This is a genomic window from Actinomadura opuntiae, assembly GCF_030283205.1.
Taxonomy (GTDB): domain Bacteria; phylum Actinomycetota; class Actinomycetes; order Streptosporangiales; family Streptosporangiaceae; genus Spirillospora.
Genome location: NZ_JASNWF010000010.1, coordinates 227,735 through 343,077 on the forward strand (window position 1 = coordinate 227,735; position 115,343 = coordinate 343,077).

91 protein-coding genes and 1 pseudogene (2 of these 92 running past the window's edge) are annotated in these 115,343 nt (G+C 71.0%); 40 read left to right on the plus strand and 52 right to left on the minus strand.

Features of this window, described 5'->3' with window-relative positions; translation table 11 throughout:
• Positions 1–1,354, plus strand: the 3' portion of a protein-coding gene (locus QP089_RS23165) for an AfsR/SARP family transcriptional regulator (RefSeq protein WP_285913855.1). It extends 1,493 nt beyond the left edge of the window; the window shows 1,354 of its 2,847 coding nt (coding positions 1,494–2,847); its start codon lies beyond the left edge, outside the window; its stop codon occupies positions 1,352–1,354.
• A gap of 93 nt (positions 1,355–1,447) precedes the next feature.
• Here the strand turns inward: QP089_RS23165 and QP089_RS23170 are convergent, their stop codons facing one another.
• Entirely contained in the window at positions 1,448–2,506 is a 1,059-nt protein-coding gene (locus QP089_RS23170; RefSeq protein ID WP_285913856.1) for a LysR family transcriptional regulator, read from the minus strand.
• Positions 2,507–2,950: 444 nt separating this feature from the next.
• On the opposite strand from QP089_RS23170, the gene QP089_RS23175 reads away from it, so the two are divergent.
• Positions 2,951–3,232, plus strand: a complete 282-nt coding sequence (locus QP089_RS23175; protein WP_285913857.1) for a hypothetical protein — start codon at positions 2,951–2,953, stop codon at positions 3,230–3,232.
• Between the two features lie 42 nt (positions 3,233–3,274).
• Here the strand turns inward: QP089_RS23175 and QP089_RS23180 are convergent, their stop codons facing one another.
• From QP089_RS23180 to QP089_RS23190, 3 genes are read right to left on the minus strand one after another with little or no spacing between them, the layout of a single operon-like run.
• Entirely contained in the window at positions 3,275–4,024 is a 750-nt protein-coding gene (locus QP089_RS23180; RefSeq protein WP_285913858.1) for a helix-turn-helix transcriptional regulator, read from the minus strand.
• A gap of 7 nt (positions 4,025–4,031) precedes the next feature.
• Positions 4,032–4,784, minus strand: a complete 753-nt coding sequence (locus QP089_RS23185; protein ID WP_285913859.1) for a thioesterase II family protein — start codon at positions 4,782–4,784, stop codon at positions 4,032–4,034.
• The gene (locus tag QP089_RS23190; protein WP_285913860.1) at positions 4,781–5,065 is read right to left on the minus strand and encodes a phosphopantetheine-binding protein; all 285 of its coding nucleotides are present in this window, start codon (positions 5,063–5,065) and stop codon (positions 4,781–4,783) included. The genes QP089_RS23185 and QP089_RS23190 overlap by 4 nt, the downstream gene beginning before the upstream one ends.
• Before the next feature lie 342 nt (positions 5,066–5,407).
• Here QP089_RS23190 and QP089_RS23195 point away from each other — a divergent pair, with 342 nt between their 5' ends.
• Positions 5,408–6,250, plus strand: a complete 843-nt coding sequence (locus QP089_RS23195; RefSeq protein WP_285913861.1) for an LLM class flavin-dependent oxidoreductase — start codon at positions 5,408–5,410, stop codon at positions 6,248–6,250.
• A 12-nt stretch (positions 6,251–6,262) separates the two neighbouring features.
• On the opposite strand, the gene QP089_RS23200 is transcribed toward QP089_RS23195, so the two are convergent.
• The 19 genes and pseudogenes from QP089_RS23200 to QP089_RS23290 all read right to left on the minus strand — a co-directional run bounded on the left by QP089_RS23200 (position 6,263) and on the right by QP089_RS23290 (position 28,688).
• The gene (locus QP089_RS23200; RefSeq protein WP_285913862.1) at positions 6,263–7,531 is read right to left on the minus strand and encodes an amidohydrolase family protein; all 1,269 of its coding nucleotides are present in this window, start codon (positions 7,529–7,531) and stop codon (positions 6,263–6,265) included.
• Positions 7,532–7,610: 79 nt separating this feature from the next.
• Positions 7,611–7,745: a hypothetical protein gene (locus QP089_RS23205; protein ID WP_285913863.1), complete on the minus strand. Its 135-nt coding sequence runs from the start codon at positions 7,743–7,745 to the stop codon at positions 7,611–7,613.
• 32 nt (positions 7,746–7,777) lie between these two features.
• A complete protein-coding gene (locus QP089_RS23210) occupies positions 7,778–8,770 on the minus strand; it encodes a CgnE/CgnB domain-containing protein (RefSeq protein ID WP_512699683.1) in 993 nt (330 codons plus the stop codon).
• A gap of 87 nt (positions 8,771–8,857) precedes the next feature.
• Complete coding sequence (locus QP089_RS23215) at positions 8,858–9,685, minus strand: ABC transporter permease (RefSeq protein WP_285913865.1); 828 nt, start codon at positions 9,683–9,685, stop codon at positions 8,858–8,860.
• Positions 9,682–10,455 (minus strand): thioesterase II family protein, encoded by a 774-nt coding sequence (locus QP089_RS23220; protein ID WP_285913866.1) that lies wholly within the window; start codon positions 10,453–10,455, stop codon positions 9,682–9,684. The genes QP089_RS23215 and QP089_RS23220 overlap by 4 nt, the downstream gene beginning before the upstream one ends.
• A complete protein-coding gene (locus tag QP089_RS23225; protein WP_285913867.1) occupies positions 10,448–11,446 on the minus strand; it encodes an LLM class flavin-dependent oxidoreductase in 999 nt (332 codons plus the stop codon). The genes QP089_RS23220 and QP089_RS23225 overlap by 8 nt, the downstream gene beginning before the upstream one ends.
• Before the next feature lie 22 nt (positions 11,447–11,468).
• A complete protein-coding gene (locus QP089_RS23230) occupies positions 11,469–12,350 on the minus strand; it encodes a phosphopantetheine-binding protein (protein WP_285913868.1) in 882 nt (293 codons plus the stop codon).
• A 227-nt stretch (positions 12,351–12,577) separates the two neighbouring features.
• Positions 12,578–16,939: pseudogene (locus QP089_RS23235) on the minus strand (type I polyketide synthase); the annotation flags it as partial.
• Complete coding sequence (locus QP089_RS23240; RefSeq protein WP_285913869.1) at positions 16,939–17,277, minus strand: acyl carrier protein; 339 nt, start codon at positions 17,275–17,277, stop codon at positions 16,939–16,941. The pseudogene QP089_RS23235 and the gene QP089_RS23240, both read right to left, overlap by 1 nt.
• A 103-nt stretch (positions 17,278–17,380) precedes the next feature.
• Positions 17,381–18,055 carry a GNAT family N-acetyltransferase gene (locus QP089_RS23245; RefSeq protein WP_285913870.1) on the minus strand — a complete coding sequence of 225 codons (675 nt, stop codon included), beginning with the start codon at positions 18,053–18,055 and terminating at the stop codon, positions 17,381–17,383.
• Between the two features lie 12 nt (positions 18,056–18,067).
• Positions 18,068–19,654: an amino acid adenylation domain-containing protein gene (locus tag QP089_RS23250; RefSeq protein WP_285913871.1), complete on the minus strand. Its 1,587-nt coding sequence runs from the start codon at positions 19,652–19,654 to the stop codon at positions 18,068–18,070.
• Positions 19,651–22,371: a non-ribosomal peptide synthetase gene (locus tag QP089_RS23255; RefSeq protein ID WP_285913872.1), complete on the minus strand. Its 2,721-nt coding sequence runs from the start codon at positions 22,369–22,371 to the stop codon at positions 19,651–19,653. The genes QP089_RS23250 and QP089_RS23255 overlap by 4 nt, the downstream gene beginning before the upstream one ends.
• A complete protein-coding gene (locus QP089_RS23260; RefSeq protein ID WP_285913873.1) occupies positions 22,368–22,805 on the minus strand; it encodes a phosphopantetheine-binding protein in 438 nt (145 codons plus the stop codon). Before QP089_RS23260 ends, QP089_RS23255 begins: the two co-directional genes overlap by 4 nt.
• Positions 22,798–23,343, minus strand: a complete 546-nt coding sequence (locus QP089_RS23265; RefSeq protein WP_285913874.1) for a phosphopantetheine-binding protein — start codon at positions 23,341–23,343, stop codon at positions 22,798–22,800. The genes QP089_RS23260 and QP089_RS23265 overlap by 8 nt, the downstream gene beginning before the upstream one ends.
• A complete protein-coding gene (locus tag QP089_RS23270; RefSeq protein WP_285913875.1) occupies positions 23,336–24,808 on the minus strand; it encodes an AMP-binding protein in 1,473 nt (490 codons plus the stop codon). Before QP089_RS23270 ends, QP089_RS23265 begins: the two co-directional genes overlap by 8 nt.
• A complete protein-coding gene (locus tag QP089_RS23275; protein ID WP_285913876.1) occupies positions 24,805–26,445 on the minus strand; it encodes an amino acid adenylation domain-containing protein in 1,641 nt (546 codons plus the stop codon). The genes QP089_RS23270 and QP089_RS23275 overlap by 4 nt, the downstream gene beginning before the upstream one ends.
• Positions 26,445–27,281, minus strand: a complete 837-nt coding sequence (locus QP089_RS23280) for an ABC transporter permease (protein ID WP_285913877.1) — start codon at positions 27,279–27,281, stop codon at positions 26,445–26,447. Before QP089_RS23280 ends, QP089_RS23275 begins: the two co-directional genes overlap by 1 nt.
• Positions 27,278–28,297: an ABC transporter ATP-binding protein gene (locus QP089_RS23285; RefSeq protein WP_285913878.1), complete on the minus strand. Its 1,020-nt coding sequence runs from the start codon at positions 28,295–28,297 to the stop codon at positions 27,278–27,280. The genes QP089_RS23280 and QP089_RS23285 overlap by 4 nt, the downstream gene beginning before the upstream one ends.
• Before the next feature lie 115 nt (positions 28,298–28,412).
• A complete protein-coding gene (locus QP089_RS23290) occupies positions 28,413–28,688 on the minus strand; it encodes a hypothetical protein (RefSeq protein WP_285913879.1) in 276 nt (91 codons plus the stop codon).
• Between QP089_RS23290 and QP089_RS48830 the strand changes: the two genes are divergently transcribed.
• On the plus strand, positions 28,612–28,887 hold the full coding sequence (locus QP089_RS48830; protein ID WP_353070609.1) for a transposase: 276 nt from the start codon (positions 28,612–28,614) through the stop codon (positions 28,885–28,887). The genes QP089_RS23290 and QP089_RS48830 overlap by 77 nt on opposite strands.
• A 1,350-nt stretch (positions 28,888–30,237) precedes the next feature.
• Here QP089_RS48830 and QP089_RS23295 read toward each other — a convergent pair.
• The 5 genes from QP089_RS23295 to QP089_RS23315 form a co-directional block, all read right to left on the minus strand.
• Positions 30,238–31,089 carry a hypothetical protein gene (locus tag QP089_RS23295; RefSeq protein WP_285913881.1) on the minus strand — a complete coding sequence of 284 codons (852 nt, stop codon included), beginning with the start codon at positions 31,087–31,089 and terminating at the stop codon, positions 30,238–30,240.
• 233 nt (positions 31,090–31,322) lie between these two features.
• Entirely contained in the window at positions 31,323–31,565 is a 243-nt protein-coding gene (locus tag QP089_RS23300; protein ID WP_285913883.1) for an ATP-binding cassette domain-containing protein, read from the minus strand.
• Positions 31,566–31,605: 40 nt separating this feature from the next.
• Positions 31,606–31,770 (minus strand): ATP-binding cassette domain-containing protein, encoded by a 165-nt coding sequence (locus QP089_RS23305; protein ID WP_353070608.1) that lies wholly within the window; start codon positions 31,768–31,770, stop codon positions 31,606–31,608.
• Positions 31,771–32,249: 479 nt separating this feature from the next.
• The gene (locus tag QP089_RS23310) at positions 32,250–33,233 is read right to left on the minus strand and encodes a hypothetical protein (protein ID WP_285913885.1); all 984 of its coding nucleotides are present in this window, start codon (positions 33,231–33,233) and stop codon (positions 32,250–32,252) included.
• Between the two features lie 384 nt (positions 33,234–33,617).
• Positions 33,618–33,899 carry a hypothetical protein gene (locus QP089_RS23315; protein ID WP_285913888.1) on the minus strand — a complete coding sequence of 94 codons (282 nt, stop codon included), beginning with the start codon at positions 33,897–33,899 and terminating at the stop codon, positions 33,618–33,620.
• A 526-nt stretch (positions 33,900–34,425) separates the two neighbouring features.
• On the opposite strand from QP089_RS23315, the gene QP089_RS23320 reads away from it, so the two are divergent.
• Positions 34,426–34,716: a hypothetical protein gene (locus QP089_RS23320; RefSeq protein WP_285913890.1), complete on the plus strand. Its 291-nt coding sequence runs from the start codon at positions 34,426–34,428 to the stop codon at positions 34,714–34,716.
• Positions 34,717–34,738: 22 nt separating this feature from the next.
• Here the strand turns inward: QP089_RS23320 and QP089_RS23325 are convergent, their stop codons facing one another.
• Entirely contained in the window at positions 34,739–35,140 is a 402-nt protein-coding gene (locus tag QP089_RS23325; RefSeq protein ID WP_285913892.1) for an endonuclease domain-containing protein, read from the minus strand.
• A gap of 247 nt (positions 35,141–35,387) precedes the next feature.
• On the opposite strand from QP089_RS23325, the gene QP089_RS23330 reads away from it, so the two are divergent.
• Together QP089_RS23330 and QP089_RS23335 are read left to right on the plus strand one after the other, a co-directional pair.
• Positions 35,388–35,867, plus strand: coding sequence for a hypothetical protein (locus tag QP089_RS23330; RefSeq protein WP_285913894.1), 480 nt, complete (start codon positions 35,388–35,390; stop codon positions 35,865–35,867).
• A gap of 507 nt (positions 35,868–36,374) precedes the next feature.
• Positions 36,375–37,205, plus strand: a complete 831-nt coding sequence (locus QP089_RS23335; RefSeq protein ID WP_285914055.1) for an alpha/beta fold hydrolase — start codon at positions 36,375–36,377, stop codon at positions 37,203–37,205.
• 101 nt (positions 37,206–37,306) lie between these two features.
• Here QP089_RS23335 and QP089_RS23340 read toward each other — a convergent pair whose 3' ends face one another.
• The gene (locus QP089_RS23340; RefSeq protein WP_285913896.1) at positions 37,307–37,726 is read right to left on the minus strand and encodes a hypothetical protein; all 420 of its coding nucleotides are present in this window, start codon (positions 37,724–37,726) and stop codon (positions 37,307–37,309) included.
• A 106-nt stretch (positions 37,727–37,832) separates the two neighbouring features.
• Here QP089_RS23340 and QP089_RS23345 point away from each other — a divergent pair, with 106 nt between their 5' ends.
• Positions 37,833–38,855 carry a tetratricopeptide repeat protein gene (locus QP089_RS23345; RefSeq protein WP_285913898.1) on the plus strand — a complete coding sequence of 341 codons (1,023 nt, stop codon included), beginning with the start codon at positions 37,833–37,835 and terminating at the stop codon, positions 38,853–38,855.
• A gap of 392 nt (positions 38,856–39,247) precedes the next feature.
• Here QP089_RS23345 and QP089_RS23350 read toward each other — a convergent pair whose 3' ends face one another.
• Positions 39,248–40,429: a serine hydrolase domain-containing protein gene (locus tag QP089_RS23350; protein WP_285913900.1), complete on the minus strand. Its 1,182-nt coding sequence runs from the start codon at positions 40,427–40,429 to the stop codon at positions 39,248–39,250.
• A 628-nt stretch (positions 40,430–41,057) separates the two neighbouring features.
• Between QP089_RS23350 and QP089_RS23355 the strand changes: the two genes are divergently transcribed.
• Together QP089_RS23355 and QP089_RS23360 are read left to right on the plus strand one after the other, a co-directional pair.
• Entirely contained in the window at positions 41,058–41,534 is a 477-nt protein-coding gene (locus QP089_RS23355; RefSeq protein ID WP_285913903.1) for a hypothetical protein, read from the plus strand.
• 510 nt (positions 41,535–42,044) lie between these two features.
• Positions 42,045–42,953, plus strand: a complete 909-nt coding sequence (locus tag QP089_RS23360; RefSeq protein WP_285913905.1) for a formate/nitrite transporter family protein — start codon at positions 42,045–42,047, stop codon at positions 42,951–42,953.
• Positions 42,954–43,220: 267 nt separating this feature from the next.
• Here the strand turns inward: QP089_RS23360 and QP089_RS23365 are convergent, their stop codons facing one another.
• Together QP089_RS23365 and QP089_RS23370 are read right to left on the minus strand one after the other, a co-directional pair.
• A complete protein-coding gene (locus QP089_RS23365; protein WP_285913907.1) occupies positions 43,221–43,361 on the minus strand; it encodes a hypothetical protein in 141 nt (46 codons plus the stop codon).
• A 124-nt stretch (positions 43,362–43,485) separates the two neighbouring features.
• Positions 43,486–43,914 (minus strand): hypothetical protein, encoded by a 429-nt coding sequence (locus QP089_RS23370; protein ID WP_285913909.1) that lies wholly within the window; start codon positions 43,912–43,914, stop codon positions 43,486–43,488.
• A 378-nt stretch (positions 43,915–44,292) separates the two neighbouring features.
• Between QP089_RS23370 and QP089_RS23375 the strand changes: the two genes are divergently transcribed.
• The 6 genes from QP089_RS23375 to QP089_RS23400 all read left to right on the plus strand — a co-directional run bounded on the left by QP089_RS23375 (position 44,293) and on the right by QP089_RS23400 (position 48,897).
• The gene (locus QP089_RS23375) at positions 44,293–44,949 is read left to right on the plus strand and encodes a TetR/AcrR family transcriptional regulator (protein WP_285913911.1); all 657 of its coding nucleotides are present in this window, start codon (positions 44,293–44,295) and stop codon (positions 44,947–44,949) included.
• Positions 44,950–45,007: 58 nt separating this feature from the next.
• Positions 45,008–45,439, plus strand: a complete 432-nt coding sequence (locus QP089_RS23380; protein ID WP_285913913.1) for a hypothetical protein — start codon at positions 45,008–45,010, stop codon at positions 45,437–45,439.
• Positions 45,440–45,594: 155 nt separating this feature from the next.
• Positions 45,595–47,559: a TolB family protein gene (locus QP089_RS23385; RefSeq protein WP_285913915.1), complete on the plus strand. Its 1,965-nt coding sequence runs from the start codon at positions 45,595–45,597 to the stop codon at positions 47,557–47,559.
• 164 nt (positions 47,560–47,723) lie between these two features.
• Complete coding sequence (locus QP089_RS23390; RefSeq protein ID WP_285913917.1) at positions 47,724–48,023, plus strand: hypothetical protein; 300 nt, start codon at positions 47,724–47,726, stop codon at positions 48,021–48,023.
• Entirely contained in the window at positions 48,020–48,355 is a 336-nt protein-coding gene (locus QP089_RS23395) for a hypothetical protein (RefSeq protein WP_285913920.1), read from the plus strand. Before QP089_RS23390 ends, QP089_RS23395 begins: the two co-directional genes overlap by 4 nt.
• On the plus strand, positions 48,334–48,897 hold the full coding sequence (locus QP089_RS23400; RefSeq protein WP_285913922.1) for a hypothetical protein: 564 nt from the start codon (positions 48,334–48,336) through the stop codon (positions 48,895–48,897). The genes QP089_RS23395 and QP089_RS23400 overlap by 22 nt, the downstream gene beginning before the upstream one ends.
• Here the strand turns inward: QP089_RS23400 and QP089_RS23405 are convergent.
• A complete protein-coding gene (locus tag QP089_RS23405) occupies positions 48,842–49,384 on the minus strand; it encodes a TetR/AcrR family transcriptional regulator (RefSeq protein ID WP_285913924.1) in 543 nt (180 codons plus the stop codon). The genes QP089_RS23400 and QP089_RS23405 overlap by 56 nt on opposite strands.
• Positions 49,385–49,427: 43 nt before the next feature.
• Here QP089_RS23405 and QP089_RS23410 point away from each other — a divergent pair, with 43 nt between their 5' ends.
• The gene (locus tag QP089_RS23410; RefSeq protein ID WP_285913926.1) at positions 49,428–50,174 is read left to right on the plus strand and encodes an alpha/beta fold hydrolase; all 747 of its coding nucleotides are present in this window, start codon (positions 49,428–49,430) and stop codon (positions 50,172–50,174) included.
• 568 nt (positions 50,175–50,742) lie between these two features.
• Here the strand turns inward: QP089_RS23410 and QP089_RS23415 are convergent.
• The 3 genes from QP089_RS23415 to QP089_RS23425 form a co-directional block, all read right to left on the minus strand.
• Positions 50,743–51,126, minus strand: a complete 384-nt coding sequence (locus QP089_RS23415) for a hypothetical protein (protein WP_285913929.1) — start codon at positions 51,124–51,126, stop codon at positions 50,743–50,745.
• Between the two features lie 204 nt (positions 51,127–51,330).
• Positions 51,331–51,780, minus strand: a complete 450-nt coding sequence (locus QP089_RS23420) for a nitroreductase family deazaflavin-dependent oxidoreductase (RefSeq protein ID WP_285913931.1) — start codon at positions 51,778–51,780, stop codon at positions 51,331–51,333.
• Complete coding sequence (locus tag QP089_RS23425; RefSeq protein WP_285913933.1) at positions 51,777–52,079, minus strand: DUF6069 family protein; 303 nt, start codon at positions 52,077–52,079, stop codon at positions 51,777–51,779. The genes QP089_RS23420 and QP089_RS23425 overlap by 4 nt, the downstream gene beginning before the upstream one ends.
• Before the next feature lie 118 nt (positions 52,080–52,197).
• Between QP089_RS23425 and QP089_RS23430 the strand changes: the two genes are divergently transcribed.
• A complete protein-coding gene (locus QP089_RS23430) occupies positions 52,198–52,695 on the plus strand; it encodes a MarR family winged helix-turn-helix transcriptional regulator (RefSeq protein ID WP_285913935.1) in 498 nt (165 codons plus the stop codon).
• A 92-nt stretch (positions 52,696–52,787) separates the two neighbouring features.
• Here QP089_RS23430 and QP089_RS23435 read toward each other — a convergent pair whose 3' ends face one another.
• Together QP089_RS23435 and QP089_RS23440 are read right to left on the minus strand one after the other, a co-directional pair.
• Positions 52,788–53,042, minus strand: a complete 255-nt coding sequence (locus tag QP089_RS23435) for a hypothetical protein (protein ID WP_285913937.1) — start codon at positions 53,040–53,042, stop codon at positions 52,788–52,790.
• A 274-nt stretch (positions 53,043–53,316) separates the two neighbouring features.
• Positions 53,317–54,285 carry a GlxA family transcriptional regulator gene (locus QP089_RS23440; protein ID WP_285913939.1) on the minus strand — a complete coding sequence of 323 codons (969 nt, stop codon included), beginning with the start codon at positions 54,283–54,285 and terminating at the stop codon, positions 53,317–53,319.
• 115 nt (positions 54,286–54,400) lie between these two features.
• On the opposite strand from QP089_RS23440, the gene QP089_RS23445 reads away from it, so the two are divergent.
• Positions 54,401–55,360 carry an NADP-dependent oxidoreductase gene (locus QP089_RS23445; protein ID WP_285913941.1) on the plus strand — a complete coding sequence of 320 codons (960 nt, stop codon included), beginning with the start codon at positions 54,401–54,403 and terminating at the stop codon, positions 55,358–55,360.
• Positions 55,361–55,442: 82 nt separating this feature from the next.
• On the opposite strand, the gene QP089_RS23450 is transcribed toward QP089_RS23445, so the two are convergent.
• A complete protein-coding gene (locus QP089_RS23450) occupies positions 55,443–55,577 on the minus strand; it encodes a hypothetical protein (protein WP_446474078.1) in 135 nt (44 codons plus the stop codon).
• Positions 55,578–56,166: 589 nt separating this feature from the next.
• Between QP089_RS23450 and QP089_RS23455 the strand changes: the two genes are divergently transcribed.
• Positions 56,167–58,530: a poly(ethylene terephthalate) hydrolase family protein gene (locus tag QP089_RS23455; RefSeq protein WP_285913943.1), complete on the plus strand. Its 2,364-nt coding sequence runs from the start codon at positions 56,167–56,169 to the stop codon at positions 58,528–58,530.
• 304 nt (positions 58,531–58,834) lie between these two features.
• The gene (locus QP089_RS48840) at positions 58,835–58,948 is read left to right on the plus strand and encodes a hypothetical protein (protein WP_353070611.1); all 114 of its coding nucleotides are present in this window, start codon (positions 58,835–58,837) and stop codon (positions 58,946–58,948) included.
• 335 nt (positions 58,949–59,283) lie between these two features.
• On the opposite strand, the gene QP089_RS23460 is transcribed toward QP089_RS48840, so the two are convergent.
• Positions 59,284–60,522 (minus strand): CE1 family esterase, encoded by a 1,239-nt coding sequence (locus tag QP089_RS23460; protein WP_285913945.1) that lies wholly within the window; start codon positions 60,520–60,522, stop codon positions 59,284–59,286.
• Positions 60,523–61,069: 547 nt separating this feature from the next.
• Positions 61,070–61,924, minus strand: coding sequence for an IS110 family transposase (locus tag QP089_RS23465; RefSeq protein ID WP_285913972.1), 855 nt, complete (start codon positions 61,922–61,924; stop codon positions 61,070–61,072).
• A gap of 307 nt (positions 61,925–62,231) precedes the next feature.
• Here QP089_RS23465 and QP089_RS23470 point away from each other — a divergent pair, with 307 nt between their 5' ends.
• Positions 62,232–63,122: an SDR family NAD(P)-dependent oxidoreductase gene (locus tag QP089_RS23470; RefSeq protein WP_285913974.1), complete on the plus strand. Its 891-nt coding sequence runs from the start codon at positions 62,232–62,234 to the stop codon at positions 63,120–63,122.
• 29 nt (positions 63,123–63,151) lie between these two features.
• Here QP089_RS23470 and QP089_RS23475 read toward each other — a convergent pair whose 3' ends face one another.
• A complete protein-coding gene (locus QP089_RS23475; protein ID WP_285913976.1) occupies positions 63,152–63,373 on the minus strand; it encodes a hypothetical protein in 222 nt (73 codons plus the stop codon).
• A gap of 523 nt (positions 63,374–63,896) precedes the next feature.
• Here QP089_RS23475 and QP089_RS23480 point away from each other — a divergent pair.
• The 3 genes from QP089_RS23480 (at position 63,897) to QP089_RS23490 (ending at position 65,911) form a co-directional block, all read left to right on the plus strand.
• The gene (locus tag QP089_RS23480; protein ID WP_285913978.1) at positions 63,897–64,070 is read left to right on the plus strand and encodes a hypothetical protein; all 174 of its coding nucleotides are present in this window, start codon (positions 63,897–63,899) and stop codon (positions 64,068–64,070) included.
• A 236-nt stretch (positions 64,071–64,306) separates the two neighbouring features.
• Positions 64,307–64,906 carry a TetR/AcrR family transcriptional regulator gene (locus QP089_RS23485; RefSeq protein ID WP_285913980.1) on the plus strand — a complete coding sequence of 200 codons (600 nt, stop codon included), beginning with the start codon at positions 64,307–64,309 and terminating at the stop codon, positions 64,904–64,906.
• A 147-nt stretch (positions 64,907–65,053) separates the two neighbouring features.
• Positions 65,054–65,911 (plus strand): NmrA family NAD(P)-binding protein, encoded by an 858-nt coding sequence (locus QP089_RS23490; protein WP_285914057.1) that lies wholly within the window; start codon positions 65,054–65,056, stop codon positions 65,909–65,911.
• Between the two features lie 380 nt (positions 65,912–66,291).
• On the opposite strand, the gene QP089_RS23495 is transcribed toward QP089_RS23490, so the two are convergent.
• Positions 66,292–66,876 carry a CGNR zinc finger domain-containing protein gene (locus tag QP089_RS23495; protein WP_285913982.1) on the minus strand — a complete coding sequence of 195 codons (585 nt, stop codon included), beginning with the start codon at positions 66,874–66,876 and terminating at the stop codon, positions 66,292–66,294.
• A 179-nt stretch (positions 66,877–67,055) separates the two neighbouring features.
• Between QP089_RS23495 and QP089_RS23500 the strand changes: the two genes are divergently transcribed.
• Positions 67,056–68,105 (plus strand): MFS transporter, encoded by a 1,050-nt coding sequence (locus QP089_RS23500; RefSeq protein WP_285913984.1) that lies wholly within the window; start codon positions 67,056–67,058, stop codon positions 68,103–68,105.
• Positions 68,106–68,152: 47 nt separating this feature from the next.
• Positions 68,153–69,274: an epoxide hydrolase family protein gene (locus QP089_RS23505; RefSeq protein WP_285913986.1), complete on the plus strand. Its 1,122-nt coding sequence runs from the start codon at positions 68,153–68,155 to the stop codon at positions 69,272–69,274.
• A gap of 327 nt (positions 69,275–69,601) precedes the next feature.
• On the opposite strand, the gene QP089_RS23510 is transcribed toward QP089_RS23505, so the two are convergent.
• Both QP089_RS23510 and QP089_RS23515 read right to left on the minus strand, forming a co-directional pair.
• Positions 69,602–70,063: a pyridoxamine 5'-phosphate oxidase family protein gene (locus tag QP089_RS23510; protein WP_285913988.1), complete on the minus strand. Its 462-nt coding sequence runs from the start codon at positions 70,061–70,063 to the stop codon at positions 69,602–69,604.
• 121 nt (positions 70,064–70,184) lie between these two features.
• Positions 70,185–70,565 carry a VOC family protein gene (locus tag QP089_RS23515; protein WP_285913990.1) on the minus strand — a complete coding sequence of 127 codons (381 nt, stop codon included), beginning with the start codon at positions 70,563–70,565 and terminating at the stop codon, positions 70,185–70,187.
• Positions 70,566–70,839: 274 nt separating this feature from the next.
• On the opposite strand from QP089_RS23515, the gene QP089_RS23520 reads away from it, so the two are divergent.
• The 4 genes from QP089_RS23520 to QP089_RS23535 all read left to right on the plus strand — a co-directional run bounded on the left by QP089_RS23520 (position 70,840) and on the right by QP089_RS23535 (position 73,734).
• Positions 70,840–71,688: a DUF6597 domain-containing transcriptional factor gene (locus QP089_RS23520; protein ID WP_285913993.1), complete on the plus strand. Its 849-nt coding sequence runs from the start codon at positions 70,840–70,842 to the stop codon at positions 71,686–71,688.
• Between the two features lie 65 nt (positions 71,689–71,753).
• Positions 71,754–72,140 (plus strand): pyridoxamine 5'-phosphate oxidase family protein, encoded by a 387-nt coding sequence (locus tag QP089_RS23525; protein WP_285914059.1) that lies wholly within the window; start codon positions 71,754–71,756, stop codon positions 72,138–72,140.
• Between the two features lie 15 nt (positions 72,141–72,155).
• A complete protein-coding gene (locus QP089_RS23530) occupies positions 72,156–72,749 on the plus strand; it encodes a dihydrofolate reductase family protein (protein WP_285913995.1) in 594 nt (197 codons plus the stop codon).
• A gap of 34 nt (positions 72,750–72,783) precedes the next feature.
• A complete protein-coding gene (locus QP089_RS23535) occupies positions 72,784–73,734 on the plus strand; it encodes an NAD-dependent epimerase/dehydratase family protein (protein WP_285913996.1) in 951 nt (316 codons plus the stop codon).
• A 107-nt stretch (positions 73,735–73,841) separates the two neighbouring features.
• Here QP089_RS23535 and QP089_RS23540 read toward each other — a convergent pair whose 3' ends face one another.
• Both QP089_RS23540 and QP089_RS23545 read right to left on the minus strand, forming a co-directional pair.
• Positions 73,842–74,732, minus strand: coding sequence for a crotonase/enoyl-CoA hydratase family protein (locus tag QP089_RS23540; protein ID WP_285913998.1), 891 nt, complete (start codon positions 74,730–74,732; stop codon positions 73,842–73,844).
• Positions 74,725–75,357 (minus strand): TetR/AcrR family transcriptional regulator, encoded by a 633-nt coding sequence (locus tag QP089_RS23545; RefSeq protein WP_285914000.1) that lies wholly within the window; start codon positions 75,355–75,357, stop codon positions 74,725–74,727. The genes QP089_RS23540 and QP089_RS23545 overlap by 8 nt, the downstream gene beginning before the upstream one ends.
• A gap of 217 nt (positions 75,358–75,574) precedes the next feature.
• On the opposite strand from QP089_RS23545, the gene QP089_RS23550 reads away from it, so the two are divergent.
• The 4 genes from QP089_RS23550 (at position 75,575) to QP089_RS23565 (ending at position 79,618) form a co-directional block, all read left to right on the plus strand.
• Positions 75,575–76,333, plus strand: a complete 759-nt coding sequence (locus tag QP089_RS23550) for an SDR family oxidoreductase (RefSeq protein WP_285914002.1) — start codon at positions 75,575–75,577, stop codon at positions 76,331–76,333.
• Positions 76,334–76,425: 92 nt separating this feature from the next.
• Positions 76,426–77,415: a class I SAM-dependent methyltransferase gene (locus QP089_RS23555; protein WP_285914004.1), complete on the plus strand. Its 990-nt coding sequence runs from the start codon at positions 76,426–76,428 to the stop codon at positions 77,413–77,415.
• 142 nt (positions 77,416–77,557) lie between these two features.
• Positions 77,558–78,469: an RNA polymerase sigma-70 factor gene (locus QP089_RS23560; RefSeq protein ID WP_285914006.1), complete on the plus strand. Its 912-nt coding sequence runs from the start codon at positions 77,558–77,560 to the stop codon at positions 78,467–78,469.
• 102 nt (positions 78,470–78,571) lie between these two features.
• On the plus strand, positions 78,572–79,618 hold the full coding sequence (locus QP089_RS23565; RefSeq protein ID WP_285914008.1) for a sodium:calcium antiporter: 1,047 nt from the start codon (positions 78,572–78,574) through the stop codon (positions 79,616–79,618).
• Positions 79,619–79,652: 34 nt separating this feature from the next.
• Here QP089_RS23565 and QP089_RS23570 read toward each other — a convergent pair whose 3' ends face one another.
• On the minus strand, positions 79,653–80,399 hold the full coding sequence (locus QP089_RS23570) for a serine hydrolase domain-containing protein (protein WP_285914010.1): 747 nt from the start codon (positions 80,397–80,399) through the stop codon (positions 79,653–79,655).
• A 452-nt stretch (positions 80,400–80,851) separates the two neighbouring features.
• Positions 80,852–83,743: a hypothetical protein gene (locus QP089_RS23575; protein WP_285914012.1), complete on the minus strand. Its 2,892-nt coding sequence runs from the start codon at positions 83,741–83,743 to the stop codon at positions 80,852–80,854.
• Positions 83,744–84,144: 401 nt separating this feature from the next.
• On the opposite strand from QP089_RS23575, the gene QP089_RS23580 reads away from it, so the two are divergent.
• The 4 genes from QP089_RS23580 (at position 84,145) to QP089_RS23595 (ending at position 113,209) form a co-directional block, all read left to right on the plus strand.
• The gene (locus QP089_RS23580; protein ID WP_285914014.1) at positions 84,145–85,227 is read left to right on the plus strand and encodes a sulfotransferase family protein; all 1,083 of its coding nucleotides are present in this window, start codon (positions 84,145–84,147) and stop codon (positions 85,225–85,227) included.
• Between the two features lie 396 nt (positions 85,228–85,623).
• A complete protein-coding gene (locus tag QP089_RS23585) occupies positions 85,624–94,875 on the plus strand; it encodes a non-ribosomal peptide synthetase (RefSeq protein WP_285914017.1) in 9,252 nt (3,083 codons plus the stop codon).
• A 36-nt stretch (positions 94,876–94,911) separates the two neighbouring features.
• Positions 94,912–96,195 (plus strand): NAD(P)/FAD-dependent oxidoreductase, encoded by a 1,284-nt coding sequence (locus QP089_RS23590; protein ID WP_285914019.1) that lies wholly within the window; start codon positions 94,912–94,914, stop codon positions 96,193–96,195.
• Positions 96,196–96,205: 10 nt separating this feature from the next.
• Complete coding sequence (locus QP089_RS23595) at positions 96,206–113,209, plus strand: type I polyketide synthase (RefSeq protein WP_285914021.1); 17,004 nt, start codon at positions 96,206–96,208, stop codon at positions 113,207–113,209.
• Between the two features lie 24 nt (positions 113,210–113,233).
• On the opposite strand, the gene QP089_RS23600 is transcribed toward QP089_RS23595, so the two are convergent.
• Positions 113,234–114,784 (minus strand): AMP-binding protein, encoded by a 1,551-nt coding sequence (locus QP089_RS23600; protein WP_285914023.1) that lies wholly within the window; start codon positions 114,782–114,784, stop codon positions 113,234–113,236.
• A gap of 217 nt (positions 114,785–115,001) precedes the next feature.
• Here QP089_RS23600 and QP089_RS23605 point away from each other — a divergent pair, with 217 nt between their 5' ends.
• On the plus strand, positions 115,002–115,250 hold the full coding sequence (locus QP089_RS23605) for an acyl carrier protein (RefSeq protein ID WP_285914025.1): 249 nt from the start codon (positions 115,002–115,004) through the stop codon (positions 115,248–115,250).
• Here the strand turns inward: QP089_RS23605 and QP089_RS23610 are convergent.
• Positions 115,247–115,343 carry the end of an ACP S-malonyltransferase gene (locus tag QP089_RS23610; protein WP_285914027.1) on the minus strand. Its footprint extends 860 nt past the window's final position, so the window shows 97 of its 957 coding nt (coding positions 861–957); its start codon lies beyond the right edge, outside the window; it ends in the stop codon at positions 115,247–115,249. The two genes, QP089_RS23605 and QP089_RS23610, sit on opposite strands and share 4 nt — an antisense overlap.

The following is a 115,343-nucleotide window of genomic DNA, read 5'->3' on the forward strand; positions in this document are numbered from 1 at the left end:
CGTCGAGGAGCTGAGCGACGAGGAACAGCGGCTCGGCGCTCTGGCCGTAGAGGGCGACGACAGCGCCGTCCGGGCGACCCTGAACCTCAGCTACCGTCCGCTGCCCGGCCGCATCGCCCGGTTGCTGCGCCTGCTCAGCCTGCATCCGGGGACGGACTGTACCGTGGCCGCGGCGGCCGCCATCGCCGGTACCGATCCCGCCGAGACGCGCACCGGACTTCGGCGGCTCACCGACGCCCATCTGCTCCAGGAGATCTGCTACGGCCGCTACGCCATGCACGATCTCGTCCGGCTGTACGCGCGCCAGCTCGCCGACACCACCGACAGCACGTCCGAGCGCGGGGCGGCGATCGACCGCATGATCGACTACTATCTGGCGACCGCCGACGCTGCGAGCCGGCCGCTGGAGGCCGATACCCCGCCGCCGCCCCGCCGCATCCGGCATCCGCCCGCGCAGCGGCCGCACTTCAGCGGTTACGAGGGGCTGACCTGGTTGGACGCCGAGCGCGCCAACTGCCGCGCGGTCGCCGAACTCGCCTTCCGCCTCGGCCGGGACGAGCGCACGTGGCAGCTTGTCGACGCCCTGTGGATCCACCAGCTCATGCGCATGCACCGGCAGGACTGGATCGAGCTCCACACGCTCGGCCTGGCGGCAGCGCGCCAGCTCGGCGACGCTGGCGCCGAGCAGCGCATGCTGCGCCGCCTGGCGCGCGGCCACGCCCGCTGCGGGCGATTCGACGAGGCGACCGAACTCGGCGAGAAGGCAATCGCGCTGGCCCGGCGTTTGGACGCCCCGCGGTCGCAGGCATGCGCAATGATCAATCTGGCCGCGACCTACGAGGAGATGGGGGCCGAGGCCGCCGCGATCGAGCTGTACGCCTCCGCCGCGTCGCTTGCACACGCGCACCGGCTCCGGGCTGAAGAGGCGCTGGCGCGGGCCAACACCGCCGGCGTCCTGCTGAAACTGGAACGGCCGAAGGATGCCGCCACCGTCTGCGAAAGGGCCATCGAACTGTTCGGCGACCTGCCTGCCACGCACCATCGGGTGACCGCGCTCATCTGGGCCGCCGAGGCGCACCTGCAACTCGGGGAAACCGGCGTCGCCCTCGACCGCTTCCGGCAGGCCCTGGCAGACGGCACCCGGACCGGCGACCGGGAGGCGGAGGCCGAAGCGCGCTACGGACTGGGCAAGGCCTTGCTGGCTACGGCTGGGTCGGCCCAAGCCCTTCCCCAACTGCGCGAGGCCCGCTCGATCTTCGCAGAGCTGGCCTTTCCTCAGGCTCGCTCCGTCGGCGACCTCATCGAGCAGATCGAGGGCGCTTCCCATGAAGCGCCGGCAGACGGTGCGCGTTGATGGTGCGGGACAACCGGGCATGTCCACGGCGGTGCGCGTGAGAACAGCGCGGCGCCCACGCATGGCCTGCCCTCTGCCGTGGAGATCGGCACTTCAGCGCGCGTCACCCGCCGGACGAACCCTGCAGTGGGCCGTCGCTCGCTCTGACCGCTGGTTTCGCCGGGGAGGAGGCGAAGCGGCGTGACCGCCGTTCCTCCCGGTTCCTGCTGGCGCTCCCTTGGACCACCTGCGGTCACCGGCATCGAAAGCCGCAGTGTTGGCGAAGGCCCGGATCGTAGAGTTCTCCGTGGGGGTTCGCCAGACCAGAACGGCGGCAGCCGGTGCCAGATCCTCGATCGTGACCAGGGCGAGCCCGGGGAACGGGAAGCGCTCCAGGTACGTGGCGACCGTGCAGTGCAGGCCATGGCCGCGGGCCACCAGCGTGAGGATGTCTTCAGGGTACGGGTGCGGACGGCCGAGGAGCGCCGCCATGTCGTTCGCCGTGTGCTTCAGCGGCTGCCCGGAGCGGGTGAACCTCGGCGTCCACAGGTCGCGGAGATGGGCCGGTACGGTGCCGGGAAGACGGAGCATCTCGTAGCCGAGGAGGTCGTCCAGGCGCACCGCCGACTCGCGCGTCAGCGGGTGCCCGGCCGGGACGAGCAGGGCGCGGGGGACACACCGCAGGACCGGCCCGACCGTCAGGCCCGGCCTTCTGAGGTCACGACCGTCACCAGCGGGAGACCAGCACAGGACCATGTCGTTCTCCTCCAGTGGCGTCTCCGGATCGGTCCGGACGACGTTGAGCACCACCGTGCAGTCGGGATGTCGGGCTTCGAAGATTTCAGCGAGCCGGATGGGGAGCTCACCGCCGATGGTCGACGCGTACCCCAGTCGCAACCGCTCCCCGATGCTCCGGGCGGCGAGTTGCGTTTCCTTCATCGTCTCCAGCAACTGCCCGTATGCGTCGCTCGTTCCGGCGCGGAACCGCTCACCGAGTGGGGTGAGCCGCACCCGCCGGCTCGAGCGTTCGAAGAGGGCGCCGCCCACCTTGGACTCGAGGCTGCGGATCAGCTGGCTCACCCGGCCTGCGCTGCATCGGAGCCGGTCGGCCGCCCGGCCGAAGTTCAGCTCGTCGGCCACCACGAGAAACGCCTCGACCTCACGCAGTTCCATGGTGGCCTCCTCAACAGGCGCGACGCGCCGCTACAGGGCCGTCCTCCCCTTCAGAGCGCGTTTGCGCCAGCGCGTGCTCGGGTGATCCGTCCCTCCGCTGGGCGACTGCGCCCGGACCGGCTGACCGGTCCGGGGCGGGCGGTGCGTTCAACCACGCTCCCAGGGCCGCCTAACAGCCCACGAACACCTCGCGAACGGCCTCCGAAACGACCGACGCGATCGCCACATGTTCCGCCTTGGATCCTCCGCCGTCGCAAGCGGTCCAAACAGCAAGGATGGGCGCCGCCACCGGACATGCAAGCGTTAATGGCCGTTCTACATGCGCACTCCGCCGCTTCGTCGACAGCAACGGATCGCGGCCTGGTACTGGTGTGCGCGGCAAGGTGACCTGCGCTCAGAATGCCGGTTCCTTTCGGCGGGTGATCTGGCGGGCCGCAATTGTGGGTGATCTACGCCGCCACGGTGCAGAGCGCCGCCGCTTATATAATCTTGTTCAACCGCCTTGCGGCATTCCTGAGCGGCATCACCGGGATCCTCGGCGTCTGGGGGCCCACCGTTCTCGCGCTATTCGGCATCGAGGCCTTCATCGGGCTGTCCGGTGCGGGCATCATCTCCGTCACCTGGATCGGCGCCTGGATACGGCGACGGTCCTCGGACGTGAGCCGGTCGGCTTTCCGGATCATGCAGTACGGCTTCGGTGAGCGTGTAGTTGACGTAGACGAGTGAGGATCCACGTGACAAGCACCACTGAAAAGTCCACGCGGGGTCTTATGGCATACGTGCCGGTGTCGACGAGATCTCGACAGGGCCGAGGCCGTATTGCACTGCGGCACGAGTGAGGTCGGCCTTGTTGTGGACGCTGAGTTTCTGCCGGATGCGCTGCACGTAGGTGTCGATGGTCGCCTTCGACAAACCGAGTTGCGAACTGATCTGCTTGTGCGTCCAGCCCTCGGCGACCAGGGTCAGCACCTGGCCCTCCCGCTGGGTCAAGCTGTTCGGAAGGGCGACCGGCAGAGGAGGCGGATCGTCCGGGACCACGAAGAGTTCCCCGCCGACCGGTCCGGAAAGGAAGAAGCGGTCCCGGGCCACGATGCCGAGCGCGGCGATCAGGGTTCCGGCGTCGGCGGTCATGTCCAGACACCCGTGCAGTCCGGCACCGACCAGCGCGTTCAGCTGCCCCCGGTCGAGCATCCGAGCGATGCCGAGGACGAGGGAACGCTGCGTCCAACCGCGCAGGTCGGTCATGAGCCGGTCATCGATGACCTGCGGGAGGCCGACCAGCAGGACGGGGAGCTCGCATGTCTCCTGGAGGACCGCATGGACTTCGGCGGCGACCTGGGTCGCGGTCACGCGGTAGAACCGCGAGGCCGATTCCAGCGCGCTGAGGACCCCCCTCATCAGCAGAGTGCCGTCATGCAGAAATACCACGGGTCGCGGTATCCGGTCCGCGCCGGCGGCTTCGCCGATTTCGTGCGGCGATGGGAAGCGGATGTCGTCCGGTCTCTGTCCCAAGCTCATCAATCCTTCAGCGTTCAAGGTCTCCGAGCAAATGTGCGAGGCACGCTCCGAGAGCGACGGGCGAATCGGTGACACGGTCGCCGTTTCCGACCTCTTCGTGGTGCGGACCTCTGCTTCCGTGCACCGCCCAGCCGGCCGCGTACCGACGCGCGTTCGAGTTTTTCGGCCCCGACAAGGATGTGATGGCGGTGTCAAGGCGAGGCAAGGGCCGGTGCTCGTACTGGGCGAGCAGGCGGTAGTCGGCCCGGAACGCCGGTTCGAAGACCTCCCGCAGGTCCTGGACCGCGGCGATCTCGGGTGGTACGCCGCCTTGGGCGATGAGCCGCTGCCAGAACTCGCGCGAGCCCAGCGCCAGCAGTTTCCCCGGTACACGGTTCTTGCGGTCCGGGGGCGGGTAATCGCTCACCACCAGGCGGACGGGTGCGGGACCGCCCAGTTCGCGGATCCGGTGCGCCACCAGATAGGCCAGCAGCGCTCCGGAGCAGTCGCCGAAGAGGGCGTACGGGTGGATCGAGTGCGGGAGCAAGGCGCCGGCCAGGTCTGCCGTCAAGCCGGCCAGGTCCGCGCGCGCGGACTCACCGAACCTGGCTTCGCGGCCGGGCAGGGCCACGGCCCACAGGCCGAGGCGGGCGGGCAGGTGCCGGGCGAGTTCGACGAAGACGTTGGGGCCGGCGCCGGCATTGGGGAAGGCGAACAACCGGATCGCGGGTTCCGCTGAACTCTCGGTCAGGTGCACCAGCCAGGGGCTGTACGCGGTCATCGGGGTGGTGCCGCCGATCGGTCGAAGGCCGCTGAGAACTCGGCGAGGGTGGGAGCGTCGAAGATGTCGAGGATCGTCAACGAGATGCCGGAGCTCTTTCTGACCCGTGCCAGAATGCGGGCCGCCGTCAACGAGTCCCCACCGAGCTCGAAGAACGAGTCGTGATCCCCGACGGAGACCCCCAGGACCTCCTCCCAGATGGCCCTCAACTCGCCGGCCGTGGCTCCCGGTGCCATGGCGAAGTCCCCCATGCCGTCCGCCACCTCCTGTTCGATGAGCAATCCCGTCGGACACGGCCGGGGGACCGCGCCTCCGCGCGGCACGGTCCCCCGGCCCGTTCCGGCGATGCGATCATCCGCGTCGGATGCGGTCAGTGATCCGTCGGGACGGACGGCGCAACGGCTCGCGATCTCGCTGCGCCTCGCCGGACCGGTAGGCCCCTTCCAGTGGACGATCATGATTTGGCTGTGCAGGCGGGAACAAGCCCGAATCTCTAATTCATGCTTTAGTCCGTCCATGCCGACGGGCATTCGTCGATAGCCTCAGTGCTTCTAAACAAGCGTTTAATCAAACGGCCTTGCGACTCGCTTCGACGTCCGGAAATCTGGGCCGAGGAGGAACACATGAAACCCACGTTCGGGCTCTACCTACCGCAGGTCCACCGGACTTTCGCGGAGCTGGCGATGTTCGCGTCGGCGGCGGAGGATCTCGGTTTCGAGTCCGTGTGGTTCATGGACCATCTCTCGCTGCCAGGAGTGCGGGGTGGAACCCTGGAGGGATGGACGGTGGCGACAGCGATCGCGGCCCGGACCAGCACCCTGCGCGTGGGCCACCTCGTGCTCTGCGAGTCGTTCCGGAACCCGGTGCTGCTCGGCAGGATGGCGGTGACGCTCGACCAGATCAGCGGGGGGCGGCTTAACCTCGGGCTCGGTTGGGGCTCATCGCCGTCCGAGCTGGCGGGCCTGGGGTTCAGTCCGGATCCGCCCGGCATGCGGCGAGCGCGGCTGGCCGAGCTGCTGGACGTGCTCGAACTCGTCGTCGGCGGCCGCCCGGTCGACCACACCGGCGCCTTCTTCACCGTCCGCGACCCGCAGGGCGGCCCGGCCGCCGTGCAACCCCGCATCCCGTTGACCATCGGAGGCGCCGCCGAAGGGACGATGGCGCTGGTACGCGAGCGGGCGGACTGGTGGAACTGCCGCGCCCCGGACACCTGGCGGCTCGGCGAGCTGATCCCGCAGGCCGGCGCGGCTCGCGTGTCGGCGAACTACGAACTCGCCTTCTCGCATCACTCCGACTCCACAGGTTCGGTGCTTGCCGGGCCGCCCCACGATCTCGCGCGGCGCCTGTGCGCCGACCGGGATCTGGGCGTGCGGCATTTCGTCGTTCAGCCGGTAGATCCCGCCGGCGGCGTCGCCGATCTGCGCCGCTTCATGGACGAGGTCGCCCCCGCCGTTACCGGCGGGTGACCGCCGCGGCCTTCACGCCTTGCGGTTGTCGACCCACCGCGTCGTACTGGAGCCGGGGGTGATCCCCGCAAAAGCGGGGCTCTTCGCCGCGGCGGCCGGTAGGGCGCCGGGGTCCATGCCCGCGCTTACCTCGTCCCGCCGGGGACCGAAGTGCTCGGCGTCGCGGGCGAGGGCCTCCAGATCGAACCCGAAGACCCGGGCGGCGTTGCCCGAGAGCATCAACTCGACCTCGTCCTGCGGGACCCCCGCATAGGCCAGCCGGATCGCGGACTCGCTGTAGGGGTAGGTCGCCTCCGTGTGCGGGTAGTCGCTTCCCCACATGATCCGGGACACACCGACCGAGTTCCGGATCGCGGTCTCCGACGGATGCATGAAGCTGGCTCCCGCGTAGCACTGGCGCTGCCAGTACTGGCTCGGACGGAGCGACAGGTTCCGGGCCACGGTGGCGCCGTGGCTGAGGTCGCCGCGGCCGGACGCTGTGCGCATGGAGTCAGCGAAACCGTCCATGGCGCGGAGCGCGCCCGGGATCCAGCCCAGTCCCTCCTCGGTGAAGACGACGGTCAGCTCGGGATGCCGCTCCAGCACGCCGCCGAGGATGAGGTGCCGCAGGGTGCGCTGGTCCCACCAGCGCAGTTCCAGCATAAACAGCACGTGGTCCTCGGGGCGGTCGCCCGCGCGGGGCGCGGCGCTGCCGCTGTGCACGTTGACTGGGAGCCCGGCCGCGACGCAGGCGCGCCAGATCGGATCGTAGTACTCGTGGTAGTACAGCGGCGGCAGGCCGGATCCGGGCGGGGTGCCGGGCAGCAGCAACCCGCCGCGCAGGCCGGCCGCGGCGGAGCGCTCGATCTCGGCGACAGCCTCGTCGACGTCGTTCAGCATCACCTGGAAGACGCCCGCGCGGCGTCCCGGTGCCGCGGCGCAGAAGTCGGCCAGCCATCGGTTGTGTGCGCGCAGTCCTTCCCATCGCCGCCGGACGTCCTCAGCGTTCTCGACGGCCCGCTGACTGCCGAGCGACGAGGCGGAGAAGAACGGCGGGATCGTGTTGGGGAAGAGAACCTCGGCGACGATCCCGTCCTTCTCCAGCTCGCGCAGTCGGCGCTCGGAGTCCCAGTTCCGGGTCCCGTCCTCACCTTTGAGGTCCTCGTAGGGGACCTCGTAGCCGGCTGCCCAGGTGTCGAACTCCTCCCGGCAGGACGGGTCGAGGTACTCGCGGTACTCCAGGAGGTCCGCGCCACCGTGGCAGTCCGCCGAGATCACCGTGTAGCGCGTCCGTTCGGCCATCGTGTGTCCCGCTCCGTTCCTGTGGTCGTCTGGGTGGCCGCGTGCGGGGGCGGGCACGCCGCCCCCGCACGCGGGCCGCCTAGATCCTGGCGTAGCCGTAGTTGAGTGTCTTCGCCTCGACGGGGTCTGCGGACTCCAGCCGCTCGTCGCCGTCGACGAGAGCGCCGTCCTCGTCGACGTTCCACGACTGGTCGTTGATCGTCAGCTCGCGCATCTCTCTCTCCTCCTCTCTCAGGATGGTGGGGTTCAGCGCGGCGCCTCCGCGCCGTCTTTCTGGAACCGGTGCTCGCATTCGGCGACGACGAAGTCCATGTGCGCGCCTGTCATGCCCTCGCCGAAGCCGAGGTGGAGCGTCCCGGCCCCTTCGTTGAGCTGGGAGTTGAGCGCCCAGTTCACCTGCGGGAGGAGAGCCATGTTGGTGCCGAGGCCGAGCTCGATCGTGTGCCCCTCGTAGGCGGGGTTGGTCACGTCGATCACGGCCTCGGTGTAGTCCACGCCGCCGGCCCGCACCTCGGCGAGCATCCCGTCGGCGAGGCGCAAATCGATCGGCGCACGTGCGGCGATCTCCTCGCGCAATCGGGTGGCGCGGCGGATCCGCTCGTCGCCCTCTGGCCGGACGCGTGCGTCCCTGGCGACGAGAAGGCCGGACGCGACCGCCGTGCCGGCGATGTCGAAGGCCCCGCGCCAGTCGGTGGACGACGGTGCGGTGATGGAGAACTCGCAGAAGCTCGCCACGCTGACCCACTTTCCGAAACCGATGCGGGGGTCGAGCCAGGCGTCGGCGTGGAGCCGGTCGGCGAGCGAGCAGGTCAGGTCGGTTCCGTTGCCTTCGAACCTGAGCAGGCCGGGTTGCTCGGAGATGCTCCGAGCCCAGTAGCGGTTCCATTCGCAGGCCGCCACGTAGTCGGTGGCGCAGACCAGCCGGAGCGTGTACTCCGCCACCGCCGGGGACGGGTCGAAGCTGGCGATCGGGACCAGCAGCACCCGCATGCGCCGGAACAACCTGCGCAGCTCGCGGCTGACGAGCCTCCTGCGCAGGAGCAGGACGACATTGGCGTCGTCCGGCAGATCGGCCGCGTCCTCGAGGGAAGCGGTCCGCATTCCCAGCCCAGCGGCGTACCGGTTCAGTTCTGAGTCGTCCGAGACGACGTTTACCTTCCCCTCCGGAAAGACTTGGGAAAGGTTGTTCTCGACCTCTCCGGACCTCGCTTGCGAATCGATTCCAGGAGTTATCGACATGCCTGTGATCTTAGAACGGATCTGCGATTTCGATAATCTCGGAAGTGATGACTTCCGAGGGTCGTCCCATAAAGGGGACTGCCGCGGTCAGTGCTGGCCGAGCGTTCCCTCCGCGCGCATCCGGCGCTCGACCCGACTGAACAGCGCTGAGCCGCCCGCCAGCCAGAGCGCCGACGTCACCAGCAGCGCGCACACCTCCACGGCCGGCGGGTAGAGGGAGTTCGCCCCGAGCGCGGCCCGCCGGCTCAGGTCGATCGCCCAGGTGGTGGGGATGAGATAGGAGACCGGACGCAATGCGTCCCACAGCACCACCACGGGGAACGTGACCCCGGCCAGGACGGTCACGACGTAGCCGAGGTTGTCGGTGAGGCCCGCGGACCGTCGCCAGAGCAGGGACAACGAAGCGCTAAGGAATCCCAGCCCGGTGAGACCCGGCAGGAGCGCGCCGAGCACCGGCAGGACGAGCACGGTCCCGGGCCCGTAACGGGCGCCCGCCAGCAGGCTCACCAGGGCCGCTATCGTCGTCCCCGCCAGCGTGCTGAGCCCTGTCATGCAGGTCATCAGGCCGAGGACGAGGGCGCGGCGGCTCACCGGCATGGCCCAGGTCAGTTCCAGTGTGCCGAGGTCCCGTTCCGAGGCCATGGCCTGGGCGGGGCCTGACAGGACGGCTCCGGTGACGGTCGCCCCGACCAGGCCGGCGGACAGCCATCCGCCGAAGTCGGAGGTTCCGGTGAGCTCGTCCATGCCCGGCGATCGCCCGTGGACGAGGAAGGCGGTGCCGAGGAGGAGGACGGGCAGGACGAGCTGGTACAGCGGAGTGAACAGCATCGTGTTCAGCAGGGTCAGCGGGTAGCGCCGCAGGACGCGCAGCTCCTTGCGAACCACCGCCAGCAGGGCGCGCGCGTCCGGGGTCATCCCGCCGCCTCCGGGACGACGAGCCGCCTGCGCACCAGCCGGACGACCGCGTCACGCGCGGTCTCCAGAAACAGATGACCGCCCGCCACCAGCCGGACCTCGAACGGCCCGCGAGTGTAGGCGGACCAGGCGGGAAGGAGGGCGGCGGGCACGGAGGAGTCGTCGAGGCCGCCGAGGACGGTGAACGGGCAGTCGAGAGGCTCTCCGCCCGGCGGCCGGTAGTTCTCGAACAGCGCGAAGTCATCACGCAGCTTGGGCAGGAACATGTCCAGCAGTTCGGGTTCGCGCAGGAGGAGCGAGCCGGCGTCGTAGGCGCGCAAACGTTCGGTGAACGCGGCCTTGGGCAGGTTGTGGGCGGGTGGGCCGGGATCGGGGCGGTTCGGCGGGCGGCCGGCGGACGGGAACAGCCGAACCGGCCCGGGCAGGCCCCGCGAGCGCGCTCCGTAGGCCAGCGCCAGGGCGATGTGGGCGCCCATGCTGTGCCCGAAGAGCGCGTAGGGCGCCGTACGGAACGCGGAGCCGAACTCGTCGAGCAGCTCCTCGACCAGCTCCTCCATGGAGCCGGGCAGGTTCTCCTCGAACCGGTTCTCCCTGCCGGGCAGCTGGACGGGCCAGACGTCGACGCTCGCGCCGGCGAGCTCGCGCGGCCACGAGCGGTAGGCGGTCGCGCCCCCGCCGGCGCACGGCAGGCAGACGAGCCGGACCCGCGGCGCGCTCGCCGGCAGGGTGAACCGCGTCCACCGGCTCGGCGGCACCACTGGGTCAGGCAACGCATACCGCCTTCAGGTAGCGCTCGAATGCGGCGGGCGTGTCCAACGCGAGCGGCCCGTCGCCGATGGCGGCGGTGGGGACCGGCACGCAGCCGAGGGTCCGGAACTCCTCCAGCCGGCCCGCGATCTCGCCGGCGTCCCCGGTGATCGCGATCGCACCGGTCATGGCGCGGTCGATGTCGCCCGTCGCCAGCCGGTCGCCGAACCCGGACGTCTCGAACACGTGCCGGTACGCCGGCATCATGGCGTACTGGATGACGAGGCCCTCCAGGTCGCGCTCCAGGTTCGGATGGTCGCCGGCCAGGTACACCGGCACCTCGACGAGGACGGGCAGCGTCGCGGGGTCGCGGCCGATCCGCGCGCAGGCGTCGTGCACTGCGGGCAGGACATGCTCCTCCACGTAGCGGAGGGGGACGAGCCAAAGCAGCAGCCCGTCGGCGAGCTCCGCCGCCAGCTCGATCATTCTCCGCCGCATGCCGCCGAGAAGGATCGGGACGCCGGCGCCGTGCCCGGTCAGGTTGGAGGCGTGCGCGGTGTGGTGGCGTCCGGCGAAGTCGACGCGACCCTCGCCGAGCAGGGTCCGGACGATCGTCAGGTACTCGCGCATCGCCGCCACCGGGGGAACGGGGGCGAGGCCGAGCACGAACTCGTTGACGAACGGGTGTCCGGCTCCGAGCCCGAGGGCGAACCGTCCCCCGGAGAGGTCGGCCAGCGCCGACACCGTCTGCGCGATGTGCACCGGGTGGTGTCCCGCCGCGGGTATGACCCCGGTCCCGATGTGCATCGAGCGGGTCGCGGCGGCGCAGGCCGCCGCGATGACGGCCGAGTCGTGGCCGTCGGGGGGCTGGCTCAGCCAGAGGTACTCGGCCCCGGCTTCCTCCGCCATCCGGGCGCGGTCGACCGTGGCGCTCAGGCCGTGCGCGCCGGAGGTGAGCAGCAGTGGGTTTGCGGCCCTCCGCAGGCCGTCCGCCACCGTGAGGGCTCCTGTCATCGTCGCAACCTCTCCCGGACGCTCAGCGTGCGCCCTGCTCGTTGTCCACAAGTTCGGCCAGGGCACGGACGGTGGGCCGGCGGAAGAGCCGCGCCACGGTGACCTCCACGTCGAAGTGCTGCCGGATGCGCCAAGCGAGCTGCACGGCCATGAGCGAGTTCCCGCCGAGCTCGGCGAAGTCATCGTCCAGACCGATGTCGCGGATGCCGAAAGCGTCCGACCACAGGGCGGCGATCCGCTGCTGGACAGGCGTCTCGGGCGCGGCGTAGGGAGTGTCGAGCAACCGCTCGCCCTGGGCGTCCATCGCCGCCACCGTCGCGTCGTCCCCCAGTTCCCGTTCGAGCACATCGCCGGTGAGCGACTCGACGCGGCGCAGGTTCGCCTCCAGCCCCTCCGGGCACACCACGAGATGCGGCGCGGCGCCCCACGCGCCCAGCAGCGCCCGCAGCGCGTCCATGCCGGTGGCTGGAGAGATCATCCAGCCGGTGCGGCCGGACTCCGTATCGGGAGCGGGCACGTCCGCCTGTGCGGGGTCGGCGGTGGGTTCGTCCGCGAACGAGGCGGGGTCCACCCGCCGCAGCGCGTACTGCTCGATCTCCACCAGCTCGGCGCCGTCCGGGGCGATGACCCTGATGTCAGCGGCCACGATCTCCCCGTCGGCGGTGTCGAGTTCCCGCACGTCGACGTGGAAGCGCGGCGGCAGCGGCGCGCGGACGAGGATGCGCCGGTAGCTCAGCGGCAGGTACTTGCTCCCCTTGCCGACGCCCGCGATGATCCGGGCGTTGGAGACCGCGTCGTCGAAGAGGGCAGGGTGCAGCACGTACTGGTCGCATTCGGCGTGGAAATCCTCCGGTAGCGCGACGGTGCCCAGCTGCCTGCGCGTCCCGCAGTCGATCTGCTCCACGCTGTACCAGTGGGGGCCGAAGTCGACGATCCCCTTGGACCTGAAGTCCGGGGTCGGTTCGAAGCAGAAGTCCGTGCACTCGGCGCGGACGGCCTCGACGTCGTGTGCGGGGGCGGGCGTGGCGGCACCATCCGCACCCGCGCACGGACCCGCTCCGTCCAGGTGGGGTCGCCGGCGTCGGCCGGTGCGACAGTGACGCAGGCGTCATGGAACCCGTCGTTCGCCGTCCGCAAGGTGACCCGCATCTCCTGGTCAGTGCGGACCTCGATGGGACCGAGGAACACCACGTCGGTCATCTCGACGTGGTCGTCCCGCGCATCCGTGCCGAACGCCGTGGCGGCCGCCGCCCGGATCATCTCCAGGCACCCCGATCCGGGCATCAGCGGGATGCCGCCGACCCGATGGTCGGTGAGCATCCAGTGCGAGTCGGGGCCGAGCACCGTGGAGAACACCGCATCTTCCGACAGGTCGTGCAGTCGGCGCCCGAGCAGCGGGTGTGCGGCGGACTCGGACCACTTGCCGCCCCGCATTTCGCGGAACACGCTCGGGGTGATGCGGGCGGCGTCCACGGCCATACCGACGTCGCACCAGGCCGCCCAGCTCACCGAGAGCACCCTGACGCCCGCGGCGGCGCGCCGCCGGGCGTAGGCGTCGAGAAAGTTGTTCGCGGCGCAGTAGTCCACCTGGCCGAAATCCCCCACGACCGAGGTGATGGAGGAGTAGAGCACGATGAAGTCGACGTCGTCACCGAGGATGCCGTGCAGGGCGAGGGTCCCCGCGACCTTGGGGGCGAGGACGCGCCGAGCGGCCTCCAGGTCCCGGACCGCGAGCAGCCCGCCGCCGGCCACGCCCGCCGAGTGGAAGACGCCGTCGATGCGTCCGAACCGCTCGACGGCCTCGGCCGACACCGCTGCCAGCGCGTCCTCGTCGGTCACGTCGCATGCCCGGGGCATGACGGTCCCGCCCAGCTCCTCGATCTCCATGAGCTTTCCGAGCAGCCGCCGGGTGGCCTCGTCTGTGCCGTCGTCGGCGAGGAGCGCGGGCCACGCATCACGGTCGGGTGGCGCATTGCGGCCGACGAGCACGAGGTTCGCCTGTGCCGTCCGGGCGAGTTCGCAGGCCGTGGTGAGGCCGATGCCGCCGAATCCGCCGGTGATGAGGTAGGTGCCGCCGTCGCGGAGGATGGCGGGGCGCTCCTCGGGAATCTCGACCGGGACCTCCGTGTACGACCACGCCCAGCGTTTCAGCCCGCGCCACGCGACCTGCCGGTCGGCGTCGTCACGCAGGCATTCGCGGAGCAATTGACCGGCGACGATCCGGGCGGGTGGGCCGGACGCCGCGGCGAGGTCCACGCTGCGGCAGCTCACGTGCTGCAGTTCCCGGTTCATGAGGATCGCGGGGCCGAGCAGCGTCGCCTTGCCCGGCTCGTTCGCGCCCACGCCCGAGACATCCTGCATGTCGGTGCTGACGGCGACGATCCGCACGGGCTCCTCCGGCAGCCGCTCTTCCAGCGCCTGGGCCAGGAGCAGGAGCGCGTAGAAGCCGAGGCGGCAGGCCCGCTCGACGGCCTCCGGGGCGAGCGGGTCGGGCTCGGCCGCGGAGGCCGTCCAGCCGTGCACGACATGGGAGGGGACCTCGTCGCCGAGCGCATCGAGGAGCGCCTCGAAGTCGTCGCGTTCTGTGGGCCGTATCGTGAACCGGTTCGCAGCCGTCTCAGCGAACCCCGGCCCGGCCGCCACCCGGACGATATGCGCGTCCTTGGCCTCCAGGAGGTCCGCGAGGTGCTCCACCGGTCCGTCTCCGGGGGTGAGCAGCAACCACCGGGAGCCGTCCGGTACCGCGGGTATCTCCGTCCCGATCGGCCGTTCCGTCCAGACGGGGGCGTACACGGCGCGCTCCACCGGTCGGACGCCGTCGTTGAGCTCCTCCGCGTCCGGGTCCACCGCCCCGGCGGGATCGGGGTCCAGCCAGTACCGACGGCGCTCGTAGGGGTAGACCGGCAACGGCACGCGCCGGCGGTCGCCGCCCGCGGCGCCGTCCCAGCCCACGGCGGCGCCGGCGCTCCACAGTCGGCCCAGGGCCTCCAGCGCGATGGTCTCGTCGTCGCCTTCGCCTAGCGGGTGCCGCATCGAGGTGGCGAAGACGGCTCGGGCGCCGGGAAGGCACTGCCGTGCCGCGCTGGTGAGGGCGCGGCCGGGGCCCGCCTCCAGCAGGGCGCGGTCGGCCCCTTCCGCCAGCGTCCGCACGCAGTCGGCGAAGCGGACGGTGTCGCGCAGGTGGCCGGCCCAGTATGCGGGGTCGATGGCCTGCTCGGCGGTGATCCAGGTGCCGGTGACGTTGGAGAGGAACGGGATCCGCGGCTCGTTCAGCTTCACGCTCGCGACGCGTTCCCGGAACGGCTCGGTGATCGCCTCCATCATCCCGCTGTGGAAGGCGTGCGAGGTGACCAGCCGGCCGCACTGCACGCCCCAGGGCGTGAGGCGTTCCTCGAACGCGTCCACGGCGCGGTCCGGGCCGGCGACGACGGTGGCCGCGGGGCCGTTGACCGCGGCCATCTCGACACCGCCGAGGAGCATCGGGACGACCAGCCGCTCGGGCAGCGGCACTGCCGCCATTGAGCCGCGCGGCATACTCTGCATCAGCTCCCCGCGCGCGGCGACGACGGCAAGGGCGTCCTCGAGAGAGAAGACGCCCGCCAGGCAGGCGGCCGCGTACTCGCCGATGCTGTGCCCGAGCAGCGCGTCCGGCTCGACCCCCCACGACGCGAACAGCCGCGCGACCGCGTACTCGACGGCGAAGAGCGCGGGCTGAGCGAACCGCGTCTGCGCGAGGGTGGCGGCGTCGGCGCCCCCGAACAGGAGGCTGCGCAGGTCAGTGCCGATGAGAGGTGTCAGTACTTCGGCGCACTCGTCGATCACGTTGCGGAACACCACCTGCGTCCGGTAGAGGCCGTCCCCCATACCCGGGTACTGGGCGCCCTGGCCAGGGAAGAGCAGGGCCACGCCGCGCCCGTCCGGTGGAGCGGGGCGAGCGGGCGCCGGCGACGCGGCCAGGTCTCGCAGGGCGGCGGCCGCGTCCTGCACGGTGGCCGCCACCACGGCGCGGCGGTGCGGCAGCTCCCGGCGGCCGTGCTGCAGCGTCCAGGCCACGTCCGCGAGCGCCGGCGGGTCCGGCTCGCCGAGGTACTCGCCGAGGCGCGCGGCCATCGCGGCGAGCGCAGTGCTCGTCCGCGCCGAGAGCGGAAGGACCTGCGGTGACGGCCGCTCATCGGGTGTGCGCGCGTCCTCCGGCGCCTCCTCAAGGATGATGTGCGCGTTCGTGCCGCCGATACCGAACGAGCTCACGCCGGCGCGCCGAAGCCCCGTCCACGGCACCGGCTCGGCGTTGACGTAGAACGGGCTGGATTCGAGGTCGATCGCCGGGTTCGGCTTCTCGAAGTGCAGCGTGGGCGGGATCACCCCGTGGCGGATCGCGAGGCACGCTTTGATGATCGAGGCGGCCCCCGCGGCGGCGCCGAGATGACCCACATTGGTCTTCACCGAGCCAAGCGCGCAGTACTGCCCCGCCCTGGCGCCCGCCGCGCGGAAGGCGTCGCTGAGGGCGGTGATCTCGATCGGATCGCCGACGAGAGTGCCGGTGCCGTGCGCCTCGACGTACCCGATCGACTCGGGCGACACCTGCGCCACTGCCAGCGCCTCCACGATCAGCCGGGTCTGCCCCTCGACGCCCGGGGCCGTGTAGCCGGCACGGGCGGCCCCATCGTTGTTGATCGCCGAGCCGCGGATGACCGCGTACACGTGGTCGCCGTCGAACCGGGCGTCCGCGAGCCGCTTGACGGCCAGCACGCCCACCCCGCTGCCGAAAACGGTTCCGGAGGCGGCGGCGTCGAAGGCGCGGACGTGCCCGTCCGCGGAGCCGATCCCGCCGTCCACGCGCCAATGCCCGCGCCCGTAGGGCAGCCGGACGTCCACGCCGCCGACCAGGGCCATGTCGCACTCGCCCATCAGCAACGACTGGCAGCCGAGGTGGATCGCCACCAGGGTGGTGGAACACGCGGTCTGCACGGTGAGGCTCGGCCCCTGGAGTCCGAGCCGGTAGGAGACCGTGGTGGCCAGGTAGTCGGGTTCGGTCGCCGTGGCGACGCTCATGCCACCGGCCGCGGCCACGGCCGCCGCGTTGCGGCGGACGTTGTCCGGGCCGTACTCGTACTCGCCGGCCCCGCCGAACACGCCGACGGTCCCGGCGTAGCGGCCGGGGTCGTACCCGGCGTCCTCGAGCGCGCTGTGGCAGGTCTCCAGGAACAGCCGCCCCTGGGGATCGCGCAGTTCGGCGTCGCGCGCGGTGTAACCGAAAAGGCCGGCGTCGAACCCGTCCATCTCGTCGATCATCGGACAGGCTTTGACATAGTCCGGATGGTGGATATAGCGCTCGGGGACGCCGGTGGCGCGTAGCTCGTCGTCGGTCAGGAAGCGGATGCTCTCGACACCCTTGATCAAGTTGTTCCAGTATTCGTGGACACTGTTCGCGCCGGGAAAACGGCACGCCATTCCAACTATCGCTACGTCGTTTTCTCGATTGGCGTCGGCCATTATGTGCCACCTTCCGTCCGGTCGCCGCGTGCCACGCCGCGCATTGCCCGTCGGCGGCTCCCCGGCGCGGGCCGCCGCGCTCTGCCGCTTTGCGACGAGGTGTCGCCCTCGCTCGCCAGGTAGCGGGCCAGACCCCTGATGTTCTGGTGCCGGTAGAACGCGACGAGCGGTATCTCGCGCCCGAGCCGCGCCATGAGATCGACGCGCACCTCGGCAATGATCCGCGAGGTTCCACCGAAGTCGAAAAAATTAACGTCGACGCCGAGGCGGCGTTTTCTCAAACGTCTTTCCCAGGCGTCCCGGACGATGTCCAGCATTGCTGGCTCCACCTCGCGCACGCTCGGCGTTCCTTCCGTGGGGACAAGTTCGATAGCACCATGCCGGACAGCGGCCCGACCAGTCTCTTTTTTGAGGTCTGATTCGGGCCGCCCCTGGCCGTCGTTATCCCTTGCGACGGTAGGAGGGCGTCTCGCGGGTCCGCCCGAAGAGGCCTGCGAGATGGCCGCCCGGCATTTGCGCGAGATGTTCGCACATCAGGGCACGCGCCTCCTCTTTGTCGGTATTCGGGATCTCGTCAAGAGCCGACAGGAGGTCCCCCTTGGCGGCGAAGTCATAGAACTCGCTGCGGAGCACCGAGCAGAGAGCCGCATCCTGGTACTCGCCGTCGAGAAAGAAGTAGTCCCGCAGTATCCCCTCGAGCGTGACGTTCCACTGCGTCAGCACGGGAATCGCATGCTTGTTGTAGAGGCCGAAGATGAACTCCACCCGGTGTGCGTTCTTCATATGGAAGAGATGGGTGGCCAGCAGGACGATGGCCTCACCGCCGAGTCCCTGGTCGTAGAGTTGAGGATCTCCGATACCGGTTCCGATCACGTAGCTGCCCTCGTACTCCTCTTTCGCCGTCCACGTGACAGCGCCGACTCGGCGCTTGCTGCCGTTCTCGACCACGATCATGAAGTGGGTCCGGCCGTGCAGGTTCTCGTTTCTCAGATCATCCGCTGAGAACAGCTTCTGTTTCCCGAGCGCGTACCATCCGGATCTCGAGGAGAACCATTTGGCCAGGCGTTCGTAGTCGCCGGGAAGGCAGTGTTCGAGTGTGGCCAGGGTGCCGATCATGGCTGCTCCTCGTCATCCGGTTCCGGACATCGGTTCGCGCGAGAGGTCTCCGGAAGCGGGGAGTTCCGCCGCGACGCGGCTCCGGTCGACCTTCCCGTTCCCGTTCAGGGGGAGCGCCGCCCGATGCTGGAACGAGTCGGGCAGCATGTGCGCAGGCAGGGCGCCGAGGACGAGTTCCGTCAATGCCGTCGCCGGCACCGGACGTCCGGTATAGACCGCCGCCAGACCGTACTCGCCCGGGTTTCCCGCAGGGACGACGACGGCGTCGGCGACGTCGGGATGCCGCCGCAACACTGCCTCGATCTCGCCCGGTTCGACGCGGTAGCCGCGCACCTTGACCTGGTCGTCGAGCCTGCCGAGGTGCACGAGCAGGCCGTCCTCGACGCGCACCCGGTCGCCGGTCCGGTACCAGTACTCGGGACCGTAGGGGCCCGGTCGGCACGGTGTCCGTGCGGGCGCCGCCTCCGGAAACCCGTAGAACCGCCCGACGTCGCACCGCGAGTCGAGATAGCCGGGAAAGCGCTGCTCGCCCCGCAGGCACAGTTCGCCCTCCCTCGCGGGTCGTCCATCCGGGCCGAGGACGACATGCTCCACCGTCGGCAGCGGGCGGCCGATGGGCACCGTCCCGTTCGAGGTGACGGGCCAGTCGGACGGTGCGCGCGGCAGCTCGTAGGCCGTGCAGAACACGGCTGCCTCGGTAGGGCCGTAGGTGTTCTCGATGACGCTGCACGGGGCCGCTGCCGCCCATACCGCGGCCTGCCGCACGGTCAGGCGATCGCCGCCGAAGCGCGTGTGCCGCAGTCCCGGCATGCTCCCCGGCTCCACGCCTCCGGTCCGGATGCCGAGGGTCACCGCGTAGGGCACGGAGAACCAGTGCGTGATGCCCCTGCGCTGCACGTACGCCGACGGCCGCAGCTCCTCGTTCCCCTTCGGGACGACAACGGTGGCGCCACCACTCCAGGAGAGGAACAGGTCGCATACCGAGGGGTCGAAGGTCAGCTCGAAGGTGTGCGACACCCGGTCTCCGCCGCTGACCGGCCACCGCTCGCTGCACGAGCGCAGGAAGGCCGTGACGTTGAGGTGCGTTACGGGCACGCCCTTCGGGACGCCCGTGGACCCGGAGGTGAACAGGATGTAGGCGATGTCGTCCGGGTCCGGAACCGCGGGCGGGCCCGTCGCGGGGGACTCCGCGAGACCGCGCAGCGAACCCGGCAGGTCGAGTGTCGCCGCTCCCGCCGCCGCCGCGATCCCGGCCGACCTCTCACCCTCGGACTCGTCGGCGAGCAGCAGGTCGAGTCCGGTGGCCGCGGCGACGGCCCGGCCGCGGGACGCCGGCATGCCCGTCCCGAGCGGCACCACCGCGGCGCCGAGCCGGAGCGCCGCTAGGTAGCCGGCGTAGGCCAGCGGCGTGCGGGTGCACAGCAAGCCCACGCGCCGGGGCGGCCCGCCGCGGTGCCGCGCCATGAGCTCGGCGATCCCGGATGCGGCCCGTTCGAGTTCGGCGTAGGTCCAGCCGTCTTCCTCGATCTCCAGGGCTACGGCGTCCGGATGGCGTGCGGCGCCCGCGGCGAACCACGAGTACAGGGAGCCCTCGGTCACGGGGCCGTCTCTCCTTTCGTGTCGCGGGTGACGTAGGCGACAAGGCGCGGCCCGCCGGGAAGGTCGTCGCGGAGGACGACCGCCGCGTCGGCGATACCGGGATATGTGCGCAGCACCGCCTCCACCTCACCGGGCTCGATCCGGTGACCGTTCAGCTTGACCTGCCGGTCGATGCGGCCGAGGTACTCCAGCTCGCCGTCGCAGCGGCGTCGCACGAGGTCGCCGGTTCGATACGTCACCCGTCCCGACTCGTCCGGCACGAACCGTTCCGCGGTGAGGGCCGGGCGGTTCCGGTACCCGCGCGCGACTCCAGGTCCGCCGATCCGCAGTTCGCCCGCGACTCCGGGCGGGGCGGGTTCCCGCCATCCGTCGCGGACCACTGCGGTCGTGTCCCCGACCGGCGAGCCGAGCGGGACGGTCGCGGCGCCGGACCGCAGCCGTGCGGCCAGCGACCACACCGTCGTCTCGGTCGGCCCGTACAGGTTCCACGCCTCGTCGGCGAGGCCGGTGAGGCGGTCGGCGAGGTCGGGGTCCAGCGCCTCGCCGCCGCACCACGCGCGCCGCAGCCACCGTTCCGGCGGAGCGGCGAGCAGCAGGTGGCGCCAGCCGGTGGGCGTGGCCTGGACGGTGGTGACGCGTTCCTCCCGGACGAGCCGCACGACGGTCTCGGGGTCGTGCTCGGCTCCCGGAGGAGCGATGACAACGCGGGCCCCCACACTGAGGGGAAGGATCAGCTCAGCGGCGGAGATGTCGAACGTCGGATTCGTCAATGCCAGGACGATGTCCGTCCGGTCGAGTCCCGGGCGTTGCGCCATTGCCCGGAACAGGTGCGCGACAGCATGGTGGGGCACCTCCACGCCCTTGGGGCCACCGGTCGACCCGGACGTATAGATGACATACGCCGGATCGCCGGGACAGGGGAGACCCGCGTCAGCGTGACGGGCGGTCGGGACGGCCTCGCCTTCCCCTGGTTTCACGAACAGGACGGGCCGCCCGGACGGTACCGGTGGGCCAGACACGGAACCGACGAGCAGGGCTGGTTCGGCGTCGGCCAGCAGGCCCGCGAGACGGTTCGGCGGATGTGCGGGATCCAGCGGGAGGTAGGCGGCGCCGGCCCGCCACACTCCCAGCATGGCGACGATCAGCTCAGCGCTGCGCGTCAGGTGCAGGGCGACCAGGTCGCCGCGGCCGACGCCCGCCGCGCGCAGCTGGCCGGCGAACCGCTCGACCCGCCGGTCCAGCTCGCCGTAGGTCAGCGTGCGCGGCCCGTCCAACACCGCCACGGCGCGCGGTGTGCTCGCCGACGCGCGGCGCACCATCTCCGGCGCCGTTCCGTGCTGCCTCGGCTCCGCGGAGACCGGGGCGGCCGCCGGGGTTCTGCCGATCATCCGCAGCTCGCGCAGCGGTGCACCGGGACGGGCCAAGGCGCTGCCGAGGAGTTCCACCACGCAGCGCAGCAGGCATGCCGCGGTCTCCGCGTCGTACAGGCCGGTGCTGTAGTCCAGTTGGAACCGCAGCCCACCCGAGTCCGGCATCGCCACCGAGAGCGCGAGGTCGGTCTGTATCGCCTTCACGAGTCCCGTCACGTAGCGGCAGTGGGCCTCCTCCAGTTCCAGTGAGCGCTGTCCCGTCCTGAAGAGCGTGCACAGGGTCTGGAACACCGGTGTGGTGTTCAGTTGCCGCGGGGCTTCTGCCGCGTCGGCGAGCTCCAGCATCGACACGTCCTGGTGCGCCATGGATGCGAGCAGCTCACGTCGGACGCGTCCCAGGAGCACTTCCATCGGCTCCGTGACGTCGACGGACACCCGCAACGGGAACGCCCTTGCGAACAGGCCGACGACCGGCTCCAGGTCCGGCCGGTCCCGCCCCAACGCGGGAACGCCGAACACCACGTCGTCCTGCCCCGCGTACCTGGCGAGGACGGCGCTCCACACGGCAGCGAACACCATGAACGGCGATGCGCGGCGGGCATTCGCGAACGCGGCCAACCTGTTTCGCAGCCCGTCACCGAACCGGACCTCGTGTGCGGCGCCCTCGGTCGCCGCCCCCACTGGACGCGGCCGGTCCGGCCGCACGACGGTGAGCTTCGGCGCCGTTGCGAGCCGTTCCCGCCAGAAGGCCGCCGTCGCGTCTCGGCGACCGCCGAGACGCTCGGCGTTCTGGCGGCGCGCATGGTCCCGATAGGTGAGGGGCAGGGGTCGAGGCGTCCATGGTTCCCCGCGCAGGCCGGCGTTGTAGGCGTCACCGATCTCGGCCCACAGGATGCCGAGCGACCAGGCGTCAGCCGCCAGGTGGTGGACGACCAGCATGATCACCGAACGGCCTGCCGGGCACCGCCAGAGCAGCGCCCGCAACAGCGGCGGCCGTGTCAGGTCGAACGTACGGGTAGCCTCGGCCCTCGCTTGCTCCCGCCAGTCCGCAATCCCGCGCGCGTCGATCTCCTCGAACCGCACCCGCGCGGAACGATGGACGCGTGCCTCCGGACGCCCCGCCACCTCATGGAACGTCGTGCGCAGCGCCTCATGCCTGTCGGCGATGCGTTGCACCGCGGCGGCTAGGACCCCCGCGTCCACGGGGCCGTCGATCTCGTACGCGGCTGCCAGGTTGTGCATCGCGGTACCCGGCAGCAGCCGCTCGTGCAGCCACATCGTCTCCTGGACGGGCGGTGGCGCGTACGCGTCCGCCGCCGGAGCCGCCTCGCGTGCGGCGGGCCTCACGAGGCCGTTCCTTCCCCGAGGCCGCAGGCGAGCTGCCGGACCGTCGGCCCCTGGAAGAATGTGATCGGCTGCACGCGGATCTTGAAGCAGTCGGACATGCGCGCCAGCGCGCGGACCGCATGCACGGACGTCCCGCCGAGGCGGAAGAAGTCATCGTCGATACCGACCGCGGGCAGCCCCAGCACCTCGGCGAAGATGTCCGCGAGCGCCGCTTCGCGCTGGTCGCTCGGCTTCGCTCCCGCAGGGATGGGATAGGTCTCCGGCCTCGGGAGAGCGGCCCGGTCCAGCTTCCCGCCGGGCGTTCTCGGCAGTTCCGCAAGCTCCACGACCACGCTGGGCACCAGCGCTCCCGGCAGCAACCGGGCGGCGTGCCGGCGCAGCTCGTCGGCGAGATCATCTCCGGCCGGACGCCCGGCGGCCATGGGCTCAGCCATCGACATGCCCGAATCGCCGCGCCAGCCGCGCTACGGTGGCGAGCTCGAACAGGTCTCCCATCGCGACGTCCGCTCCCGGTTCCGCGCGGAGCTCGGCGAGGAGTAGGGCCGCTGTCCGCGAGTCGCCCCCGAGCTCGATGAAGTCGTCGTGCACCCCTACCCACTGGCGGTCGAGGACCCGGCACCAGAGCTCGGCGATGCGCCGCTCGGCGGGTGTGCGCGGCAGTTCGAAGCGATACACGCTGGGCCATGAGGCCAGCCGTTCGCGCACGGCCGGCGAGTCGACAGCCCCCTCCGGCCCTCGGGGGATCTCCGTCAACAGCGCGATGGTCGCCGGGACCGCCCCGAGTCCGAGCTCCGCGGCCACGTGCCCTGCCAGCTCGGGCCCGACGGCGTATCCGTGCGGCACCACCAGAGCCGTCCCGCCCTCGCCGATCTCGCCGCGTGGCAGCACCACGGCCTCGCGGACACCCGGATGGGCCCTGAGCACTTCCTCGACGCGTCGCGTCCCGAGCCCCGGGACGGCCGTGTCATACATCTGTCACCTCCTGTTCGGCGAGGCGGCGCCGCTGCAGCTTGCCCGCCTCCGTGCGAGGCAACTCCGAGACGAACCGCACCGCCCACGGCACCTTGTGCGGAGCGAGCAGACGGCGCGCGAACGCTGTCACGCCGGCCTCGGTGAGCACGCTGCCCGGCCGCCTGATCACCAGGGCGAGCACGCGGCCGCCGAGATGCTCGTCCGCCCGGCCGACGACCGCGACGTCGAGGATGTCGGGATGCTCGGCGAGCGCCGCTTCGACCTCCGCGGGGTAGACGTTGCCGCCACCGACGATCACCATGTCGTGGCGCCGGGCGGCGAGGTACAGATAGCCGCCGGTGTCCAGGCGTCCGACGTCGCCGACGCTGGCGAAGCCGTCCACCGTCCAGCGCAGTCCGGTGGACGGCGCACCGAGTTCCCTGCCGACGGCGTCGCGCCCGGTGGTGCGGCGCATGAACACCTCGCCCTCGACGCCGGCCGGGACGAGCCGACCGGCTTCGTCGACGATGCGAATCTGCGTGCAGAACCCCCGGCCGACGCTTCCCGGCCGCTCCAGCCACTCGTCTCCGCGCAAGACAGTGGTCCCGACCGCCTCCGTGGCCCCATAGACCTCGTACAGGCGCGTGGGGCCGAGCAGGTCGATCCAGGCCCGCTTGACCTCGGCGGGGCAGGGCGCGGCCGTGTGCATCACCGCGTTGAGCGAGCGCAGCGAGAACGCGGACCGCCCCGCGGCCAGCAGGCCCCACTGGAGATGGACGGGGGCGAGCTGCGCCCACTGGACGGCGTGCTCGTCGATCGCACGGAGCATCCGGCGCGGGTCGAAGCGCGGCAGCACGACTAGGGTGTTGCCGTCCAGCAGGCCCTCCCAGCAGCACATGAACGGTGCGGCATGGTGTAGGGGCCCCGCGATGAGCTGGCGCTGCCCGCTCCGCCAACCGACGGCCCGCAGCATCGCGTTCGGCACCCGTACCGGGTCGTGATCGAGCCGGCGAGGGTGTTCGATCAGCCGGGGAGTCCCGGACGAGCCGCCCGTGGCCAGTAGGTAACCCCCGGCGCGTTGCGAGCCGGACCACCCGTCCGGTGACGGGTCGCAGAGCGCCGCGTCCTCCAGCCGCACCGCGGACCGGTGCACGGTCAGGGCGTCCAGGAGTCTGCTCGACTCCGCCGCCGGCATCAGCGGGTCCACGGGCAGGAACGGCAGCCGCGCCCGCATGCAGGCCGCCAACGCGATCACGGTTCGCGCGTCGTTTGCGGCGTCGATCAGCACCACGGGCGGGCGAGGCGCTGCGGCGACCGGACCCGCCAGCCGCGCGGCGAGGTCAGCCGAGGCCGCGTCGAGCTCCTCCCAGCGGACGACCGCGTCCGAAGCGTCCGGCCCGCCGTCGACGATCACCGCGGGTTCGTCCGGACGTTCGCGCGCCAGTGCCCGGAACCGCATGTCCGCCGGGACGGCAGCGCCGGTCATCGCCCGCTCCTGCCGGACTCCCGTCGCAGGTCGACCGCGACCGACCGGAGACTCACCGGGGTCTCGACGTGCGCGGCGCGCAACCCGCCGTATCCGCGATCGGTGAGCGCGCGCACCATGCGGGGCACCCGCCGTATCCGCCCCCCGGCCCCTACGTAGTCATGGTCGAGATCGACCTGGGCCGCTCCTTCGTGTGCGGCCAGGAAGGCTTCGCGCAACGCCCGTTCCGCGGCGGGAGCCGCCGTGCCGCAACTGGCCGGCGCTGTCGGCACGCTCGGTTCCTCCGTGCCCGCCGGTTCGAGCCCGATCGCCTTGCCGAACTCCTCGCAGCGCATTTCGCCGACGGTCGCGTCGGCCAGACGGAACAGGGTGCGCACCGTCCAGGACAAAAGCCGGTCGATCTCGGCGCTGGGTGCGAGTGCGGTGTCCGCGTCGAGCATGAGCACCAGCTCCTCGCCGAGCACCTGCGCCTTGAACAGGCCATAACCGGGGCGCCCTTGATCGCTGCCTCCGTGCTCGACCGGCGGTTCCACGCACTCCGTCAGCGGTTCGCCCGAGAGGAACGCTATGGTGTGCGCGGACACAAAGTCGTAGTCGATCTGGAAGCCGGGAACAAGCCCGCGTCCGCGCACGGCCCGCACCACGGTCTCGCGGAACTCGTCGGGCGGGTACTCGGAGTGGGCGTAGGCGTTCAGGGACTCTCGCCACGTGCGCTGCACCACGTCCGCCATGACGGGGTCGCCGGACAAGTCGAGCACCAGGTGGGCCGGCTGGTAAAGCCCGAGGATGCCCGTCCGCTCGGCCGGCGTCGTCCTGTTCGCGGACATGCTGCGAATGGGCACGCTGGATCGTCCCGTGCGCAGCACCAGCACAGCCGCGAAGGCGGCGAGCACGATGGTCGGTAGCGTCACTCGGTTGATCCGGGCAGCGTGGACGGAGTGGGCCAGCAGCGACGCCGAACGCGTCGCCGCCGCCACGTACCTGGGCTTTCCAGGCGCCGCCGGACGGGTGAACAACGGCCCGGAAGCCCTCTCGAAAACCTCGGCGAGGCCGGCCAGCGCTGCGTTGGCCTTGGCCTGTCCGGCAGGGGACCGTTCGTGATCCGCGCGGGCGAGCGGTTGCAGACGTGCCTCAAGGGGAGACGCGCCGCGACCGCGGAGTTCCGCCAGGAACCGGCGATGCAGTTCAGCGGTCGCCCAACCGTCCATCACCATCCGGTCACCGGCGAAACCGACGGCGGACACCCGTCCCTCTTTGACGCCGAGGACCGCTCGCCAGCGCGGCAGGTCCGGATCGCCGGACCCCGGGCGGCGGAAGCCGCCGAGCGCCCCGGCGATGTCCCGGCGGAGTCGGCCCAGCGGGATGGAGAGGACCGGCGGCGGCAGCGCGCCGGGAGCGTGAAGCCGCTGGTGGGGCAGGCCGTCCCCGCCCATGGGGAGGGCGGTGCGTAGGGACTCGTACCGGACCGAGAGTTTCGCGAAGATCCCGCTTACGACGTCGGCCGGGGGACGGTCCGGCAGGTACCAGACGTCTGCCGTCGGCGGATACGACCTGTCCGGTGAATCCCAGTACTGATTCCACCAGACGGCCTCCTGGTACCAGGTGAGGGGCCCCTGCCGTGCCGTCGTCCCGCTCATCAGAAGAGCCCCAGCTTTCCCGTCCTGCGCCCGTGCCGGACGCTCACCCAGAGCAGCGCCATGGCCAGCGCGGCGGCGGCGAAGGCTTCCACAAGCAGGAGTGCGAGACCAGGGAGCCGGTCAAGGAGGCTCTCGTGCCCGACCGTTACGGCGCGCAAGGCGTCCAGCGCCTGCGTCGGCGGCAACGCTTCTCCTACGGCCCGAAGCGGGACGGGCAGGACGGCCAGCGGGTAGGTCACCCCGCAGAGGAGGGTGAACGCCCCCCGCGTGATCTGCAGCAGGCCGGACGTGTCCTGCAGGGACAGCGAGACCGTCGCGAACATGGCGCCGAGTGCCATGAGCACGGGGAAGGCGAACGCGAGCACCGTGAGCCAGCGGGCGAGGTCTCCCCAGCCGAGCGGGACGCCGAACAGCAACCGCATCGATGCCGCGGCGCTGACGAAGATCACCAGCACGGGGACGACCTGTGCGGGAACACCGCCGAACAGCAGGGTGAAGCGGGATGCCGGGCTGGCGAACACGGTCTCGAAGGAGCCTCTCTGGCGCTCCTGGCGCAGCGCCAGTCCTGGTCCCCAGAGGACAGCGGTGATCCACAGGTAGACCGACCAGCCGATATAGAGGAAGGCGACGTAATCGTCCGTACCCGCCCGGCGCTCGAACGCGGCGACGGACGCGGACCCGCTGCTGAAGGCCGTCGCTTGGGCGATATACGCGAGCGGTAGCAGCAGCATCCACAGCGACAGCGCCACGATATCTGCCGGATACCGGCGCATCAGCAGCAACTCCTTGCGGGTCGTCGCGGCGATCGCGCGCATCTCGCCCCTGACACGGTTCACCCGGATTCCCCGGGAGCGGTGACTGCGAGGAACACGTCGTGCAGCGTCACCGGCTCGATGTCCACCCCGCGGATCGTCGCGCCGTGCCGGGTTCCCGCCTCTACCAGCCGGGGCAGCAGGTCCACTCCGGGGGCGAGATGCAGGGTCATCTCGATCTCTGGGCCGTTGATGGCCTTGTCCGCCACCGTGGCGAAACCGCCGACGGTCTCCAGCAGGTCGCAATCTCTGGCCGAACCAGGCAGGCCGAGTCGGACGCGAGCGACCTGGGTGGCCCTGACCAGCCTCTTTAGGTCGGCGGGGGAACCGAGCCGGGCGACGCGCCCCCGGTCGATGATGGCGATCCGATCGCAGACCTGATCGGCCTCCGCCATGTCGTGCGTGGTGATCAGGACGCTGTGCCCGGCGTCCCGCAACCGGCGAACGTGCATGCGCAGCCGCTCGGCCGAACGCGGGTCGAGGCCGGAGGTGGGCTCGTCGAGAAGGAGCACCGCAGGCTGCTGGAGGAGAGCCCGCGCCAGGGAAAGGCGTTGCCGCATCCCCGTCGAGTACCGCTCTGCGTAGTCATCGGCACGATCGAGGAGCTCCATATCGTGCAGCACCTCCTCGATCCGTCGCGATATGTCCCTTGGCGGTAGGTGGTAGAGAGCCGCGAAATATTCCAGGTTCTCCCTGCCGGTCAGCTTCCAGTAGACGCTCCGCTCGCCGCCGAGCACCACACCGAGGCGGCGCCGCGCGGTCCGCGGATGCTTGGCCGCGTCGATCCCGCATACCTCGACAGTGCCGCGGGTCGGCTCGAGCAGCGTCGCGATCACGCGTACGGCGGTGGACTTTCCGGCCCCATTCGGCCCCACGAGCCCGAATACCTCGCGGTTGCCGACCGCGAAGTTCATGCCGTCGATCGCGGCGAACTCGCGCCGGGTATCGGGCGCCCGGCGGATGCGGTCAGCGAGGGTCCGCCGTCCCTGCCGGAAGACCTTGGTCACGTTCACCAGCGCTACTGCGGCGGTGGCATTCACCGGGCGCGCTCCCGGCAGCCCATGACCACTCCTGTCCTCATGGGGCCTAAGTCGATCAAGAGAGCGTCACGCGCGACAAGTCACTATTCGAATGTCAGGAGCCGGTCCCACGATCTCATGTCATACAAATAGGTCGTTCGAAGGGACTGTCTGAAAAAGTCCGTGTCAGGACCCGCATCAGTTCACCGGCCCGGTAGCTGATGTGCGGGACCACCGCGGCGACCGTTTCCGGTACCGCGGCGGCGACCCGCGGCCGGCTAACCAGGGTTAATTGGTGATGGCGGGTGTGGCAGCAGTTGCCCGGTGGGGCGATCGTGGTCTGGAACAACCTGGACATCCACCACTCGGCCGCGATACGCGCGTTCATCGATGCCCACACCGGCTGGCTCACGGTGCTCTACCTGCCGGCCTACGCCCCCGACCTCAACCCCACCGTGAACGTGTGGTCCCGGGCTGAAACGCTCCATGGCCAACTTCCTGGCTACTGCCCTGGACCACCTCACCAGCATGATCAAGCACCGACTCAAAGTCATCCAGCACCACCCCGAGGTGATCGACGGTTGCCTAACAACCACAGGCCACACCCTTAACCGGCCGGGCTACCGAGCATGTCACCGATCACGTTGAGCGACAGCGGGAAGGAGAAGTCGTTGATCAGGTCGGCGGGTTCGCCCTTCCTGGTCATCTCCTCGAGGCACTGGGCGGCGAGCTGGTCGAGGCGGGATCCGAACTGGTGACACGGCGAGGAGTGAACTCCTTGGCGATGAGCCGGCGCAGGTTGCGGTGGTGGTCGCCGTCGTGCACGAGGATCAGCGGCGCAAGAGAGGCAGAGGGGTGATGCCGTCGGCGTCCGCACGGGTGAATTCGGCGCTCGGTAGACCTCGACGCATTCGGCGTCCGACCGCGCCCCAGGCGGGGCGGCCGCCGGGCAGCTCTATCGGGACGACGGGGCCGGCGTGTCCGGGGGGGCGGCTGCCACACCGCGAGGGGGTCGGCGCCAGGCTGGTCGGCCAGCGGCGGGAGGGGGCACCGGCACGTGAGGGCCGTCGGAGGGTTGGTATCGACCACGCCGTTCTCTTTCGCTCGGGCTGGTCTCTCTGCTGCTCTCGCGTGATCCGTACAACTAGATGACGATGTCAAAACTGACCCGCTGGCCATGCCGGCGCGGGGCTACACCTTTGGCAATGCCGCTGTAGGAGCGGAATTCCTCCGGGGACTACAACGCATGGTTTCTGCCCAGGTGCAGGTAGGTGTCGACGATCCCCGGTTCCAGCAGCCCCATGCCTTCGAGGATGACCTTGACGCGTACTGGTCGACTGACCAACGACGTCGGATTCGACCGTCGAGGCCGGACGCCCGTCCGGCAGATCGCTCAGGACCTGGGCATCAGCGATCAGGCGATCTACACCTGGCGCGAACAAGACCTCATCGACAAAGGTCGGGCACCCGGCACGACGTCGACCGAGCAGACTGAACTGCTGGCGGCCCGCAGACGGGTTCGGGAGCTGGAGACCGAGCCGGCGGTCACCAAGCGAGCTGGCGTTGCAACGGCCCTGTGCTCGCCGAAAACCGCGTCCGTGCAGGTGAAAGGCGTAGTGTCTGGCAGGCCGCGGCGCCGGCCTTGGGCAGTTCCGAGACGGGTCACGACACTGCTGTGCTGCGGGATGATGGGTGGCTGTGCTGTTGCGACTGGCCTACTCAACCGCGGCGAACACGTTCGCGGCCCTCCGTCTGCTTCCGAGGACCGATAGGGAGAAGGACGTCGAGATTTTGGAGCTGCGGCATCAGATCACGGTGTTGGAGCGCCATCTGGACGGGACGCGGGTGCGTTTCCTTGCTCCGGACCGGGCACTGCTCGCGGCGCTGCTGCATCGGTTACCTCCTGGCGTTGCGGCGGATGCGGCTCCTGGTATGGCCGGACACGGTACTGCGCTGGCGGGTCAGCCGGGTTTGCGCTTTCTGGATGCGGTGGTCAGGAAGGCGGTCAGTACCGCTGGCCCGGCGAGTACTTGGGCGGCCAGGTAGGCGCCGGTCGCGGACGGCGGGGCGCTCACGGCTGACAGCAGGGGACTGCAGGCGAGCGCGGCGATGTCGATATCGGTGACGGCCCACAGGAACGGGCCCGTGGGTAGGGAGCCGACCAGCGCGTGGACGACTGGCATCGAGTGGTCGACCGCTCGCCGCCGCGCCATCCGCAGCGCCCCGGCGGCCGGCGCTGGTGCCGCAGCTGGACCGAACGCCCACCACAGTGGACCGGGCAGCGCGTCCGCCAGGGTCAACCCGGCCAGGGCGAGCGCGAGCCAGGCGCCGCCCAGGAGCGCCGGAAGCACCGCGCGTGCGGCCAGCACCGCGTGGGGTGCGACGCCGAACAGCCGTGCCAGGCCGATCCGTCCCCGCCAGTGCGGGTCCTCCGCGATCCACGTCGGGGCACCGGGTTCCAGGACGACCGACGCGGCGACCACATGACCGGCGAGGGCGGACGCGTCCAGCAGGGCACGGGCGGGAACGCGGTCGAGCGCGCCCCACGCAAGCCTGAGCAGCAGCGGCGCCCCGGTCGCGCACGACGCCGCCAGGCCCCGCGCACAGCGACACCGGCGCGGCCGCCGCCGCGGCGAGCAGATGCCGCCCGGGGCGTTGCCGAGCACCACCGCGGTCACAGCCGCGCACACCATGCCCACGATCGGCGCCTGCAGCCACGTGCCCAACGGCGGCGACGACTGGGCCAGCACGGCCATCGCCACCCCGTCCGCCGTCGCCGCGGTACCCAGCACCACGGCGATGATCAGCCGCAACGTGGTCTGATCCGGCGTGCCGAATGCGGTAAGTAGCGCGAACCAGCGCGAGCCCCGCGCCCGCCTGCGACGGCTCCACCTTCCGCGCGATGGACGAGAACGCGACGACGGCGAGCCGCCCGAGCGACAGCGCCGCCACCACCGCCACGGCCAGCAGGGTGTACCGGTCCGCCCAGCCCGCGGGCTTGCGGTCGCGCGTACGGAGAGGTATCTCCGGACCATCCGTACTTCGTTCACGCGACCGCCTCCAGTGGCACCTGGCGGTCGTCGCGGGCCAGATCCAGGTTATGGGTCGCCATCACCACGGTGCCGCCCTCCGCCGCGTAGGCGGCCAGGATCGACGCCAGCCGGGCACGGAACGTCGGGTCCGGGCTGCGCTCCGCCTCGTCCAGCAGGAGCAGCCGACTCGGCCGGACCAGCCCCATCGCCGGCGACAGCCGCTGCCGCTGCTCAGTCGACAGCGTCAGCGGCGCCATGTCGACCCTTTCCGCAAGGTCGAACAACTCCAACGCCGGGTCAGGCCCAACGCGGGGCCGTCATCCGGCAGGCGCCGAGGACGCCGACGTCTCCCTCCGCAGGCCGTTGCAGGCCCGCGAGGAGGCCTGGCAGGGTCGACTTCCCGGCGTCGTTCTTCCCGACGACGCCCGGAACGCCGCCTAGGTCCACGCGGAGCCCGCGCACCCCGATGATCGCTTCAAATCATGCACCGACCTAACCGCGCGCTTTCGCTTTGGGGCGGGCGGGGACTGACTGTTGACATGAGAAAAGTGGCTCTGGCCTGGAAGGATCGAGATTGCGAAGGCACGATTCAGTCCATGTCGGAAGGCACTTTTCCAATGAACACCACAAGCCGGGAAGCTCAAGATCGTTGTCTCATCTGATGGAGCGGGGATCGTCTGCCATGCCGGTGGCCTGTTACGCCGCGACTTCGACGCCGCACGAGCAGGCCTGACCATGCACCACAACTCCGGCCCGGTCGAAGGCCACGTGAACCGGATCAAGATGATCAAACGGCAGATGTACGGCCGGGCCAACCCCGACCTCCTCCGCAAGTGCATCCTGCTCGCCGACTGAGCCGATCACCGACGTGTGCCAGAGCCCCCGGGGATCCGGAGTGTGTGCGTATCCCTGTCCGGTTGGACCTCCGCCGGGTCCGAAACTCATCGGTCGAGGGTCTGCTCGGCCGGAATGACCCGGTACACCTCGATCTCGTCGATCTTTTGCAGTTCGGGAAAGGTGAGGCCGATGTCGTAGGTGGTCAGGGCGCCTGCGGAGTTGCCCTTGGCGCTTCGCAGGACGAATCTCATCGCCTGGTCCGCGGAGTTCCGGTCGGGGCAGTGGACAATGGTGCGGCCGTCGGCGATGACCACCCGCCTGCGCAGGACGCGGGCGCGGAGTCCGACCGCCGGCTGGAGCCCCGCCCCCGGCGACAGCGTGTCGGCCGTGGCCTCCGCGTAGGCGGCCTCGGGGGTCGCGCCCTTCAGCGACCGAACTCCGAGGAGGTTGGCGCGATGCTCCGTCCGCGCGGGAGGAGGGACGTCGAAGGCCACCACGGTGTCCCCGGCGCGCAGGTCGGGAAAGCCCAGGTACAGGGATGCGCCGCCGCCCGCGGAGACGTCGCCGACCGGACGCCCGCCGGGGTCCGCCATGGCCAGTAGGCGCAGCGCCTCGGCCACGGGACGCCCGCCGCGCAGGACCCGGACGCGGTCGCCCACCGCGAGCCTCCCGGCGGACGACCCCACTCGCGCGACCGGAAGGCGCCCGGGGGAGTCGGCCACCTCCGCTATCTCGGCTCTTCCCAGTTCTCTCCGCAGGTCGGGCCGGTCCTGGTATCCCGGCACCAGGGCGGGGTCGCCGCCGGACGCCGCCGGACGCGAATAGACCTCGATCCGGTCGCCTTTCCGGAGGTCGCCATGCCCTATCGCCAGGAGGCACCTCGACGGAAAGCCCATCGCGCTGAGGGGGCTCAGCTTCCTGATCAGGATTCCCAGGCGGAGATCCTCGCCGATCAGTACACCGTCACGGAACAGCCGGGCCCGTTCCCCCCGGATGTCGCCGTCTGCGATGAATCCGCCACCGATTATCCAGCCTTTGTGCAGCCGGCCGAGGCCGTCGACCTCCTTGGCGCCTCTCACCTCGATCACGCCTCGCCGGTATTCTCCGACCCAGATGCTGTCACGCCGCATGACGCTCCTTTTACAGCACTTTCCTGCGGACCAGCAGTCCGGGGTGACTTCCGCGGCGAGACGGTACCACGGAACGCGTCTCGTACGGCTGCAGGTGCCGAGACCCCATCCGTGCAGGTCACGCGGCATGCTGGTACTCGTTGAGGATTCCGCCGAGGCGGTGGTGTTTTCGTACGTCCAGGCGGGTGATCTGGTCGGGGTCGGTGATCGGTGGGGGCAGCGGAGTGCACGGGCGGGCGTTCGCGATGCCCCGGTGGGGTCGGTGCTCGTTGTAGAAGGTCTCGAACTCGCGCAGTGTGGAGCAGGTGGCGTCGATTCCGGATCAGGGTCCGGTCGAGGAGTTCATGGCGGCAGGTCTGCACCCACCGTTCCATGATCGAGTTCATGCGTGGCATCCGGACCCCGAGTGAGCGTGATTTTGATGCCCGTGTCGGCCAGGATGGTGTCGAACAGTTCGGGGAACTTGCCGTCGCGGTCCCAGATTAGCCATTGTGCCCGACACCCGGCGTCTTCCAGATCCATGACCAGGTTCCGGGCGGCCTGGACCACCCACGACGCGATCGGGTGCGCCGTTGCGCCCAGGATGCGGATTCGGCGGATGCGGTGCTCGATCACGGCCAGCACGTACAGGCGTGCCCCTGTGAGGGTGACGGTCTCGATGAAGCCGCAGGCCAGCGGTGCGTCGGACTGCGCGCAGGAAGGCCGCCCACGTGCCGGTAGCGCGTTCGGGTGCCGGGTCGATCTCGGCGTCCTTGAGAATCTCCCACACGGTGGAGGGCGCGGCCTTCACGCCGAGCACGAGCAGCTCGCCGTGCACGCGGCGATAACCCCATTAGGGGTTCTCGCGGACCGGGCGCAGCACCAGCACACGGATGGAGCGCACCGTCGGCGGTCGGCCAGGCCGTTTCGGCCGCGACCGGGCAGCGTGTCGGCGCCGGATGAGGTCGCGATGCCAGCGAAGCACCGTGTCCGGACGCCCCAGCAACCGCATCCTGCGCAAAGCCTCGGGCGGCAACCAGTGCCACAGCACCTGGTGGCTTGACCACCAGCCGCATGGGCCCTCACTTGCATGGATGACATTTTCGGCACCCGCACCGCAGGGTGAGGCACTGGGGATCGCCGAAGTGATCCGGCAACTGCAGGAGTAGCGGTGCGCATGCTACGGCTCATCTCCGTCGGGGAACGAGCCGTCCTGGACTGGTGCGCGCACGCGTGCGAGTTCGACCGGAAGCGGATCGCCGAGGTGCTGGCCACCTTCGCTGACGGCACCTGGCAGGAGCGCGGGTGGTGGGACCAGTTCGCCGCCGACCCCGGCCTGATCGACCTGCGCCCCGACGAGGGCCTGTTCATGTACCTGCGCCCCCAATGGGACGAAGCCCTCCAGGACTGGTGCGCCGACGTGCTGTTCCTGCACCGCGCCCGGCCTGACGGCCCGCGCTGAGCGCCGTCTGGTAGCCGCGGGTTCAGCCGTAGCGCCAACGCCGTCCGCCCGCAGGCGGGGATGCCGCATAGGCGGGAAAGCAGCAGAAGGGCTCGTAGGAGTTACAGGCCCGGCACAACAGCCCGCGGATGAGGTCGGTCGAGTGATCATGATCGATGATGTGAGGAGGGCTGGTGCATAGTGCGCACAGGCCGTGTTGGTCTTCGAACAACGTCCACCACACATACCAGCCGGGCGGGCAGTCGTTGGGCCAATCCTTGAGCATCGGCCCGATTGGTCGAACGCTGCCGCCGGTGCCCGGCCAGGCCGACCGCCGCTTGCAGCGCTGCGCGCGCGGCACCGACAGCGCATGTACCGCGGGACCGGTCAAGGGCTTGCCCAGCCCACGAACGTGACACAACGCAAAGCCCGCATCGTCGGTCATGTGAAATACCCCGTCAGGCCCCTGCCTGGCCCGATCGGCACCATGGTCACCGGGTTCTCGAACGGTATGCAAGAAGCAGTACGGGACATCAGGATGGCGGGCGAGCGAGGAAAGCTCTGCACGACGGCGCCGGCCTCCAGCGCCCATCGCGCCTCCCTGGACGTGGCGGCTGCCGCCCGAGACAGTGAGCGTCACGAGAGATGGCGCGGTGTTAGGCATCGATCCGGGACGCCGGTGGACGGCCGGCGTGCTCCGTCTCGGCGCCGAGGCGCTGTACGGCTGGACGGTCGGACCGGTGGACGTCTCCGGGCAGCCGTCGCCGTCGACCGCCGACAACGTGCACGACCTCGCCGCGTTCGGGCGGTACATGGCGCGCGTGGTCCAAGCGATCGAGGAGAGCCGGCGGCGAGCCCCCGGCGGCGCCATGACGGTGGCATGCAGAGTCGTCATGCCGCCGTTCGGCAGCCAGATCCCGTTGGCGGACCGGCTGATCCCACGACAGATCGCCGCAGGCGTGCTGGGCCGCGAGCTGAGCGCGATGCTGGTCCGGGCCGACCACCACGGCAATCGACGCCCGATCAAAGAGCACTACCCGCCCGAACTCCGGCCCACCAAAGGACCCACCGGTGGCCGCCCCGGCACCTGGGGACCGTGTGAAGCCCGCCGCGGCGAACGCGACCACGAGCGCGCCGCCCACGATATCGCCGGCGGCGCCAGCTGCCTTTGAGGCGCGCACGCAGCGGCCAACTCTCGCCGCCCCCGAACCGATCACCACGCGGCTCGGATCGGCAACGCGGTCGGTAGGTCTGCCTCAGGGGTACCACCGTCGTACTCCGCCGGGCGGTCCTCGCGAAGTGATCGATAAACGGCGCCCCGGGCCGGCCTTCCCGGCACCCTGCGAGCCGATCAGCGAGCATGGGCCAACGCATTCCGTCGGGTGCGTGCCGCCGCCCGCGCGCTCCGGCTGAAGGTGGTCGGCGAGTAGCCCGCCTCACCCCCCGCTCGGCCCCGGACCGCCCGCACGGTCCGGGCCGGTTCAGTCGCTCACCCGGCCCCGCTGAGCCAGCGCGTGAACCGCGTTCTGCGCGGCTGAGGGCCCGGTGCCCGGGTTCCCTGGACCGGGGAACCCGCGCAGCAGTCAGACGCCGGGTAGGACCGGCCGCGATAGCGCGCAGTTGTCGGTGCGGCCTGATAGGGCTGGGTGAGGCCGAACAAAGCGAAAGGAGCGATCTTGGTGGACGGGCTCGTGCTGGGCGAACGGTTCGACAGTTCTCTGGGAGAGGTCTGCTGGAGCCGGCTGGGAGATCCGGACGCTGAGCCGGTCGTCCTGCTGCACGGCACGCCGTTCTCCTCGTTCATCTGGCGTGATATCGCCCGCGCTCTGGCCCTGACCCGCTCGGTTTACGTCTTCGACATGCCCGGCTACGGCGGCTCGGCGATGTTCGACGGGCAACGGCTGTCGCTGGACGCGCTGGCCGGAGTCTTCACCGAGCTTCTCCGGCACTGGGGACTGACCCGTCCCGATGTCGTCGCGCACGACTCCGGCGGGGCCGTCGCCCTGGGCGCGCACCTGGACCGCGGCGCCGCCTACCGGCGTCTGGCGCTGGTGGACGCGGTGTCGCTGCCGCCGTGGGGGAGCGAGTTCTTCGCGCTGGTGGGCGAGCACGCCGAGGTCTTCCGGCGGCTGCCGGGCCCGCTGCACCGGGCCCTGCTGCGCGAGTACGTCGCCACGGCCAGTTCACCCGGCCTACGTCCCGACGTGCTGGCCGCCCTGACTGCCCCGTGGCTCGGTGACCATGGGCAGGCCGCCTTCTACCGCCAACTCGCTCAGCGCCGCGACGACCAGGCCTACACCGACCGGATCCAGGACGGTTACGCCTCGATCGACCTGCCCGTCCTGGTGTGCTGGGGAGCCGACGACACCTGGGTCCCCGCCGACCGTGGCCGCGAGCTCGCCGCCCTCATCCCCGGCGCAGACCTGCGCCTCTTCGGCACGGCGGGGCACCTACTGCCTGAAGATCGCCCTGCCGAACTGGGTGCCACCTTGCTCGCTTTCCTGGCTTGAGACGCCGGCAGCGCCAGCAGCGTCCGACGGGCGGTGCACAGCCAGTTGAAAGCCGCCTCTGATCCCGCCCGCTGATCACCTTCAAGATCAAAGACGGCCTCTCAATCTCCAAGGCGGTCACGCATGGCGCGCTCCTCAGCGCGCACCGCACGGCCGTCTCGCCACATCCTCAGCCCTGTCACCACTGCCATCAGGGTGAGGCAGAACCACCCGGTGGGCGTGGCGTCACCACCGGAGACCCAGGCCAGCAGGAGGAGCATCACGGCGGTCTGGCCGGTGCACTTGGCGGCGGAGACCAGGCGATCGCGAGGAGGCGAGGTGAAGAAGACCAGGAACGCCAGCCCGTACGTCGCCGGGACGAGCAGCGCCACCCCCGGCCACGGCCAGGGCGTGGCGCGCGGAGCGAACCGGAAGATCAAAAGCTCGGCCGCCAGATTCGCGACCTGCAGTATCCACACCGCGAACGAGCGGAGAGCGATCGACGCATCGGTCTCGTCACCGTACTCATCCCATATGCGCATGGTGCCCCTCCGACATACCCGTCCACGAGCATAGAGAAGGCGCCGCTGGACCCCTCCCGCAATCAGGCCGCACCCTTGAAGTGAGGCGGAAAGGGGAGACCCGAGGTTGGATCTGGTGAAGGCACGGCGCAGGTACCGCGAGTCCCGCAGCCGAGCGGCGGACGTCACCGAACGGACGCCCGTCAGGTCGTTCGAGGAGTCGGCGGCGCGCTTTGGCTCCCGCGTGTTGTTCGAGGGTGACCAGTGGGATCGGGTGGCCGTACTGGACCGGGCCGTGGTCCGCCACCAGCGCGTCCTGGCCTCTATCGACCCCGTCTTCGTACGGCTGCGCGTCCGGCAGATCCTGGCGACCTTCGCAGCGAAGAGGTTCGGCCGGATCTCCTCCCTGTCGGGCGACTGGATCAACATGGCCTCGGAGGTGTTCGGCCCCGAAAGCTCTGAGGTGACGACCATCCGCGAGTGCCAGCGGTTTGTCCGCACCGCGTCAGGCCGCAAGGCCGGCCGACTGCACCAGGTCGCCGAGTGGCCGGCCCCGGACCTGCTGCACGCGCCCGCTGTGAAGCGGCTGAGCGCCCGCTACCGGAAGGCCGGTCTGTGGGCCGAATCCGTGCGGCTACGGACGCGGTTCATCGAGCGCCTTGCCGAGGAATACGGCAACGATCACGACACCGTTCTGCAGCTGCGGACCGACCTGGCGTTCGACCACCTGAGCCAAGGAGAGCCGGAGCCGGCGATTCCGTTGTTCGAGCGACTCGCCGAGCAGCGCGCCGCCAAGGAACCCGATCGTCTGGAGCCGCTGGGCGAGGCGATCCGGATGCGGGTCCATCTGGCATTCGCCTACCTGTGCATGCGACGACCGGGCGAAGCAGAGCAAATCTTGGTGCCGTTGGCTGCGCGGTTGAAGGAGGCGCGCTCCGATGCCCCACGAATACCGATGGGCATCGCAGCCCGGGAGTCGACCGTGGAGGGACTGCTCGGCAGAAGCCAGTGGCAGCGCGGTGAACACCAGTCCGCGCAGCGGCACTTCGAGCGCGCTTACCTGCTCGCGCCCGCCACCGGCGGCAAAGCCGACCGCGAGGATAGAAGCAACTGCTTCAACTGCTGGATCTACAGCTTGGAGCACGCATAGCGTCCGCGGCGGACCAGCCGCGCCCGAGCACCGGGAAGCCGTCCGGCCCGTCCACCGTCTCGCCGCCGGCCGTCAGCATGCTGACCTCGACGTTGACGTCGCCGACCGCGGAGCGGACACCGGGCACCGCGCCGACGACCTTGCCGGCGGGCAGCGTGACGCGCTCGCTGTAGCGGACCTGGGAGCTCTCGTCCAGCCAGAACGACTGCTGCGCGCCGACGACGACCGCCGCGCGTGGCGCAGCAGTTGCAGCACGTGCTTGCCGGAGCGGGAGTCCAGAGCACCACTCAGGGGCACGGCACCCGGCAGGAGCCGTTCCCCGTCCTTCCTGCCAATGCGCAGGCGTACGGTTGCCCGCATGCGGCCGCCGGCCGCCGCGCCAGCCTCTTCGCTTACGGGGTGCCGGGGCTCCCGGCGCACAGGGCGTGGTCGATCAGGGCGCTGGCCGCTTCCTCCTGCGCCTTGATGTGCTCGAAGGTGTCGCCGCGCGCCTCGGACATGGAGACCACGGCGCTGCGCCTGCCGTCCTCGGTGACGCCGTTGAGGGTGATGTAGCCGCCGTCGCCGCCTTCATGGCTCCAGTACGTTCCGCCGCAATTCAGGGGGCGTTCGACCAGGCCGAGGCCGTAGCGGCCGCCGGGCCATAGCTCCTGGACCTCTTCGTTCACCTCGACGGTCCGCTTCATCGCGGCCAGTTGCCGCGCCGGCAGCAGTCGGCCCGCGAGCAGCGCGCGGAAGAACCGGTTCTGGTCCCGCGTGGTCGTGACCCACGAAAGGTTCTGGTAGTCCACCGGTATCTGGTCGGTGACGTCCACCCGGGCACCGGGACCGAACAGCTGGTAGGCCCGGGCGTGCGGCCGGGGCAGGGTGGGTGAGGTGCCGCCCCACCGGGTCTGGTCGAGGCCGAGCGGGCGCAGGATGCGGTCTTCGATCTCCCGGTGGGCAGGCCGGCGGGTGACCTTCTCGATGACCATGTCGAGCAGAACGTAGCCGGTGTTGGAGTACGCCCAGCCCTTGCCGGGCTGGAAGCCCGGCGCGTGCGCCATGGCGCGGGCGACCAGTTCCTCGGGGCTGTAGATGTTGTGGCGCTGCTGGTAATACTCCTGTGGCGTGGTGTATCCGGGCAGGTCGTCGCGGATGCCGCTGGTGTGCTGGAGCAGGTGGCGAAGGGTGATCCGGTCGCCGTCGTTGCCGTTGCCGCGCACCACTCCCGGCAGCCAGTGGCCGACGGTGTCGTCCAGCGAGAGCCTGCCCTCGGCCTCCAGTTGGAGCACCACGGTGGCCACGAGCGTCTTGGACGTGCTGGCCATCCGGAAGTAGCCGTTGGAAGGGACCGGGCGGCCGGTGTTCAGACCGGCGGTACCGCTGGTGGCGACCCACTGCCGCCCGTCAGGACCGACTATGCGGGCCTGCACACCGCTCACCCCTAGGGCGTGGATCGCCTCGGTGTCCTTCCGCAACCGCTCCACGGCGGAGGGGCCGCCGGGCCGGGCGGCCGCCGGGGCCACATCGCAGGCGAGCAGCGCGGCGACACACAGTGCCACAGCGAGATGCCTGCGCAGAGTCGAAGTCATGGCCGAGACGCTAGTTCCGGGCCCCATCAGCCCGCGATCAGGCACACTCCCAGATCGCTACGGGGGTTGTCCCCACCAGCGCGGGCAGGGCTCACCCGCCGTCCCGGCGAGGTCAGGCGGCCTCGAGATCGAGGCGGGTGCCCATGTCCAGCCGGAACCGGCCGTAGGGGTTGACGTGTGCCCAGAACAGGGGCGAGAGGGCTCTGCGGTCTTCGGCGGTGAGCCTGCCGGCCCACCCGGCCTTCCGTGCCGGCGGATCAGCGGGAGGGCCTCCGAGAGAGCCGCTCGACCGGAACCAAGCGCAGGGCATCAAGACGTGGCTGCGAGCTCGAGGGCGGCGGCATTTGTGACACGGGCTCTGCGTCAATGACAGATGATGGCCGCAGGCGTGGCGGGCGAGCGCCAGGGCTTTGACGAGACGCCATCGGTGAAGCCACCAGATCGAATATGCGTGAGAGGCGCGGAGCGACGCCATGCCCAGGCAACGCTGAGGGCACAAGGTCTGAGGGGCTCAGGATGTCATGACGGGCGAAGCGAAACCGGACGGCGCGCCCGTGCCGATCGTCTACCGCCGGATGATCGCGGTGGAGCATCACCAGTACTGGCCGGGGACGGTATCGCCCCCGATGTGGCCACCACCCTGTACGACAACGATCTGCCCGGTCCCCAGCCACTGGCGGCCCTGGACGACAGCGGGCACCTGGCCTGCGTGCACTTCGCCTTGTCCCTCGCCGGAACCGAACAGCAAGACATGTACCGCATCCGCCTGCACGCCGTCGGCCGCCGGCAGGCCGCCGAGGTCGAACACGTCTCCGTCGCCGACTCGGTCGGCGACGGTTTGGGTGACGGCGGACAAGCGATCGAGCGGCACCTCATCCAACTGTGGCCCGCACCCCTTGAACCGGCGCAATGGCTCAAGGAACTCAACTGGCCCACCTGGACCCTGGACGCAGACGCGCCGCGCACCGACTTCATCGTGGAGACGCGGTGCGGGCAGTACTGGCTGACCGACCGCAACACCGCCGACATCACCGGCAACCAGCGCGGACTCATCGTCCCCCCAAGCCGACCGGCACATGGCCGCGATCTTCGCCACTCAGCCTGAGAGCACCGTCGAGGTCGTCCTGGACATCCTCGACCACGAACCATCCGCGGACGAAAGCCACGACGACTGGGACGCCACCGAAGAAGCCGTCATGGTCTTCACCGGCCCCGTCGTCCGCTGCAACTTCCTGGACGATCAGACCAGCCCCTACACCTTCCAGGACCTACCCGCTGACCCAGGCCAGACCCGCACATATCGAGTGCGTGTCTCTGCACGCGGCCGCCGTCGCGCTCAGTTCGCTCCCGGAGGATCCGCGTCGTCCGCAATAACTCCACCAGATCACGCGGAACGGCACTGGATCCAGATTGCGCCCGGTAGTGCGCGGTCCGGGCAGCGCGGCATGTGCTGGATGGCTGTCCGCTTTGACGGCTTCTCGTCGACGGGCCGACCGAGGGCCGGGGGAGCGGCGTAACCGGGGGCGACGTTGGCGCCTACCCGGCTCACAACGCCCGGAGCATGATGTGAACGCCATGTTACGCATCACTTACGGTGGTGCAATAGCTGCGAAGCGTGCGAGAACTCTTCTTGATCTCCGCGCGATCGGTGATTTCGGTCGCGACCGATCGAAAGGAGGGCGCCGTGCCCATTCCCGTGAGCGAGGCACTGGAGGCGCAGGCGGTGGCCGCCGAAACGAAGGCCGCCGACGTGCGGAGCCCCGGCCGATATCTGGTCAGCGCCGTGCTGGCCGGTGCCTACATCGGGGTGGCCGTCGTCCTGGTCGTCGCCGCCACCGGACCACTGCTGGTGGGGGGTTCGCCGTGGACGAAGCTGATCCAGGGACTGGTGTTCGGAGTCGCCTTGACTTTGGTGATCTTCGCTGGGGCGGAGCTGTCGACCGGCAACATGATGACCATGACCCAGGGGGCGTTCCTACGACGCAACGGCGTGCTGGTCGCCCTGGTAGTGATCGTCTTCTCCTTCGCAGGGAATCTCGTGGGGTCGGCTCTGTTCGGGTGGCTGGTCCATGAGAGCGGCATTCTGGGGGCCGCAGCTCCCGGGAAGCCGGCGGTCGGCGACGTTGCGCTGGCGACGATCGTGAAGGGCAAGATGGCCGAGAGCACGACGGCCCTGTTCTTCCGCGGCGTGCTGTGCAACTTCCTCGTCTGCCTGGCCGTGTGGACCGCGGCCCGCACCCGCTCCGACGGCGCGAAGCTCGCACTGATCTTCTGGTGCCTGCTGGCGTTCATCTCCTCCGGGTTCGAGCATGTGGTGGCGAACATGACCGTGTTCTCCCTCGCGATGTTCGAACACGTCGACGGTGTGACGGTCGGTGCGTTCGCGCGGAACCTGCTCCTAGTCGGACTCGGCAACCTGGTGGGCGGCGGGTTGCTCGTCGGAGCGTCCTACGCATTCACCAGCCGACACGTCGTCACGGCCCCGGCCGCGGAACGGATCCTGGAGGCCGAACCAGCCGCCTAGCCGTTGGCATCAGGTGGTGCAGCCGTCTGCGCGGCGATTGGCGCCGAGGCGTTCACCGCGGTGCCACCTCCCCGGCCAGGCACGCACCCGGACCGCCGGCTCGATGACTCCGCTGGCCGAGGCGTCGATACCCTCTGCCCCGCCACGCTGATCGTGCTACTGGACGGCTTGCGGCGGTGGCCCCTGGAGCGGAGTCAGCCCCGAGACCCCGACCGGGGCGTGCTCCATGTCGTGTTCGGTGACTACACCGATCGGTGGTCGTCGAGGTCATCGTCTGCGGTGGTTGATGTACAGCAGTACCACGCTCGGGGTGGTGACGGGGACGTTGAAGGTGCTGCGGGCGGCGGGGCTCCGGACGGGCCTGCCCGGGGGGAAGCCGCCGTCGGTGGCGACCTTAGAGCCGGGCAACCCGCATTCCCGAGGTCGCCTGGAGCAAGGGACCCTCCCAGCCGCTGCAGAGTGGCCTGGCTGGTGGCGCCGCCCTTGATCTTCACGGCGACGGTGCCCTTGAGCGCCTTGTCGAGGTCGTCGATCACGACCCGGATGGTGCCGTCGGACATCCGCCGGGTTGTGCCCGCAGTCGTGCGTCGATGGTGTCGGCCTGGTCGGGGAAGCACATCCACGTGTAGCCGCCGCAGTCGTGGGGTTGCTGGTGGAAGTTGATCCCGCTGATTCCCTCGTGGGCTGCGGCCAGCGCATAGTCGACGGTCCACAGGGCCGCGACCAGGGTGTTGGACACTCCGGCCTTGCCTCCGTTGGCGACGTTGTTGGTCTCTGAAAGGTGCACCGGCGCGTGCCAGGGCGGCCGGGGTGATGACTGCCCGTCGGCCCACGCGGGCGGTGGCACGGAGGGATCCCGCTGCCAGGCGGTCGCGTCGGCGCCGTTGGCAGCGAACCGCATCGAGCCGCGGCCGAGGTTGCCCAGCATCCGGGCCAGGTTGCCGTGGCCGCGCTCACCCACGGCTCGTGCAGTGCTTCCTCTTCGAACGACAGGCCGGGGAAGTCGCCGGGAATGGCAACCCCGCCCTTGCCGGAGGCGTCGACGGTCACCGTCAGCGCCGGAGACGGGCGGGCGGTCGAGGCGCGGGGCGCAGTGGCTGTGGTCGCGAGCGCGGCCGCCCCACCGCGGCCGAAAGCCGGATATTGCGCATGGTCACCTAGGGTCGAGTCGATGGCTACCGATCGCTGCCGGTGCAGACCGGTAGCGCGGAACTTGATCCCGCCCTAGAGTTAAGTCAACTGCTTGACTTAGAGCTGTGGTGCTGGGAGCCTCTGCGCTTGTCGGGCAGATGGCCGGGCGCGGCGGATGCGGCCGCGTCCTGGCGGAGGAGGAGGGGCGATGCCGGCCAAGGCGCGTAGCCGGGATGGAGCGCGGCAGGACCGTGCCGCCGCGACGCGCGAGCTGATTCTGGTCACCGCCGAGCGGTTGTTCGCCGAAGAGGGCCTGTCGGTGTCCAACCGTCAGGTCAGTGCGGCCGCCGGGCAGGGCAACAATTCCTCGGTCGGCTACCACTTCGGCGACCGGGTGGAGTTGGTGCGGGCGATCCTGCAGCGGCACAGCCCGCCGGTGGAGCGGCTTCGGGCGGAACTGGTCGCCGACGCCGCCGACACCCAGGACCTGCGCGTCTGGCTGGGATGCCTGGTGCGGCCGTTGCCGGAGTACCTGGCGAGCCTGCCCGGGCCCACCTTCTTCGCCCGGTTCGGCGCGCAGGTGATGGTCGACCCCGGATACCGCGAACTCGTGATCGAGGACGCGATGTCCTCGCCCTCCCTGCACATCATCCTGGGCCGGCTGGACCGGCTGCTGCCCGATCTGCCGGCTCCGGTACGGACCCAGCGGCGGATCATGACCCGCCAGCTGATGATCTTCACATGGGCCGAACACGAACGCGTTCTGGCCGAGGATCCGAACGGCCCGCACCTGGACTGGCCCCAGGCGGTGGCCGGACTAATCGACGCCTTGACCGGGCTGTGGCAGGCACCGGTGAGCGAGTGAGAGCGAACCGGCCCACCCGCGAACCTGGCATGGCCCCCACTCCCCGCGAGGAGATCCCGTGACCCGCCGCCGACGAGCAACATCACCGATCATCAGCCGCTGGACCGTGAGCCGGGCGAGCGCCGGCGCCCCGGCCGTGTCCGCCGCCGCGGCCACGATCACCGCGGGCGGCGCGACCGCGCACGCGGCCTCGCAACGCGGGACGGCTGCGCTGACCCTGGAGGAGAAGCGGTCGTCCGTCTCCCGGACGGTCGTCCAGACCGTCCAAGGCGTCCAGAGCGCGGGGGCGATCGCCAGCACCACGCACTTGGCGGCCAACAACCAGGAGATAGACCGGCAGACCATCAACGCCCAGGTCGCAGAACCCGCGACTCGACATCGGCAAGGCGCTGGAACACGCCCTGCATCGTCTGCTCGCCGCTCCGGTCACGCCGTCCGACCGGGCCTCGCCATCGAACTCTCCCACCGCGGAGACATGACCTCCGGCTGACCCTCCAACCGCCCGAACCGCCTCCCCGCGGTCACGGCCTGGCTGCGGCCCCGGGAGCACTCATCCCTATTGAGAATGGAGTTCTTGTTTTTCGCGAATGCTATTTGATCTGGTTGCGCACGTGTGACCACCCACCCCCTTGGAGGTCGTACTCCATGAGAACCGTTCGACACAGCACCTGGTCGCGAGCGCTCGTAGCCGTTCTCGTCGTCGCCGCGATGACGATCGGCGGCACGGTGTCGTCGGCAACGGCGGCTCCCGGCGGACGCGCCGCCGGCGCAGCTCCCGGCCGGGCCGTTCCACCGGCGCCCAAGCCGGAGCCGATCAAGGTCGGTGAGCTTCCGCTCCCGCCCGTCGCACCGTCCACCTCGGCCGGCGCATGCACTCCGGCGATCAACCCGCACGGCACCGGATGCATCGGCAAGGCGACCAGCATGCAGTCGGGAGACTTCCTGCCCGACGGGCACCACGTCCTCGCCACGGTCGGCTTCACCGGCGCGCCCGCCGCGCCCGACCCCGCCGCCGTCTACACCGGCAAGCAGCTCATCATCGTCAAGACCGACGGGAGCACCTTCCCCAACGGCGACGCCTGGAAGTGCGTCACGTGCGGTGTTCCCGACGCCAACGCGGCCGGCCGCAGCTCGGCGATGGACTATCCGCAGGCGTTCAAGGACGGCGGGCGCGCGCTGGCCGGCACCAACATCATCGACTGCGGCCACTACCGGCTCACCAGTTCCGCCTGTACTCCGGCCCGCGTCCACATCTATCCGATCCGCTGGAACGTCACCGCCGACGGATCCGGCGCGGGCGGCAGCATCCGCGAGTTGCGGCTGCACCCCGACAACGTGCACCTGGGCTTCAACGCCGCCACCGTCACGAACGGCAAGTTGAACCAGTACGGCTACTTCGCGCGGCTGAAGTTCGACCCCGCGCCGAAGACAGGGACACCTCTTGCGCCCCGCTACGACCTGGTCAAGGTGACCCGCCTGTTCGACCCCGCCCCCGGCAAGCAGCCCGTCACCGTCGACCCGCACCACCCCGGCCGGCTGAAGATCAACCCGCAGGCCGTCTCGGTCGGCGAACTGCGCGGCTTCTCCGGCACCGGTGAGGAGGTCTCCTACATCGGGTACCCCGACGAGTCGTCCAACATCGACGTCTTCGCTGCGAACCTGCGGACCGGCAAGGTCCGCCGCCTCACCAGCAACCCTGAATACACCGACCCGATCGCCATCTCACCCGACGACCGTTGGACCGTCGCCATGGACACCCGCGGCTCGAACCGGCAGATGTTCCTGGCCGCGATGCGCGCCATTCCGCCCGTCACGGACCTGATCACCACCAGCGCGGTCTCCTCCACCCGCAACAACGGGCAGCGGCGCTTCTTCCAGCCCTACCTCATCGACCGGTACGGCGACCGCGGCGCCTACCAGGGCCAGCAGATCAACGCCGCCGGCGACGGCGGACCCGGCGCGATCAACGACCCCAACTGGAACGGCATGGCCGACCCCCGATGGTCACCCGACGGCACCAGCATCGTCTACTGGCAGGCCCTCGCCGTCCCGCCCGCCTGCGGCGGCGCCAACCCGCTGCCGTGCGAGAACTCCACCGAACCCGGCGGACGCACCGCACGCATGATGATCGCCCACCTCACCGGCCGTAGACCGCTCAAACCCCGGCACGTCACCGTCGCCTCCGACACCGTCCCGTGGGGGACCCCGTACGTACCGGGCAGCGCCACCCCGGCCCGGCCCTACCCCCCGCAAGGGCACTACACCCTGCCCGGCAAGCGGTCCGGCTCCGCGGCGGTGACCATCACCGAAAACACCGACCACACCGCCATCAGCACCGTCTCCGTCGCCTACCGGAACTACTCCGACGACGGCGCCCACATCCTCAACGGCACCGAAAGCGTCACGACCACCAACCCCAGCCCCACTCTCAACAAGGTCGACTGGTACTCCGACCTCGTCCAGACCGGCCGCGACCACGGCACCAAGAAGACCAACGCCGACGGATTCCACCTCACCATCGACGTCCTCACCAACCTCTTCCAAGCGACTGGAACGCTCACCACCACCATCAACGGGCACACCTACTGCCAACCCGCCAACGGAACCTGACCGCCGCCGAGGCGTCCCTTCCCCCACGGCCCGCCCTCCTGACGACAGGGAGGGCGGGCTTGCGGGGCGAGCGCCGCTACCAGCTGCCGACCACCCCGATCCGGCGCACCTGCCATTAAGGAGTCCGGCTTTCTACGGTGCCGCGCGTTGATCGAGTGACCTCCGTGGGTCAGGCGGACGCCACCGTAGACGATCACGCCCTTTTCCGTCCCGAGTCCCCGGAGCCGCAACAGCTCGACGGCCAGGACGTCGGCGACGCCACCGGGGAGATGGCCGAGGACGCCATCGAGCTGGCGCAGGGGCGTGGAGCGCCGTTCTCGATGCTGCCGGACTGGGTGGCGCTCAGCTGCGTCCCCGCCAAGGCGCAAGCGCTGACCTGGCAGCTGGCGATGCACCTCGACCAGGCGGGGGGGACCGGACCGTCTACCCCTCGCGGCAGTCGCCGGCCAGCCGCCTCGGCATGAAGCAGGCCCGATCGGTCGACCGGTACCTGAAGACGTTGGTCGACCTCGGCGCGATCGACAAGCACACCGGCCGCACCGTCGACGGGATGCGCGCCCGCAACCGGTACGTGCTCCACCGGCCCCCGCCGCCCGGCTACACCGGACCGCTGAGCCTGGCCGACCTGCGAGGCCGCGCCGACAAAACCGCAGGTCGACCCGTAGCGCGTTTTCACGCACCACCGCAGTGCGCACCAGCGCACCCGAACCAGACCAAGAAGAACCAGACCAACACCTCCTCCTCAGCCCGCCGGCCCCGGCAGCGGAGGAGTCGGTGCGGGCGGCCGAGACCCTGATCCGCGGCCTTCCGGCCGGGTGGCGGATGGGGAAGGGGACCGTCCGGCGTGCAGTGCCGCTGGCGGCCGCCGCGCTCGCCCACGGCTGGACCGAGACCGATCTGCGCCGCGAGCTGACCGGCGACATGGACGGCGTCCGCACTCCCAGCGGCGTGGCGATCCGCCGCCTGCAGGAGCTGCCGCCCCCGGATCCCAGGGCCTGGACCGGAGTTTCGCCACTTTCGCCACACCCTTACGCGCGCGCGGCACCTGCACGACGGGACGCAAGGCGCGGACGGGCCGTACGGTGCGCGGCCATGGCCGACCACGACACGCCCCGGACGGGGCGCCCGCGCCGGCTGCTGGAGGAGGCGGTGCGCGAGCGGCTGCTGTCCGGTATCGCCGCCGGGATGACCCACCAGGCCGCCGCGGTGTACGGCGGGGATCCACCAGGCGACGTTCTACCGCTGGATGGCCCGCGCCCGGTCGGCGACGGTTGGGTCAAGATCACCGCGACGGCGGGATCGGCGTTCGGACGGGGCCGGGGCGGTGGAGGTGGGTGAGCGTCAGGCGGGTGAGGTCGTCGGCGAAGTGTTCGTCGATGGGTCCGGAGCCGGAGAGCAGGCGGTACCAGAGGGTGCCGTAGAACGCCTCGACGGCGAGGTCGAGGTCGGCGTCCGGGGATATGTCGCCGCGGTCGGCCGCGCGGTTGAGGAGGGAGAGCATGATGGAGCGCCGGTGGGCGAGGAAGCCGGCGCGGAAGGCCTTGCCGAAGGCCGGATCCCGCTGCGCTTCGGCCATCAGTGTGGTGAGCAGTCGGGCGACCGGACCGCGTGCGCCCAGGATGCTGCTGTGCGCGAACCGGCGCAGGTCCGCCTCCAGATCGCCCGTCTCCTCCAGCGGCGCGATTTGCTCGGCGCCCTCGTTGAGGGCTTCCAGCAGGATCTGCGCCGGTGAGGACCACCAGCGGTAGAGGGTTTGCTTGCTCACGCCGGCGCGGCGTGCGATGCCCTCCATCGTCAGCGCGCGGTGGCCGGATGGGATCGGCACCCGCGTTCTGACGAGTGGGCCCGGGACGGGCGAGGAGGCGGTCGTGCTGGTGCACGGCGCACCCGGCAGCGCCGATGTGTGGCGGGACCTGCAGTCGCGGGTGGGTGAGTTCGCCCGCGCGGTGGCCTTCGACCTGCCGGGCTACGGCCAAGCGGACCATCCCGACGGTTTTCCGCATTCAGTGGAGGCGTATGCGACCTTCATCGGCGGCACCATCGCGGGGCTCGGCATCCGGACGGCTCATCTTGTGATGAACGACATCGGGGGTTCGGCGTTGCACTGGGCCGCCGGCAACCCGCGCGCCTTCGCGAGTTCGGTCCAGATCAACACGGGCATCATCAACCAGATGAGGCGCTGGCACCTGATCGGGCGGCTGTTCCGTGCTCCGGTGACAGGCGCGGTCGGGGAGCGTCTCGGACGGCCGCTGCTCGGCCCGGCGCTCTGGCATTTCGACACCCTGTCCCGCGCAGCGCGGCGCGAGCTGGCGGCGGGTTTCGGGCCTGGTTCCCGGCGCGCGCTGCGCCGGATGTACCGCGCGGTCCCGGTGGACGTCGGAGGCGGCCTCGCGCCCCGGCTCGCCCGGCTGGACCGACCGGCCCTGGTCGTGCGGGGCGCTCGGGACCGTTTCGTGCCCCTTGCTGAGGCCGACCAGCGCACGGCGTTCCCGGGCGCGCGGGTCGAGGTCCTGCCGCGTAGCGGCCACTATCCGCATCTGGACGACCCGGCGGCCGTGGCCGGGATCGTGGTGCCCTTCCTTCGTGACACGGCCGACGCCCGTCCCCTCCGATGACGCCGCATTACCGAAGACGGCCCCACAACGACCTCATCCCGGGCGAAGCAATCAGAACCTGAACGGGGACTGGTTCGGAAGGAGAGCGGTTCACTCCGTGCCGGCCTCGTCGTCATCCAGCTTCGGCGCGTCCGGGTCGCGCAGGGGCCGCCGCCCCTCGCGCGGGACGGACGCGGTGAAGCTGTAACGCCCCAGGACGTTGAGGTTGCGGTGCTTGAGCGGGGAGAGCCGTGCGATGTCCTTGTCCCGGATCGGCGTCCTACTCCCGAAGCTGACCCCAGCCCCAAAGCAGGGCTCGGCCGCACGGCAGCCGGGTGTCTGAACACCTGGACCCGGGTGCTTGCGCGGGCGTCCCGGGGGGACGGCCGAAGTACTCCCGAAAGGGATCAACACGCAGGTCAGAGCGGTCTTCAGGGGCGGGATTCGGGGCTTGCGGCAACCGAACGGCCAGTGGTGTTGACCAGCCGTCGGTACGGCTTGGCGGCGGCTTCGGGTACGGCAGGCCCGGGAGCGGGTGCGGCCTACGTGCCGGGGAAGGATCGTCGGGAGCCGGTGGTCTGTCTTGTCGTTAGTTGTGCAGCGGGGATTCGCCGATGGGGGTGTTCTGTGCCGCTGCGAGCCACCATCGTCCGGCGCGTTCGACCAGGACGTACAGTGCCATCTCGGAGAATCCGCTGGTGTCGGCTGCCTGCCGGCGGATGTGTGTCACCACCACGCCGGGTGCGGGGGTGTGTGCGGTGACCACCTCGAACCGTGACGGTGGTGCGGCGTTCGCCGCCATGAGCCGTCGGTGGATGGCGTTCAGTTCGGTGTAGCCGGCCACGGTCGCTCCGTAGGGGCTGCCCCACAGCACGTCTGCCGCGAAGGCGGAGTCGTAGAGGTCGGCGTCTCGGGTCTCGCCGGCCCGCTGCAATATCGCGGCGAAGTCGGCTGCCACCGTCTGCGCGTTCACGGGGTGTTGGTGGTCGCTCAGGACGGGTCGCGTCTTCATGGTTCCTCTATTTGCTTCCGTCTGGGTTCGGTGCGGGATCGATGGGGTGCTGGAGTTCGGCGCGGAAGGGCGCCGTCGGTGGGGACGGCGCGCGCTCGCTGGGGGCGGCGGCGGTCGTGTCGGGGGTTCTTCGGGGTTGCGGCGGGTGGCTCGGTCCGGTCCCGGTTATCCGGGCGGTGCCTGTGGGGTGAGGATCACCAGGGGCAGTTCGCGTGCTGATTCCTCTTGGTACTTGGCGTATTGGGGGAACAGTTCGGTCATGATCTGCCACAGCCGGGGCTTCTCCTCGGCGGTGGCGGTGCGGGCGGTCGCGGTGAAGTGATCCGGGCCGACCTGCAGCGACACCGTCGGGGTGTCGGTGAGGTTGAGGTACCAGGCCGGGTGGCGGTCCGCGCCGCCGTTGGAGGCGACCAGCAGGTAGCGGCCCTGGTCGCGACCGTAGATCAGCGCGGTGCGGCGGAGTTTGCGGGACCTGCGGCCGCGGGTGGTGAGCAGCAGCGTTGGCCAGCCCTGGTAGAGGTGGCCCTGGGCGCCGTCGGATTCGAGGTAGGTGCGGATGTGGTCGGCGACCCAGGGGGTGGGGCTGTCGAGGATCCCGTTCTCGGGCACTGTCATCGCCCGCTCCCGGTGTCGGCGGCGCGGGTCGTGGCCGTCCGCCGGAAGACGGGGATGAGAACGGCTGCGACGGCGAGGTGGGTGAGGGCGAGCACTGCTTTGCTCGCGCCGGAGGCCTCAACGCCGATGATGGGCAGGAACGACACCGCGAGCAGGGTCAGGGCGGCGGGCGTCCAGATCCGGGCCGCCAGTGGCGTCACCCGCTCCAGCGCGGCCGCGACCGCACCCGCCACGGCCAGTGCCCGTGCACGTTGTGGGCTCCTGGGGCCCGCGCGCCGGCCCGTGCTCACGTGTGTCATCGCCACATCTCCTTCAGTTGCTTCATAGTTCAGTTCCTAAAGTTCTATGCGGGCGAGCGTAGCACTTACTTCACAAGCTGAACAGTTCAGTGGCTTAAGTGGCGGCTATGCTGGCTGTATGAGCCCCCATGCCGACACCGACAGCGACGCCGGCGCCGAAACAGGGGTCGGCACCGACGCGGATGCGGTCGTAGCCGAGCTGAGCAGCCTGGTCTTCGAGGTCACCGGGCGGCTGCGCGCGCAGTTCAACGCCGCCGCGGCAGAGCTCGGCCTTCCCCCGGCCCAAGCGCTCGTCCTGACCAACCTGTCCGGCCCTGCCCCGATGCGTCAGCTGGCCGACTGGCTGTCATGCGAGCCGTCGAACGTCACCGGCATCGTCGACGGCCTGGAACGCCGCGGCATGGTGACCCGCCGGCCCGCTCCGGGCGACCGCCGGGTCAAGCACGTGGTGCTCACCGAAGCCGGCGAGCGCAAACGCCGGGAGTTGCGCTCCAGCGCCGGCGCGCTGGCCCGGACCTTCTTCGAACTCCCCGGCTCCGACCAGCGGCACCTCCGTGACCTGCTGGCACGCGTCCTGGCCGGCCCATCGGCAAGCACAGATGCCGAATCCGGCTGAGACGCCGAAGCGTCGTTCCCCGCCGGTCGCCGTCGGATTCGCGAACCCTGAGAGGCCGATCGTCCAGGCACCGACCGGCCGCGCGCCGGTCGTCAGCTCTGTCCGGCGGGCGGCCCGTGGATGATGCGGTGGATGGTGGAGCGGCCGACGCTGTACTCGGTCGCCAGGTCGGAGGCCCGGGTGCAGGTGGCACCGTCATAGGGGCTCTTCCACCTCCCGGAGACGGCGGCGCACGCCGCGTTTGCCTTGACGTGCGTGCCGTCGCGCTTGAGGACGACCTCGCGGGTGTTGCAGGTCCCGGACTGGGTGATCCAGTGCGGGAACTTGGCGCGGCTGTAGCTGGTCAACGGCCCTTCGGCTGCGAGGCAGAGCTTGGCGAGGTGTGCGCGGGCGATGGTCGCGGCGGGGGCGGAACCGCCGCCGCTGGCGCAGCCGTGACCGAGGCGACGGCAACGACAACGACAACGACAACGACAACGACAAGCGTGCGGGCGGGCGGAGGCGGTGCGCATGTGTTGCCCTCTCGGCGGTAGGCCGATCTCTGAGCCCTCCGGTGGAAGAGCGCGGGCAGGCGGCGCTGTCGTCCTCGGGCACCGGGGCCTTCGCGAAACTTCGGCGACTTCACCGCCGGGGCCTGGTTTGGAAGGTGCGGCGGTACGCGGCGGGGGAGACGCCGACGATCGCGCGGAAGTGCTCGCGCAAGGAGGACGGGGCGCCGAATCCGCTGCTGTCGGCGATCTGATCGATCGGGAGATCGCTGCTCTCGAGAAGGTGCCGCGCTCTTTCCACCCGCTGCCTGATCAGCCACTGGCCCGGCGTCATGCCGACCTCCTCGCGGAACCGGCGGGTGAAGGTGCGCACGCTCGTCCGCGCATGAGCGGCGAGTTCGGCCAGCGTCACAGGCCGGTCCATGTGCTCCAGCATCCAAGCCCGGGTGTCGGCCGTGGTCGCCTGCGATGGTTGGGGGATGGGGCGATCGATGTACTGCGCTTGACCGCCCTCGCGCCACGGAGGTACGACACACCCGCGGGACACGCGATTGGCGACCTCGCTGCCGTGGTCTAGCCGGACCAGATGCAGGCAGAGGTCGACTCCGGCGGCAGCGCCCGCGGAGGTGAGCACGTCCCCGTCGTCGACGAAGAGGACACCGGGATCGGTCCTGACGCGAGGGAATGTGCGCTGGAAGTGCTCCGCTTCCCGCCAGTGCGTCGTCGCCGGGCGGTCGTCCAGCAGGCCCGCGGCGGCCAGTACGTACGACGCCGTGCAGATCGACACGACACGGGTACCCGGTCGGATGCGGGACAACGCCTCGGCCACGGGCTCGGGTAGGCGGCCATGCTCGCGCACCGGCCCGAGAGCGGCGGACGGTGGAATCACCACGGTTTCGGCGTCGGCGAGGGCGTTGGCGTCGTGCTGGACGCCGATGGTGAATCCAGCGCTGCTGGTCACCGGCTGCCCATCGATGGTGCAGGTGGTCACCGCGTAGAGCCGCTCGTCATCCGCCCCGACGGCCTCGCCGAAGATTCTGGACGGAATGCCCAGTTCGAACGGAATGACACCGTCGAGCGCGAGGACGACGACCCTATGCATGGCCAGATCCTGGCACAGAGTGGCCTTCAGGCCAATGGTGACCGCTCGCCCTCAGTTGCAAGCTGGGCAACGGCCGCGCAAGCGGCCCGGCATATCGAATAGGAGCGTGGACGGCATGAACGAGACCGCGCAGCGGATGCGGGCGATCACCGTGGGGGCATGGGGCGGGCCGGAGCTGTTGCGGGAGACCGAGCTCCCGCGGCCTGCTCCCGGTCCGTGCGAGATTCTGGTACGGGTCCACGCCGCGGGGGTCAATGCGACCGACTGGAAACAGCGGGCGACCGGCGGCCTCGGTCTGTGGGCGGATCCCCCTGCCGTCGGCTGGGACGTCTCGGGGACGGTCGAGTCCGTCGGCATGGGGACAACGCTGTTCCAGGAGGGCGACGAAGTCTTCGGCATGCCGCGTTTCCCGCATCAGGCCGGGGCCTACGCCGAGTACGTGAGTGCTCCTGCCCGGCACTTCGTCCGCAAACCGGCGAACATCGATCACATCGAGGCGGCGGCCCTGCCGCTGGTCTCACTGACGGCCTGGCAGGCGCTCTTTGACACCGCGCACCTCCAGCCCGGGCAGCGGGTCCTGATCCACGCCGCCGCCGGGGGCTTCGGTCACATCGCCGTGCAGATCGCCAAGAGCCACCGTGCGCACGTGATCGGGACCGCACGCGGCGAGAAGCACGCCTTCCTCCGCGACCTGGGCGCCGACCAGCTCATCGACTACACCGCCACGGACTTCGCCGCCGCAGTCGGGGAAGTCGACGTCGTGCTCGACGCCGTCGGCAGCGACTACGGGCCCCGGTCCCTGAAAGCGCTGCGTGCCGGGGGAACACTGGTTTCCCTTGCCTCACCGTCCGATGACGCCCTCAGACCGCAGGCCGCTGCCCGTGGAATCCGCGCCGGCTTCATGCTCGTCGAACCCGACCACGCCGCGCTGAGGGCCATCGCCGACCTGGCGGCCACAGGGCGGCTCCGCCCCGCGATCGAGACCGTGCTGCCCCTCTCGGAGGCCGCCCAGGCGCACCACCTGGGCGAAACCGGACGCACCAAGGGCAAGATCGTCCTCAGCGTTCTCCAATGAGCGCCGGTGACGGCCCACCGGCACATTTCCCACCGCGCGCTTCACTGGGCGTTTCGTCCTGCGAGTTTCGTTTGATTCCGAGTCAGGTGCCCCGCCATGTGGGAGTGGATTCGCCGGTGAGGCGGCGGCTCATGAGGTCGATCATCTCGAGGTGGATCATGGTGGTGAAACTGGGCGGGAGGGTCTCGTAGTCGCGGACCAGGCGGCGGTGCAGCATGAGCCAGCCAGGGGGATGCTGCGTTCGCGGCCGACGATCTTCTTGGCGGCGTCGATGCCTTCTCGGTGATGGACACGACCTTGCTGGCGACGACGAGGATGTCGCCGTCCTACAGCGCGGTGCCGGTGCGGGTGAGGACGTCGGTGATGGACGCTGCGAGGTCGTCTCGCACGTCTTCCCCCGAAGGCCGCGCGCGCCTCGCCGGCGTCCAGCCGCCGCGTCCCCTCGCCGGGCTTGCCGGCGAGCCGAGGCTCGGGGAACCAGGTGTCGAGCACCATGCCGTCGTCCGCGACCGTGGCGATGCCGTCGCCGACCGCTCCGTCTGCCACAAATCCCGTTCCGACCATGCCGAACACGGGTAACGCCCTGCCCGGTCCGCGGCACCGCAGGCGGCCCCCGCAGGGCCGCGGGCGTCCGGTGGACGGCCTCGGCCGGACGGTCGCGAGGTTAACGGGGCGGCAATGATCGCGTAACGCGATCGCGCCGGGGCTGCGGTCCCATGCGAGGGCAAACCTCACAAACCCCTTCAGTCGTCGTGTGACACACCTATCGCTCGACGCTCCGGGGTCTGGTCCTCGAAAGGCACCGCATGCGCGTGCACAGACGCGGCCGGCAGGCCGCGGTGGCGGTAACGGCCCTGGCGGCGGCCGTCCTGTCCGTCTCCCCGGTCAACGCCGCGCCGAACCCCCCGGCCTGGACGGTCGAACCGGTCCAGGGCGGGCATCGCCTGACCCTCAAGCTGGACGCGCCGCTGCCCGTCCGCGACGCCGTCCCCGAACTGGCCGTGGACGGGAGATCTCTCGGCCCGGCGCAGGAGTCGCCCGACGGCAGGACCCTGACCATCGTCACCGCCGCCCCCGAGGCCGCCGACCCGTCGTCGGTCGAGGTGGCCTGGAACGGCGAGGTGCCGTCCGCCGCGGCGCCGAAGTCGGCCAAGGCCGCGCCGGCTCCCGCGCCGTCCGCACGGGGCGGCGAGCTTCCGGTCGACCCGGCCGATCCCGGCCCGTACAGCGTGAAGGTGACCGGCTATGACCTCGGCGACACCGCGATGGAGCCGTCCGGTCTCGGCGGCCGCAAGGTTGAGGTCCGTGCGGAGGCGTACCTGCCGGACAAGCGGGGCAAGGGGCCGCTCGTGCTGTTCCTGCACGGCCGCCACTCGGCCTGCTACGACCCGGTCGCCTGGACGACGTCGAACTCCCAATGGCCCTGCCCGGACGGGCAGAAGCCGATCGACAGCTACAAGGGGTACCAGGAGCCCGCGAAGGTCCTCGCCAGCCACGGCTACACCGTCGTGTCGATCAGCGCGAACGGCGTCAACGCGGCCGACAACCCTTACAGCGACGACCGCGGTGCCCTCGCCCGCGGGGAACTGGTGATGCGCCACCTGGACCTGCTGGTGCAGGGCACCAAGGGTAAGGGCCCGCTCGGCGCGATCTTCGACAACCGGCTCGACATGAACGACATCGGGCTGATGGGGCACTCGCGCGGCGGCGAGGGCGTGGTCAAGGCCGCGCTGCTCAACGACGGCCGCGACCACCCCTACGGCATCAGGGCGGTGCTGCCGCTCGCGCCCACCGACTTCGCGCGGGCGACGCTGCCGAACATCCCGATGGCGGTGCTGCTGCCCTACTGTGACGGCGATGTCTCCAACCAGCAGGGACAGCACTTCTACGACGACACCCGATACGCCGACGCCGGCGACCGCTCGTTCCGCGCCGCCCAGTTGGTCATGGGCGCCGACCACAACTTCTTCAACACCGAGTGGACGCCGGGGACGGCGCATTTCCCGGCAGGCGACGACTGGTCGAACAACGCCGATCCGGTCTGCGGGAACACCGCGCCCACCCGGCTGTCGGCCGCCGAGCAGTACAAGGTCGGCACGGCCTACATCGCCGGGTTCTTCCGCCTCGTCCAGGGCGGTGAGGACGCGTTCCTTCCGCTGTTCGACGGCAGCGGCGGCACGGCCGCCTCGGCGGGCCGCGCGGTCGTGCACACCGTCGCCCAGGCTCCGGCGAAGGAACGTTCCGACGTCGCCGCGTTCACCTCGCTGCCGGGCTCGGTCACCGTCGGCGGCGCGGCCGCCGGCGTGATCTGCGCCGGCATGTTGGATCGCTCCATCCAGAGCGGCCTGCCGTCCTGCGCCACCCGGCTCACCACCTCGCAGGCGCCCTCGTGGACGCCGGCGACCTACGCGCCGAACGTGCCGTCCACGCCCGTCCTGCACTTCACCTGGACGGACCCGACCGGGTACGTCGCGGCCGCCGTCCCCGCCAGGGCCGCGAACGTCAAGCGGTACGACGCGCTGACGTTCCGCGCGGCGCTGGACGAATCCACCACCGCGGCCGACCTGACCGTCACCGTTGCGGACGACAAGGGCGGCAGCAAGAGCGTCCGGCTGTCGGACGTGAGTGACGCGCTCACCCCGTTCCCCGGCACCGTCTCGCCGCTGCCCAAGACCTGGCTGCGGACGGTGCGGATATCGGTGTCCGCGCTGAAGGGCGTCAAGCTGTCCTCGGTGGCCTCCGTCCGCCTGTCCGCGTCGAGCGGCACCGGCGGCGTGTACCTCGCCGACCTCGCCTTCACCCACGCGGACACCGGCAAGGCCGACGCGTCGGCGCTGCCGCAGGTGTCGGTGCGGGACCTGACCGTCCCCGAGGGCGACGGTCCGGGCGCCGCGACGATGACGCTTGCACTGTCGCGCAAGAGCACCGTCCCGGTGAGGGTGAACGTCCAGTCGATCACCAGCGGCGCGGCGCCGGTCATCGCGCAGGTCGCCCGGCAGGTCGTCGTCCCCGCCGGGGCGACCGCGGCGTCCTTCGAGGTGCCGCTGGCCGGTGACACGACCGCGGCGACGGTCGCGCAGTCCTACCAGGTGGTGGCGTCCGCCCCCGAGAACGCCGAGATCGGCGACGGCTTCGCCCGCCTCGTCGTCACCGACGACGACGCGGCCTGACCCTCGCGCGCCGGGGCCGTCGTGTGACCGAGCATCGAGCGTCTCCTCACAACGCACGGCCTCGGCCTCGCCCTGAAGCTCGCCAAATAGCCCACATGAGACATGCTCTTAGGTGATTCGACTCAATCAGGCCGGGTCGAATACCTAGGCACCTTCGTAAGGGGGCAGGAAAGGCCGACGAGGTCAGGTTGCGCAGGCTTGACTCTGGCGTCATCGCGTGGTCGGTCATACACCAGACAGGACTCCGAGTTAGCCATGAGCCTGTTCATCCGGCCGTGGCTGAGAATTCTGTCGGCCGGGCCCGATTCGGGTAGCCGAGGATGCCACCACACTCGACCTGCTGAGCGGGGGTCGGTTCGAACTCGGTATCGACAAGGGTTGCCCGGGAGAGTCCCACCTGGTGAGCGGCGCCTCCTGACCTCCGACGAGGAAGGGCGGCGCTGGCTGGAGAGCCGTAGGACCGAGCCACTTCGACACCTGAGGCGCGGAATGTCGGCCGCACTGGTGAGGGGCTGGAGGATAATGTCGCCTCGAGCATCGGCGGCGGACACGCTGACTGTTTGGTACAGGTGGGCGGCGATGTCGATGGCCGCGGGACTGGGATCCAGGGCTTCATGGCGGGGTTCGAGCATGGGAGTCCTCTCACCGTCCGGTCCCAGATGTTAAGCGATCGACTAACAACCTGCTAGCCGATCGTTTAACAAATGTGGGGGGCCGCCCCCGGGCCCGGTGGGCGCCGGACCCCCGGCCGGGTCAGGGGAGGTGGTAGTGAGAGACGAAGTCCCAGATCACGGCGTTGGCGTTGATGTCGTAGGTGGTGCCGCCGAGGAACGGGCCGAGGAACGGCGTTCCGCCGGGCCAGTTATGTCCGCCGCCCTTGATCTGGTAGAGGGTGACGGGGCCGTCGGCCGGGCAGTCGGGGTAGTCGTGGCGCACGACGGTGGTGTTGTCGTTGGGCGCGATGTCGGGCAGGTCGGTGGCGACGGTCCTGGTGCCGCAGCCGTTGTTGCTCGTCCAGAAGTCCAGCGCGGGCTGCACGGTGCTGTAGGGGACGAGAGGGTCGCCGTCGCCGTGGATCATCACGATCGGGACGTGCCGCCCGGGATGGCAGGCGGCGGGGTCGTTGAGCTGGCCGGAGACGGGGACGTAGGCGGCGAAGCGGTCGTTGTCGCAGGCCATCTTGCTGGTGAAGAAGCCGCCGTTGCTCATGCCGGAGGCGTACAGGCGCTTGGGGTCGGCGTTGAAGCGGTCGACGAGGATGTCCTGGAGTTGCCGCACGAATCCGGGATCGTCCAGGTCGGGGGAGGTGGTCCCGGCCTCGACGCCCTGCCAGCCGATGCCGTAGTGCTCGGGGGTGATCTGGATGAAGCCGCGGGTCTGGGCGTAGTCGGCCATCCGGCCGTACCACTCGGCGATGCCCGGTGTCTCTCCCAGGCCGGGGAAGTGGAACAGTGCCGGCCTGGGGGTGCCGTCGTAGTTGTCGGGCAGGCGGAGGATGGCGTTGCGGGCCTGCCCGGCGTGGGTGACGCGGATGGCGTGGTCGCCGGGGTCGGGGTGGCGGTCCTGGACCGTGAAGGTGACCCGTTGGTTGGAGGAGCGGTCGCCGTGCCGGACGGTGCCGTTCCCCGTCCATGTCACCGTCGCCTCGCCCGGGGCCGTCACCCCGCCGTCGACGGCGGCGGAGACTTCCACGCCCGCGCCGGGGTCCTGGAGGGTGAACTCGCCCTTCAATGACGAGCCGTCGTTGGCGATCTTGAAGGAGACGTTTGCGGTGCCGCCGCCGGAGCCGGGGAGTGTCCCCGTCCCCTGGATCTTGTCGGTCGCGTAGGTCGCGACGTTGTCCAGGACGGCGATGCCCCCTGAGGTCAGTTCGCCTGCCAGCGAATAGGCCGGGGAACCGTCCGCGGTGATGGTGACACGGTCCTGAAGGGGCGGAGCAGCGTGGGCGGTCCCGGCAGGAACGGCGCTCAGCGCCGCTCCCGCCAGGAGCACAGCGGTAGCGCCGTGCCAAGACCGAGGGGGATGGACTCTCACGGTGTTCCCTTTCTGTGAAGTCGTGTCCTCATGGGTGTTGGGGGCATGAGGTCGCGTCACAGTAGGCTCCGCCCGCATCAGCGCCCATGCATGAATGAGCACACTCGAACCACGTTTGTTAGCGCTTCCAGATAACGGAGCCGATACACGGCCAGGCAGCAGGCCATGTCGGCCAGTGCGCGGTCAGGTCGACGGTTGCGCCGGCGCGGTCCCGGCCCCGGCGGTTAGGAGGAGGCGGTTCACGCTCTGGGGGAGGATGGAGCGATTGACGCCCCGCGCGCCCCCTGCGGCGGCCCTGGAGGCGATATGCCTTGGGAGCGCTGTCAGCCCGGCACGCTCATGCTCGCCAACGTGGTCTCCGACGCGGAATCGGTCATCTCCGTCACGCCACTACGGGCCTTCGCCACCACCGTTGAGGCGCCATGTAGGGCATGGGGCTTCCGGGCCTGTGGCGAGCGGTCGGGCCTGCCTGTGCGCCGGCATAGTGATGCCGGCCAGATGCGCGTCATCCGCCCCACCGGTGCAGAAGGCGCGGTGACGGTCCCGTCCACGCTGACGGGCTCGCGCCGGCCACCGCCACCATCAACCTGCAACACGCCCTCAGCAGCCCCAGTACCGAGGCTTCGCTGGACAGACGTTCGGGGTTGTCGCCGGCCGCGATCAGTAGGGCGGCCGCGCTGTCCGGGCCTACTCCGCGGACTTCCAACAGACCTGGAGCGCTTGTTTCGACGGCGGCGGCCAGGTGCTTGTTCAGGTCGTCGATCTCTGCGGTCAGGTGCTGGCTTCGGCGGGCCAGTAGTTTCAAGGTGTGGCGTGCGGCTCGGGCGGGGCCGTCGCCGTTGAGGTCGTCCAGTTGGGCGCAGTGCTTGATCAATTGGGGATTGCTGAGCCCGGCCAGGGACTCACGCAGCGCGGGGTCGGCCGAGACCAGGACGCTCTTGAGTTGGTTGATGGCCTGGGTGCGGGATTTGATCGCCGACCCTTTCGCCAGTTTGAACAGCCGAAGCATCTCCACTGGTCCGTCGCTGGTTTTGGCGACGGAGGTGGCGCGGCCGGACAGGACCGCGCGGGCGGCGGGCTCAGCATCGGTGGCGTCGGTCTTGCCGTGTCGCCGTCGAGCGGCTTTGTCCGGCTGGTTGACCTCGACCACCTCAAGTCCTTCGGCGAGCAGGTGGCGGGCCAGTGCGGCTCCGAAGGGGCCGGTGCATTCCACTTCCGCTCGGCGAAGAACGCCGAACGACCGTGCCCAGACAAGGAGTTGACAATAGCCGTCGGCGGTCGCTGGGAAACTGCAGCTGCCCAGGGCGACCCCCAGAGTCGTGACCACGGCGGCGACGTGGACGTCTTTGTGGGTGTCCACTCCGACCAGGACGTCCTCCTGGACGTCGGCCGGAATGTGACATGAGGTCGGGGGGTGGGTGTCACCGGGACAGTCGTAGCGCGGGTCAGGCCACCGCCCGAAGCGGCACTCGGGGGTACGTGCCGCGTTCTCATGGCGCGACAGATGAGTTGATTGGTTACAGCCTTTGAATCCTGTAACAATGCAGGCTTCACATTGATATCTACCGTCCGTCGCGCCTCGATCCCGAGGTCTCGATCGAGGGGCGACATCTGCGTCCTCCTCATCAACCGCCTGCGACTCCGTTGACTATGACTGGAGGACCACCTTGAGCGTCATCGTCATGACGGGTGCGACCGCCGGGCTCGGCGCGCACGCCGTGCAGCGGCTGACAGGGCCCGGCGCCCAGGTGATCATCGGTGCACGCGGAAGCGGCGGCGCGCCGCCGACCGGCTGCCGTGTGCTGCCGCTGGATCTGGCCTCGCTCGACAGCGTCCGCAATTTCGCCGATGCGGTGCGGTCGCAGGTGGACGGTGCCGCGATCGACGTGCTGGTCCTCAACGCCGGAGCCCAGTTCTCTCGCGATGACCGGCGCAGCGCCGACGGATTCGAGATGACCTTCGCCGTCAACCACCTCGCCCACTACTTGCTGGCACGGTCGCTCCTGTCCGGCATGGCCAGCACTGGACGGATCGTCTTCACCACGAGCGACACCCACGACCCGGCCGTCATCCCGTTCGGGCCCAAGACGCTCGATGTGCGGGCGCTCGCGCATCCTCCCCGCAGGGGCAGCGGGTTTCGTGCCTACGCCGCCTCCAAGCTCTGCAACCTACTGACTGCCCGCTCCCTGAGCGCGCTCGACGAGGTAAAGGAACGCGGCATCAGCGTGATCGCCTTCAACCCGGGGCTCACCGGCGGCACCGCGCTGTTACGCGGCCAGACGCGCGTGCGGCGTGCTCTTGCTCCGGCAGTGCTGCCGCTCGCCGGCGCGCTGCTCGGCAGATCCCATCCCCAGTTCCATGTCGGAACGCCGGAGCGTGCCGGCGAGGTCTTGGCCGAGCTGGCCTTGGGGACGGCCGCGCCGCCGCCCGGTCGCGTCTATGCCTCGCTGGTCAAGGGGGAGATCACCTTTCCCGATCCGTCCGAGCTGGCCCGCGACGACGACGCGCGCGATCTGCTGTGGCGGGAGAGCGCGGCCATGGTCGGCCTGCCGGCCTGATCACCCGAGCCGCGCCGCCGTCCGCGCCATCAGGCTTCCTGAGCCGCCCGGTGCGCGCCGCGGTTCTCGGCCAGCGCGGCGTACAGCAGGCCGCCGATCAGGGCCGCGTTCTTGTGGAACTGGATGCGCTGGAGTTTGCGGGCCATCGGGTCCTCGAGCTCCCAGAAGGCGTGCCCCGCCAGGGTCGTGGGTACGAGAGGGGCGGCGATCGCCATCGCCGCAAGCCGCGGCAGCACGACGGCCGCAAGCATGCCGCCCGCGACCGCTGGTGCTGACCGCGTTCGGCGGGGGCACCCGTGTGCCGGCTGCGGTTATAGGTAGCGGAGGCAAACCTGGTGCGGCCTAGGAGTTCATCCGAGGCCCGCACCAGTTCAGTGTCCTAGCTCGTCGGCGGTTGGTGGAGCTCGGCGCCGGCCTGCTGTACCGACAGCATCCTCACGGGGTGCTGGGGGAGCGGTCGGGGGCCGTCGGTCTCGATGAGGTGGGTGGGGCCGTAGGGCCAGGGGCCTGCGATGAGTGCGGTGAGGTTGGTGCCGGGCCAGTGATCGACCTCCAAGGTCGGTTTCGGACTGACGGGTCGTCACGCGTGGCCCGTTACGGCACCACCGCGCCGCCCGGGGTTCCTCTGAGGGTGGGGCAACAACTGGACACCGGGTCAGTGCGAAAGCAGGGGCCAGTGCGAGGCGAGCGGCGTGTCGTTCACCGGCTCATCCACCTCCAGGACGTGCTTCATCCGGTCCGCTTCCGGTCGAGGTGTCCGTATGGTCGGAGGGCGTGGCCGCGGGCGTGATCCGCCTGTTCACCGACGAGGGCCAAGTGTTCGAGGGCCCGGTCGGCACGGCCACCTGGCACGCGACGCCACGCGTGTCACCGTACGTCCGCGCCGAGGTCCGCCATCCGGACGGTTCGATGGCCGCCCCCACCAACCCGATCTTCCTCGGCCGCTGAGCCGGTCCAGGGCCTTCACGTGCGGTTCCGCGAGCGCGCGGAGAAAGCGCGTCCAGAACGTCGGCGGTGAACCGCCGAGCGAGGCGAGCGCCTTTCCGGCGCCGCACCGGTTCGCTCCTGAGAAGTGAGTGGCCGGTCGTCCCCCGCAGGTGTGCGGCGAAGCCGCGCTTGACCGGTTCCCCCGCCGGCCCTATTTTCTTTACGTGCCAGTTCCGTTTCGTAAATGAGGGGTCGGTGTGTCAGGGGCGGGTGAGGGTTCGCTGACGCGGGGCAGGCCGCGTGACAGCGGCCGTGACGTCGCAATACTCGACGCGACGCTGCGTCTGCTGACCGAAGTCGGGTACGACCAGCTGTCCATCGAGGCGGTCGCGACCCGGGCCGGGGTCGGTAAGCCGACGGTCTACCGGCGCTACGCCGGCAAGGCCGCGCTGGTGGCCGCGGCGGTCGAGCGCCGCGCGGTGGACACTCCACCGGTCACCTGGACGGGTGATCTTCGCGAGGTCTTGCTGGAGCTCGTGCGGTGGCTGGCGCGACAGATCGGTGAACAGGAGGTCGGGCTGCTCGGCGCCCTGTTCGCGGGCATGCGCAGCGACCCGGAGCTCGCCGCGGCCATGCGGCGGATCCTGCGCCGCGACGGGGCGATGATGACCGAACAGCCGTTTCGCAGTGCGACCGAGAGCGGCGAACACCTGGTGCCCGGAGCGGCCGGGCTGTTCGCCGAGATCGCCCCGGCCGTCATCGTTCACCGGCTCGTCTTCGCCGGCGAGCCCTGCGATCAACGATTCCTCGCTCACCTCGTCGACGACATCCTCCTGCCCCTGCTACGGCGCCGGTGAGGCGGCGCATCGCCGTCCTCGCCCCCGCGTGGACGGCCGCGGCCCGACCGGCTGTCCCTCGCCTTCGGCACACGTCCTGGCGGCCACCGAACGCTTCGGCGTCCGACCACGCGGTCCAGCGCGAAACATCGACAGAAGGGCATGATCATGATCGTCATCACCGGCGCGACCGGCGCCCTCAACGGCGCCACCGTCGAGCACCTGCTCAAGCGCATCCCCGCAGACGAGATCGGCGTCAGCGTCCGCGACGTCGCCAAAGCACAGCACTTCGCCGACCGGGGCGTGCGCGTACGGCGTGGCTCCTACGACGACCCGGCCGCGTTGCGTGAGTCGTTCGAGGGCGCCGATCAAGTGCTGCTCGTGTCCCAGAACGACCCCCACGGCGACGGAGTCGGCCTGCACCGCACGGCGATCGAGGCCGCGGTCGCGGCGGGCGCCCGGCGCATCCTGTACACCGGTCACCAGAACGTGCGCAGCGACAGTCCGTTCGCCCCGGCGCGTGAACACGCCGCCACCGAGGCGCTGCTCGCGGACTCCGGAACTGCCTGGACCTCGCTGCGCAACGGCTTCTACGCCCACAGCCTCGACTGGCTGCTCGGCCCCTGGCGGCAGACAGGAGTCATCGCCGCGCCGGCGGACGGCCCCGTCTCGTGGACGGACCGCGCCGACGAGGCCGAGGCCGCGGCGATCATCCTCGCCGGGCAGCGCCCGTTCGACGGTCCCGTCACGCTCACTGCCCGCCGCGCCGTCACCTTCGACGACATCGCCACGATCGCCACGGAGATCACCGGCCGCGACATCAGGCGAGTCGTCGTGGACGACGAGCAGTGGATCGCCGACCATGTCGCGGCCGGCATGCCGGAGTCCATGGCCCGCTTGCTGCTGCCGTTCTTCGAGGCCGCGCGAAGTGGCCATTTCGCAGAAACCGACCCGCTCCTGGCCGAACTCCTCGGCCGCGAACCACGGACGGTCGCCGACCTGCTCACCGACCGCGTCACCGCCTGAGTCAGCGCCGCAGGTCCCAACGCCGGCACGCCGGCCGCGCCCGCGCGCGGCCAACAGCGCTAGGAGCAGGATGGCGCCACCGTTGATGATGTCGACGGCCCAGACGACCTCGGAGCCGAACTCGCTGACTTGTGCGATGAGCTGCGTCAGCCCGGCTTCTCCGTTAAGGATCCGCCGCGACAGTGAGCGCTCCCATCCGGGCCGATCACCACGGCGTGATGGTGTTCCTTGCTGATATCGATGCCAGCCCACACCTTGTGCAACACCGTCTCCCGGGGACCGTGATCCGTGGAGTCCTGCAGACGACCTCGTCGGCTAGTTCGTTGAAGGCGGGCTCGGACGAGACCCCGGCGCCGGCCGGGCAGGGCAGGTGCCGGCGCTCAACGCGCGCTGCGCCGGCTCCGGTAGGCCGCGACGCTGGCCCGGTGCGCGCAGGCTCGGGTGCAGTACTGCTTCGAGCCGTTGCGCGAGAGGTCCACGAAAGTGGCCCGGCAGGTCGGCCCGGCACATACGCCGAGACGAGCGGGACCGAGCGTGGCGATCACGGAGGCCAGCGCGCTGAGCGTAGTCGCGGCAAGGTGCGCCGAGCAGCGGTCGGTGTCGGAGGTCACCTCGGTCCACCAGCGGTCGTCCTCGTGGCGCAGTACCGGGATGGCGCGGCTGCGACGCAGACCGTCGTTGATCAGAGCCGCGGCTTCGACCGCGTCCGCGTTGGCCCGTTCGAGCACCTCACGCACCGTCTCGCGCAACGCGCGGACTTCCGCCAGGTCGGCGCGGGTGAGATGGCGCGGACCGGTCCCTTTGTTCGCGGCCGAACTCGGAGGCTCAGCCGCGGGATGGTCGTCAAGGAAGTCCCGGAGCTGCTCCACGGTCTCGAGCGCGTCCTCTCCCTTGATCGGCCTCAAGGTGTTGGCCAGGTCGACGGCCGTCTGGACCACCGATGGGCTGTAATACGCATCCTGCATTTGACGTGTCTCCTCGCCGCCCGTAACGTTACACTCAAAGGAGCTTTAGCATGTCACAGCATACGTGGCGGGGGACGACACCGCAGACGATCCCGTCTGGAGGGGCCCGGGCACCGGAGCGAACCGACGCCCCGGACGGGCGTCGGCTGGGGCTGACCTTGGGGATGCTGGGGCTGCCGATGTACGTGGCACTGGGAGCACCGTCGGTGGCCCTGCCGGCCATCGGCCGCGCGCTCGCGGTGCCGTTCGGGGCAACCGCATGGATTCTCGCCGCGTGGTCGCTGACCTCCGCGCTCGCGATGCCGGTCGCGGGCCGGCTGCTGGTCCGCTGGAGCCCCTTCCAGGTCCTCGTCGCCGGGGTCGTGGCACTCGCCGCGGGCTCCGCGCTCGCCGGAGCCGGGCCGACACTGTCCGTTGTGATCGTCGGCCGACTGATCGGCGGCGCCGGGGCGGGCGCGACCGTGATCGCCGTCTTTGCCGCGGCCACCGCCCTTCCCGGGCGGCAACGGATCCGCGCCCTGGGAATCATCGCGGCCGCGAGCGCGACGGCGTCGGGGTGCGGGACACTGCTGGGCGGCGCGGTGACCGCATGGCTCGGGTGGCGTGCCGTGCTCGCGATCCCGGTCCTCGCGCTGCCCCTCCTGCTGGCCGCATTGCCGAGTAGGCGCGCGCTGACGCGGAGCGGTAGCGGCGTGCGAAACGGCTCGACCGGGCGACTCGATATCGTCGGCGCGGCCGTGCTGTCGGTACTCGCCGGCTCGTTGATCACGTTGCTGCAGGCACACTCGGTCGGCCTGCCCGCTCCGGTCACGCTCGTCGTGGCCGCCGCCGGGGTGCTCGCCGCCGTGGGACTGTGGTGGCGCGTGCGAAGCACGCCCGACGGGTTCGTGCCTCGGCGGGGGATCGCATCGCGCGGCTTCCTGGCGGCCGGGCTCATCGGCGGGACCGTCTTCGCCGGCTACTACGGGGTGCTGTTCCGCGCCCCGTCCCTGATCGAGCAGGCCACGGGGGGCGGCCCCCTGGAAGCCGGCGTGCTCTTGGTCCCGGCCGCCGCCTGCTCGGTGCTGGCCGGGCGGCTGGTCGGCACCTTGACCGACCGGTTCACCGGCTGGCAGGTGCCGGCCGGGCTCGCGGCACTCCCCCTGACCGGACTCGTCCTCAGCCTGACCCGGCGCCCTACCGCCGACCGCCGCCCCGAACCCGACGCCACGCGTGGGAGCCCGCGATGACGGTCCATTCTGATCCGATAGCACCTTGACCAGTAAGGAGCCTTGCCATGTCCGCCGAGCCGTTCGAGGTCAGCATCACCGAAGCCGAGATCGCGGACCTGCGTGAACGATTGCGACGGACACGGTGGCCCGAGCGCGAGCCGGTGGACGATTGGTCACAGGGTTTGCCGCTGGCGTATGCGCAGGAGCTTTGCCGCAGCTGGGCCGAGGACTACGACTTCGGGTTCGCCGAGCGGCTGAACGTGTTCCCGCAGTACCGCGACACGATCGACGGGCTGGGCATCCACTTCCTACACGTCCGCTCACCGGAGCCGGACGCGTTCCCGCTCGTGCTCACGCACGGGTGGCCGGGTTCGGTGCTCGAGTTCCTGGAGGTTCTCGGCCCGCTGACCAACCCGCGCGCGCACGGCGGTGACCCGGCGGACGCGTTCCACCTGGTCGCGCCGTCGTTGCCCGGGTACGGCTGGAGTGACAAGCCGTCGACGACCGGGTGGGGCATCACTCGCACCGCGCGCGCCTGGGACACGTTGATGGTCTCGCTGGGTTACGAACGGTACGGCGCGCAAGGCGGTGACTGGGGTTCGGCGGTGTCCGGGGTACTGGGCGAGGTGGCGCCCGAGCGGGTCGCCGGCGTGCACCTGAACCTGGGATCGGTGGCGGCGGGCACGTTCGACGACCCGACGCCCTCGGAGATGGCGAATCTCGAGGCCGAGAAGGAGATGCAGCGAACCGGCCGGGGGTACTCGGCGATCCAGGCGACCCGGCCGCAGACGCTCGGCTACGGCCTCACCGACTCCCCGGCGGGGCAGGCCGCCTGGATCGCCGAGAAGTTCTGGGCGTGGACGGACAACGACGGCCATCCCGAGGACGCGTTGTCGCGGCGGACGATCCTCGACGAGATCTCGGTCTATTGGTTCACCGCGTCGGCCACGTCGTCGGCGCGGCTGTACTGGGAGAGCTTCGCCAACTTCCGGGACAAGGTGACCGCGCCGTCCGGGCTGTCGGTCTACCCGCGCGACATAACCCGCCCGTCGAGGCGGGAGGCCGAGCTGCGGTTCACCGACCTGCGCTGGTTCGAGGAGCTGCCCCACGGTGGCCACTTCGCCGCGCTGGAGCAGCCGGAGTCGCTGGTCAAGCAGGTGCGCGGGTTCTTCCGCCTGTTCCGCTGATCACCTCGTCCTCCAAGCCCCAGCCCTGCGCGGGCGGGTCAGGCCGCGCCGCAGGCAGAACGCGTCGTCGGTCCCGCCCACGACCACGCCGCACAGACCGCGGGCGCACGCCTCGGGGTCAACGCGGACACCAGCCGCGGCGGCGATTGGCCGGGTGGACGTGCACCTGCGCGCGCGTCCTGGACCATGGGCGTAGTGACCATCGCGTCCCCGTCACTCCTGCTTAGCGGCCCGGTCGTGCCAGGTCACGAGCTACTCCGCGCCCGCTCTCCAAGACGATTCTGCGCGCATTGCGGGTCGCTTGGTCGTTGCGAATGGTCGTCGGAGTCACTTACGGCGGAGGGTGCGGACGCCTGCGCCCGGGCGCCAGGTCCGGATGACGAGTTCGTCGCCCTCGACCGAGGTCAGCACGGCCTCGCGCAGGTCGAGTCGGAAGGCGTGGAAGTCGCCGGGCGGCTCGTCGCCGGTGGTGGAGGCCTTCTTCTCCTCCGGATCGGTGATCTCGATCGCCACACCTGCGACCTTGGCGTCGCCGCCGTGCTCGGGGTCCGCCGGATGCGCGTGGATCGCGCAGCGGCCGTCCCGCTGCAGGTCGTGTGCCTTCACCGCGTGCAGCATCGAGCCGAACGAGAGGTCTGCGCCCTGGAAATCGACCTCCGAGCCGCTCACCCGTGGCGAGCCGTCCTTGCGCAGCGTCGCCAGGATGTGCGTCTTCTCGGCCTCGAACCGCGCCCGCACGGTCGCGGCCAGATCGGCCGCCTCCTCTTCGAATTGCCTCCATGTCGCCATCAGGCCAGTGTGCCCACCACCACCGACATTTCCGCGCGTGGCGCGGCACCGTGCTCGTGGGCGAGTAAGGGATGCGCGGTGAGCGGAACGTGCATCGGACGCCTGCCGGAGGGTCGGGTGGTCAGCCGCCGAGGTCCTGCAGTGCCCAGCTGTTGCCGTCGGGGTCCTGGAAATACGCGTAGGAGATGGTGGGCTTCCCGGGCGCGGACATGTCATTGACTTCGCTGATCTCCAGGCCGCGATTGGCGAGCTCTTCCCGAACCGAGTGGATGTCGGAAACGACCAGGTGCAGGTTCTGAATCGAGCCTGGCGCGGTGTTGACCCATCCCTCGCCGAAGCCGATCGAGCAGGCGGAGCCGGGCGGCGTCACCTGCACGATCCGGAGGCCGTCGGCAGGGGTGATGTCGTGATCGAGCTCGAAGCCCAGTGTTTCGGTGTAGAAGGCGATCGAACGGTCCGTGTCGGATACGGGGATCGGGACGAGCTCGAGCTTGAACTCCATGGCAGGCCGTCCTTTCGCTTACGCGGTCTCACGCTTATCCGTGCAGTGCGTGCGCCCGGAACAGTGTTGACCAAGCAAATCACGTCGTCCCTCTGATTGTCATGTGAATGCTGGGCCCGCCTTAAGGGGCTTTGATTCTGGGATTTCTGCTCGGTCCGAGGACGGCTGCCGGCGGCAGGAGTGGGATGCCGGGGCGGTGAGATGCGCGAGGGTGTCCGCGGTCACCGGTGAAACGGGCTGGTCGGTGGGCTGTGACTTCGGCAGGATGGCCCGGGTGGTCGGAGAATCGTCCTACGTGGAGCGAGCGCCCGCACCGGTGCTCGCGGCGGTGGTGTCATCGGTATGGATCCAGCAGGTAGGGGACCGGCCGCTGTCGCAGCGGCATTTGCCGCACGGTGGCGCCGAACTGCGATGCGTACTCGGTGAGACGCCGCGGCTGCTCGGGCCGCTGACCGCGTCGACGTACCAGGACATCCCGGCGGGTGGCACGGTCGTCGGGGTCCGTCTGCGGCCGGGTGTGCTCGGCGGCCTGGCCGGGATGCCGGCCGACGAGCTGGTCGACCAGGACGTCGCGGGCACCGACATCTGGCGCGGTTTCACCCGCCTGACGGATCTGCTCGGAGAGGCGGCGACACCACAGGCCGCGCTCGATCATCTCCAGTCGTTCGTCGCGCGGTCCGCCGGCGCGCATGACCCGCTGGTGAGCGAGGCCGTCCGGCACCTCATGCCGTGGCGCGGAGGAAAGCCGGCCGCCCTGCCCGGGTTGCTGTCCATCTCCGAGCGTCAGTTGCGGCGCCGGTGCCGGGCGTCGGTCGGCGTGGGCGTGAAGGAGTTGCATCGCATTCTTCGCCTGCAGGGTTTCGTCGCCCGGGTGCAGGCGTCGGTTGCTCAGCGGGGCGTCCTGCACGGCGACCTCGCGCGGTGGGCCGCGGAGACGGGCTACACCGACCAGGCGCACCTCGGACGCGAGTGCCGCCGGCTCGTCGGCGTGACGCCCGGCGAGCTTCTCGCGCAGACGGACGCGGCGTGCGGATGCGGGCACGATCACGCCGCGTCCTACGTCCCGATGCTCCGACCTGAGGATGGCCGTTTTGTACAAGAGCGGCACCGGGCCTCCGCCTAGCGTCGGGGTGATCTCGGGGGAGTCCCCGGGATGCCGGATGGATCACCGGAGGACCCGGATTGACCGTGCTCAACGACGAGGCCCGCGCGCTGTTCGCCGGGCCGAACATCGCCCACATCGCCACGCTCCTGCCCGACGGCGGCCCGCACTCGGTGCCGGTGATGATCGACATCGAGGGCGACCACCTGGCCTTCTTCACCTCGCCCAACTCGCGCAAGGGCCGCAACCTGGCCGCGGACGACCGCATCGCGATCTCTGTGACGGACCGGGAGAACCTGGTCCTCAGCGCCCTCGTCCGGGGCCGTGTCGTGAAACGGGTCGGCGGCGACGCGGGCTGGGACATCGTCGATCGCATTTTCACCAAATACACCGGCGGCCCGTATCCGTTGCGCGAGGACCGCGAGGCGTTCCTCGTGCGGCCGGAACACGTGAGCGTCCCGAAGTTCGGATGAAAAGGAGCCAATGATATGGCCAGGGTCGTCATACAGGCTGTGGTTTCGGTGGACGGCTTCATCGCCTATCCCGACGACACGGTCGGGCCGCTGTTCGACTGGTACAACAATGGCGACGTGACGGTGCGCGCCAACGACAAATGGCAGTTCAACGTCGGCCGCGCCTCTGCGGATTACGTCCAGCCTTTCTGGGACGCCGTCAAGGTCACGGTGATCGGCCGCCACCTGTTCGACACCACCGACGGCTGGTCGGGCGTGCCCGCCGCCGGGGACGAGCTCGTCGTCGTCACCCACCGGCCGCTGCCGGAGGAGTGGCAAGCCAGGTTCCCCGACGCGCCGTTCCACACGGCCGACTCCGTCGAGTCCGCCATCGCGCTCGCCAAGAAGCTCGCCGGAGACGGACTGGTCTGCGTGACCGCGGGCGACGTCGGCGGCCAGGCGTTCTCGGCCGGGCTCGTCGACGAGGTGGCGATGGACGTCGCCCCGGTGGTGCTGGGCGAAGGAGTGCGCTTCTTCGGCAGCCACACTGGAACGGTCCTCCTGGACGATCCCGACATGGTGGTCCAGGGCGACCGCGTGCTGCACCTGCACTACACCGTCCGACGCTGACCGGCTCCATCCAGAAGAGACCAACGGAGATTCGATGATCCTCGTTACCGGCGGCCTGGGCTCCATCGGTTCGCACACCGCCCGGGCACTGCTCGACCTGGGCGAATCCGTCGTGCTCACCGCGCACCGGTCCGTCGAGGTGCCGGAGTACCTCGCCGGCGAGCCCGGCGGCCGGGTCGCCGTCGAGCCGCTGGACGCCACGGACGAGGCCGCGTTCCTCGACATCGGGAAGCGGCACGAGATCAGCGGTGTCGTGCACCTTGCGGCGGGCCGGTACGACCATCCCGATCCGGTCGAGTACCTCCGCGCCGAGTCCCTCGCCCTGTTCAACGCGCTCAAGGCGGCGCGGGAGTGGGGTGTGCGGCGGTTCTCCGTCGCCAGCTCCATCGGCGTGTACGCGGGAGTGGACGAGGTCCCGTGGCGTGAGGAGGCCCCGCTGCCGGCGGTGGCGCCGCACCAGATCCACGCGTTCAAGAAGACCGCGGAACTGTTCACCGCGCTGACCGGTGACAGTGCCGGGTTCGAAACGGTGAGCCTGCGGATCGGCACCATCTGGGGACCGCTCGGCCTGCCCGACTCGCCGTTCTTCCCGCTTCCCCGCCTGCTCAGCGCGGCGGTCTGGGGCGAGGCCCCCGATCTCACCCCGCCCCGTCCGCCCGCGTACGCCGACGACGCCACGGACCTCTGCTACGTGAAGGACTGCGGCCGGGCCATCGCGCTGCTCATGCTCACCGAGCGGCTGAACCACCGCGTCTACAACGTCTCGACGGGACGGCTGGTGCGATTCGGCGAGGTGGTCGACGCGATCAACGCCGCCGTTCCGGGCGCGAACGTCACGTTGCCGGAGGGCCGCAACCCCGACCGGCCGCCGGACAACTACCTCGACATCACCCGGCTGCGGGAGGACACCGGCTTCCGTCCGGAGTACGACGTCGAGCGCGCGGTACCGGACTACGTCGACTGGCTGAGGACGCATGACCGCTAGGGCCGCCCGCGCCCGTCCCGGACCTGGCGCGCACGCGATCTGGCGGTCGCCGCGGTCGCCCGGTCCCACTGCCCGACGACCCACCGACTGGGACGTTAGCGGCGGCGTCACTCCGCCAGTTCGTCGGACGTGGGGACCGGGCCGCCGCCCTCGGGGATCCAGCGGCCGGAGTCGCGCCATTTCACCGCTTCGTGGAAGCCGTGCGCGGCGGCGAACTCCTGGAACCAGCGGCCCTCGGGGGAGTGGCGGGTGATGCCGTCGAACAGCGTCGCCAGGATCTGGGTGCCGTGCAGGCCCATGTTGTCGTAGGCCTGATTGATCATCAGTTTCTGCATGGCGAGCTGGTTGACCGGGACGCCGGCGATGCGGTCGGCGAGCTCCTCGACGCGCGCGTCCAGGCCGTCCGGCGGTACCGACTCCAGGACGAGTCCCCAGTCGGCGGCGGTGCGGCCGTCGATGGTGTCGCCGGTCAGCAGCATGCGCTTGGCGCGTTCGGCGCCGAGCCGGTACACCCACATGGCGGTGGTGGGGCAGCCCCAGACCCGCGCGGGCATGTAGCCGATCTTCGCGTCGTCGGCCATCACGACCAGGTCGCACGACAGCGCGATGTCGCTGCCGCCGGCGACCGCGAAGCCGTGCACCTTGGCGATCGTCGGCTTGAGCGAGCGCCAGAGCGAGAAGTAGTCGTCGGTGAACTCCTTCATCGCCGCGAAATCCTTGATCGGGTCCCAGGTCGGGTCGCCGCCGCCGGATCCCTGGGTGCCCTGGCCGTCCTCGGCGGAGATCTTCAGGTCGTAGCCGGAGCAGAACGCCCGGCCCGCGCCCTGCAGCACGATCACGTGGACCCGGGGGTCGGTGTTCGCGCGCTTCACCGCTGCCGCCAGCTCGCCCGGCATCCGGAAGTCGATCGCGTTGAGCCGGTCGGGCCGGTTCAGGGTCAGGTACGCCTTGCGGTCGCGCACCTCGTACAGCACGGTCGGCGTCTGCTCGTCACTCATCGTCTCTCTCCTCGGCAGGTCCCTGGGCGGGCGACGGATCGGCCAGCAGCGGCCGGACGATCCGCGCCCACTGCTCCAGCGGCGCGTCCCGGTCGGCGTCCTCGCGGTAGAGCACGTCGGAGATCGCCAGGCCGCGCAGCAGCTGCACGGTCAGCCCGGCCACCAGCTCGTAACCGGCCGCCGCGGTCAGCTCCGGGCCGAACAGGTCGCCGATCACCCGGTACAGGTCGCGGCGGGCCTCTCCTTCCGCGCGGCGCAGGACCTGCCGCAGCCTCGGGTTCGTCCGCGCCACCGCCCACAGCTCCAGCTCGGCGCCGAACGACGGGCGCCCGAGCACCCGCCGCAGCACCCGCAGCCCGTCCGTCATCCGGTCACCCGAGCTGGGCAGCGCCGCGGACTCCTCCTGGACGGCGTCCTCGTTCCGCTGCACCAGCAGCGCGATCGCGGCCCCGAGCAGGTCCTCGTGCGAGGCGAAGTGGTGCAGCAGCGCGCCGCGGCTGACCCCGGCGCGCCGCTGCACCTCCACCGTCGTCGTCGCCGCGACGCCCGCCTCGACCAGCGACTCCACCGCGGCCTCGACGATCCGCCGGCGCGTGGCGTCCCGCTGCTCCTCCCGCTTGGGCACCGCCGCCCCTCCGTTCACAGTCACCTCTGACTGCGAAGCACTCTTTCACAGTCAGACCTGACTGTGAAGCGGGCAAAACCGTCTGGTCGGGACGGGTGGCGCCTGATCCCGCTGCTTCGGGGCATATTTCGGCGGAGCTGTCACAGCCCGGAGGGGTGGCCTGTCTTAGCTGGCGACCGGGCGGTGACCGACAGCCCGGCGAACGGGAGGGGTTCTCATGAAGATCGTGGTCATCGGCGGCACCGGCCTGATCGGGTCGAAGGCCGTCGAGATGCTCCGGCGGCACGGGCACGAGGCGGTGCCGGCCGCGCCGAACACCGGTGTCAACGCGCTCACCGGCGAGGGGCTCGCCGAGGTTCTGGAGGGCGCGTCCGCGGTGATCGACGTGTCCAACTCACCGTCCTTCGAGGACGAGGCGGTGCTGAACTTCTTCACGACCTCGACCGGCAACCTGCTGGCGGCGGAGCAGAAGGCCGGCGTGGGCCACCACGTCGCGCTGACGATCGTCAACACCGGGCGGCGGCCCGACATCGGCTACTTCCGCGCGAAGCTCGCGCAGGAGAAGCTGATCGAGGAGTCGCCGGTCCCGTTCTCGCTCGTGCACGCGACGCAGTTCTTCGAGTTCGGGCGCAGGATCGCCGACGAGGCCGCCGCCGGCGGGGGCACGGTCCCGATGCCGCCGGTGCTCTTCCAGCCCATCGCGGGTGAGGAGGTGTCCCGGACGGTGGCCAGGACCGCGGCGGGCGCGCCGCTGAACGGCCGGGTCCAGATCGCCGGCCCCGAGGTGTCCCGGATGGACGAGTTCTTCCGCAAGGCCCTGGCCGCGTGGGGCGACCCGCGCGAGGTGGTCACCGACCCGCACGCGCACTACTTCGGCGCCGAGATGCACGAGCGCGACCTCGTCCCCGACGACGGCGCCGCGACCCTCGGTGAGATCACCTACACCGACTGGCTGGCGAGCACCGACGTCCGCTGACGGCCGCAGCGCGGCACATCCGCGGGTGCCGGAGCGAGCACGCCGCGCCGTCGAGGACGCCGGCGCACTCGACCTTACGGGGGAGGTCCACCATGACCGCATCGGCGATGGCCGCCGAGTTCGATGACGTCGCACGGTGGACGGCGGACGCCGTCGAGCGGCTCGGGGAGCGGTACGCGATCCCCGCCGCCTGCCGCGGCAGCGCGAACCCGTCCGCGCTGGCCTGGCTGGCGGAGGCGTGCGAGTTGAGGCCCGGCTCCGTCCTGCTGGACGTGGGCGCCGGTCTCGGTGGTCCGGCGGCGTGGGCGGCCGGGCGGTTCGGGGTCCGGCCGATCCTGCTGGAACCGATGCCGGCCGCCTGCAGCGCCGGCGTCCGGCTGTTCGGCCTGCCGGTCATCATGGCGGACGGCGACCGGATCCCGCTGCGAGCGGGATCGGTCGACGCCGCCTGGTGCCTGGGTGTGCTGGACACCGTCCACGACAAGGGCGCCGTGCTCAGCGAGATCCGCCGGGTGCTGCCGCCGGGGGCGCCCTTGGGGCTGCTGGCCGTGGTCGCCCGAGATCCGCAGGTCCGGCCGGCTCCAGAAGGCAACCTCTTTCCCACCTCGCCGCAGCTCACCAAGCTGCTCGACGGTGCCGGGTTCGACCTGGTCGAACAGGTCGACCAACCCGCCGACGCGCCGCTGTCGTGGACGCGGCGCGTCGAGCGGGTCGCCGCCGCCGTCGCTGCCAGACACCGGGCCGACCGCGCCCACGTGCTGGCGGCCCACCAGAGCGAGAGCTTCACCCGCCTTTTCGCCTCCGGGCAGATCTCCATGCAGCTGATCCACGCGACCAGACGTCCGACCGGGCGGGCATCCGAACAGTTTCCAGATGGAGCGCAGATCAGCACCCCGACCGGCGACGGGTTCGAGGCGGAGGTCGAGGCCGAACTGAGCCTGGCCGAGTCGAGCGACCCGCAACGAGCTGCGGCGCTCCCGGTGCCCGACGGCGACGGCGCGACGGCCGGCCCCGCCTTCGAGTACGTCTCGCTCCACGGTCGCGCGGTGCCTCCGCGCGGTACCGCGGGAAGGACCCCATAGGCTCGATGTTCGACGATCGTCTGCACCAGGTCATCGGTGAAGCCGATGGCGGGCGGTCGTCACAGAACGCGGGCCTCGCCTGTCCGAGCTGTGCGAGGGCAGGTGCGACCGGGCCGGCCCGCGACCCGGAGCGGAGGCGATCATGGCGGCGGACGGCGGGTCGGCGGAGGACGCGGGGGCGCCGGACGATCTCGAGCGCGCCGCGGCGGTCTTCGCCGAGGTGCGGCCGCGCCTGTTCGGCATCGCGTACCGGATGCTGGGCAGCGTCGCCGAGGCCGAGGACCTGGTGCAGGACGTCTGGCTGCGCTGGCAGGTCTACGACCGCGCCGCCGTGGCCGACCCGGCGGCGTTCCTGGCGACGACGGCCACGCGGCTGGCGATCAACGTCCTGCGGTCCGCCCGGGTCCGCCGGGAGACCTACGTCGGCCCTTGGCTGCCCGAACCCGTGGACACCGGCGCCGACCCGCACCTCGGCGCCGAACGCGGTGAGGCGCTCAACCTGGCGGTGCTGATGCTGTTGGAGCGGCTCTCGCCGACCGAACGCGCCGCCTACGTCCTGCGGGAGGCGTTCGACTACCCCTATCCGCAGATCGCGGCCATCGTGCAGGTCAGCGAGGCGGCGGCCCGGCAACTGGTCAGCAGGGCCAGAAAACACCTGCGGTCCGAGCGGCGGGCGCCGGTGACCGGGGCCGAGCAGCGCAGGCTGCTGACCGCCTTCGTCGCCGCCGCCCGTGCCGGTGACCTCGCCGCTCTGGAGGAGCTTCTGGCCGCGGACGCGGTCAGCTACTCCGACGGCGGCGGTGCCGTCCGCGCGTCCCGCTTCCCCGTGGTGGGGGCGTTCCGGGTCGCCAAGTACGTCAGGTCGTTCGCCTCCCGGTTCTGGGACGGCGTCGACGTGGAATGGGCCACCGTCAACGGGCAGGCGGCCGCCCTGCTCCAGCGCGACGGCGAGACCTTCACGGTCCTCACCATCGACGCCTCCGACTCCGGCATCGGCCGGATCCTGTGGATGATGAACCCCGCCAAGATCACCGCCGTCTCCAGCGCCGCCTGACCGCCGCACCGGACATCGCGGAAGCGGGCCGGGCGCCATCATGATTGGACCGTTTGTCGATCATCGGCCGGGTAATAGGCGCGCATGGGATCGTTGAGCTCGGTGGTTCTGCTCGTGCTGTTCATCGCGAGCGCGGCGGTGATCTGGTACTCGGGGATCAAGCTGTCCGACACGACCGACGTCCTGGCCGAACGGCTTCATCTGGGCAGTGCGCTGGGCGGGCTGATCCTGCTGGCGATCGCCACGAACCTGCCGGAGATCGCCATCACCGCCAGCGCGGCGATCGCCGGTCAGCTCGGTGTCGCGGTGGGCAACATTCTGGGCGGCATCGCCATCCAGACCGTCGTGCTGGTGGTGCTGGACGCGGCCGGGGTGCGCCCTCGAGCGCCGTTGACCCGGCTGGCCGCGAGCCTGGTGCTGGTGCTGGAGGGGATCCTGGTCATCGTCGTGCTGGCGGTGGTCGTGATGGGCACCCAGCTGCCCGGCGACCTCTCGTTCGCACGGTTCGCCCCCGCGTCGCTGGTGATCGCGGTGCTGTGGATCGTGGGGCTGGTGCTGCTGGACCGTGCCGGCAAGGGACTGCCGTGGCAGGAGGACGGCGACGCCCCCGACACCCAACCCGAGCCGCGCGGCCATTCCAAGGGCAAGAAGGAGAAGGCCGCCACCGACAAGGGCGTCAGCACCGCCCGCGCCGCCGCGGTGTTCGGCGCGGCGGCCGTGGCGACGCTGGTGGCGGGCGTGGTCATCGAGCGCAGCGGCGAGGAGTTCTTCGGCCGCCAGGGGCTGAGCGGCATCCTGTTCGGCGCGACCGTGCTGGCCGCGGCCACGTCCCTGCCGGAGGTGAGCACCGGGCTGACCTCGACCAGGCTGGGCGACTACCAGCTGGCCATCAGCGACATCTTCGGCGGAAACGCCTTCCTGCCGGTGCTGTTCCTGCTCGCCACCCTGATCAGCGGCAAGCCGGTCCTGCCCACCGCCCACCACACCGACATCTACCTGACCGCCCTCGGCATCGTCCTGACGACGGTGTACATCACCGGCCTGATCTTCCGGCCGAGCCGGCAGTACCTGCGGATGGGCATCGACAGCATCACCGTCCTGGTCTTCTACATCGCCGGCATCGCGGGACTGGCCACCATCGGAGGCTGACCCGGCGCATCCCCGATCCTCGGCGGTGCCGAGATCAGGCAGCCCGACAGAGGACGGCTTCGCCGGCTTTGACCATCGCGGGGATGATGGCGCTGTCGTCGGCGGCGCTTCGCGTGACGGAGATCTCGAACTGCTGCCGTCCGTCGGTCGAGAAGAGGATCAGGGTGGTGTAGCCGAGGCCCGAGCCGCCCTGCAACTTCAGGTCGTCTTCGCACTGGCCCGCGTCCTGCCGGGCACCGCCGCCGCCAGGGCCCGAGGTGAGGATCTTCTGCAGCGACGGCGGCAGCAGTCTGCCCTGGTCCAGGGCCCGCTGGAAGGCGCTGACGTCATGCGTGGTCGAGACGACGTTGCCGGCGCCGAAGCCCCAGCTGGCGTTGGCGCGGTGCATGTCGTGCAGGGCGCCGGTCGAGTCGGGATGGTAGCCGTGCCCGTGCGGGCCCTTGATGCCCTCCGGGGGCTTGGTGAGCGCGTAGGTCCGGGTCATGCCGAGCGGGCGGAACAGGCGCCGGTGGAGCTCGTCCGCCAGGGAGCGGCCGGTGACCCTCTCGATGATCATGCCTATGAGGGTGTAATTGGTGTTGGAGTAGGCGAACCTCTCGCCCGGCTCGCCGGTGCGCGGAAGGCCCCGCGTCGTCTCCACGATGTCGATGGGCCGGTAGTAGGTGGTGAAGTCGAAGACGTCGAACGCCGGTTCCGTCGAGCCGCTCCGGGACCAATAATCGGGGATGCCGGAGGTGTGCTGGATCAGCTGCTGGACGGTGATCTCGTCGGCTCGTTCCACCAGCCCGCCGGCGGCCACTTCGGGCAGCAGGTCTCAGGTCGTCTTCGCACTGGTCCGCGTCCTGTCGGGCACCGCCGCCGCCAGGGCCCGAGGTGAGGATCTTCTGCAGCGACGGCGGCAGTTGGCCATTCTCAGCGGTGAACCAACGTTCTTACATGACACGACGCGCTCCTTCTCGTGCGTATCTGCAAGCCGGGACACCACGCCCTCGACTCGGACCACTGTGGTCCGTGCCTTCATCGAAGGCGGAGGACTGTTGCGGCGGCGTTTGCGCTTTTTGATACGCCCGCGATACACGCGGTCTCGGGTATCCGCGACGGCAAGGTGGCGGGCTGGCGTGGCGCGTTCTGGTCGCTCACCGGGCCGAGCATCGTTGTCGTGCTCGGCGCCGCGCGGCTGTTTCGCGGGCGGTTGCCGTGAAAGGTCCGGGCGAGCGGAAGGTGCGGCGCTAATCAGGGGCGGGCCTGGCCGTGGGTTCGCCACCAAGCGGCCGCCGCGTCCACAGCAAGTCCGGTGGTCCAGAGGTCGGCGGGGTCGCCGGGCAGCAGGCGTTCCCGCACCGCGTCCCGCATGGGGTAGGAGAGCGTGGTGCCGGTCGTGGGGATGTCGTCGTCCAGGACTTCGGCGGGGAAGCCGCAGGCCGCGACGGCGTCCACCGGCTCGAAGCCCGCGCGTTCCGCCAGGGTGCGGACGGTGGTGACGGCGTCGATCGGGGCGGGCCCGCGATCGGCCAGCAACCGGAGGAGCCGGACGACGCGGTCGGCGATGCCCCAGCAGGGGACCGGGGCCTGAGCCGTCTGCCAGCCGGGCGGCTCGATCGGGTCGGACGTTCCGCCGGGCGCGTATTCCACGGCCGTCGCGGTCCGGCCGTGGAGCTGGTAGTCCAGGATGAGCAGGGCGCCGTTCGGGGTGCGCCAGAGCTGCCCGGGCGCCGCTGCCAGCATTTCCCTGTCGACCATTTGGCGTTCGGCGTTGGACTGCTCTGCGCCGCCCGCCGGAGTGAAGCGCAGTATCCGGCAGGCCCCCGCGCCGTCGCCGATGGGGGCGTTGGCCCAGAGGCGCAGGGTGTCGAGGACGCTTTCGCGCTGTGAGTCGGGAGTCCACGGCAGGACGGCCGGGAGCGCGTAGGCCGCCAGGGTGTCCAGTTCAACGCCCACGTAACTGCGCGGCGGCAGGGAGACCGTCCGGACCAGGTAGGGGTCGTCCGCCGCGGGCTCGTCGGTCGTCGCCGACTCCAGCTCGCGGGCGATGAGACGGTGGCGCACGAGCCACTTCGTCCGCGTCGTGGTGCGCTCGAAAGGCAGGTCGGGGGCCGGTGAGACCAGCGCGGGCAGCACCGCAGGCTGGGGGCGGCCGATCCGGTCGCGCAGCTCGATGGCCAGGACGAGGCACTCGGCGGCCGTACGGACCGCTTCGAGGACGCCGTCGCGCAGAGCCGGCGCGGTCACCTCGGGCAGCACGGCCTCCAGCGCGTCGGCGGCCGCGCGCGGTCCGGTCAGCGTCGCCTCCAGCAGGCGCGCCGCACCCTCGCGATCGAGACGTCGCAGCGCCGCCGACCCGTCGGGGTCCACCGGGTCCCGCCGCGGCCACCAGCCGGGCGGCGGCACGAGCGCGCTCTTCGTGGTCCAGACGGGGGAGAAGGGCAGCCGGGCCGTCCGGGTCCCATCGGGCGCGGTGAACGTGATCGCGCCGCGGCTCAACCGGACCTCGCTCGGCCCGGCGGTGCCCGGCAGCGTCACCTCGGCGACTCCCGGCGCCTCCGGCCGTGCCGTGGCGGTGTCGGGGTCCAGGGTCAACGCGACGGTCTCGCCCGTCTGCTCCGCTACCCGGAACGTCTGCCAGACACCGTCCTGAATTCGCGACAGGAGGATGGTCTTGCCGTCATACCAGGGCAGCAGCCCCTCGGGCAGTTGGGGAAGCCTGATCAACGGAGTGTCGTCGCCGGTGACCTCCGCGTAGCCCTGCCAGGACCGGTCCGCGATGGTGAGGTAGTCGAGATGCTGGACGATCGTCCGGGCTGCTTTCGGAGACTTGGACGGCGACCCGTCGCGGGGCACGGCCAGTTCGGCGGGAATGCCACCGCGCAGGGCCGCCAGCAGGGCGCCCACGGGGTCGGCCGGTTCGAGCCCTTCGGCGACGCCGGGGGCCAGGTCGAGGAGGCCGCCGCGGCCGGTAAGCCGCACCAGCCGATGCAAGGCGTCGTGCAGGAAGGGAAGGTCCGAGCGTCCTGCGTCGGCCTTCCAGCCGTCGACGGCTTCGCTCAGCTGCTCCCTGGTCTCCGGCGTGCCCCAGAGCGCCCTGACCGTGGCCGCGTAGTCGACATTGCCGAAATACCCGATGTCGTAGACGAACCCGTCCAGCAGGCCGGCGAAACGCTCGCGTCCTTCCGGGCCAGACGCCGCGTCCGCGGCCAGTTGCTCCACGTCGAGGCCCTGACCCCACCAGCGGGGCGAGTCGCTGGTCCTCTCGCGCTGGGGAATGATGTTCCAGTAGTCGGGAGGCGGAAGCGCCGGGTCCGTCCCCTCGCCGTACACCACCTCGGAGTCCGGGAACAGCCGGTCGCCCGCCTGGTCGACGAGCTTCAGCAGGACGGGGGCCGCGCAGCCCCGTCCCGTGGTGCCGAACCACCGGGCCGGCAGGTGCGCTCCCGCCCCGCCCTCCGCCAACGACTCCAGCCACATCTGCCGGATCTCCTCGGCGACCTCCCCGCCGCTCTCCTCCTCATGCCGGGCGCGGTCGGGTTCGGCGGCGATCAGCAGCTTCATCAGGTCGTCGTCGCGCCCGGCCACCGCGGCGAGCGGCTCACGGGCGGCCGCCCAGACCTGGTGGGACGCGATGGGCATGAGCCCGGCGCGGAGCAGCCGCTCGGCCAGGAACGCCTCCTCATCGCGCTTCTTGATCTTCGCGGCGCGGGCCAGCACGCGCAGGTCAGGGAAGATCCGGGCGTAGGGGACGATCCCGGCGTCAAAGCCCGCGCAGATCACCTCGCGGAAGCGTGCGTGCGCCTCCTCCGCTGGCAACCGTGCGGCGAGCGTCTTGGCGTAGTCGCGCAGCGCGGCCGGTCCGACGCCGCCCGCGGGCACCAGTTCGAGGAAGACGTCCTGCACCCGGTCGAGGTCGAGCAGCGCGGGATGGTCCTTCTCGACTTTGCGCGCTTGCCCGAAGGCCCAGAACGCAAGCTCGCTCTCTCCCGCCCGTGCCAGCTCCCGGCAGGCGTGCTCGAAGAACGGCGCCAACTCGGCGGCGGGCAACGGGCTCGCGGCCTTGGCCAGCATCTTCTTGGCGCCCTTGGGCCCGGCAGCGGCGAGGTCCGCCGGCGCCGGGAGCTGCGGAAACTGGGTCATCGCGTCCTTCGTCCCTGATCTTCTGAAACGACCATGAAACACTGCGACGGCCCGCCCGCGTGGTCGGTTCCGACGAACGCCGCCTGCCGGGCACCGCTTCACTCGCGGACCGCTGCTCCAGCGACGAGATGGCTCGTGATCAGGACGGTGACCGGCGGCGTCTCTGCGGGAAACGTGTGAGCCGAAAGTCGTAGAGGGCGGCTCATAAAAAATCGCGAATGGTCGCCCGACCGTATCGCGGACGGCGCGGGCTGCGCGATGGCGATAGGGGGTTCCCAGGGGCTAATCTCCCGGAGGGAGACCAGGTGACGGCGCAGTCGGGTCGATTCGCGGCCGGTTCCGGCCGCGGCTGCCGCGGCGACGCCCGCCGTGAGCGACGGACGGAATCGGACGAGGCAGAGATGACTCACGAACTGTCCCCGGCAGCCGCCGAACCCGAGGGAACGCTGGTCCTGTGCAGCGGGCGCTGCGGCTCGACCATCGTGGCCGACCTTCTCGCCGAATCACCGCGCACCCTGCCGATCCTGGAACTGCTCTACGCGCACTTCCAGGACGGCGTCCCCGAGGGAACCGTGACGGGCGCGGAGTTCTGGGCACTGCTCAACCGGCCGTGGCGTGCGCTGAACACCGTCGTCGGCCTCGGACGCGTCCCCGCCGAGGTGCGGTACCGGATCGAGGATCCCGCGAATCCCCCCACGCTTTCCGCGCTGCTGGGATTCACGCTCCCGGCGATCAGCGACGATCCGGAAGGGCTTCTCGGAACGCTGGGCGCGATCGTGCAGGAATTCCCGGCCGGGCCGGTGGGCGCGCACTACCGGCGGCTGTTCGCGTCGCTGTGCGAGCTGACCGGCGGCGAGCGCTGGGTGGAGAAGTCCGCCGGGTCCGTTCTGTACATCCGCGAGCTGCTCCCCATGTTCCCGCAGGCGCGGATCGTCCACCTGGTGCGCGACTGCGTGGACGTCGCGCTGTCGATGTCCCGCCACCCGATGTTCCAGCTCGCCGAACTGCGCCATGAGCTGCTCCAGCGCATGGGCGCCGACCCCTACGCGGCCGGGTACACCGCGCCCGACGAGGCGCCGGACCCGGAGGTGGAGCGGCTGCTTCCCGGCAGGCTCGACGCCGCCGCGCTCGACGAGCGGGCGGCATCGGAGGAGCCCCTGATCCGCCTCGTGGTGATGCAGGCCGTGATGGCGCGGCACGCCGAGGAGGCCCTGGCCGCCCGTCCCTCCGACCGGGTGCTGCGGATGCGCTACGAGGACCTGCTGGACCGGCCGCAGGAGGAGCTCGCCCGCCTCGCCCGGTTCCTGGAGCTTCCGGACGGTGAGGAGTGGGCGCGGCGGTCGGCGCCGCGGATCCGCCGGCCCCAGAGGACGGGCACCGAGCTGGAGCCCCGGCAGCGGAACCTGCTGAAAAGCGTCTACCGCAGCGTCCTCAATGCTCCGGCGAACGCGATGGACTGGACCTCCGCCGCCCACGCCTTCTAACATCCTCCCCCGATGAACCCGGGGGCCCGCGTCGGATTTCGCGCGCATCTGTCAAGTTCCGGTCGCGAAAAAGGCGCCGGGATTCTTGTCGGGAAAGGTCATCGGCCGGGTGCAGACATCCGCCGATCCCGCCGGTTAGTCTGCGATGGCCGGCAGTTGGTCACCCGGGCCGCCCGATATGTATCAGCCGTTCGCGAACCGAGTGCTTCGCTCATTTCCTTGGCTCGACCGACGCCGCAGGACGCGGTGAATGCTCCGAGCCGTCACCGGTTCGAGCGGCGTCACCGGTCGGGTGCGGAAGATCCGCACTCGGCCGCCTGCCCGGAGCCGGTCCGATGATGCGGTGCTACCAGGAGTGGAGCTGTTGTCGTGACCTCATCTTCTGTGGATGAGAGCGTGCCGGCGCGGCGGTTGGCGTATTGGCACGAGGAGTTGTCCGGCGTCGAGCAGCCGGTGGTCCTGCCGGTGGACCGTCCGCGGCCGGCGGTCGCCACTCCGCGCGCCGGGACCGTCGAATTCGGGCTGCCCCCCGGTCTGGCGGCCGATCTGCTGAAGATGGCGGACGGCCGCGAGACGTCGGCGCCGGTGGTGCTTCAGGCGGCGTTCGCGGTGCTGCTGTCGCGGATGGGCGCCGGCGACGACGTGGTGATCGGGTCGGCGGTCGCCGATCCATGGGTGCTGCGCGTCGACCTGTCGGGGAACCCGTCGTTCGACGCGGTGGTGGAACGCGTCCACGGCAGGGCGGTGGCGGCGCGCGAGAACGGCGGTGTGCCGTTCGAGCGGCTCGTGGAGTCGCTGAATCTCGACCGGTCGCAGGCCTATCACCCGCTGTTCCAGGTGATGTTCGCGACGGGGGACGCCGGGCAGGCGCCGCCGTTCGTCGCGGAGACGGCACCACGGCTCGACCTGACGATGACGGTGGAAGAGGTGCGTTCGGCGTCGGGGGATCGGACGCTGGCGGGGCATCTGGAGTATGCGGTCGATCTGTTCGATCGGGAGACGGCCGAGGAGTTGGCCGAGCGGTTCGTGCGGGTGCTGGAGCAGGTCGTCGCCGACCCGGCCGTCCCGGTCGTGGTCGTGGACGTGCTGCTGCCGTACGAGCGGGAAAACCTGGTGCCGTCGACCGGTCCCGCGGCGCCCGCGACCGAATCCGTGGCGACGGTGGATGCCGCGGACGAGACGGTGGTGTCGCTGGTGGCGCGTCAGGTGGCGGCGTCGCCCGGTGCCGTGGCGCTGATATCCGATGGCGTGGAATTGACGTATCGGGAGTTGGATGCGCGGGTTTCGGTGTTGGCGGCGCGGTTGGTGGCGGCGGGGGTGGGACCGGACGTGGTGGTGGGTTTGGCGTTGCCGCGGTCGGCGGATCTGGTCGTCGGGATGTTGGCGGTCTGGCGTGCGGGTGGCGCGTATTTGCCGATCGACCCGCGGTATCCGAGCGCGCGTTTGGAAGCGGTGCTGGCCAGCGCCGATCCGCGTCTGGTGCTCGTCGACCGGGCGACCGACCACGTCATCCCTGCTGATGTGAAGCGGCTGTACGTCGATTCCGAGCCCGACGCGGTTCCCGACGTGGAACTGCCGGATCCGCGTCCGCAGGATTTGGCGTATCTGATGTTCACCTCGGGCTCGACTGGCGAGCCTAAAGGCGCGGGCATCACCCAACGGAATGTCGCCGCGGTGGTGAAGGAACTGGCGGCCCATGCCGGGATCGACGTGGGTTCGCGGGTGTTGGCGGGGACGTCGGTGGCGTTTGACGTGTCGGTGTTCGAGGTGTTTTCGACGTTGGTGTCGGGTGGGTGTGTGGAGGTGGTGCGTGATGTGTTGGTGTTGGGGGAGCGCCAGGGGTGGTCGGGTGCGGTGATTTCGACGGTGCCGTCGGTGTTCGCGGAGTTGTTGGACGACATCGTCGATCGTGTTCGTGTGGGGACGTTGGTGTTCGCTGGTGAGGCGTTGCCGATGGCGTTGGTGAATCGGGTTCGTGCGGTGTGGCCGGATGTGCGGGTGGTCAATTCGTTCGGCCAGTCCGAGACGTTCTACGACTCGGTGTATGAGGTCCCGCCGGGCGTTCACCCCGACGGCCCCGTGCCCATCGGCAGCCCCCTGGACGGCGTGCGGATGTACGTCCTCGGACCCAACCTCCGTCCTGTGCCCGTCGGAGTGACCGGGGAGCTCTATGTCGGTGGGGAGGTCGTCGGCCGCGGCTACCTGGGGCGTCCGGATCTGACGGCGTCACGTTTCGTCGCCGATCCGTTCGGTGACGAGCCGGGCGGTCGCCTGTACCGCACCGGTGACCTCGTCCGATGGCGTGCAGAATCCGGGAACGGGGGGCCCGGGGTGCTGGAGTACGTGGGCCGTGCGGACGTCCAGGTGAAGGTGCGCGGCATCCGCATCGAACCGGCCGAGATCGAAGCGGCCCTCCAGTCGCATCCGCAGGTCGGGCAGGCGGCCGTGACCGTCCACGGGACGGACGCGGGGAAACGCCTGGTGGCCTACGTCGTCCCGGCCCGGTCGGCGGGACGGGGCGCGGGCGACGGCATCGACGCGGACGATCTGCGGCGGCACGCCTCCGCGCGGCTGCCGGAGTTCATGGTCCCGGCGGCGTTCATGGTGCTGGACCGGTTCCCGCTGACGCCCAACGGGAAGCTGGACCGCAAGGCCCTGCCCGCGCCGGAGGCCGTGCGGCGGCCGTACCGGGCGCCCCGGAACGGCCGGGAGGAGACGCTCGCCGGGCTCTTCGCGGAAGTGCTGGGCGTGGAGCGGGTCGGCATCGACGACGACTTCTTCGCCCTCGGCGGCCAGTCCCTGCTGGCGACCCGGCTGATGGCCCGCGTCCGCGCGACCCTCGACGCCGAGTTCCCGATCACCGCGATCTTCGACCGCCCGACGGTGGCGGGCCTGGTCACCCGGCTGTCGGACGGGCGCACGCGGCCGCCGCTGGTGCCGATGGAGCGCCCCGAGCGGGTGCCGCTGTCCTACGCCCAGCAGCGGCTCTGGTTCATCCACAAGCTCGAGGGCCCGTCGGCCACCTACAACATCCCGTTCGCGGCCCGGCTGTCCGGCGAAGTGGACCGGTCCGTGCTGGAGGCGGCCGTCACCGACGTCATCGTCCGCCACGAGAGCCTGCGGACGCTGTTCCGGGAGGACGCCTCGGGCGTCGGCCACCAGGAGGTGCTGCCGCCCGAGCGGGTGTCGTTCGAGCTGCCGGAGACCGAGGTCGACGCGGCCGGCCGCGACGACGCGGTCACCGCGGTGGTGCGGCACTGCTTCGACCTGGCGACCGAGATCCCCGTCCACGGACGGCTGCTGCGGATCCACGAGGACGACGGCGAGCCCGCCGCACTGCTGGTCATGGTCGTGCATCACATCGCGGGCGACGGCGCCTCGATGTCCTCGTTCGCCCGCGACCTCGCCGTCGCCGCCGAGGCCCGGGCCGCCGGACGCGCACCGGACTGGGCGCCGCTGCCCGTCCAGTACGCCGACTACGCGCTCTGGCAGCGCGAGCTGCTGGGCGAGGAGTCCGATCCGAGCAGCCTCGTCGCGCGGCAGCTCGCGTACTGGCGCGACGAGCTGGCGGACGTGGTGCAGCCGATGGCGCTGCCGGTGGACCGTCAGCGGCCCGCGGTGGCGAGCCTGCGCGGCGGAATGGTCGACTTCGAGCTGCGGCCGGAGCTGGTGGCGGCGATCGAGGAGCTGGCGGGCGGCCGCGGGATGACGGCGTCGATGGTGCTTCAGGCGGCGTTCGCGGTGCTGCTGTCGCGGATGGGCGCCGGCGAGGACGTCGTGATCGGGTCGCCGATCGCCGGACGCACCGACGAGGCGCTCGCCGACCTGATCGGCTTCTTCGTCAACACGTGGGTGCTGCGCGCCGACCTGTCGGGCGGCCCGTCGTTCGGCGCCGTGCTGGACCGCGTCCGGGCCAAGGCGCTGGCCGCCTACGAGCACCAGGACGTGCCGTTCGAGCGACTGGTGGAGCTGCTGAACCCCGACCGGTCGCGGGCGTATCACCCGCTCTTCCAGGTCATGTTCGTACTGCAGGACGCGGGCTGGGTGCATCCGGCGGCGGCCGAATCCGGGTGGGAGCTGGAGCAGGCCGTCACGCGGACCGCCAAGTTCGACCTGACGATGACGATGAACGAGGTGCGGTCGGCGTCGGGGGATCGGACGCTGGCGGGGCATCTGGAGTACGCGGTCGATCTGTTCGACCGGGAGACGGCCGAGGAGCTGGCCGAGCGGTTCGTGCGGGTGCTGGAGCAGGCCGTCGCCGATCCTGCGCTTCCGGTCGTCCTGGTCGACCTCCTTCTGCCCTCCGAGCGGGAGCGGCTCGCCCCGGCGGCGGGCCGGAACGTCCCGGACGCGGAAACGGGCGACGAGACGGTGGTGTCGCTGGTGGCGCGTCAGGTGGCGGCGTCGCCCGGTGCCGTGGCGCTGATGTCCGATGGCGTGGAATTGACGTATCGGGAATTGGATGCGCTGGTTTCGGTGTTGGCGGCGCGCTTGGTGGCGGCGGGTGTGGGACCGGACGTGGTGGTGGGTCTGGCGTTGCCGCGGTCGGCGGATCTGGTCGTCGGAATGTTGGCGATCTGGCGTGCCGGTGGCGCGTATTTGCCGATCGACCCGCGGTATCCGAGCGCGCGCCTGGAAGCGGTGCTGGCCAGCGCCGATCCACGTTTCGTGCTCGTCGACAAGACCACCGAGCATGTGGTGCCCGCCGATGTGGAACGGCTGTTCGTCGACGCCGAACAAGGCGTGGCCCCAGATGTGGCGCTGCCGGGTCCGCGGCCGGAGAACCTGGCCTATTTGATGTTCACCTCCGGTTCCACGGGCGAGCCGAAGGGCGTCGGCATCACCCAACGGAATGTCGCCGCGGTGGTGAAGGAACTGGCGGCCCATGCCGGGATCGACGTGGGTTCGCGGGTGTTGGCGGGGACGTCGGTGGCGTTTGACGTGTCGGTGTTCGAGGTGTTTTCGACGTTGGTGTCGGGTGGGTGTGTGGAGGTGGTGCGTGATGTGTTGGTGTTGGGGGAGCGCCAGGGGTGGTCGGGTGCGGTGATTTCGACGGTGCCGTCGGTGTTCGCGGAGTTGTTGGACGACGTCGCCGATCGTGTTCGTGTGGGGACGTTGGTGTTCGCTGGTGAGGCGTTGCCGATGGCGTTGGTGAATCGGGTTCGTGCGGTGTGGCCGGATGTGCGGGTGGTCAATTCGTTCGGCCAGTCCGAGACGTTCTACGACTCGGTGTATGAGGTCCCGCCGGGCGTTCACCCCGACGGCCCCGTGCCCATCGGCAGCCCTTTGGATGGCGTCCGGATGTACGTCCTCGGCCCGGGTCTGGTGCCGAATCCGCCCGGCGTGACCGGCGAACTGTACGTGTCCGGTGACGTCGTCGGTCGCGGCTACCTGGGGCGCCCGGAGCTGACGGCGTCACGTTTTGTCGCCGACCCGTTCGGTGACGAGCCGGGCGGCCGCCTGTACCGCACCGGTGACCTCGTCCGGTGGCGTGCAGAGCCCGGGGACGGCGGGTCCGGGGTGCTGGAGTACGTGGGCCGCGCGGACGTCCAGGTGAAGGTGCGCGGCATCCGCATCGAACCGGCCGAGATCGAAGCGGTCCTGCTGTCCCACCCGATGGTGTCGGCGGCCACCGTCACCGTGATCGACACCGACAACGGGAAACGGCTGGTCGGCTACGTCGTGCCGCTGCGCGCGACGGCTCCGGCCGGTCCCGCCCCGGCCGACGCGGGCGCCGGCGTCGACGTCGAGTTCTCCAGCGCCCCCATCGACACGCGCGCCCTGCGCCAGTACGTGGTGGCCCGGCTGCCGGAGTTCATGGTCCCGGCGGCGTTCATGGTGCTGGACCGGATGCCGCTGGCGTCCAACGGGAAGCTGGACCGCTCCGCGCTGCCCGTCCCGCGGTTCGAGACCGCCGGCTACCGGCCGCCGCGGACCCCGGCCGAGGCGCAGCTCGCCGCCATCTTCGCCGACGTGCTCGGCATTGACCGCGTCGGCGCCGACGACGACTTCTTCGCCATCGGCGGCGACAGCATCCGCTCCATCCAGGTCGTGGCGCGCGCCCGCGCGGCCGGGCTGAGCATCACCACGCAGGACGTGTTCACGCACGGCAACGTCGCGGAGCTTGCCGAGGCGGCCGGGCACGCCGCCGAGCACCCGGTGCTGGAGGAGCTCGACGGCGGCGGTGTCGGCCGGCTGCCGCTGCCGCCCATCGCGCGCTTCCTGCTGGAATCCGGCCCGCACATCTCCCGCTACACGCAGGCGATGCTGCTGGACCTGCCGCTCGGCATCGACCCGATCGGGCTCGCCGCGGCACTGGACGCCGTGCTGGACCGGCACGACATGCTGCGGGCGCGGCTGGTCACCGACGGCCCCGACGCGGCGCTGGAGATCGCCCCGCCGGGCGGGACGGCGGCGGCCGGGCTGGTCCGCCGCGTCGAGATGACGGCCGATCCCGGCGACCCGGCCGCGGACGAGACCGTCCGAGCCGAGTTCGACGCCGCCGCCGACCGCCTCGACCCCGCCGCGGGCGTCCTGCTGCAGTGCGTGTGGTTCGACCACGGCCCCCCACGGCGCGGCCGCCTCGCGGTCACCATTCACCATCTCGCGGTCGACAGCGTGTCCTGGCAGATCATCGTGACGGACCTCAACGCCGCGTGGCAGCGGATCCGGCTCGGCAAGCGGCCGGCGCTGCCGCCGGTGGGCACGTCCGCGCGGCGCTGGGCGCACGCCTTGCAGGACGAGGCGAGGACGCAGGCACGGGTCGAGGAGCTGCCGTACTGGCTGGCGGCCGTCCAGGGCCCCGATCCCTTGCTCGGCGACCGTCCGCTCGACCCCGCCGCCGATGTGGTGGCGACCGTGCAGGAGGTGCGCGTCACGCTGCCGCCCGAGGCGACCGAGGCGGTGCTCACCACCCTGCCGGCCCGGTTCCGCGCCGGAGCCAACGACGGCCTGCTAACCGCGTTGGCGCTGGCCGTCGCGCAATGGCGCGGGCGCCGCGGCACCGACGAGCCGACCACGCTGGTCCGCCTGGAAGGGCACGGCCGCGAGGAACAGGTGGCCCCCGGGGCCGAACTGTCGCGGACGGTCGGCTGGTTCGCCACGCTGTTCCCGGTCCGGCTCGACGTCGGCGGCATCGACCTCGGCGAGGCGCTGCGCGGCGGACCGGCCGCGGGCCGTGCGATCAAGGCGGTCAAGGAGCAGCTGGCGGCCGTCCCCGACAAGGGCATCGGCTACGGGTTGCTGCGCCACCTGAATCCGGAGACCGGCCCCGTGCTCGCCGAGCACCCGACCGGGCAGATCGCGTTCAACTACCTCGGACGCGTCCCCGGCGGCCCGCCGCGCGAGAGCCGGGACGGTGCGCTGTGGTACCCGGTGCCCGGCGGCGGCGCCCTGGTCCCGGCGCTGGACGCGAACATGCCGGTGTCGGCCGCCGTGGACATCGGCGCTGCGGTCACCGACGGACCCGGCGGCCCTGCGCTCCGCGCGACCTTCCGCTTCCCGGCCGGCGCGATCACCGGCGACGCGGTGCGGGAGATGGCCGACCTGTGGATCGAGGCACTTACCGCGCTGGCCCGGCACGCGACCGGCCGCGACGCCGGCGGGCTCACCCCGTCCGACGTGCCGCTGGTGCCGCTGCGGCAGCAGGAGATCGAGGAGTTGGAGCGCGCCCACCCGGGCGTGGCCGACCTGTGGCCGGTGACCCCGATGCAGGCGGGCCTGCTGTACCACGCCGACCTGGCCGCGCCGGGCACGGACGTCTACCAGGTGCAGTACGTGTTCCACCTCAGGGGCGCGGTGGACGCGGCGCGGCTGCGGGCCGCGGGCCGGACGCTGCTGGACCGGCACGCGAACCTGCGCGCCGCGTTCGTCCCCGGCCCCGGCGGCACGGCGCTGGCGGTGATCCGCAAGGCCGTCGACCTGCCGTGGCGCGAGGTCGACCTCACCGCCCTCGACGACGCCGGGCGCGCCGACGCGTTCGAACGGCTGCTGGAGGCGGACCGCAACGCGCGCTTCAAGATGGCCGAACCCCCGATGCTGCGGCTGGCGCTGGTCGCGACGGGACCCGAGCGGTACGAGCTGGTGCTGACCGCGCACCACGTGCTGTTCGACGGCTGGTCGCTGCCGCTGCTGCTGCGCGACCTGCTGTGGGTCTACGCCGCGGGCGACGACGCCGGGCTGCCGCGCGCGCCGGGCTACCGGGACTTCCTGGTGTGGTTGGCGGAGCGCGACCGGCAGGCGTCGGTGGAGGCCTGGCGGGCCGAGCTGGCGGGCGTCACCGGACCGACCCTGCTGGCCGCCCCGGACAGCGGCCCCGGCGGGGGCGTCCGCGAGGTCGCGCAGGCCGACGTGCCGCTGCCGGCACCCACCGCCCGCCGGGTCGCCCGCGCGGCCGCGGACCTCGGGGTCACGCTGAACACGGTCGTGCAGGGCGCGTGGGCGCTGATGCTCGCCACGATGACCGGCCGGACGGAGGCGGTCTTCGGCGCCACCGTGTCGGGCCGCCCGCCGGAGATCCCCGACGTGGACGCGATGCTGGGCCTGTTCATCAACACCGTCCCCGTGCGGGCCGGATGCGAACCGGGCCGCTCCCTGGCCGACTACCTGACCGACCTGCAGGACCGGCAGACGGCGCTGATGGACCACCAGTACCTCGGCCTGACGGAGATCTACGAGGCCACCGGGCTGCGCTCGCTGTTCGACACGCTGGTGAACTTCGACTCCTACCCGGTCGACCAGGCCGGGCTGGTGCAGGCGAACCGGGAGACGGGCCTGGAGATCACCGGCCTGCGCACGATCGGCGCCAACAACTTCCCGATGGCGGTGATCGCCGCCGCCGACCCGCACCTGCGGGTGTCGCTGAAGTACCGCACCGACCTGTTCTCCGCGGCGGCGGTGGAGCGCATCGCGGGCCTGCTGGTGCGGATCTTCGAGGCGGTCGCCGCCGACCCGCGGACCCGCCTGGCCGCGATCGACCTGCTCGCACCGGACGAGCGGGCGCGCGCCCGCCGGACGCTCGCGGACACCCCCGTCCGCTCCGCGGACCCGGCAGGCCCGCCCGACGACCTGGCCGCCGACGGTGAGGCGGTCGTGCTGGGGCCGGGCCTGCACCCGGTGCCGGTCGGCGCGGTCGGCGAGCTGTACGTCGCCGCTCAGGAGACCGACGGGCAAGGAGAGCCGCCCGCGGTGACGGCGGCGCGGATCGTCGCCGACCCGCTGTCCGAGACGCCGGGGAGGCGGCTCCGCAGGACCGGGCACCTGGTGCGCCGCACCGACGACGGTCTGGAGTACGTCGGCCGGGCCGACGGCGGGACCGCGGCGGCGGAGCCCTCCGCGGCCCTGCCGGAACGCACGTCCTCGGTCCCCTACCGGGCGCCGGGCACGCCCGAGGAGGAGATGCTGGCCGGGATGTTCGCCGAGGTGCTGGGCCTCGACCGGGTCGGCGCCGACGACGACTTCTTCGAGCTCGGCGGGCACTCGCTGCGCGCCACCTGGCTGATCAGCCGCATCCGCACGGTCGCCGGCCTCACCGTGACGATGCGCACGATATTCGAATATCCGACGGTCGCGCTGCTGGCCCCGCAATTGCAGAACGCGGCGGCGTCCACCCGTCCGAAACTGCGGCGGATGAGGCAGGATGAGGCGTGAAGCTCGCCCCCCGCCGCGCATGAAAGCCGACATGAAATGTACGATGCCATCGTCGTCGGCGCCCGGTGCGCGGGTGCCTCCGCAGCGTTATTGCTCGCCCGGCAGGGACGCAGGGTACTGCTGGTCGACCGTATGAAATTCCCTTCGGACACGATGTCCACCCTTTACATCCATCCGCCGGGCATTGCGCTGCTCGCCCGGTGGGGCGTGCTCGACGCCGTCGCGGCGTCGGGGTGCCCGCCGCTGGAGACGGTCGGCTACGACGTGGCCGGCCTGCGGCTGACCGTCCCGACCCCGTCCACCCCGTACGCGCGGGTCGCCTACGCGCCGCGCCGCCAGGTCCTCGACCACCTGCTGGTAGGCGCCGCCGTCGCGGCCGGCGCCGACTTCGCCGAGCGGACGAGCCTGCGCGAGGTGATCTGGCGGGACGGGCGCGCCGCCGGCGTGCGGATACGGACGCCCGAAGGCCTCGAATCCGTCCCCGCGAAATTGGTGATCGGCGCGGACGGCAGGCAATCGCGGCTCGCCGCATTGGTGGACGCGCCGTTCCGCAAGCAGGACGAGCTGGCCACGTGCGTCTACTACAGCTGCTGGAAGAACGTCGAAGCCGATTTCGGTTATCACGAACGGCCCGACAGCTGGATCGTGCGGATACCGACCCATGATGGCGTGACCGTGGTGGCGACCTATTTCCCGCAGGACCAGTTCGCGCAGATCCGGCTCGATCCGCTCGCCGCGCATCTGGAGACGATCAAACAGAACGCGCCGGATCTGCACGACCGGCTCGCCGGCGCCGAACGCGTCGAACGCCTCGTCGGAACGGGCCGCCAGCAGAACTACTTCCGCCGGATGAACGGCCCGGGATGGGCGCTCGCCGGCGACGCGGCGCACCACCTCGACTCGATCACCGCGCGCGGCATCACCAACGCGCTCACGCAGGCGCAGCTGCTGTCCGACGCGCTGGCGGGCCAGGACCTCGACGACGCCGGCGGCCTCGACGCCCGCCTGGCCCGCTTCGCCGAGGAGTCCTACGGGACGCTCGGCGAGCCCTACAAGACGACGCTGGAGCTGGCGAGGCTGCGGCTCACCGACTCCCGGGCGGCGCTGCTGCGCGCCGTCGCCCGGTCGCCGGAGCTGACCCGCCGCTACTTCGCGATGATCGCCGGCGTCATCGACCGGTCCGAGTTCTTCACGCCCGAGCTGGCGGAGCTGCTGCCGGCCGCGGCGCGGTGGACGGCGCCGGCCGAGCCCGCCGAGCCCGCCGAGCCGGCCGGGCCCGCCGGGCCGGAGCGCGGTGAGGTGACCACGACACCCCGATGATGACACCCCGATGATGGAGCGCGAGAGCATGCTCGAACTGGACGCGGTGCCCGGCATCGAGGCCGAGCGGCTGCTGACGGAGCTGGTGCGCGAGCAGGCCGCCGAGGTCCTGCGCGCCGTCACGGGCGAGGACCCCGGCCCGCTCGCCGCCGGCCGGCCGTTCCGGGAGCTGGGCCTGGACTCGATCGGCGCCGTCCAGCTGCACGACCGGCTGGTGGCGGCGACCGGCGCCGACCTGCCGACCACCGTCGCGTTCGAGCATCCGACGCCGGCGGCGCTCGCGCGGCACCTGTACACGGTGCTGCGCGGGACGCCGCCGCCCGCCGACGAGCCCGAACCAGCGCGCACCCCCGCCGCGGACGACGAACCGCTGGCGATCGTCGGAATGAGCTGCCGCTATCCCGGCGGAGCGCGCTCACCGGAAGAGCTGTGGCAGCTCCTGCTCGACGAGCGGGACGCCATATCGGGGCTCCCGACCGGCCGCGGATGGAACCTGGACGCCCTCGTCGACCCCGACCCGGACCGGCACGGCACGTCCTACACGGACCAGGGCGGGTTCCTGCACGATGCCGGCGAGTTCGACGCGGGCTTCTTCGGGATCTCGCCGCGGGAGGCGGCGGCGATGGACCCCCAGCAGCGGCTGCTGCTGGAGACGTCCTGGGAGGTGCTCGAACGGGCGGGCGTCGACCCCGCCGGGCTGCGCGGCAGCCGGACCGGCGTGTTCGTCGGCGCCGAGTACCAGGAGTACGGCCCCCGGCTGCACGAGGCGCCGGAGGGGGCCGAGGGCTACCTGCTGACCGGCAACGCGGCCAGCGTGATGTCGGGGCGGATCGCCTACACCTTCGGGCTGGAGGGCCCGGCCGTGACCGTCGACACGGCGTGCTCCAGCTCGCTGGTGGCGCTGCACCTGGCGGCCCGGTCCCTACTGCGGGGCGAGTGCACCCTTGCCCTGGCGGGCGGCGCCGCGGTGATGGCCGGGCCGGGCGCCTTCGTCGCGTTCAGCAGGCTGCGCGGGCTCTCCCCGGACGGGCGGTGCAAGGCGTTCTCCGCCGGCGCGGACGGCACCGGATGGGCCGAAGGCGTCGGCATGGTCGCGCTGGAGCGGCTGAGCGATGCCCGCCGCAACCGGCACCGGGTCCTCGCCGTGCTGCGCGGCTCGGCGATCAACCAGGACGGTGAGAGCAACGGCCTGACCGCCCCCAACGGGCTGTCGCAGCAGCGGGTGATCCGGCAGGCGCTCGCCGACGCCGGCCTGGCCGCCGCCGAGGTCGACGCCGTCGAGGCCCACGGCACCGGCACCCCGCTCGGCGACCCGATCGAGGCGCAGGCGGTGATCGGCGTCTACGGGCGGGACCGCGAGCCCGGGCGTCCGCTGTGGCTCGGGTCGATCAAGTCCAACATCGGGCACGCGCAGGCCGCCGCTGGGATCGCCGGCGTCATCAAGATGGTGATGGCGCTGCGCCACGGCGTGCTGCCCAGGACGCTGCACGCCGAGCAGCCGACACCGCACGTCGACTGGGCGTCCGCGCCGGTCGAGCTGCTGACCGGGACGCGCCCCTGGCCTGATCCCGGCCGTCCGCGCCGGGCCGGGGTCTCCTCGTTCGGCATCAGCGGCACCAACGCGCACGTGATCCTCGAACAGGCGCCGCAACCCGACACCGAGCCCGCCGAGCCCGCCGAACCCGCCGAGCCCGGCGGGGTGCTCGCGTGGCCGATCTCGGCCCGCTCGTCCGATGCCCTCGCCGCGCAGGCAGAACGGCTGATGCCGTACGCGGAGCAGCCCGTCGACACCGGCTACTCCCTCGGCACCACGCGCTCGGCCCTCGACCACCGCGCCGTCATCCTCGGGACGACGCCCGGCGATTTCCGCGACGGTCTCGCGGCGCTCGTCCGCGGCGGCGAGGCACCGGGCCTGATTCGCGGCACCGCCACGTCCGGCGGCAAGGTCGCGTTCCTGTTCACCGGCCAGGGCAGCCAGCGGCCGGGCATGGGACGCGAGCTCTACGACGCGCACCGGGTGTTCCGCGACGCGTTCGACGAAGCCTGCGACTACCTCGACCGCCACCTCGAACGGCCGCTCGCCGACGTGTTCGGCGACCGCGAGACGCTCGGCCGGACCGCCTACACCCAGCCCGCCCTGTTCGCGCTCGGGACCGCGCTGTTCCGGCTGCTGGACTCCTGGGGGCTGCGGCCCGACTTCGTCGCGGGCCACTCGATCGGCGAACTGACCGCCGCGCACGTCGCCGGCGTGCTCTCCCTCGATGACGCGGCCGCGCTCGTCGCGATACGCGGCGCCCTCATGCAGGAGCTTCCCGGCGGCGGCGCGATGGCGGCGATCGAGGCGACCGAGGACGAGCTGCGCCCGCTGCTGGCGGGCCGCGAGCACGAGGCCGCCATCGCCGCGATCAACGGCCCGTCGTCGGTCGTGGTGTCCGGTGACGCGGGCGCCGTGGCGGACATCGCCGCCCACTGGAGCGACCGCGGCCGCAGGACGCGCCGCCTGGACGTCTCGCACGCTTTCCACTCACCGCACATGGACGCGATGCTCACCGAGTTCCGGCGCGTCGCCGAGGCGATGACGTACGAGGCACCGGCGATCCCGATCGTGTCGAACCTGACCGGGGAACCGGCGACCACCGCCGAACTGCGCGACCCCCACTACTGGGTCCGCCACGTGCGCGAGGCCGTGCGGTTCGCCGACGGGATCCGGCGGCTCGACGACCTCGGCGTGCGGAGCTTCGTCGAACTCGGCCCGGACGCCGTCCTGAGCGCCATGGCACAGGAATGCCTGCCCGACCGCGACGGCCGGACGGTGTTCGCGCCGCTGCTGCGCCGCGACCGGCCCGAGGCGGCGCAGCTCATGGAGTCGGTCGCCCGCGTCCACGCCGCCGGAGCCGACCTCGACTGGCACGGCGTCCACGCCGAGCGGCGCGCCCGCCGGATCGACCTGCCCACCTACCCGTTCCAACGTCGGAACTACTGGATGGAGCAGGGCACCGGCACCGGCGCCGCCGAAGACCTCGGCCTGCGCGCCGCCGGGCACCCGCTGCTCGGCTCCAGCGTCACGATCGCCGAGGACGGCCGGCTGCTGCTCACCGGCAGGCTGTCCGTCCGCACCCACCCCTGGCTCGCCGACCACGCCGTGGACGGCACGGTCCTGCTGCCCGGCACCGCCTTCGCCGATCTCGCCATCGCGGCCGGTGACCAGGTCGGATGCGCGCTCGTCGAAGAGCTGGCCATGCAGGCGCCGCTCGTCCTGCCCGAGCACGGCGCCGTCCGCGTCCAGCTCGGCGTCGGCGCCCCGGACGGCACCGGGCGGCGGCCGCTCGTCCTGCACTCCCAGCCCGACGGCGCCGCCGAGGACGCCCCCTGGACCCGCCACGCCGCCGGAACCCTGGCCCCGACCGCACCGCCCGAACCGGCGCCGCTGGACGTGTGGCCCCCCGAAGGCGCCGCCGAACTCCCCGTCGACGGCCTCTACGACCGCCTGGCCGACATCGGATACGGCTACGGCCCGGTGTTCCGGGGACTGCGGAAGGCATGGCGGCGCGGCGACGAGGTCTTCGCCGAGGTCGCCGTCCCCGACGGCGTCGACACCGGCGCGTTCGGCCTGCATCCGGCCCTGCTCGACGCCGTCTTCCACGCCCTCGACGCCGTCCCGGACGGCTCCGCGGGCCGTGTCGAACTCCCCTTCGCCTGGACGGGAATGGCCCTGCACGCCACCGGGGCGTCCGCGTTGCGCGCGCGGCTGGCCCCGGACGGCCGCGACGGGATCGCCGTGACCCTCGCCGATCCGGCCGGACGACCGGTCGCCTCGATCGACACGCTGATCCTGCGGCCCCTGCCCACCGAGCGAGCCGCCGACCAGCACGGACACCGCGACGCGCTGTTCCGCGTCGACTGGACCCCCGTCCCGGAGACGGACACCGCGCCGCCGCCGTGGGCGGTGCTCGGCCCCGACACGCTCGGTCTCGACGCCGGCAGCCACCCCGACCTCGAAGCCCTCGCCGCGGCCGGGCCCCCGGACGGCCGGATGCCCGACGTCGTGGTGCCGATCGCCCCGGACGGGCGGCCCGACGCCGCGGCGGCCGCGCGCGAGGCCACCCTCGGCGCGCTCGCCCTCGTCCAGGCCTGGACGGCCGACGAACGGTTCGCCGACGCCCGCATGATCGTGGTGACCCGGGGAGCGGTCGCCCGCGACGACCTGGTGAGCCTCGCGCATGCGCCGGTGTGGGGCCTCGTCCGGTCGGCCGAGGCGGAGAACCCGGGCCGCTTCGTCCTGGTCGACCTGGACGACGAGCCCGGCTCCGTCGATGCGATCCCGCGCGCTCTCGCGTCAGGTGAGCCCGAGCTGGCCGTCCGCGACGGACGGCTGCTCGCCTCCCGCCTCGTCCGCGCCACCGGCCACATTGCGGCCGCCGTTCCGGCATGGAATCCGGACGGGACCGTCCTGGTCACCGGCGGAACGGGCGGCATCGGCAGCCTCGTGGCCCGCCATCTCGCCGACCGGCATGGCGTCCGGCACCTCCTGCTCGCCGGCCGCCAAGGCATGGACGCGCCCGGCGCCGCCGAACTCCACGCATCGCTCACCGAACTCGGCGCGTCGGTGCGCATCGCCGCGTGCGACGTGGGCGACCGGCAGGCCGTCGCGGACCTGCTCGCGTCGATCCCCGCGGAACACCCGCTCACCGCCGTCGTCCACCTGGCCGGAATCGTGGACGACGGGCTGGTCGGCTCCCTCACCCCGGAGCATGTCGACCGCGTGTTCCGTCCCAAGGCCGACGCCGCCTGGAACCTGCACGAGCTGACCGCCGACCTCCCCGACCTCGCCGAGTTCGTGCTGTTCTCCAGCGCCTCCGCGACCATGGACGGCCCCGGACAGGGCAACTACGCCGCCGCGAACGCCTTCGTCGAAGCCCTCGCCCGTCACCGGCGCTCCATCGGCCTGCCCGCCCTGGCCCTCGGCTGGGGCCTGTGGACCGAAGAGACCGGCATGGCCGCCCGCCTCACCGACGCGGACGTGGCGCGCATGGCCCGCCAAGGCGTCCTCCCGCTGTCCGCCGACCAAGGACTGTCGCTCCTCGACCTGGCTCGGAGCATGCAGGACCCCGTGCTGCTCCCCATCCGCCTCGACCTCGCCGCGCTCCGCGACACGGCCGCCGACGTGCGGCCGATCTTCCAGGGCCTCGTCCGGCGACCGCTCCGCCGAGCGCAGACCACCGCCGGTGACGCGTCCCTGCGCCAACGCCTGGAGACTCTTTCGGACGCACGGCGCGACGAGGAACTGCTCGATCTGGTCCGGTCCCACGCGGCCGCGGTCCTGGGCCATCCCGGATCCGAGGCGATCGACCCCGACGCACCCTTCAGTTCCGTCGGCTTCGACTCGCTGGCCGCCGTCGAATTCCGCAACCGCCTGAACACCGCCACCGGCCTGCGCCTCCCCGCAACGCTCACCTTCGACCACCCCACCCCACTGGCGATCACCCGGTTCCTGCACGGCCGGCTGTTCGGCGAGGACACCCGGCACGCCAAGGTGACACCGCGCCCGGTGTCCGTTGCGGACGACCCGGTGGTGGTCGTGGGCATGGCGTGCCGGTTCCCCGGCGGTGTGTCGTCCCCGGACGACCTGTGGGGCCTGGTCGAGCGCGGCGGAGACGGCATTTCCGGCTTCCCCACCGACCGCGGCTGGGGTGACGACCTTTTCAGCTCGGATTCCCCAGCCTCCACCGGCTCTTTCTCAGCCGAGGGCGGTTTCCTTTACGACGCCGCGGACTTCGATCCCGAATTCTTTGGTATCTCGCCGCGCGAAGCGGTCGCGATAGACCCGCAGCAGCGGTTGCTGCTGGAGGTGTCGTGGGAGGCGCTGGAAGCCGCCGGTATTGACCCGGTGGGGCTTCGGGAGAGCGACACCGGTGTGTTCGCCGGGGTGATGTACCACGATTACGCGTCGCGGGTGCGGGTGGTCCCTGAGGACGTGGCCGGATTCTTGGGGAACGGCAGCCTGGGCAGTGTGGTGTCGGGGCGTGTGGCGTACACGTTCGGGTTCGAGGGTCCGGCGGTGTCGATCGATACGGCGTGTTCGTCGTCGCTGGTGGCGTTGCACCTGGCCGGTCAGGCGTTGCGGTCGGGTGAGTGCTCGCTGGCGTTGGCCGGTGGGGTGACGGTGATGTCCACGCCGGATACCTTCGTCGACTTTTATCGTCAGGGCGGGTTGGCGTCTGACGGGCGGTGCAAGTCGTTCGCCGATGCGGCTGATGGCACGGGCTGGTCCGAAGGCGTCGGAGTCGTGGTTCTGGAGCGTCTGTCGGACGCTCGCCGTAATGGGCACCAGGTGCTTGCGGTGGTGCGGGGTTCGGCGGTGAATCAGGATGGTGCGTCGAATGGGTTGACGGCGCCGAACGGTCCGTCGCAGCAGCGGGTGATCCGGCAGGCGTTGGCCAGTGCTGGGTTGTCGGTGGCGGATGTGGACGCGGTGGAGGCGCACGGCACCGGCACCACGTTGGGCGACCCGATCGAGGCGCAGGCGCTGCTGGCTACCTATGGGCAGGAGCGAGGCGAGTCTGGCCCGCTGTGGGTCGGGTCGGTGAAGTCCAACCTTGGGCATACGCAGGCGGCGGCGGGCGTGGCTGGTGTGATCAAGATGGTCCAGGCGATGCGCCATGGGACGCTGCCCAAGTCCCTCCATATCGATGTTCCGTCGTCGCATGTGGATTGGTCGGCGGGCGAGGTCGAGTTGCTGGCCGAGGGGCGGGAGTGGCCGTCTGCGGGTCGGCCGCGGCGGGCGGGTGTGTCGTCGTTCGGGATCAGCGGCACCAACGCCCACGTGATTTTGGAGGAAGCACCCGCTCCTGAGCCTGCTCCTGCACCGGAGCGGAGCGATGGTGTGGTGCCGTGGGTGGTGTCGGCGCGGTCGGCGCAGGCGTTGGCGGGTCAGGTGGCGCGGCTGCGAGACTTTGTAGCGGCGCGTCCGGAGCTTGCTCCGGTGGACGTCGGGTTCTCTCTTGCGACTTCCCGTGCTCATTTGCCGTATCGGGCGACTGCGGTCGGTGTCTCCGGTGAGGAGTTGCTGGCCGGGTTGGAGGCGGCTGCGGGGCAGGCCGTATCCGGTGGGAAGTTGGCGGTGTTGTTCACCGGTCAGGGTGCGCAGCGGCTCGGGATGGGCCAGGGGTTGTATGCGGCGTTCCCGGTGTTCGCTTCAACCTTCGATGACGTCTGCGCGGTGCTTGACGAGCATCTAGACCGTCCCATCCGCGAAGTTATCTCCGGTGACGCGGACCTGCTGGACCAGACGGCCTACACCCAGCCGGCGTTGTTCGCGGTTGAGGTTGCGGCGTTCCGGTTGCTGGAGTCGTGGGGGATCGCACCCGACTATGTGGCGGGCCATTCGATCGGTGAGTTGGCGGCTGCTCACGTCGCGGGTGTGTGGTCGTTGGGGGATGCGGCTGCGTTGGTGGCGGCGCGTGGCCGGTTGATGCAGGCGTTGCCGAGTGGCGGCGCGATGGCTGCGTTCGCCGCGTCCGAGGACGATGTGCGGGCGGTTCTGACCGGGGAGGTGGATATTGCGGCGGTGAATGGGCCGTCGCAGGTGGTGGTGTCGGGTCCGGAGTCGGCGGTGGCGGCCGTGGTGGCGATTTTCGAGGAACGAGGTGTGCGGACGCGTCGGCTGCGGGTCTCGCACGCCTTCCATTCGCACCTGATGGAGCCGATGCTGGCGGAGTTCGCTGCGGTGGCGGAGTCGCTGTCGTACGCCGAACCGGACATCGCTGTGGTGTCCGGAGTGACTGGGCGCCTCGCCGAGTCGGGTGAGCTGAGCGATCCGGGCTATTGGGTGCGGCAGGTGCGCGAGGCGGTCCGGTTCGGTGACGCCGTCCAATCGCTGCGTACCGAAGGTGTGGGCACGTTCGTTGAGGCGGGGCCGGACGCGGCGCTGACGGCGATGGCCGCAGAATCCGCAGGCGACGACGCAGAACTGATCGCGCTGCTGCGCCGCGATCGCGACGAGGAACACGCCGCCGTTTCGGCGTTGAGCCGCATCCACACACGGGGACACCGGGTCGACTGGACGAGCTTCTTCGCCGGCCGGGGCGCCCGCAGGGTCGAGCTGCCGACCTACGCCTTCCAGCATCGGCGGTATTGGCTGGACGCGGGATCGGACGCGGGCGATCCGTCCGAGCTGGGCCAGGAGCCGGCGCACCATCCGCTGCTGGGTGCGGCGGTGAGGTCGCCGGATTCTGACGGCGCTCTGCTGACCGGACGCTTGTCGTTGCGATCGCATCCGTGGCTGACCGACCACGTGGTGGACGGTGCCGTGCTGCTGCCGGGGACGGCGTTCGTGGAGATGGCCATCCGTGCCGGGGACGAGGTCGGTGCGGGGCATCTGGACGAACTGGTCCTGGAGGCGCCGCTCGTTCTGGCCGAGCGCGGCGCGGCGCAGGTTCAGGTGAGGGTGGACGGGGCCGACGAGCGCGGCCGCCGTGCGGTGAGCGTCCACGCCCGTCCTGCATCCGACGACGCCGACAGCCCGTGGATGCTGCACGCGCGCGGCGTTCTCACTTCCGCGCCGACACCCCCGTCGTTCGATCTGACCCAATGGCCGCCGACCGGTGCCGAGGCGGTCGATGTCGAGGGCCTTTACGGCGAACTGGACGCGGCCGGACTGGCCTACGGGCCGGTCTTCCGGGGGCTGCGTGCGGCGTGGCGTCGCGGCGGCGAGGTGTTCGCCGAGGTCGCGCTGCCGGACGGGGTGCCGGTCGAAGGCTTCGGGTTGCACCCGGCCTTGCTGGATGCGGCCTTGCACGGGATGGGCGCGGGGCGCGGCACGGCGGTCGAGCCCACATTGCCGTTCGCGTGGTCGGGTGTGGCGCTGCACGCCGTGGGCGCGACGACTCTTCGGGTGCGTCTCGATGAGACCGCGGCGGACACGGTCTCGCTTCAGCTCGCCGATGCGACCGGCCGTCCCGTGGCGTCGGTGGATGCGCTGGTGCTCCGGGAACTGCCGACCGGGAAGCTGAGCGGACCAGGGCTGCACGATGCGCTGTTCGAGCTGGAGTGGGCGCCTCTGACGACGTCCGGACCAGTGGATCAGGCAACGGCAACGTGGGCGGTCGTCGGCGCCGACCCCGACCTCGGTTTCGAGGCGCCGCTCTACCCGGACCTGGACGCGTTGGCCGCAGCGATCGACCAGGGCGCCGCGACGCCGGAGAACGTGGTCCTCGCCTGTGCCCCGAGCCCGTCCGGCAATTCGCACGTGCCCGAGGCTGCGCGCGAAACGGCGTATCAGGTGCTCGCCCGCGTCCAGCAATGGCTGGCGGACGACCGGTTCGCCGACGGACGCCTCGTCGTGCTGACCTCGCAGGCCATCGCGGCGGGCGGCCCGAACGACGATCGGATCGACCTCGCCCAGGCCTCGATCTGGGGGCTAATCCGATCGGCGCGCGCGGAGAATCCGGACCGTTTCGTGCTGGTGGACGTCGATGACCTGGCCGGGTGCGCGGACGCGGTCGCCGCCGGGCTGGCCGCCGGGGAGCCGGAGTTCGCGGTGCGGGACGGAGAACCGCGGGTGCCGCGCCTCGCCCGGACGGCCGGGGCGAGGCTGCCGGTCCCGGCCGGCGCGGCGGCGTGGCGGTTGGACACCCCGACCAAGGGGACGCTGGACGGCTTGCGCCTGGTGGAACGCGACGACGTGTCGGGCCCGCTCGGCGCGGGCGAGGTGCGGGTCGGGCTGCGGGCGGCCGGGATGAACTTCCGGGACGTGCTGAACGTGCTGGGCATGTACCCGGGTGAGGCGGGCCTGCTGGGGTTGGAGGGCGCGGGGGTCGTCCTGGACGTCGGCTCCGGCGTGCGGGATCTGGCGCCGGGCGATCGGGTGATGGGCATGTTCTCCGGCGCGTTCGGGCCCGTGGCGGTCGCCGACCGGCGGCTCATGGCGCGCATTCCGGACGGCTGGTCGTTCGCGGAGGCGGCGACGGTTCCGGTGGTGTACCTGACCACGTACTACGCGCTGGTGGACCTGGCCGGTCTCCGGCCGGGCGAGTCCGTGCTGGTTCACGCCGCCGCTGGGGGAGTGGGAATCGCCGCCGTGCAGATCGCGCGGCATCTCGGCGCGGACGTCTTCGGCACGGCAAGCCCCGGCAAATGGGACACGCTGCGCGCGTGGGGCTTGGACGATGTGCATATCGCGTCGTCGCGAACCCTCGATTTCGAACCGGAATTCCTTCAGGCCACCACGGGCCGGGGAATGGACGTCGTCCTGAACTCGCTGGCCAACGAGTTCGTGGACGCGTCACTGCGGCTGCTGCCACGCGGTGGACGGTTCGTGGAGATGGGCAAGACAGACGTCCGCGACGCGGCCCAGGTCACAGCCGACCATCCGGGCGTGCGCTACAAGGCGTTCGACGTCATGGACGCGGGCTTCGACCGCATCCAGGAAATGTTCGCGGCGCTGTGCGAACTGTTCGCCGCCGGCGCGCTCAGCCCGCTGCCACTGGTGACCTGGGATGTGCGCCGTGCTCCGGAGGCGTTCCGGTATGTGAGCCAGGTCCGGCACATCGGCAAGGTCGTCCTCTCGATCCCGCAAGCGCTCGATCCTGCTGGAACGGTACTGGTGACGGGGGCGTCCGGAGCGCTCGGCGGCCTGGTCGCCCGCCATCTGGCCGCCGAACGCGGCGTGCGGAACCTGCTGCTGGTGAGCCGCCGGGGAACCGAGGCGCCCGGCATGGACGACCTGGTCGCCGAACTCGCGGACCTGGGCGCGGCCGTGCGGGTGGCGGCGTGCGACGCGTCGGACCGTGACGCCCTGGCGGATGTGATCGGGACGATCGCAACGGACCATCCGCTGGTCGGAGTGGTGCACACCGCGGGCGTCGTCGATGACGGGGTGATCGGGTCGCTTTCGCCCGGCCGAATGGACACCGTGATGCGGCCCAAGGTGGACGCGGCGTGGAACCTGCACGAATTGACCCGCGATGCGGACCTGTCGATGTTCGCGCTGTTCTCCTCCGTGTCCGGTGTGATGGGCAGCGCAGGCCAGGGCAATTACGCGGCGGCGAACACCTTCCTGGACGCGCTCGCGGCTTATCGGCGCGGCCTGGGAATGCCCGCCGTTTCGCTGGCGTGGGGGCTGTGGGAGCGCACCAGCGCAATGACCTCGGGACTGGAGGCGGCCGACCGGGAAAGGATCGCCCGTGACGGCGTTCTCGGATTGTCGGACGACCTCGGGCTCGCCCTTTTCGACGCCGCTGACGCGGTCGGCGAGCCGCTGGTCGTGCCGGTACGTCTGGACATCGCCCGTCTCCGCAATGGCCCGGTGCCGGCGTTGCTACGAGGCCTCGCCGGTGGGCAGGGACGCCGCGTCGCGGGCAACGCCGAGCAAGACGAAGGGCTCGCGGCCCGGCTCGCGGCGCTCCCCGCGGAGGACGCGGCCGCCCGTCTCGTGGAACTGGTCCGCCGGAACGTCGCCATCGTCCTCGGCCATACCGACCCTGCGAGCGTGCAGCTGAACCGCTCCTTCCGCGAGGCGGGCGTCGACTCGCTGATCGCGGTGGAATTGCGGAACCGGTTGGCGGAGGAGACCGGTGTGCGGCTGCCCGCGACGCTCGTCTTCGACTACCCGTCCCCGGCCGACGTCGCCGCGTTCCTGCGCACGGAACTGCTCGGCGAGCAACCGGTGACCAGCGAGGCGGCCGCGCCGGCCGCCGTCTCCGACGACCCGCTGGCCATTGTCGGCATGAGCTGCCGATTCCCCGGTGGTGTGCGGTCGCCGGAAGATCTGTGGCGTTTGCTGGAGCGTGGCGGTGATGCCATCAGCGAGTTCCCGGCTGACCGTGGTTGGGATCATGATCTGTTCGATCCTGATCCTGCTGTGGTGGGGAAAAGTTATGTCCGTGAGGGCGGGTTCCTTTATGACGCTGCTGAGTTTGATGCGGCGTTCTTTGGTATCTCGCCGCGTGAGGCGTTGGCGATGGATCCGCAGCAGCGGTTGCTGCTGGAGGCGTCGTGGGAGGCGCTGGAAAGCGCCGGAATCAACCCGCTGGGCCTTCGCGGAAGCGACACCGGCGTATTCGCCGGAGTGATCTACCACGACTACGCCCAGCACGTCGTCGCGCCCGAGGGCGTGGAGGGCTACCTCGGAACGGGCGGCTCGGGTGGCGTCGCGTCCGGCCGGATCTCTTACACCTTCGGCCTTGAAGGCCCTGCCGTATCGGTCGATACCGCGTGTTCGTCGTCGTTGGTGGCGTTGCATTTGGCGGGGCAGGCGCTGCGGTCGGGTGAGTGTTCGCTGGCGCTGGCAGGCGGTGTGACGGTGATGGCCACCCCCGAGACGTTTGTTGATTTTTCGCGGCAGCGTGGGTTGGCGCCCGATGGGCGGTGTAAGGCGTTCGCCGAGGCCGCTGACGGGACGGCGTGGTCGGAGGGTGTCGGGGTCCTGGTGGTGGAGCGTCTGTCGGACGCCCGCCGCAACGGCCACCAGGTGTTGGCGGTTGTCCGTGGTTCGGCGGTGAATCAGGATGGTGCGTCCAATGGGTTGACGGCACCGAATGGCCCGTCGCAGCAGCGTGTGATTCGTCAGGCATTGGCGGGTGCGGGGTTGTCGGTGGCCGATGTGGATGCGGTCGAGGCGCACGGCACCGGCACCAGGTTGGGCGACCCGATAGAAGCGCAGGCGTTGCTGGCGACGTATGGGCAGGAGCGGGGCGAGTCGGGTCCGTTGTGGGTGGGGTCGGTGAAGTCGAATCTGGGTCATACGCAGGCGGCGGCGGGTGTGGCCGGTGTGATCAAGATGATCGAGGCGATGCGGCACCACCGGCTGCCCAGGTCGCTGCATGTGGACGCGCCGTCCTCGCATGTGGATTGGTCGGCGGGCGAGGTGCGGGTGTTGGGGGAGGCGCGGGAGTGGCCGTCCGTGGGGAGGCCGCGCCGGGCGGGGGTGTCGTCGTTCGGTTTCAGTGGCACGAACGCGCACGTCATCTTGGAAGAGGCTCCTGAACCGGAACCTGCTCCCGTACCGGAACCGAGTGCTGGTGTGGTGCCGTGGGTGGTGTCCGCGCGGTCGGCGCAGGCACTGTCCGAGCAGGTGGCGCGGCTGCGCGACTACGTTGCCGACCGTCCCGAGTTGACCCCGCTTGATGTCGGGTTCTCGCTGGCGACCGCACGCGCACACCTGCCCCATCGAGCCGTCGCGGCGGGCGCCACTCGCGAAGAACTACTGGCGGGACTGGTCGGCGCCGACCTCCAGAACGCCTCGGATGGGCAACTGGCCGTGCTGTTCACCGGCCAGGGCGCGCAGCGCCTCGGGATGGGACAAGGCCTGTACGCGTCCTTCCCGGTCTTCGCATCGGCATTCGATGACGTCTGCGCAGCGCTGGACGAGCATGTCGACCGTTCGATCCGCGAGGTCATTCGCGACGAGCCGGATCTGCTCGACCAGACGGCTTACGCACAGCCGGCGCTGTTCGCCAACGAGGTGGCTCTGTTCCGCCTGCTGGAATCGTGGGGCATCGCGCCCGACTACGTGGCGGGCCATTCGATTGGTGAACTCGCCGCGGCCTATGTCGCAGGGGTGTGGGCGTTGGCGGACGCGGCGGCGCTCGTGGCGGCACGCGGCCGGTTGATGCAGGCGCTCCCGAGCGATGGCGCGATGGCTGCGATCGCCGCGTCCGAGGACGACGTCCGCGCGGAGTTGAAGGACGGCGTCGACATCGCGGCAGTGAACGGCCCGTCCCAGACGGTGATCTCCGGCGAAGAAACCGCCATCACGGCCGTGATGGCGGTGTTCGAGGAGCGCGGGGTGCGGGCGCGGCGCCTGCGCGTCTCGCATGCCTTCCACTCATACCTGATGGAACCGATGCTCACCGAGTTCGCCGCCGTAGCGAAGTCGGTGTCGTACGCCGAGCCGGTGACCTGCGTGGTGTCGGGGGCGACGGGAAGCATCGCGGAGCCGGGCGAGCTGACCGACCCCGACTACTGGGTCCGCCAGGTTCGGGACGCGGTGCGGTTCGGCGACGTCGTGCGGACCCTGTGCGGCGAGGGCGTCACGACCATGGTGGAGGCGGGTCCCGATGGCGCGTTGACGGCGATGGCCGCCGAGACCGCGGCCGACGGCGTGACGCTGGTGCCGCTGCTGCGCCGCGACCGCGATGAGGAGCACACAGCCGTCTCGGCACTGGGCCGGATCCATGCCGCCGGTCACGAGGTGGATTGGGCCGCGTTCTTCGACGGCCGTGGCGCGCGCCGGGTCGGGCTGCCGACCTACGCGTTCCAGCGCGAGCGGTACTGGCTGGAAGCCCCCGCGCCGTCGTCGGGAGACCCGTCCGGACTGGGGCAGGAGCCGACGAACCATCCGCTGCTGGGGGCCGCCGTCCCGCTGCCGAACGCGGACGGCGTCGTCCTGACCGGTCGCCTGTCGGCGCGGTCCCATCCCTGGCTGGCGGACCATGTGGTGGGCGGCGCCGTCCTGCTGCCCGGGACGGCCTTCGTGGAGATGGCCGTCCGCGCCGGCGAGGAGGTCGGCGCCGGCCAGCTGGAGGAACTGGTACTCCAGGCACCGCTCGTCCTGGACGAGCAGGACGCCGTCCAGGTGCAGGTCGTCGTCGAGCAGGCCGACGAGCTGGACCGCCGCACCGTGATCGTCTACTCGCGCGCCGGTGAGGCGGATGAGCCGTGGACGAGGCACGCCGAAGGCGTCCTGCTGCCCGCTTCCGGCGCCCCGTCGTTCGACCTGTCCCAGTGGCCGCCCGCGGACGCCGAACCGGTGGACGTGACGGGCCTCTACGAGGACATGGCGCAGACCGGCCTGTCCTACGGCCCGCTCTTCCAGGGCGTCCGGGCGGTGTGGCGGCGCGGCGGCGAGGTGTTCGCCGAGGTCGCGCTGCCCGAGGGCACATCGGTCGATGGGTTCGGGCTGCACCCGGCGGCGCTGGACGCCGCACTGCACGCCTTCGGTTCGGGACGCGAGGCCTCGGCCGCGCCAGCCCTTCCGTTCGCGTGGTCGCAGGTGACCGTCCACGCGGCGGGCGCTACCTCGTTGCGCGTGAGGCTGGAGGAGACCGCCGACGACACGATGTCGTTGCAACTGGCGGATGCGGCGGGCCGTCCGGTCGCGTCGGTGGGCTCGCTGACGCTGCGGGCACTTCCGGCCGAATCGCTCGAGCGCCGCGCACACCACGAGTCGCTGTTCGAGGTGCAATGGACGCCCGCGCCTACGCAGCCGCAGGACGCCGCCGGTTCCGTCGCCGTCGTCGGTAGCGATGATCTCGGTCTGGACGTCCCCCTCCGCCCGACCCTGGACGCGATGGCGGCCGAGGGGCCGGTCCCCGACCTCGTCATCCTGCCGTGCTGGACTGGTGCGACCACCGGCAGCGTCCCGGAAACCGTCAGGTCCGTGACGTACCGCGTCCTGGAGACGTTGCAGACCTGGCTCGGCGACCCCCGCCTCGAAGCGTCGAAGCTCGCCATCGTCACCCGCGGCGCGGTCGGTGCCGGAGAGCACGGCGTCGATCTCGCGCAGGCCCCGGTCCTCGGACTGGTCCGGGCCGCGCAGGAGGAGAACCCGGGCAGGTTCCTCCTGATCGACATCGACGAAAGCCCCGAGTCCGTCCGCGTACTGCCCAAGGTGGCGCGGTCCGAGGAACCCGAGATGGCGGTGCGGGCGGGGCAGGTCACCGTGCCGCGCCTGGCCCGGGCGCCGCACGCGACCGGCGCGGAGCACGGACCGGTCTTCGACCCGGACGGAACGGTCCTCGTCACCGGCGCGACCGGCGCACTCGGCGGCGCGCTCGCCCGGCACCTGGTCACCGCGCACGGCGTCCGGCATCTGCTGCTGGTGAGCCGCCGCGGGGGAGCGGAACCCCTGGTCAGCGAACTCGCCGAACTGGGGGCCGCTGCCGCGTCGGTCGCCTGCGACGCGGCGGACCGGCAGGCGCTCGCCGCGGTGCTGGCGGGCGTGCCGTCCGACCGCCCGCTCACCGCGGTGGTCCATGCCGCGGGCGTCCTGGACGACGGTGTCGTCTCCGCCCTGAGCCGGGAGCGGTTCGAGCGGGTGCTGAGGCCGAAGGTCGACGCGGCGTGGAACCTGCACGAGCTCACCGCAGCGCTGGACCTGTCGGCGTTCGTGCTGTTCTCGTCGGCCGCCGGTGTCTACAGCCCGTCCGGGCAGGCGAACTACGCGGCGGCGAACGCGTTCCTGGACGCGCTGGCCTTGCACCGGCACGCCCGCGGCCTGCCCGCCGTATCGCTGGCGTGGGGGCCGTGGGACGCGACCGGCGGCATGGCCGGGCAGCTGTCCGGCGCCGACCGGCAGCGCCTCGCACGTTCCGGGCTGCGGCCGCTCACCACCGAGGACGGCCTGGCGCTCTTCGACACCGCGCTCGAGGCGGCGCGCCCCGTCACGCTGCCGATGCATCTCGATCTGCCGGGGTTGCGATCGCGGGCGAGCTCGGAGCCCGTCCCGGCGCTGCTGCGGGGACTGGTCCGAGCCCCGAAACGGCGGGTGCCCGAGCCCGGCGGAGACGAGCCGATGGCCGAGCGCCTCGCCGGCCTGCCGGAGCGGGAACGCGACGCGGTGGCGCTGACGTTCGTGCGGACGCACGTCGCCGCCGTGATCGGCCACGCCGGTCCCGACGCGGTCGACCCGGAACGCGGCTTCACCGAACTGGGGCTGGACTCGCTGGCGTCCCTCGACCTGCGCAACCGGCTGGGCGCGCTGACCGGCCTCCGCCTCCCGGCGACGCTGATCTTCGACTATCCGAACGCGGTCGCGCTGTCGCGCTTCCTCGTGGCGGAGCTCATGCCCGACCTCGCTCCGCCGTCCATCGAGGAGGAGCTCGACCGCTTCGAACGGCTGCTGGCCAACGGCGCGGCGGACGAGGCGGCCAAGGGGCGGATCACGCTGCGGCTGCGCGCCCTGGCGGCGAAGCTGGCGGACGGCGCGAACGCCGAACCGGAGGAGTCCGACGACCTGGAGTCGGCGACCGCCGAGGAGATCTTCGACATCCTCGACAACGAGCTGGAGAGCTGACGGCCCGCCGGGGGAGTACCTCGGTCAGCCGGACGCGGGCGCGGCCGCGGCGGCGAGCCGCGCCCGGTCGATCTTCCTGTTGGCGTTCAGCGGGAACTCGTCGACGTGCTGGAACTGCTTGGGCATCATCCCGGCCGGCAGGATCCGGCGCAGCTGCCGGGCGAGCTCCGCCGGGGACGACGGCGCGCCGGTGTAGAAGACGGTGATCCGCGGGCCGTCACCGCCGGTGCGGACCACCGCGACCGCGTCCTGCACGCCCGCGCAGCCCCGGACCGCGTGCTCGATCTCCGCCAGTTCGACCCGCCACCCGTTCAGCTGCACCTGGGAGTCCAGCCGGCCGAGGTAGACCAGTTCCCCGTCGCCGAGCAGCCGGACCCGGTCGCCGGTGCGGTACCAGCGGCGCCCTCCGCGTTCGAGGAACCGGCCTTCGTCGTCGGACGGATCGAGGTAGCCCGCGGTCATCTGCGGCCCGGTCACGCACAGCTCGCCCTCGCGGTCCGCGACGGCGCCGTCCGGGCCGATCAGCAGGTACTCGTGGCCTTCGTGGATCGACCCGATCGGCACGAGACCGTTCACGCACGACCCGGGCGAGACCTCGGGGGACCAGCGGTGCCCGGTGATCGTCACAGTGAGTTCGGTCGGCCCGTAGATGTTCTCCACCGTCGATCCGGGTGCCGCCGCCTGCCACGCCGCGGCGTCGTCCGCACGCAACGCCTCACCCGCGAACAGGCTCCACCGCAGCGTCGGCATCCCGCCGGGCGCGAGACCGCCCATCCTGCGGATCAGCGAGATGGTGCTGGGGACGGAGAACCACACGCTCATCCCGGTCTCGGCGAGGAATTCGGGCAGTTTCCGATACGCGGCCGCCGGGATGGTCTGCACGGTCGCGCCCGCACCCCACGCGCAGAACATGTCGAACATCGCGCAGTCGAAATTCACGTCGAACGTCTGGGAGAAGACGTCGGACTCGGTGAAGTCGTATCTGGCGTCCGCGTGCTGGAAGTAGTGGTGCACCATGCCGTGGGTGATCGGCACACCCTTGGGGCGGCCGGTCGACCCCGACGTGAACAGCACGTAGGCCACATCGGACGCCGCGACCGGAACCGGTTCATGAAGCCCGGCGCGCTGCCCGAGCGGTATCCGGGTCATCCGTCCGTCGTCGCCACCGTTTTGACCGGGCGCCAGTGCCGGGACGTCCAGCCCTGCGTCCGAAAGCGCACCGAGGACCGCGAGCCCTCGTTCATCGGCCACGACCATCGACGTTCCGGAGATCTCGAGCATCCGCCTGGTGCGGTCGGCCGGGAAGTCGACGCTCAACGGCACGACGGTCGCGCCCGCATAGAGCGCGGCCAGAATGCCGACATAGGACTCGACGCCCTTGCCCGCCAGCACGCCGACCGCTTTCGGCCGTGCGGACGTCCCCGCCAGCATCGCCCCCGCCCAGCGCAAGGCGAGCTCGTGGACCTCCTCGTAACTCACGGCCTTCGCGTCGACACGAAGCGCGGCATTCCGCGGCGCCTTGGCCAGTCCGCGGAGAAACCGCGCGGGAAGCCCGAACCCGATGGCGTCGCTCATTCGTTCCCCGCAGCCAGGCGCCGGCGGCGCCGCGATATCCGTGACCATTGACCTACCTGGTGATCGCCACCACCATGTCATTCTGCTGAGCCGGCTGGCGCGAGAGAACCCCTGGCCGCGCCTGAGGATGCCGCGGCCGCGGCCCGCGCGTATCCTGCGGCAGGAAGCCGGCGCAGTCACAGAACAACGTCACGCGGCCGGAAAGGATGATGGCGGTATGTGGGACAGTCGATTCGAGGAGATACTCCGCGGCCACCTGCCGTACCTTTCCGCAGGCGACCCGCTCCGCGGCGACACCCGCCTCTTCGACCTGGGGCTGGACTCCATCGGCGTCGTGGAAGTGCTCGCCGCCCTGGAACGCACCTACAACGTGCGGTTCACCGACGACGCGCTCAACATGGAGAACTTCGCCACTCCCGACACGCTCTGGGGCGAGCTGTCCAAAATGATCGAGGCGGCGGCCTAGGACGTTCCGGCGAGCGCGCTCCGGCGCCGCGGCTGCAGCGCCGTCGCCGGAGCGACTGGCACCACCTCGAAGTTCTCCGTCGTGCACGCGACA

Bases quoted from the DNA above. Each gene is read 5' to 3' on its own strand.
- QP089_RS23170 (WP_285913856.1), bottom strand. From the start codon at position 2,506: ATGGAACTGCGTGAGGTCGAGGCGTTTCTCGTGGTGGCCGACGAGCTG.
- QP089_RS23180 (WP_285913858.1), bottom strand. From the start codon at position 4,024: ATGAGCTTGGGACAGAGACCGGACGACATCCGCTTCCCATCGCCGCAC.
- QP089_RS23185 (WP_285913859.1), bottom strand. From the start codon at position 4,784: ATGACCGCGTACAGCCCCTGGCTGGTGCACCTGACCGAGAGTTCAGCG.
- QP089_RS23195 (WP_285913861.1), top strand. From the start codon at position 5,408: ATGAAACCCACGTTCGGGCTCTACCTACCGCAGGTCCACCGGACTTTC.
- QP089_RS23200 (WP_285913862.1), bottom strand. From the start codon at position 7,531: ATGGCCGAACGGACGCGCTACACGGTGATCTCGGCGGACTGCCACGGT.
- QP089_RS23205 (WP_285913863.1), bottom strand. From the start codon at position 7,745: ATGCGCGAGCTGACGATCAACGACCAGTCGTGGAACGTCGACGAGGAC.
- QP089_RS23210 (WP_512699683.1), bottom strand. From the start codon at position 8,770: ATGTCGATAACTCCTGGAATCGATTCGCAAGCGAGGTCCGGAGAGGTC.
- QP089_RS23215 (WP_285913865.1), bottom strand. From the start codon at position 9,685: ATGACCCCGGACGCGCGCGCCCTGCTGGCGGTGGTTCGCAAGGAGCTG.
- QP089_RS23225 (WP_285913867.1), bottom strand. From the start codon at position 11,446: ATGACAGGAGCCCTCACGGTGGCGGACGGCCTGCGGAGGGCCGCAAAC.
- QP089_RS23245 (WP_285913870.1), bottom strand. From the start codon at position 18,055: ATGATCGGCACCCTGGCCACACTCGAACACTGCCTTCCCGGCGACTAC.
- QP089_RS23260 (WP_285913873.1), bottom strand. From the start codon at position 22,805: ATGGCTGAGCCCATGGCCGCCGGGCGTCCGGCCGGAGATGATCTCGCC.
- QP089_RS23265 (WP_285913874.1), bottom strand. From the start codon at position 23,343: ATGTATGACACGGCCGTCCCGGGGCTCGGGACGCGACGCGTCGAGGAA.
- QP089_RS23270 (WP_285913875.1), bottom strand. From the start codon at position 24,808: ATGACCGGCGCTGCCGTCCCGGCGGACATGCGGTTCCGGGCACTGGCG.
- QP089_RS23275 (WP_285913876.1), bottom strand. From the start codon at position 26,445: ATGAGCGGGACGACGGCACGGCAGGGGCCCCTCACCTGGTACCAGGAG.
- QP089_RS23300 (WP_285913883.1), bottom strand. From the start codon at position 31,565: ATGGCGCCGCTGACGCTGTCGACTGAGCAGCGGCAGCGGCTGTCGCCG.
- QP089_RS23325 (WP_285913892.1), bottom strand. From the start codon at position 35,140: ATGACCGACGATGCGGGCTTTGCGTTGTGTCACGTTCGTGGGCTGGGC.
- QP089_RS23340 (WP_285913896.1), bottom strand. From the start codon at position 37,726: ATGCGCATATGGGATGAGTACGGTGACGAGACCGATGCGTCGATCGCT.
- QP089_RS23350 (WP_285913900.1), bottom strand. From the start codon at position 40,429: ATGACTTCGACTCTGCGCAGGCATCTCGCTGTGGCACTGTGTGTCGCC.
- QP089_RS23375 (WP_285913911.1), top strand. From the start codon at position 44,293: ATGCCGGCCAAGGCGCGTAGCCGGGATGGAGCGCGGCAGGACCGTGCC.
- QP089_RS23385 (WP_285913915.1), top strand. From the start codon at position 45,595: ATGAGAACCGTTCGACACAGCACCTGGTCGCGAGCGCTCGTAGCCGTT.
- QP089_RS23395 (WP_285913920.1), top strand. From the start codon at position 48,020: ATGAAGCAGGCCCGATCGGTCGACCGGTACCTGAAGACGTTGGTCGAC.
- QP089_RS23420 (WP_285913931.1), bottom strand. From the start codon at position 51,780: ATGACAGTGCCCGAGAACGGGATCCTCGACAGCCCCACCCCCTGGGTC.
- QP089_RS23425 (WP_285913933.1), bottom strand. From the start codon at position 52,079: ATGACACACGTGAGCACGGGCCGGCGCGCGGGCCCCAGGAGCCCACAA.
- QP089_RS23430 (WP_285913935.1), top strand. From the start codon at position 52,198: ATGAGCCCCCATGCCGACACCGACAGCGACGCCGGCGCCGAAACAGGG.
- QP089_RS23440 (WP_285913939.1), bottom strand. From the start codon at position 54,285: ATGCATAGGGTCGTCGTCCTCGCGCTCGACGGTGTCATTCCGTTCGAA.
- QP089_RS23445 (WP_285913941.1), top strand. From the start codon at position 54,401: ATGAACGAGACCGCGCAGCGGATGCGGGCGATCACCGTGGGGGCATGG.
- QP089_RS23450 (WP_446474078.1), bottom strand. From the start codon at position 55,577: ATGCTGCACCGCCGCCTGGTCCGCGACTACGAGACCCTCCCGCCCAGT.
- QP089_RS23455 (WP_285913943.1), top strand. From the start codon at position 56,167: ATGCGCGTGCACAGACGCGGCCGGCAGGCCGCGGTGGCGGTAACGGCC.
- QP089_RS23475 (WP_285913976.1), bottom strand. From the start codon at position 63,373: ATGCTTGCGGCCGTCGTGCTGCCGCGGCTTGCGGCGATGGCGATCGCC.
- QP089_RS23490 (WP_285914057.1), top strand. From the start codon at position 65,054: ATGATCGTCATCACCGGCGCGACCGGCGCCCTCAACGGCGCCACCGTC.
- QP089_RS23495 (WP_285913982.1), bottom strand. From the start codon at position 66,876: ATGCAGGATGCGTATTACAGCCCATCGGTGGTCCAGACGGCCGTCGAC.
- QP089_RS23500 (WP_285913984.1), top strand. From the start codon at position 67,056: ATGTACGTGGCACTGGGAGCACCGTCGGTGGCCCTGCCGGCCATCGGC.
- QP089_RS23505 (WP_285913986.1), top strand. From the start codon at position 68,153: ATGTCCGCCGAGCCGTTCGAGGTCAGCATCACCGAAGCCGAGATCGCG.
- QP089_RS23510 (WP_285913988.1), bottom strand. From the start codon at position 70,063: ATGGCGACATGGAGGCAATTCGAAGAGGAGGCGGCCGATCTGGCCGCG.
- QP089_RS23515 (WP_285913990.1), bottom strand. From the start codon at position 70,565: ATGGAGTTCAAGCTCGAGCTCGTCCCGATCCCCGTATCCGACACGGAC.
- QP089_RS23530 (WP_285913995.1), top strand. From the start codon at position 72,156: ATGGCCAGGGTCGTCATACAGGCTGTGGTTTCGGTGGACGGCTTCATC.
- QP089_RS23535 (WP_285913996.1), top strand. From the start codon at position 72,784: ATGATCCTCGTTACCGGCGGCCTGGGCTCCATCGGTTCGCACACCGCC.
- QP089_RS23540 (WP_285913998.1), bottom strand. From the start codon at position 74,732: ATGAGTGACGAGCAGACGCCGACCGTGCTGTACGAGGTGCGCGACCGC.
- QP089_RS23550 (WP_285914002.1), top strand. From the start codon at position 75,575: ATGAAGATCGTGGTCATCGGCGGCACCGGCCTGATCGGGTCGAAGGCC.
- QP089_RS23555 (WP_285914004.1), top strand. From the start codon at position 76,426: ATGACCGCATCGGCGATGGCCGCCGAGTTCGATGACGTCGCACGGTGG.
- QP089_RS23560 (WP_285914006.1), top strand. From the start codon at position 77,558: ATGGCGGCGGACGGCGGGTCGGCGGAGGACGCGGGGGCGCCGGACGAT.
- QP089_RS23575 (WP_285914012.1), bottom strand. From the start codon at position 83,743: ATGACCCAGTTTCCGCAGCTCCCGGCGCCGGCGGACCTCGCCGCTGCC.
- QP089_RS23580 (WP_285914014.1), top strand. From the start codon at position 84,145: ATGACTCACGAACTGTCCCCGGCAGCCGCCGAACCCGAGGGAACGCTG.
- QP089_RS23590 (WP_285914019.1), top strand. From the start codon at position 94,912: ATGTACGATGCCATCGTCGTCGGCGCCCGGTGCGCGGGTGCCTCCGCA.
- QP089_RS23595 (WP_285914021.1), top strand. From the start codon at position 96,206: ATGATGGAGCGCGAGAGCATGCTCGAACTGGACGCGGTGCCCGGCATC.
- QP089_RS23600 (WP_285914023.1), bottom strand. From the start codon at position 114,784: ATGAGCGACGCCATCGGGTTCGGGCTTCCCGCGCGGTTTCTCCGCGGA.
- QP089_RS23605 (WP_285914025.1), top strand. From the start codon at position 115,002: ATGTGGGACAGTCGATTCGAGGAGATACTCCGCGGCCACCTGCCGTAC.